The following is a 109,757-nucleotide window of genomic DNA, read 5'->3' as shown; positions in this document are numbered from 1 at the left end:
TACGGGATGAAGGAGATCCGGCTCAGGGCCTGGTCCTGACCGGCGGACTCCATCACGAAGGTGCCGTAGCCGAGGAAGCGGCCCACCAGGGTCCGCTCGAACCTCATGTCCGTGACCTTGCCCAGCGGCATCATGTTGACCTGTCGGGTGATCAGCCCCGTGGTCAGCAGGAGGCGCGCCGACGTGATGACGAAGTAGTCCACGGACCACTCCGCGACCCGCCAGACGAACCACACCAGCACCAGCAGCCACAGCCACCAGATGATCGCCAGAGCTGCGGCGCTGTCCGCGATCTGGGTGTTGCTGATGATGCCGGCGACGATCAACGCACCGAGGACGGCCCCGACCGGTCCGATGAGGACCGCGGGGTGCCGACGGATGGTCACGACGTCCTGCTCGTGCGGCAGAAGGTAACGGTTGACCGACGCCGGAGCGCTGTTACTCGACGCTACGAGCCGCATGGCACCCGTCCATCCCCACTACGGCAGCAGTGCGTTGACGAAGCGGGACATGGACTCCGCGCCACCCATCAGACCGCCCAACGCGCTCTGGATCACACCAGCGGCGCTTTCAGGTTGCGTGAGCAGATAAAACGCCACGAAACCGATGAGAGCGTAGCCGCCCCATTTCTTCAACTTCGCCACGACTGACTCCCCTTGGAATCCACCTGACCCACCAACCCAGCAGTGATTGTTCCATTGACAATGATGCCCGTAAAGCCTGGGGCGCACCCTCGGCGTGGCGGTATGTCCGGCCTACCGCGCTTGCGGGCTCTGTCCGGTTCCGGTGGTGTTGGTGAACCAGTGTTCGGTCGACCGGAATACGGTCGAAGCCCCTCGCAGGTCAGGGCATTAGGGATGGTTTGTCCGGAGAAGGGAGGGACTTCCCCGGGACCGATTGGTTCCCCGGCCGGAGGCGAGTGACGGTCGGGCCGAAACTCGTGGTTCGTGCGGAGCAGATCCCTAGTGCTGCTCGGCGAAGGCCAGGGCGAGCACCTGGAGGTGCTGCCGGGCGATCCGCTCGACGAGATCGGGGGTGGCCCGGCCCATGACGTCCTCGGCGCCGTGTCTGGCGGCGTCGACGCAACGGGTGACGGTGGAATCGTGGTGGACGCCGGAGAACTCCGTGGACAGTCGGTCGACGACGGAGCCGTAGCGGGGGTCGCGGTCGGTCGAGGGGGAGGGGGTCTCGGGCATCTCACTCCTTGAGGGCCGTGGGGGCTGATGGCGCAGCGTGCGCGGTCGGGGTCTTTGGGTAGTCGGCGGAGGGTTGCCTGAACGCCGCGCAGGAAGCGGACACGGGCCTCCGCTCCGGCGGACCCCGGCCGTGCGGCGTGGTTTCGGTCCGGCTGTCCTTCGCGGTTATGGGTGGTCAGGAACCATGATCACTCTAATCTGTTACGTTCCAATCTCGAAATGAATTCGGCTAATGCAAGCCGTGTCGACGCTTGCGTCCGGAGGGGTGCGCCACCTGGTCTGACGCGGCTGCCTCCGGGTTCAATGCCCGATTTTCGGTCGATCATTCGTCCGGCGTTCAAAAGAGCCGAAAAAGCGCCCAACCGGTGATCCGGTTGGGCGCTGAGGCTCCTGGGGTCGAGGGGAGGGCTCAGGCGCAGCCGTACAGGCGGTCGCCCGCGTCGCCCAGCCCCGGGAGGATGAACCCGTTCTCGTCCAGGCGTTCGTCCACCGCGGCGGTCACCACGCGCAGGGTGGCACCGTGGTCCGGCGCCAGGGTCTCGGCCAGCTTCTGCTCCACCGCGACCAGTCCCTCGGGGGCGGCGAGCAGGCAGATCGCGGTGACGTGGTCCGCGCCCCTCTCCACCAGGAGCTTGAGCGCGGCTGCCAGGGTGCCGCCGGTGGCCAGCATCGGGTCCAGCACGTAGCACTGGCGGCCGGACAGGTCCTGCGGCAGCCGGTCGGCGTAGGTCGCCGGCTGGAGCGTGTCCTCGTCGCGGGCCATGCCCAGGAAGCCGACCTCCGCGGTCGGGAGCAGGCGGGTCATCCCGTCGAGCATGCCCAGACCCGCGCGCAGGATCGGGACCACGAGGGGCGTGGGACGCGTCAGCTGTGTTCCGGTGGTCTCCACGAGAGGAGTCCTGATGGTGACGTCCGTCACTCGGACGTCGCGGGTCGCCTCATAGGCGAGCAGGGTCACCAGCTCGTCGGTCAGGCGCCGGAAGGTCGGTGAGTCGGTCCGCACGTCGCGCAGGGTGGTCAGTTTGTGCGCGACCAGGGGATGGTCGACGACCAGGGTTTCCAAGGCGTTCTCCGGGTGAGCTGGGATAACGGGACGGTGGCTGGGGATGGGGGTCCGCCCGAGTCTAACCGCGCGTACCACCCGGAACAGGGCGTCCCGGAGCCGCGCCTGTCACGCGGTGGACCTGCGGGGGCGCCCGTCCGCTCCCGGGGCGGCCCGACGGAACCGCCGGGGCGGCAGCGCGGGCCCCGTTCTCATGAGAGCGTGGTCCGGACTGACACGGACCGAGGGAGGCGGCGGAGCGGGAGTGATCGTTACCATTGCACTCGCGCGGGCGCGGCTCTTCCTCGTCCGCACCGATACACCGGCCGGGTTGGGGTGACGATGACAGTACTCGATCATGGTGACGACGACTCGGGTGATTTCGCGGCGGTCGCGTACAGGGAAGAGGAGTACTGGGACGTCGACCTCCTCCCCGTGACGCTGACGCACGACCTGAAGGGCCTGATCCACGCACTGCGCCAGCAACCGAGCATCAGCGGCTCCCTCGGACTGGTCTCGGTCGGCGACGACTTCTTCATCATCGTGCGGGTCTACGGGGAGGACGTCTCCCTCTTCCTCTCCGACGTCACCGCGTCGGTGGACTGGCAGGTCGCCAGGGACGTCCTCGACTACCTGGACATCGACCTCCCCGACGACGACGACCTCGACCAGGTGCTCCCCGCCGGTGACCTGTCCATCGTCGCCGACCTCGGCCTGGACGAGATGGAGCTCGGCGCCCTCGCGGGCGATCTCGACCTGTACCCCGACGAGGTCCTGGCAAGCGTGTCCGAACGCCTCGGATTCGCACAGTCCTTCCAGCGTGTCCTGGACGGGATGGGGTAAGGGACCCCTGGTAAAACACCCTGGAGAACAGGAGAGCACGCGGTGTCGACCTTCGCAGCTGTCTTCGCCCCCAACGGGAAGACATGGCGGGGAACCGAGGTCGAACTCGGGGACGTGGACGTCATCGACGACGTCACCGACCTGATGCTCGACTTCGCCGCAGAGCGGGGCAGCGACAGCGCGCTCCTTCTGGTGGAAGCCGACGACGAGTGGTTCGCCGTCGTGCGCGCCTCGGACGACGGCGGTGAGCCGCGCGTGTACCTCTCGGACGGCCGTGTGGTCCACGACCACCCCGTGGCCTCGGTCCTCTCCGAAGCGGGCGCCCTCGGCGCCCCGCAGCCCTCGGAGAGCGCGGGCGCGCGCCCCAACCCGGTACCGGTGGGCGACGGCGACCTGATCACCGACCTGGGCGTGGACGGCGACGAGCTGCGCTCGCTGTCCGTCGGCAGCGGCGTCCTTCCCGCCGACGTCCTCGCCGTCGTGGCCGAGCGGGCCGGGTTCGGCGACATCCTCGACGCCATGAGGCTGTGACGTGGACGACCGCGGGGTCCTCGACGCCGCGCTGTGGACGGCGGTCGCCGAGGCCGAGCTAGCCCTGGCCACGGGCGACGTCCCGGTGGGGGCGATCGTCCTGGACGCCGCGGGCGCGGTCCTGGGGACGGGGCACAACGAACGCGAGGCGGCGGGCGACCCCACGGCGCACGCCGAGGTGCTGGCCCTGCGGGCCGCGGCCCGCGCACGCGGTGAGTGGCGCCTGAGCGGCTGCACGCTGGTCGTCACCCTCGAGCCCTGCGTGATGTGCGCGGGCGCGACGGTGCTCTCCCGGGTGGACCGCCTGGCCTTCGGCGCGCGGGACGCCAAGGCCGGCGCTGTGGGGTCGGTGTGGGACGTGGTCCGCGACCCGCGGCTCAACCACCGGCCGGAGGTGGTGCCGCCCGACCTGGTCGGCGCGGACGTCGCGGCGAGGTGCGCCGAACTCCTGACCGCGTTCTTCGAGCACCGCCGCGGGGGTCGGGACCGCGGCTGACCAGCCCGCCCCGGAGGACGTCCGGGACGCCGCCGGAACCGCTCGCGCCATCCGGTTTTCCGCACGGCGGAGCATCCGGTAGAGTTGCTCGCGGTGGAGTCGCCTAGTGGCCGATGGCGCCCGCCTCGAAAGCGGGTAAGGGGCAACCCTTCGAGGGTTCAAATCCCTCCTCCACCGCACGAGGCCGAAGTTCACGCAGGTGAGCGTAGGGCCGGTAGAGGTAGCGAGGGCCGGTTGATCCGGGCCGGTGCACATACGGTGCACACGGTCGGAGAGACCGGCCTTTCGCGTGTCCGGGGTTCGATCCCCGGGGAGGCTCCGTCAGGATCCTCACGCGGCGGTGGCGAGAGCCTTCACACGGGCCGGCGTCCATCGCGTCGGCCACCTCGTCCAGGCGGTCGGGGAACAGGCGTCGGCCCTCTTCGTACCAGGTCCGCCGTAGCGACCTCTTATGCCGGGCGCAGGTCGGGCAGCGCGATTCCAGGGTGGAGCCGCAGGGGGCGTCGATCACCTCGGTGGCACCGGTGGCGATGTTCGTGCGTCGGAGAGAGACGGGGCGGATGCGCACGCCGTGGTCGGCGGCGACCTGTTCGGCCACCTCACGGGCCAGGGGTTGCGCGAGGCGTTCGGCCCTCGTTGACTTACCGGTAGGCGTCGGCATCGGCCCACCCGCAAGTGGGGTGGCGACGAAGCCTTGATAGGCGGGTCGGTTATGACGTGGTGGGGCGGCATCATGTGCTCCATCACGCTGGTGTTCCTCGTGGTGGAGTACCGACAACTGCGTTTGGCGAAACGGGCCCAGGAACCCGCCCCTCCCTCCGAGGCAGAGCCAGCCGCGTAGCCTGCTGCCGGCACAACTGGACACACGTACAGAGTGGGAGCCCTCGTGACCGTACGCAGTCCCCTTGAACTTCTGGTGCTGAGGGCAGCTGCCGGAATGATGTTCGTCGGTGCTCTGATCATGCTGGTGTGGGCCAGCCCCCTCATGGGGGAGCCGATGTGGCCGCACATGCTGTTCGCCGGAGTCATGTCGGTGTGGGCACCGATGCACTACTGGCTGCTTCGTCGTCACGACCGAGTTCAACGTTCCGTCTCCCCAGCGACGGAGGAGCCCGCCCCGTAGCGATCAGCCATCGCGGTGATGTCCTCGTCCGGACCGAGCATCCCCTCTTGAGCGACCCAGGAGCCCTGACCATGTTCGATCGGTTCACCCAACAGGCGAAGGACGTCACCGTCCTGGCGCGCGAAGAGGCCGTGGAACTCAGGCGCAACCACATCGGCACCGAGCACCTGTTGCTCGGACTGCTGAAGCAGGGAACGGGGATCGCGGCCGGCGTCCTGGGGAGCTTGAGCCTGGACCACGGAACCGTCCGGGCCGAGGTGGTCAGGACCGGTGGTCGTGGACGATGGCGTTTCCGGTCCTACCTGCCCTTCTCCCCCGACGCCAGGAAGTCCCTGGAACAGACGCTGTACGAGTCGTTGCAGGTGCGGCACGACTTCATCGACACGGAGCACCTGTTGCTCGGTCTGCTCCACGAGGACCACGGCGCGGCGCTTCCCGTGTTGCGCGGCCTCGGTGTTTCCCCGGAGCTGGTCCGTGAGCAGGTGCACGGAGTATGGGCTCATCTGTCGCAGCAGATCCAGGAGCAGGCGCACGGGCGAGCGGGCTGACCGCCAGGACGATGGGAGTCGTCTTGGGCGGGAGCCTGTTCGGCATCCGCCTGGAGAGCTACGAGAAGGTAGGGGACCAAGCATCCCCTCGTGAGTGATCCAGGAGCCTCGGCCATGTTCGAGCTGTTCAGCCCCCGCGCCCGGCGCGTTGTCGTCTTCGCCCAGGAAGAGGCCAAGAGGTTCAATCACCAGGTGATCGGGCCAGAGCATGTGGTGCTGGGAATCCTGTCGGACGGAGAGGGAGCCGCCGCCGAAACCCTGGTGGGCTTGGGCGTTCGCGACGATGCTGCTGTGATCGAAGTTCTCAAGATCACCAAGCCCAGGAGGGGCGGCGCGGGTGAGGGTTATCTGCCGTTCTCGTCTGAAGTAACGACGGCCTTTCAGCACGCCGCGACCGAGGTTCGAAGCTCCGGAGCAGACGAACTCGAACCGGAGCATGTTCTTCTGGCGCTGCTGCGTAAGAAGCGAGGAACGGGAGCCAAGTTGCTCCGTGGCCTCGGCATCTCACCTGATGCGGTTCGCGATCAGGTGCGGACGATGATGGCTCAGCCGGCTGAAGAAGCCGGAAAGAGACCCGTGGGCAAGCGGATCGACTACTACGACGACCCCAAGGCCCCGACGGCGAACAATCTCGTCCCGTCGGTGAACGTGTTCGTGGTCAACGAGCGCGACGAGGTGCTGATGATCCGCCGTACCGACAACGACAACTGGGCCGTCCCTGGCGGTGCGCTGGGTCTGGGCGCTTCCGTGCCCGACGCCGCCGTTCGGAAGACGCTGGAGGTGACCGGCATAACCTGCGTGATCACCGGCACCATCGGCATCTACAGCGACCCGAAGCACATCATCTACTACACGAGCGACGGCGAAGCGCGGCAGGAGTTCTCGCTCGTGTTCGCGGCATATCCGCTCGCGGGTGAGCCCACGCCGAGCGACGAGTCCAGGGAAGTCGTCTGGGTGCCCAAGCACGAGCTGACCGGCTACCGGATGGACCGGTCCATGCGTTTGCGCGTGGAGCACTTCCTTGCCGGAGGGCCGACCTACATCGGGTGAGGGGCCGCGATCCTCGGCCAGGCGCCGTTCCACGAACCGCAGCGACGCCGTCAGCAGCGGCGAGGGGCGGGTACGGGGAGCGCACCTGTTCGGCTGCCCCAGAGGAGGGCGCCCAGCGACGGGGAAGCGGTCCTTCGAGCAGTTCTCGCGCGAGCTCCCGCGTCCAGCGAACATGTTCCGCATGTACCGGGCCAGCCGGTGGGAGTTTCCGGCCCTTGGACGAACCGGCCCCTGCCGTGGACGGCGATGACAAGTCCGGTTGCCTCCAGCGCGGAGAGGGCTTGACGGGCCGTCCCCCGGGAGACGTCGTACTGGCGGACGAGGGCGGCTTCGCTGGGCAGGGTGCCCCCGGGTGCGAGGTCACCGCTCAACCGCCCCCGGTTCGCCGGGGGCGGTCTTCTCGTCCGCGGGTTCGGGGCGGCGGGCCTTCCGGCCGTACCCGGCCCGGGGCGCGGGCGGCCCGCCCCGCCGCCCGCGCCCTCCCGCTACGGGGCGGGGGCCGGGCCCGTGCTCCCGCGGGCCGCGAAGGCCGCCGCGGGAGACCACCGCTCCGCGACGGGGAGGCCGTCGGCGCACTCCAGCGCAGACGCGCCGACCTCCGTCCCGTACCGGTAGACGTCCACGCTCACGCTGGTCAGCGCCGGAGAGGACAGGCGGCACAGGGTCGAGTCGTCCCACGCGACCATGCTGACCTGCCCGGGGACGGAGACGCCCATGTCGCGGGCGGCCTCCAGGCCGGAGACGGCCATGACGTCGTTGTCGTACAGGATCGCCGTCGGGGGCCGCTCGCGGCCGAGCAGTTCCCGGGTGAGCCGTGCGCCCTCCTCGTGCGAGTAGTCGCCCTCCAGGACGACGGGGGCGGCGATCCCGGCCCGGCGGCAGCCCTCGGCGAGGGCCGCGGTGCGGGCACGGGTGTGCAGCAGCCGGGCGGGCCCGGACACCCGGGCGATCCGCCGGTGCCCCAGGTCCAGGAGGCGTGCCAGGGCCTCCCGGACCGGGGTCACGTGGTCGGTGCGGACCGCCGGGGCGCCCGGGGGGTCGGGCTCCTGGACGCCCGCCAGCACCGTCGGCAGGCCGAGCCCGCGCAGGAGGGCGGGCCTCGCGTCCTCCGCAGCGAGGTTGACCACGACCACCGCGTCGACCAGGCGCCGCTCCGCCCACCGGCGGTAGGTGGCCTCCTCGGCGTCCGCGTCGGTCACCAGGTGCAGCAGGAACGCCATGTCGCGGGCGGCCACGCGCTCCTCGATCCCGGCGACGAACTCCATGAAGAACGGTTCCGCGCTGAGCAGGCGGCGCGGCCGGGCCAGGACCAGCCCGACCGCGCCGACGGGTTCGGGACGGCCCATCAGACCTGTTTCGCCGACGCGTGCGGCGTGTTCGCCGAGCGGAGGACGTGCGCCGTGGTCAGCGAGAGGGGGTCGATCTCCGCCCCGGTCCGCACCGTGAAGCTGTGCGTCTCCCCGGCCAGCAGGTCCACGAGCATGTCGTCCACCTCGGCGTCGCGGGCCGCCCGGTCGGCGAGCACCGAGACGTCGCGGGCGAACGAGGACGCGCGCACGTCCACCCGGTAGCCGCCCGGGACGGGGACCGCCACGGCGGTCAGGGCCTCGGGGTCGTAGGCCAGGTGGCGGTCCTCCCGGAACGTGTGGACGACGCGCACCTCCCCGGACGCGGCCACGAAGACCTCCCGGTCGGGGTCGGCGGGGGCAAGGAGCAGCCGTTCCGGCTCGACCTCGGCGGTCGAGCGGGGCGGCACGGAGATCTGTGCGTTCCCGGTGTGGAGCACCTCGCCCCCGAAGCCCTGGCGCCGCAGGTCGAGGGGGCCCGTCCAGGGTTCGTCGGTGTCGTTGACGGCGATGACGACGAGGCGCCCGTCCCTGGGCTGGACGGTGAGCATGCGGGGCGCGTAGGCGCGGCGGAGCGCGTACCAGAGGGGCTTGGGCCTCTCGTCGCCGTCCACGGCCGCCCAGGAGGTCACCGGCCAGCAGTCGTTGAGCTGCCAGACGAGGGCCCCGGAGGTGCGGGGCCACCAGGACCGGAAGTGCTCGATGCCGAAGGCGACCGCGCGGGCCTGGTTGAGCTGGGTGGCCCAGTGCCAGTCCTCGAAGGTGCGCGGGGTGTGCAGGTGGGCCGAGTACCCCCGGTCGAGCTTGCCGTTGCCGTCCTCGGCCTTCTGGTGCAGGAGGAAGGCGGGCGAGGTGGGTGTGAGCGGCTCGTCGTGCACCCAGTCGGTGAGGGTGGTCCAGGTCGGGGGGCCCTGGAAGCCGAACTCGGAGCAGAACCTGGGGACGTGGTCCTGGTAGGCCCGGTAGTCGGTCTGGTTCCAGACGGTCCACTCGTGGCGGGTGCCGTGCGCCTCGGCGTTGGGGTGGACGTCGTCCGGGGCGAACCCGGGGCTGTACGGGCTGCCCGCGGAGTAGAAGCGGGTCGGGTCGAGTTCGGCGACGATCCGGGGGAAGAGGTCGGTGTAGTAGCCGTGGCCCCAGGTGCGGTCGCCGAGCTGCTCCTGCCAGCCCCAGTCCATGAAGCCCCAGAGGTTCTCGTTGCCGCCGTTCCAGAGGGCGAGCGAGGCGTGCGAGGTGAGGCGGGCGACGTTCTCGCGTGCCTCGGCCTCGAACTCGCTCCGCAGCGGCTCCTCCTCCGGGTAGGCCGCGCAGGCGAGGAGGAAGTCCTGCCAGACGAGGACGCCGCGCTCGTCGCAGACGTCGTAGAAGTCCTCGCTCTCGTAGATCCCGCCGCCCCACACGCGCAGCATGTTCATGTGCGCGTCGACGGCCTGGTCCACGCGCCGGGCGAGGCGGTCGCGGGTGATCCGGGTGAGGAAGTGGTCGTCGGGGATCCAGTTGGCGCCCTTGACGAAGATCGGCCTGCCGTTGACGGTGACGGTGAAGGGGGTGCCGTGCTCGTCGGGCTCGGTGTCCACGGTGACGGTGCGGAAGCCGATCCGGCGTTCGGCCGTGTCCAGGGCCGCCGGGGCGTCGGAGCCGGCGGACGCGTCGCCGCCCGGGGCGAGGGTGACGGCCAGGTCGTACAGGGGGTGGTCGCCGTAGCCGACCGGCCACCACAGGCGGGCGTCGGGGACCTCCACGACGACGACGCCGGTGTCGGCGTCCGGGGCCAGGGTCGCGGTGGCCGTGTGCCCGGCGACCTCGGCCGTCAGGGTGAGGGCGGCCGGGGCCTCGGTGAGGGAGCGCTCGACGTCGGCGTGGACCTCGACCCGGCCGACGCCGTCCTCGCCGACGGTGACCAGCGGGCGGACGGAGGCCAGGCGGGCGGTGCTCCAGCGCTCCAGGCGCACGGGCTTCCAGATCCCCGCGGTCTGGAAGTCGGGGCCCCAGTCCCATCCGAAGGAGCAGGCCATCTTGCGGACCATGTTGTACGGGTGGGTGTTGGTGTGGGGGCGCGCGCCGAGTGCGTCGCGGACCTCCTCGGCGTACTCCAGCGCGGGCCGGAACGAGACGGTGAGGTCGTTGGAGCCCTCGCGGAGGACGCGGCCCACGGGGAAGCGGTAGCCGCGGTGCATGTTGGCGGTGGTCCCCAGCTCCACCCCGTTGAGCTCGACGGTGGCCACGGTGTCGAGGCCGTCGAAGGCCAGGTCCACGTGTTCGGAGGGGGCGGCCTGCTCGGCGTCGAAGGTGAGGGTGTAGCGCCAGCCCACGCGGTGGGCCCAGGCCAGCTCGGTCTCGTTGGAGTCGAGGTAGGGGTCCGGGATGAGCCCGGCGGCCAGCAGGTCGAGGTGCGCGCTTCCCGGTACCAGGGCCGGGACGGAGCGCCCCGCGATGTGCTCGGGGACGGTTCCGGTGGCGCTCGTCAGCAGCCAGCCGTCATGCAGGGTGCGGCGGATCATCCTCTGCCTCTCCGGGGGTGTGGGGACGGCCGCCCGGGGGAGGCGGGCCGTCGGCGGCCGGGCGCGCCGATGTGCGCCGGACCACTCCGGAGATTCTTACTTCGATGAACTAACTAAGTCAATGGGGTGCGGTGACCCCGTCGGAGGTGAGCGGTCCGCGCCCCCGCTCACGGACGGGGCCTGCGCCCCGCCGATCGGCCCGCGGGCTGGTCCGCGCCGGCCTCCCCGGATGCCCGGTCGCGGGCCGCCTGCCGGGGGCCGGGCGACCGCCCCCGGGGGGAGGGGCGCGTGCGGCGGTACGCTGGTACGCGCCCCGCCGGGGCGCGGCGGCAGGGCCTCTGGGCGTACACCGAGGCCGCTCCCCGCGCGGACGCCACGGCACGGAAGCGGCGGAGGTTCCCTTGGGCGGTCCATCACGCGCCACCCCCCACACCACGAGCAGGGCGGCGGTCCTCGACGTCATCCGGGCGGCGGGCACCATCAGCCGGGCCGGGCTGGTGGCCGCGACCGGGTTCACCGGGGCGACCATCTCCACGGTCGTCCGCGCGCTCATCGACGACGGCCTGGTCCGCGAGACCGGCCGCGCCGAGTCGACCGGGGGCAAGCCGCGCGTGCTGCTCCAGCTCGACCACGGGGCCCGGTACGCCGTCGGCGTGCACCTCGACCCGATGGGCGTCACGTACGCGCTCACCGACCTCACCGGCGCCGTCGTGTCCAGGGTGACCAGGGCCGACGCGGGCGGCGACGACCCCGCCGCGATGGTCGCCCGGACGGCCCGCCAGGTCGACTCGCTGGTCGAGGGGGCCGGGGTGGAGCGCGACCGGGTCCTGGGCGTGGGGCTCGTCTCCGCGACCGGGGGCGCGAGGCCGCTGCCGTCGATGCGGCACTGGGCGCACTTCCCCGTGGCGGAGGAGCTGGAGAGGGCCTGCGGCCTGCCCGTGGTGCCCGGCAACGACGCGACCGCCGCCGCGCTCGGCGAGTACTGGTCCGGAGGCGTCGGCGAGACGTCGGTCTTCGCCGCCGTGTACATGGGGACCGGCATCGGCGCCGGGATCCTGGTCGACGGCATCCCCTACCACGGGGCCAGCGGGAACGCCGGGGAGATCGGGCACGTGTGCCTGGACGTGGACGGCCCGCCGTGCTGGTGCGGCGCGCGCGGATGCGTCGAGGCGCTCGCCGGGCCCGCCGCGGTGGTGCGTGCCGCGCGTGCGGACGCCGGACTGGCGCGCGCCGCCGGGCTGGGGGCGGCGGGGGCCGGCGGCACGGACGGCGGCCCGACGGACGGCCCCGGGGGCGGCGGGCGCGCGGAGCGGTCCGAGGCGGCGGAGTTCGCCGCCGTGGTCCGGGCCGCGCGTCGCGGCGAGCCGACCGCGCGCGCCCTCCTGGAGCGCTCCGCCCGGTACCTGGCGGCGGCGGTGCGGACGCTGGCCAACGTCATGGACCTGGACCTGCTCGTGCTGACGGGGCCGGGCCTGGCGGTGGCGGGGTCCGTCTACCTGCCCGCGATCAGGTCCGAGCTGGAGGGCGCCTTCTTCGCCCGCGCCAGCCACCCCGTCGAGGTGCGCCTGTCCGCGTCGGCGGCGACGGCACCCGCGATCGGGGCGGCGACCATGGTCCTGCAGTCGCGGCTGGTGCCGCTGCGGCCGCGCGTGCGCCTGCCCGAGGACCTGTCGGAGTCGGCGGCGCCCGCTCCCCGGTGAGCGGAGGCGGAGCGGGGCGCGTACCGCTCCGCCGGGCGCGTCCGGCCCCGACCCGGGCCGTGCCCCGGCCCCTGCGCCGCCGGGGCGCGTGGACGGCCGCAACGCCGCGACCGCCCGGGGCCTCCGCCGCGGACGCGGCTCAGCCGGCGCCCTCCAGGTCGGCGAGGGCCCGGTCGAGCCAGGTGAGCCAGAAGAGCTCCAGCTCGATCCCGCCCTGGAGCACCAGGCGGTGCACGCGGTCCCGCTCGGTCCCGTGGCCGCGCGCCGCGTCGCGCCTCTCGAACTCCCGGTACTCGGCCAGCCGCTCCCGGTGCAGCGCGCGGTGGCGGCGCAGCTCGTCCACCATGTCCCCGCCGACCCCCACGACGCCCGTCGCGCGCAGGCGCAGCAGCAGGGGGTCGCGGGGCGCGCGCGGGTCCTCGCGCACGCCGACCCACCGCTCCAGCTCCTCCCGGCCCGAGGGCAGGACCTCGTACTCCTTCTTCTGCCCCCGGGTCGGCCCCTCGCCGTCCAGGGCCCTGATCAGCCCCGCCTTCTCGAGCTTGCCCAGCTCCCGGTAGATCTGCTGGTGGGTCGCCGACCAGAAGTACCCGATCGAGCGGTCGAAGCGGCGGGTCAGCTCCAGCCCGGAGGACGGCTTCTCGAGCAGGGCGGTCAGGATCGCGTGGGGCAGGGACATGAGCGCATTCTAGGAAGGTCCGGGGACGTCAGGCGTCGGGCGGAAGGTGGCGGACCCGCACGGTCCCGCCGGTGACGGACGTCTCCAGGGTCTCCAGCCCGGCGGTCGCCGGACCGTGGACGACCGACCCGTCGTCCATGTCGAACTCGCTCCCGTGCCAGGGGCAGCGCAGGCACCCGTCCACGACGGAGCCGTCCGCGAGCGGGGCCCCCATGTGCGTGCACGTCCCCAGCACCGCCCGCACGGCGTCCCCCGTCCGGACCACCACGACCGGCACGTCGCCCAGCGAGGCGCGCACGGGCTCCCCCTCGTCGAACCCGTCGAGCGGGCCGAGGTCGTGCCAGCCGCCGGGCACCAGGTCGGTCAGGTGGTCCGCGCTGTTGGCGCCGCCCGCCCGGTAGTAGGCGATGTGTCCCCCGAGGGAGCCGCCGAGGGCGACCGCCCCCATGCCCGCCAGGGCCAGGGCCCGCCCCCAGCCCTGGCGGTCACGCGCCCGGGCGAGGGAGGAGGACGCGAACAGCAGGCTCCCCGCGGCGTTCGACGCGGCGTGGACCACGCCCACGCGCTGCTGCCTCTCGTGCTGCTGCGACCAGTCGGCGAGTCCGCTCACCACCGCGGGCAGGGTGGCCAGCAGTCCGGTGTTCACCAGCGCGTGGGCGCTCCGGCGGTTGTCCCCCGGCAGGAGGTCGAGCAGGACCGCCGACATCCACGCGCCGATGGGCAGCTGGACCAGGATCGGGTGGGCCGGGTGCCCGAGCTGCACACCGTTCAGCAGGTCGCGCGCCCGGCCGCGGGGGATGCGCCCCGCCACCCGCTTGAACAGGGAGACCGCGGGGTCGAGTCCGTCGTTCCGTTCGATCTTGCGTACGCCTTCACCAAGCCTCATGGTGGGACGGCTACCCCGGTCCCCCGGGTTCACTCCCCGTTCCGGGGGGCCGGGGAGGGCTTGAACCGGATTTTCCCTGTCCGGCCCCGGGGCGCGGGCACCCCGGGAGCGGCCCCTCCGCCGGGCCCCGGCTACAGCGCGGCGGCCAGTCTGGTGCCCTGGTCGACGGCCCTCTTGGCGTCCAGTTCGGCGGCGACGTCCGCACCGCCGATGACGTGCACGCCGATCCCCGCCGCCGCCAGCTCGTCGGCGAGGTCGCGGCGCGGCTCCTGGCCGGCGCAGAGCACCACGGTGTCCACGTCGAGCACGGTCTTGTCGTCCCCGACGGTCAGGTGCAGGCCCTCGTCGTCGATCCGGTCGTAGGAGACGCCGGCGATCATCTCCACACCCCGGTGGCGCAGTTCCAGGCGGTGGATCCACCCGGTGGTCTTCCCGAGGCCCGCGCCGACCTTGTCCGCCTTGCGCTGGAGCAGGTGCACGGTGCGCGGCGGGGCCTGGCGCTCGGGGGTCCGGAGCCCGCCCGCCGTCGTGTGGCCGGTGTCCACGCCCCACTGGCGGAAGAACACGTCGGGGTCCCGGCTCGCGCCCTCGCCGCCGTCGGTCAGGAACTCGGCGACGTCGAAGCCGATGCCGCCCGCGCCGATGATCGCGACCCGTGCGCCCACGTCCGCGTTCCCCCGCAGGACGTCCGCGTAGCCGACCACCTTGGGGTGGTCGACGCCGGGGATCTCCGGCGTGCGCGGGACGACCCCGGTGGCCACCACGACGTCGTCGAAGCCGGTCAGGTCGGCGGCGGTCACGGTGGTCCCCAGCCGCACGTCCACGCCGTGCTTGTCCAGCTGCACCCGGAAGTAGCGCAGGGTCTCGTCGAACTCCTCCTTGCCGGGCACGCGGCGGGCCATGCGGAGCTGGCCGCCGATCTCCTCGGCCGCGTCGAACAGGGTGACCTCGTGGCCGATCCCGGCGGCGGACACGGAGAAGGCGAGGCCGGCGGGGCCGGCGCCGACGACGGCCACGCGCTTGCGGTTCCTGGTGGGGGAGAGCACCAGTTCGGTCTCGTGGCAGGCACGCGGGTTCACGAGGCAGGAGGTGATCTTGAGGCTGAAGGTGTGGTCGAGGCAGGCCTGGTTGCAGCCGATGCAGGTGTTGATCTCCTCGGGGGTCCCGGCGGCAGCCTTCGCGACGAAGTCCGGGTCGGCGAGGAACGGCCGGGCCATGGAGACCATGTCGGCGTCGCCCCCGGCGATGACGGCCTCGGCGACCTCCGGGGTGTTGATGCGGTTGACCGCGACCAGCGGGACGGACACCTCGCCCATCAGCTTGCGGGTCACCCAGCTGTAGGCGCCCCGCGGCACGGACGTGGCGATGGTGGGGACGCGGGCCTCGTGCCAGCCGATGCCGGTGTTGATGATGGTCGCGCCGGCCTCCTCGACGGCCTTGGCGAGCCGGACGACCTCGTCGAACGTGGAGCCGCCGGGCACCAGGTCGAGCATGGAGAGCCGGTAGACGAGGATGAAGTCGTCGCCGACGCGCTCGCGGACGCGCCGCACGATCTCGACGGGGAAGCGCATCCGGTTCTCGTAGGAGCCGCCCCAGCGGTCCTCCCGGTGGTTCGTCGCGGAGGCGATGAACTGGTTGACGAGGTAGCCCTCGGAGCCCATCACCTCGACGCCGTCGTATCCGGCGAGCCTGGCGAGCTCGGCCGCGCGCGCGAAGTCCTCGATGGTCTGCTCGACCTCGGAGTCGGACAGGGCACGGGGGGTGAACGCGCTGATGGGGGCCCGGATCGCGCTGGGCGCGACGGACTGCTCGCTGAAGGCGTACCGGCCCGTGTGCAGGATCTGCATGGCGATCCGGCCGCCCTCGCGGTGCACGGCGTCGGTGATCACGCGGTGTTCGGCGGCCTCGGCCTCGGTGGTCAGCTTGGCCGCGCCGGTGTAGGTGGCGCCCTCGGGGTTGGGCGCGATGCCGCCGGTGACGATGAGGCCGACGCCGCCGCGGGCACGCTCGGCGTAGAAGGCGGCCATCCGCTCGAACCCCTGGGGGGCCTCCTCCAGGCCGATGTGCATGGAGCCCATGATCACGCGGTTGGGGAGGGTGGTGAAGCCCAGGTCCAGGGGTTCCAGAAGGTGGGGGTAGTCGCTCATGCTCGTCTCCTCGCGCGGTTGCCCGGTCGGTGTCCGGCCGACCTCGACTTCATTATGCAACAAGTTGCAAAATGACTCGCGCGGTGCCCCGGCGACGGTTCGCGGACGACGTCCGAGCGCGCCCGGGAGCACGGTCGGGGCGGAGCCGCGGCGCGACCCGGAGGCCACGGCGTCCACGCGCGCCCGGGGGTGCGGGACCGCCGGGCGTCCGGCTCAGGCCGGCTCCACCGGCAGGAGCGCGGGGCGCTTGGCCGCGCGGCCGTCGCCCGAGGAGCGGCCGCGCAGGCGTCGGAGGATCCACGGGCCGAGGAAGGTCCCCAGCCAGCGGACCTCCTCCGCCACCGCGAGCAGCGCGCTCCGCTCGGGCATCCGGGGCAGGGCGTCCGCCCACGACCCGTCGGCGCCGGGGAGCGTCAGCGCGGAGGCCAGCGCTCCGGCGATCCGGTCGTGCCCCAGCGGCGTGCAGTGCAGGCGGTCGGTGGCCCACAGGCGCCGGTCCGTGGACACCTCGTGCGCGGCGACGTCGGCCACGACGACACCGTGCCGCCCGGCCGCGGCGCGCAGGCGCTCGTTGAAGTCCAGCACCCTGGGCAGCAGGGGCTTGGTCAGCGGGGCGATCCTGGCGATGTCGGGGAAGGTCAGGGTCGCCACCCGGGCCCCCGACGCGGTCAGCTCGGCGAACATCGCCTCCATGTGGCCGACCACCGCCCCGGCGTCGTACCCGGACCGGATCACGTCGTTGACCCCGGCGAACACGGTGGCCACGTCCGGGCGCATCTCCAGGGCGGGGGCCAGCTGCTCCTCGCGCACCTGGCGGGCCAGCCGCCCCCGGACCGCGAGGTTGGCGTACTCCACCCGCGCACCGGTGGCGGCCAGGCGGTCGGCGAGGCGGTCCGCCCAGCCCCGGAGCCCGGTCTCGTCGTCACCGTCCCCGACCCCCTCGGTGTGGCTGTCGCCCAGCGCCACGTAGCGCAGGTCCCCCTCGAGCTCCATGCCCTCTCCTCCTCCTCGTGGACAGCACCGGAAGAGTACTCCACTCGATGACTAATCATTTAGGGGAGTAGGGGTAGGCGGACGGAGGCGCGTGGCGGTCCGGCACGGCGCCGGTCCCTGCTCCTAGCGTGGACCGGGGCGCCCCCGTGGCACCCCGGACCTGCGATGACGCGCCCAGGAGGAACCAACGTGGCCAGGAACACCGTCGCCGAACAGCTCGTCCGGACGTTGGTCGCCGCCGGGGTGACCCGGATCTACGGGGTCGTCGGCGACAGCCTCAACCCGGTCGTCGACGCCGTCCGCGAGACCGACGGCATCGAATGGATCCACGTGCGCAACGAGGAGGCGGCGGCGTTCGCCGCCTCGGCCCAGGCACAGATCGACGGGGGGCTCGCCGTCTGCGCCGGGTCGTGCGGCCCCGGCAACACCCACCTCGTGCAGGGCCTGTACGACGCCCAGCGCAGCGGAGCCCCCGTCCTGGCCATCGCCTCCCACATCCCCTCGCGCCAGATCGGCACCGGCTACTTCCAGGAGACCCACCCCGAGAGGCTGTTCGCGGACGTCACCGAGTTCCGCGAACTCGTCTCCGAGGCCGAGCAGATGCCGCGCCTGGCCCGGATCGCCGTCCAGCACGCCCTCGGCACCCCCGGCGCGGCGGTCCTCGTCCTGCCCGGGGACATCGCCGGGCGCAAGGCCGTGGGCCCGGCCGACACCAGCCCGGTGGCCGCGGGACGCGCCACCGCCTGGCCCGCCGAGGACGACGTGCGCGCGCTGGCCGAACTGATCAACGCCGCCGACAAGGTCGCCCTGTTCTGCGGCGCCGGGGCCAGGGAGGCGCACGACGAGGTGATGGCCCTGGCCGGACGGGTGCACGCCCCGGTCGGTCACACCCTGCGCGGCAAGGAGTGGATCCAGTACGACAACCCGTACGACGTCGGCATGATCGGCCTGCTCGGCTACGGCGCGTGCTTCGAGGCCCTGCACGGCGCCGACCTGGTGCTGATGCTCGGGTGCGACTTCCCCTACGACGACTTCCTGCCCAGGAAGAACGTCGTCCAGGTCGACCACGACCCGCGCCGCCTCGGCCGCCGGGTGCCGCTCCGGCTGGCGGTGCACGGGGACGTCGCGGCGACCCTGCGCGCCGTGAGGCCGCTCGTCGGGGAGCGCACGGCCGCCTCCGCCACCCGGTTCCTCCACGACATGCTGGCCCGCCACGAACGCGCGCTGACCAAGGTGGTGGACGCGTACACGAGGGACATCGAGCACCACACGCCCGTCCACCCCGAGTACGTGGCGAGGATCCTCGACGAGGAGGCCGACGGGGACACCGTGTTCACCGTCGACACGGGCATGAACAACGTGTGGGCCGCCCGCTACCTGACCCCGAACGGCCGCCGCCGGGTGATCGGCTCGTTCACGCACGGCACCATGGCGAACGCGCTGCCGCACGCGATCGGCGCGGCCTACGCGGCGCCCGACCGGAAGATCGTCTCGCTGTCCGGCGACGGAGGGCTGAGCATGCTCCTGGGCGAGCTGATCACCGTCCACCAGCACGACCTGCCGATCACCACGGTCGTGTTCGACAACTCCTCGCTCGGCATGGTGAAGCTGGAGATGATGGTGGACGGGATGCCCTCCTTCCAGACCGACCACCCGCGCGTGGACTACGCGGCCGTCGCCGGAGCGATCGGCATGCGCGCCCTGAGGGTGGAGAGCCCCGACCGGGTCCGCGACGCGCTCAGGGAGGCCCTGGCGGCCCCCGGGCCGGTGCTGGTGGACGTCGTGACCGACCCCAACGCGCTCTCCATCCCCTCCCGCATCACCGCCGACCAGGTGGCGGGCTTCGCCCTGTCCGCGGGACGGACCGTGCTCCGGGGAGGGGTGGGGGCGATGGTGGACATGGCCCGCTCCAACCTGCGCAACATCCCCCGGCCTTAGGCCGCGGGGGCCGGTCGCCCGGGCGGGGGAGAGCGGCCCGGAAACGGCCGACCGGGACCAGGATCGGGGCCGCGAACGGCGAAGGCCCCGACCGGTGTCCGGTCGGGGCCTTCGTCTCGGCAGCTAGCCGCTGCGGAGGATAGGGGATTCGAACCCCTGAGGGCTTGCACCCAACACGCTTTCCAAGCGTGCGCCCTAGGCCACTAGGCGAATCCTCCGCGCACAACTCTACACGCCGGAGGGGGGTGGTCCGAACGGGTTCGCCGGGGCGCTCCCCGAGGGCCGCCGGGAGGGTCCCGGGAAGGCTCCGGGGAGCGCCCCGGCGGGCGGTCGGGGCCGTCGCGCGGACCCGCTCCGGCCCTGGTCCCGCCCCCTGCGGGGCCGCCCGTCGGCTCAGCCGGCCCGGCTGGACCGCACCCCCTCGATGGCGTTGTTGCGGAACGCGTCCACGAACAGCGAGTGGTCCGCCCGGGCCTGGGCCGCGTAGCGGTGGGCGAAGCGCACGCACCACTCGGTGAACTCCGCCTCCCGGCCGTCGAGCACCGTCATGAGCGCCTCCTCGGTCTCCCACGCCACCAGGGTCGCGTCCGCGTGCGAGTCGGACACGCAGTGCGCCTTGGCGGTGGCGCGGCCCAGGTAGTCCAGTACGGGCACGACCTCCTCGGGCTCGGTGAGCCCTTCCCAGTCCAGGTCGTTCGTGTACGGGGACACCTCGCTCACCACGAAGCCCACGCCGTCGATCTCGGTGTGCCCCAGCAGCGGGTCGGCGTGCGCCTGGAGCGCGCGCTGGGACACGGCGGTGCGGTGCCCGTGGTGCTCGAAGGCCTCCATGATGCGCCGGTCCGTCACCACCCGGGACGGCGCGGCCACGTTCCCCTGCTTGACGGACAGGACGATGTCGTTGTCCCACGCCTCGGACCGGCCCTCGATGAGCACGCTGTAGGCGGGGAGCCCCGCGGAGCCGATCCCGAAGCCGCCGCTGCCCACCACGTCCTTGACCCCGTAGTCCAGCGAGGCGAAGCGCCGGTCGTCCGGGATGGTCCCCAGGTAGACGTGGTAGGCGGCGAGCACCTTCTCGCGCTCGCCGTCCTCCAGCCGGCGCACCCGGGGCCCCTCCCGGAACCGGCGGTTGTAGCCGTCCCTGTCGGTCATGGACGCCAGCATGGCGGCGCGGCTGCGGAGGCGGGCGCGCTGGAGCACGTCGTGGACCGTGCCGTCGGTGTTGTCCAGCTTGAGGGAGAAACCGGAGTCGCCGCCCCGCGTCGCGAACTGGCGGACCTGGGACACGTAGGCGTCGACGTAGCACGGCACGATCGCGCCGATGTCCTCGTCGGACAGGGCCTTCTGCCATCCCATCAGGGCGATGCTGGAGACGAACCGGAGCACGTCCCACGTGAAGTGGCCGAGGTAGGCCTCGTCGAAGTCGTTGACGTCGAAGACCAGGCGCCCGGTCGAGTCCATGTAGGTGCCGAAGTTCTCGGCGTGCAGGTCGCCCTGGATCCACACCCGTGAGGTGCGGTCGTCCGCCCAGGGGTCCTCCATCGACGCCACGTCGGAGTAGAAGAGCGAGGCGCTGCCCCGGTAGAACGCGAAGGGACTGGCGGCCATCTTGCGGAACTTGGCCCGGAACGCGGCCGGGGCCGTGGACATCAGGTCGGAGAAGGCGTTCTCCAGCGTGTCCACGATGAGGTCTTGCCGCTCGGAGGAGCGGTCGGTGGTTTCCAGGGGGTCGAACATGCCGTCCATGATGGCCCCGCGGGGCCGTCATGGCCATGCGTGCCGGGATCCGGGCGCCGTGGGACGCCCCGCGGGGGCGGGCGCGCGGGGTTGCCAGAGCGGTCGGGAGGTCGGATACACTCGGGGCAGACCCCTCGTGCGGCGTCACCCTATGAACCTCCCCAGGGCCGGAAGGCAGCAAGGATAAATGGGCTCTGGCGGGTGCGCGGGGGGTCCTTTCTGTTTCTCGGGCCCGGTCGGACCCTCCCGGTTCCCCGATCCGGTGCGAGCTGTCACTGCCGGCGGGTTGAATGGACGGGTGGCAGGGACCAGGGGAGTGAGCACACCGTGAGCATCGCGCTGTACCGCAAGTACCGCCCCGCGACGTTCGGTGAGGTGCGGGGCCAGGAACACGTGACCGACCCGCTCCGCCAGGCGTTGCGCAGCGGTCGCATCAACCACGCCTACCTGTTCAGCGGCCCGCGCGGCTGCGGCAAGACGACCAGCGCGCGCATCCTCGCCCGTTCGCTGAACTGCGCCGAGGGGCCCACCCCGGACCCGTGCGGGACCTGCGACTCGTGTGTGGCGCTGGCCCCCGACGGCGGCGGCAGCATCGACGTCATCGAGATCGACGCCGCCTCCCACGGCGGTGTGGACGACGCCCGCGACCTGCGCGAGCGCGCCTTCTTCTCACCGGTCAACTCGCGCTTCAAGATCTACATCATCGACGAGGCGCACATGGTGACCCGTGAGGGTTTCAACGCGCTCCTCAAGCTGGTGGAGGAACCGCCCCCGCACCTCAAGTTCGTGTTCGCGACCACCGAGCCCGAGAAGGTCATCGGCACGATCCGCTCGCGGACGCACCACTACCCGTTCCGGCTCATCCCGCCGAGCACGCTCCGGGAGCTCTTCGAGGACCTCCTCAAGGAGGAGGGGATCTCCTACGACCCCGCCGCGCTGCCGCTGGTGGTCAGGGCGGGCGCCGGTTCCGCCCGTGACGGGCTGTCGGTGCTCGACCAGCTCATCGCCGGGTCCGGCGAGGGCGGCATCACCCGTGAGGGCGCCGTCTCCCTGCTGGGCTACACCGACTCCAGCCTGCTGGGGGAGATGGTCGACGCGCTCGGCGCCCGCGACGGCGCCGCCGTGTTCGGGCTGATCGACCGCGTGGTCGAGGGCGGGCACGACCCGCGGCGGTTCACCACGGACCTGCTGGAGCGCTTCCGCGACCTGGTCGTCCTGGCAGCGGTGCCGGACGCCCTGGACAAGGGCCTGGTCAACGTGGCCGACGAGGCGGCGGAGCAGATGAGGGGGCAGGCCGCCCGGATGGGGCCCGCCGAGCTGACCCGCGCCGCCGACATCCTCAACCAGGGCCTGACCGAGATGCGCGGAGCCACCGCGCCCCGCCTGCTGCTCGAACTCATGTGCTCGCGGGTGCTCCTGCCCGGCACCGACGGCAGCCAGGGCGCGGCCCTGCTGGCACGCCTGGAGCAGATGGAGCGCCGGATCGCCTCGGGCGCCGTCGCCCCCGCCGCACCGGCCGCGCCGGTCCGGTCCGCCGCCCCGGCCCCCGAGCCGGTGGGGGCCCCCGAGTCTCCCGCGCCCCGACCCTCCCGTGCCCCGGCCGCCCCGCAGACGGCCCCCGCGTCCCCGGCCCCCGCGCAGGCCCCCGCCCCCGAGCCGGCGGGCTGGGACGCCCCGGCCCGTCCGAGCACGCCCGAACCCGCCCGCCACGCACCGTCGGCTCCCGCCGCCCCGTCCGGCGGGGGCGGCGCCCTCGACCTGGGACGCGTCCAGGGGTCGTGGAGCCAGATCCTGGAGGCGGTCAAGGGTCTGCGCCGGTTCACCTGGATGGTGCTCTCCGGCGGCGAGGTCCGGCCGGTGGGGGTCGAGGGCAACGCCGTCCTGCTCGGCTTCTCCCGCCCCAGCGAGGCCAAGGGCTTCAGCAACAGCGGCAGCGACCAGGTGGTCGCCAACGCGATCCGGCAGGTCCTCGGCATCGAGGTGCGGGTCGCCGCGGCCGGCAGCGCCGCGTCGGCCGCGGCGCCCGCCCGGCGCCCCGAGCCCGCGCGCCCGGCCGAGCCCTCCGGGTGGGACGCCCCCGCCCCGGCACGGCCGGCCGAACCCGCCCCTCCGCCCGCCGCCCCGGAGCCGGAGGCCGCGGGCCGGGCCGCAGGCCCGCCGCCGGACCGGATCGTCACCGGTCTGGAGGAGCCGCCGCCGGACCCCTACGAGGACGCGGCCGCGTCCCCGCCGCCGGAGTACGACGACCCGTCCGCCGGCCGGTCGCAGCCCCGGACGGCCCCCGCCCCCGGGCGCCAGGAGGCCGCACCCTCCCCGACTCCCGCTCCGGCCCCGGGCGGTGCGCAGCGGCCGGCTCCGGCGCCCTCGGGCGGACCGTCGTCCGCGGCCGTGGACACCGCGCCGGCAGGGGGACGGGGTTCCGCCGCGGGCCGGGCCCCCGCCGGCGGGTCCGCGTCCCCCGGCGCGGGCGGGACGTCGCTCATCGAGACGGAGCTGGGCGGCCGCATGATCGAGGAGATCGAGCACGGGGCCGACACGGACGCGCCCTTCTAGGTGCGGCGGGCACCCACCCCGCCGGGCGGCGGGCGGCGCCCGCCGAGCGCGCTCCCCGGGAGCGTCCGGAAGCGTTGCCGGTGTGAGGTGGGGGCGGGACGGGAGCACCGTTTCGGTCACCGCGCCGGCGTGCCCGGCGGAGGCCCCGGCCGGCCCTGGAGCCCGCGCCCGGCACCGGGGCGCCGCCCCCGGCCGACGCGGTCAGTCCCGGGGGCCCACTGCGGCCAGGACCGTCTCCACGAGCTCGTCCGCGTACGCGTGGGTCAGCGGCCCGGTGCGCATCAGCCAGCGGTGGTGGAGCGGTCCGGTCAGCAGCTCGGTGACGATGTCGAGGTCGGCCCCGGGGGCGAGCTGGCCCGCTTCGCGCCCGGCGCGCAACCGGTCCTTGAACGCCTCCGTGTTGGGCCGGAGCAGGCGCTCGTTGACGGCCTCTGCGAACACGGGGTCGTTCTGGAGCTCGGTCGTGAACGCGCGGGTGGTCCGGTCCATCTCGGGGTCGTTGAACTCGTCGACGATGGCGCGGAGCACGGTCCTCAGGTCGGCGGCCAGGTCGCCGGTGTCGGGCAGGGGTTCGCCGGCCGTGCCGCCGGTCAGCGCGGTGAAGACGTCGAACACCACGGCGGCCTTGGAGGGCCACCAGCGGTAGATGGTCTGCTTGCCCACACCGGCCCGCGCGGCGATCGCCTCGACGGTCACCTTGGTGTAACCGACCTCGCCCAGCAGTTCCGACGCGGCGCGCAGGACGGCGCGTCGCGCCCGTTCGCTGCGGCGGCGGGGGTCCGGGCCGCGCCGGGGTGCCCGGGAGTCTTCCAATGGGGTGCTCTCAGCCATACCTGCCACGTTAACCGCTCAAAAATGACGAGACGTATCGTCTTGACACCGATACCCTACAGAGGCAGGATCACATCTGGCGAGACGTCACGTCTCGCTTCAAGCGAAAGGAGGTCCGCATGTCCAAGAACAGTGACGGCCTTCTCGGCATGGGCGGACAGCGCACCACGGTCTCCCGCTCCGCGATGCGCGGGGGCTCCGGCGGGGGCAAGGGCGGCCCCAGCGCCGAGGCCCAGGAGCGCAAGCAGGAACTGCTGCGCAAGCTCCGAGAGAAGAACGCGCCCGAGAGTTCCGAGGAGTCCGAGGACACCGAAGGAACGGCGTGAACGCACGGCGGCGGCCCCCACCGGAGACGGTCGGGGGCCGTCGGCGTTCGCGCTCTCAGTGCCCGTCCGCGCGGTCCAGGCCCCCCGTCCGGCCGGACGCCGCTGTGAGGACCGGACGCCCTCACGCGTCCCAGGCGCGGCCGTCCGCCGAGTCCAGCCACACCCGGTGCGCCCCGTCGCCCGACACCGACAGACCGAACCGGTCCGGTTCGGGGCTGCCCAGCTCGGCCCACAGGGCCAGGGCCTCCTCGAACTCGTCCCAGATGCTCCTCGGGCCGCCCTGCTCGATCATCCACGACGTTCCGTAGGGGTAGACCCTCACCCACGAGCCGCCCTCCCGGTCGCACACCCACACGCCCGATCCCGTCCCGATCCACCGCCGCCGCACCCGCCAGTCGGGCACCATCACCGACAGGGCGAACGCCGTCGTGAAGGCCATGAGCGGAGCCAGGGGGTCGGTCTGCGTGAGCCGGTACTCGTCCGGCTGCTGCCCGGAGTCGCGCGCGGGCGGGGCCGCCGGGTCGGGCGTGCGCAGCGGGACGAACCCCACGCCGCCGTGGAAGCTCGCCCGGGCGGTCCCGTCGCCCGGGCACTCCACCCGGGCGAGCACCCCGGCCCCCTCCAGCAGCCCCCACGGGCACACCACCAGCCCGCCGGGCCGCACCTGGTCGAGCCACGCGGGCGGGAGCCGCCGCACGCCGCAGGTGGAGACGATCCTGTCGTAGGGGGCGCCCTCCACGCGGCCCCCGTACCCGTCGGCCACGTGGACGGCGGGGGAGAGGCCCTCCGCGCGCAGGGCCCCGCGCGCGGTCCCGGCCAGGCGGGGGTCGATCTCCACGGAGGTGACGGCTCCGTCGCCCAGCCGGTGGGCCAGCAGCGCGGTGTTCCAACCGGTCCCCGTGCCGATCTCCAGCACCGTGTTCCCGGCGGCGAGGCCGGCGAGCTCCAGCATGCGGGCGAGGACCGTGGGGGCCGCGCTGGAGGAGGCCGAGGCCGCTTCCGGCGCGGGGGCCGCCGGCTCGGGCTCGCGCGGCGCGGGCGCCTCGCGGTCCCGGGGGATCCCGGACTCGTCCACCTGGGTGACGATGGCGTTGTCGGCGTAGACGGCGGCCAGCCAGCGCTCCGGGTCGTTGGTGGCGTCGAGCACGCCGCCGCGCGCGGTCAGCGCGCCGGTCTCGGGGATGAACCGGTGTCGCGGAACCGACCGGAAGGCGTGGATCAGCGCGGCGTCGGTCAGGGTGCCGTCCGCGATCATCGCCTCGATCAGTGCCGAGTGGCGTTCACTGGCGGTCAACACGTCCTCAGTCCCCCGTGGCTGTCGTGATGCCGGCGGCGCCCGCGGGCTCCACCGGGACGGCCGTGCCCCGCGGGACATCTCTTCGACCGAAAGTGATATTACCGCTACTCTTCGCGCTGGCCACGGGTCGGGGCGCCTTCCGGAGAGTCGACTCCGCGTCGCCCCGCCCGGCCGCCGGGCCGCCCCGGGTCGGTCCAGCATGTTCCCTGACGACCGGTTAGTCTCACAGCGACAGCCACACAACTGCGAGACCCAGCACCATGAGTGCGGCGAGGAGACGGCCGTGAACCCTGGCGGAATGGACATGCAGGCCCTGCTCCAGCAGGCCCAGCAGATGCAGCAGCAGCTCGTGGAGGCCCAGCAGGCCCTGGACGAGGCCGAGGTCGAGGGCACCTCCGGCGGCGGCCTGGTCAAGGTCAGGCTGAGCGGCCGCGGCCAGGTGGAGGACATCACGGTCTCCGCCGACGCGATCGACCCGAGCGACGCGGACGAGAGCGCGCAGACCGTCGCGGACCTGGTCCTGGCGGCCATCCGCGACGCCGAGGCACAGGTGGAAAGGCTCCAGCAGGAGAAGATGGGCCCGCTCACCCAGGGGCTCGGCGGCGGCGGGATGCCCGGGGGCATGCCCGGCCTCCCCGGTTTCTGACCCGGAGCGGCCGCCGGGCGGGGCGGCCTCCGCGGCGCGTACGCGAGAGGTCGTCGCGCCGGATACGGTGGTGTCAGGGGATACGGACCGCCCCGCCGATCCGGTCCGACCTGGTGGGTAGGCGATGTACGAAGGCGCGGTGCAGAATCTGATCGACGAGCTGGGGCGACTGCCCGGCGTCGGTCCGAAAAGCGCGCAGCGAATCGCCTTCCACCTGCTGTCCGCCGAGCACGCGGACGTCAAGCGCCTGGTCAACGCGCTGGTCGAGGTCAAGGAGAAGGTGCGTTTCTGCTCCGTCTGCGGCAATGTCGCGGAGGAGGAGCAGTGCCGTATCTGCCGTGACGCCCGGCGCGACACCGCCGTCATCTGCGTGGTCGAGGAGTCCAAGGACGTCGTCGCCATCGAGCGCACCCGCGAGTTCCGCGGCCGCTACCACGTCCTGGGCGGCGCGATCAGCCCGATCGAGGGCGTCGGCCCCGACGACCTGCGCATCAAGGACCTGATGGTCCGCCTGGCGGACGGCCAGATCACCGAGCTGATCCTCGCCACGGACCCCAACCTGGAAGGGGAGGCCACCGCGACCTATCTGGCGCGGCTGGTCAAACCCATGGGTCTGAAGGTGACGCGCCTGGCCAGCGGGCTGCCCGTCGGCGGCGACCTGGAGTACGCCGACGAGGTCACCCTCGGCCGCGCCTTCGAGGGCCGCCGCAGTCTCGAGTTCTAGCTCACACTTCGCCGTAATCCAGGCGAAATATGAGTAACCTCCGTTTCACCGGGTAGGCCCGAGCGCTGGTGCGTCATGCACTCCGAGCGTTCCCGTCCCAGGTCGGACGGTGTAGACGACGGCGTCGCTGGCTACACTCCATTTCATTGTCTTGATCCCAACTCCTCAGGAGCAATCGATCGTGGCCCTAATCGTGCAGAAGTACGGTGGGTCTTCCGTATCCGACGCGGAAGCCATCAAGCGAGTAGCCCAACGGATCGTGGCTCAGAAAAAAGCGGGATATGACGTCGTCGTCGTGGTCTCGGCCATGGGCGACACCACCGACGAGCTGATCGACCTCGCCGAGCAGGTGTCCCCGCTGCCGCCCGCGCGCGAACTCGACATGCTGCTCACCGCCGGCGAGCGCATGTCGATGGCCCTGGTCGCCATGGCCATCGAGAACCTGGGCTTCGAGGCCCGGTCCTTCACCGGTTCCCAGGCCGGTGTCATCACCACGTCGCTGCACGGCAACGCCAAGATCATCGACGTGACCCCGGGCCGCATCAAGGAGGCCGTGGACGAGGGCGCGATCTGCATCGTCGCCGGGTTCCAGGGCGTGTCCCAGGACACCAAGGACATCACCACCCTTGGCCGGGGCGGCTCGGACACCACCGCGGTGGCGCTCGCCGCCGCGCTGGAGGCCGACGCCTGCGAGATCTACAGCGACGTCGACGGTGTGTTCACCGCCGACCCGCGCATCGTCCCGTCCGCGCGGCGCATCCCCCAGATCTCCTACGAGGAGATGCTGGAGATGGCTGCGTGCGGGACGAAGATCCTGCACCTGCGCTGCGTCGAGTACGCGCGCCAGTACAACATGCCCCTGCACGTCCGTTCATCTTTCAGCCAGAAGCAGGGGACCTGGGTCGTCCCGGAAGTCGAGGAAAGCGAAGGCATGGAACAGCCGATCATCTCCGGGGTCTCCCACGACCGGAGCGAAGCCAAGATCACCGTCGTCGGAGTGCCCGACAAGATCGGTGAGGCCGCGACGATCTTCCGGGCCCTGGCGGACGCCGAGATCAACATCGACATGATCGTGCAGAACGTGTCGGCGGTCTCGACCTCGCGCACCGACATCTCCTTCACGGTCCCCAAGGACTTCGGGAAGGAGGCGGTCGCCGCGCTGAAGAAGGTCCAGGAGAAGGTCGGCTTCGAGTCGCTGCGCTACGACGACAAGATCGGCAAGGTCTCGCTGATCGGCGCGGGCATGCGCTCCTACCCCGGCGTGACCGCGCGCTTCTTCGACGCGATCGCCGCCTCCGGCACCAACGTCGAGATGATCTCCACCTCGGAGATCCGCATCTCGGTCATCGTCGAGGAGGACCAGGTCGACGAGGCCGTCCGTGCGGCCCACAGTGAGTTCCGGCTCGACGCAGACCAGGTCGAGGCCGTCGTCTACGGAGGTACCGGCCGATGAGCAACCGTCTTCCCACCCTCGCCGTCGTCGGCGCCACCGGAGCGGTCGGCACCGTGATGCTCGGCATCCTGTCCGAGCGCGAGAACGTCTGGGGCGAGATCCGCCTCGTCGCCTCCCCGCGCAGCGCGGGCAAGGTCCTGCGGGTCCGCGGCGAGGACGTCGTGGTCCAGGCCCTGGCCCCCGAGGTCTTCGACGGCGTCGACGTCGCCATGTTCGACGTCCCCGACGAGGTCTCCAAGGAGTGGGCCCCGATCGCCGCCGCCCGCGGCGCGGTCGCCGTCGACAACTCCGGCGCTTTCCGGATGGACCCCGACGTTCCGCTCGTGGTGCCCGAGGTCAACGCGGACCAGGTCGCCAACCGTCCGCGCGGCATCATCAGCAACCCCAACTGCACCACGCTGTCGATGATCGTGGCCATCGGCGCGCTGCACCGCGCCTACCAGGTCTCCAGCCTGGTCGTGTCCTCCTACCAGGCCGCCTCCGGTGCGGGCCAGGAGGGCATCGACACCCTGCGCGACCAGATGGCGAAGGCAGGCGCCGACCGCGGCCTCGGCGACAGGGCGGGCGACGTCCGCGCCGCCGTCGGCGAGCTCGGCCCGTTCCCGGCGCCCCTGGCCTACAACGTCGTGCCGTGGGCCGGTTCGCTCAAGGACGGCGGCTGGTCCTCGGAGGAGCTGAAGGTCCGCAACGAGTCCCGCAAGATCCTGGGTCTCCAGGACCTCCGGGTCTCCGCGACCTGCGTGCGCGTCCCCGTGATCACCACCCACTCGCTGGTCGTGCACGCCACCTTCGAGCGGGAGGTGACCGCCGACGCCGCCCGTGAGCTGCTCGGTTCCGCCGAGGGCGTCGCGGTCCTGGACGACCCGGCCCGGGGCGAGTTCCCGACCCCGGCCGACGTGGTGGGCACCGACCCGACCTGGGTGGGACGGATCCGCCAGTCGCTGGACGACCCGAAGGCGCTGGAGCTGTTCCTGTGCGGGGACAACCTGCGCAAGGGCGCCGCGCTGAACACCGCGCAGATCGCCGAGGTCGTCGCCCGGGAGTTCACCTCCTAGGGGCATCGATCCGGGGGCGGTGGCCGCTCCCCTCCGCGGAGGGGAGCGGCCACCGCCCTTCGTCGTGTCCGGGCCGGCGCCGGGGCGCCGGGGCGCCGGGGGCGGTGCGCCCCTCAGCGGCGCCGCGGGTCCCCGGGCCGGCGGGGCCGGGCCAGTGTCAGTTTGTAGAGGAGTCGACACTGCTCGGCCGTCCCGATGAGGTCCGAGGTCTCGACGGGCCGGTTGGCGCTGAAGTGGGTGCGCTCCACCACCAGCACGGGTATGCCGGGGGCCGATCCGAGCAGTGAGGCCTCGGAGTCGCGCAGGGAGCGCACGCCCACCTCCTCGACAACGCGGTCGACCGGGTGGCCCGCGGCGCTGAGCCGGTCGAGCAGGCCGATGTCGGGCGCCGCGTCGAAGGGTGTGCGCAGGGTCCCGGCGGTGAGCGACGCCGGTTCCCACGACTGGTGCAGTGTGATGGGCAGTTCCGACGCCAGCCCGCGCGAGGTGGTGCGGTAGACGGGCTCCCCGTCGCGCAGCCGGAGCCGCGAGCTCAGCGGGGCCGAGCACGGCTCCTGCTCGGTGCCGATGTCCTCACGTCGGAGTTTGCCCAGGCCGGAGCCGGAGGAGGAGTCCGTCCGGCACAGCCGGAAGAGCTCGGGGACCGTGCGTACGAAGTACCCGGAGCCGGGCCTGGCCTCGACGAGGCCCTCGGTCACCAGGAGTCGGAGCGCGGTACGGGAGATCTGCTCGCTGACCCGGTAGGAGCGCGCCAGCCGGGTCCTGGAGGGGAGACGTGTGCCGGGCGGCATCTCCCCGCGCAGGATCGGCTCGCGAAGCTGCTCGGCCAGCCACAGGTAGCGCGGTTGCCTCACCACGGTCATGAGGCCCGGGACGCGGGGCCTCCCGTGGACGGGGTGTCTCTGTGCTTGCGCGAAATGGGGGCGGTACGCCCGAGTTGGTGGTCGCGGGGGACGGTGCCGCCACCGTTTCCGGTGCAGACGCCGGTTCGGAGGAGGGGAGTGAACCTGCAAGATCGCCGAAGCTCGCCCATGGTTCCCAGTAAAGCAGTGAAAAGACCTGGTAGGGGGCGCTAATCGAAAGTCTTCGGTCCGGTCGCGCGCGGTCCGAAGAATCGGAACCGGGACCCCAAGGCCGGGAAACGCCCGAAAACCACGAAATGCACGGGAGTGGGCACCCCAAAAGACTACTCTGCGTGACAATATGATCACGTCATGCTTGGGGGAGTCATGTTCACGAGCCTTGCTGACAGCACGGACACCGCCGTCGCCTGGATGAGCGGGATCACCGGGCTGGTCTTCCTGCTCATCGGCCTGTTCCTGCTGGTGCTGGTGATCGCCGCCGTGATCTCCGCACTGGCCCACGGCGACACCACGGGGGGCGGCAAGCTCCTGTGGATCATCTTCATCCTCTGGTTCCCGCTGTTCGGCGCCGTCGCCTGGTTCGTCGTCGGCAAGAAGGGGCACCTCAACCGCTTCCTCGGCATCGACAAGGGGAGGGCGCGCCACACGCTTCCGTCCAGCGTCGGCCAGCACAGCAACGTGGCCAACGGCAGGAACGGGGGGCCGGGCGGTGCCCAGGCCCACCCGGGCGACGACCGGCCCGGGACGGACGAGGACCGGCTCGGGGAGGACGACGAGCGCCCCGGGGCGGGCGGCGACCGCCTCAGCATGCGTGAGAGCCTCGCCGTGGCGAATGAGGGCCGGCCGGGGGCGCGTGAGGCGCGGCCCGGGGCGGACGAGGACCGGATCGGCATGCGCGAGGTCCGGCCCGTGGCGGGCGACGAGCGGTTCGGCATGCGTGTGAGCCGTCCCCGGATGGGCTACGGCGGGCCCGCGATAGGCCACAGCCAGCCGGAGATGGGACACGCCTGACCAGGCGGCCCCGGGCCACGGAGCGACCCCGGACGGGAGGCCCCCGTCCGGGGTCGCCGCATGTCTGCGGGGCCTCCCCGGCTGCTCCGGCCGCGCGGTCCGGCGGTCCCGTGCGCGGTCGCGGACCGGTGGCGCCCCACGGCGGCCGGTCAGTCCCCGGTGGTCCCGAAGCCGGCGAAGTCGAAGCCCGGCGACACGAAGCAGCCGACGAGGACCTCCTCTTCCGACAGCGGACGGGCGGTCTGCCAGGTGTCGCGGGGGACCACGAACTGGAGGTGCTCGCCCCGCTCGATCGCGGGGCCCAGCACCGCGCCGCCCTCGGACACGGGGGAGTCCCCGCGCCCGCCCAGCTCCAGCCACAGCGGACCGCCGCGGTGGAAGGCCCACACCTCCTCGGAGCGCAGCCGGCGCCAGCGCGACTCCTCACGGGGCCCCAGCAGGAACGTGATCCCCGTGGCGGTCGACCGCGGCCCCGGGCGGCCCTCCGGCCGGACCTGCGTCCCGGCACGCCAGGTCGGCCGGTACCAGCCGCCCTCCGGGTGCGGCAGCAGGTCCAGGAGCTCGGCGGTGGCCGACCGCTCCTCCGCGGCGGTGTAGCTGCCGGAGGGGTCCTGTCGCAGGTGGAGCACCCCGCGCACCGCGCCTCGCGGCAGGGGTCCGTAGACGTGCGGGAAGAGCACGTCCGGGCCCACCCCCGGCGGAGGGGCGGGGTCGGCGGCCTCCCATCTGACCTCGGCCGCGACGGCGTCCGTGTCCACGACGAGGGCGACCAGGGGGCCGGCCGCGTCGGAGTACAGCGCGTTCGCCACGGCGAGCAGCGTCGGCTCGTCCGGGGAGGCGTGCACGAACCCCTGGTCGCGCAGGGACTCCGGCTCGACGTCCCCGCCGGAGGTCCAGCGCTCCAGCTCTGTCAGGTGCAGGATGAGGGCCATGCGGCCGACCGTACCCCGCCCGCGCCGCCCCGCGGGGGCCGTTGAACGGATGCCCCTTCCGTCCGTTCCCGCCCGGAATCAGCGGGAGGACCCGCGCCGGTTCCCCGGACGGGCCGGCGGCACTCGGACCTGTGCCGGGTGTTGCCACGTGCCCAGGCAGGAGCGGAGGGTGTGGGCGCCGCTCGCCGCTCGCCGCTCGCCGCTCGCCGCTCGCCGCCCGCCGCTCGTCCGGCGCGTCATGTGCCCCGCGGACGGGGGAGCCCGCGCGGCGACCCGTCCTCGTACGGAGCGGTGCCGGCGCCGCCCCGTCGCCGTGTCGACTCGTCGGCGCTTCACCCCGGCTTGCTCCCGTGTCCGTGGCGGGGGCGGGCGTCCGAGGCGAGCCATGGGCCGGGACCACCGCGAAGGAGATCTCCCGACACGAGCCGACACCGTCTCCGGGCGGTCCGCTACGTGCGCCTGCGGTGCACGGCGTACGCCGCCGCCAGGATCACCGCGGCCGCCGCGACCAGGACGGCGATCGTCGGGTTGGTCCAGGCCGGCACGATCTCCACGCCGCCGGGGTCGAGGCCGTAGGGACACACGGTACTGATCGGGAACGCGTCGTGGGAGCTCGGGGCGCCTGGATATTCGCGTGGAAGATGCAGGTGTCCTCCGGGAAGAAGCTGGGACCGTAGTACATCAGCGCGCGGAGTTGGACGACGAGCGCGGCGAGGAGCGCGATCGCCGCGACATGGATCAGGGGTCCGGGCTCCACCGCCTCCGCCCAGGACTCCCCCTCTTCCACGCGGCGGCCGGTGCGCTTGAGGGAGGAGATACCGGATACCAGGAACATCACGGACATCAGGATCAGGCACTGGACGGCGGGTATGAGGAGGGGGAAGGCGAGCAGGGGGAGCATGGGGAGAATGCTCGCACGTCCGCCCGGAGGCCGGGGCGCCGGGCGGTTGAGCCTCAGGTCCGATGCCGCGCGGGAGCAGTTCCGCGCCTGGTCTGCTTCCTGAACGACGACGCCCCCGGCCGACGACCGGGGGCGGAGGTGGTTCGGAGGCTAGGGCTGGTCGCTCTGGGCGGTGCTGAGGAAGGCCTGCCACTCAGGGCTGGGGAAGCTGAGTGCACCGAGATCTCTGTGCTTGGTGTCACGCATCGCGGCGCCCGCGCGGGCGGGCGTCGCGACCTCTACGCACGCGCTCTGCCCTGCGCTGTAGGAACTTTTGCGCCACTCGTACGGGAACACTGGATCTCGTCCTAACTTTCATCGCTTCAGGGACTCCATGATGCCAGCGATAGTTTCGCGGGATCTCTCAGGGGGATAGGCCAGCTCCGCCAGGACGTCGTATGCGGCGCTGTACTCGGCGACGCTCACCTCGTCTTCGACGTAGACGTCGCTGGTCATCAGCTCGACGTGGACAAAGTCCAACTTTGACAGGGACAGGATCGCGAAGGCTCCGGTGACACCAGGATGTGGTTTTGATGCGGGAGGTGTGCGAGGCTTCCGGACTCCGCCGGGTGGAGGAGGGCGACACGGCCGTCCCGCGCCATCTCGCCGAGTACCTGGACCGCAAACTCGACGCGCAGGGCAGCCTGGTCAACGCCTGGGCCCGTGCCACGCTCAACACCCATCTGGCGTCGGGGCCCGGCCGCACGAACTCGACTCCTCGGTGAGCGCCCTGCGCGAGTTCCACCCCGGGGCACTTCGGACCACGGTCCAGACCCACGCCTACGCGACCGCGCTCGGCCGAGCGCGGGGAAGGGCCCCGGGGCAGTCGACCGGCTGGAACGGCACGGCTTCGCTGCGGGTGGTGGTCAACGAAGCCGCGGTGCGGGCCCGGGTGGGCGGGGCCGAGGTGATGCGCGAACAGCTGGGCCGCCTCATCGGTTCCATGCGGGCCAGCGGGTTGTGCCTCCAGGTCGTCCCGGCCGACGTGGCCGAACACCCCTGCCCGATGGGACCGTTCCGTCTCCTGTCCCTGGGGCCGGTGTACACCGTCGCCCACCTCGTCTCCCCCTGCGGGGACGGTCAGCTCGTCTCCGCGCCCCAGGAGGTCCGGGCCTTCTGCGACCTGTTCGAGGACCTGCGCGGCGCGGCACTCCCGGTCAGTGACTCCCTGGACCTCCTGGTCCACATCGCCGAATCCCTCAGGCTCCTGGCGGAACGCAAGGCGATCACCAGCGGAGAAGAGGCCGGCGGGGTTCTGGCAACGCTCTCCGCACACCGGGTCGCCCACCCCTGAGGGCGACCACGAAAAAGCTCTGGCGGGTGCTGAGAACACCCCCAGAGCAGGCCGACAGGCATTCCGAGTTCACATAGAAAGCGAGTTGTCGACATGTCCATTCTGCCGCACGCGATCCCTCCTGAGCGCCCGTGGCCTGCACGGGTCTACCCCGGAGACCTCTCCCGGACGAGTACGATCCGCGCGGACCTGCGTTCCGACCCGGCCGGGTTCACCGAGGACCTGGTGGAGACCGCTGTCCTGTGCGCGAGCGAGATGGCCGCCAACGCCGTCGAGCACACCCGCTCGGGAGCCGACCCGGACGGCCGGGTGCTGCGAGCGCTCTTCGCACCGGAACCGGGCGTGCTGCGCCTGGTCGTCGTGGACGACGGGGCACGGGAGTCCTCCCCGGTGGTCCCCTTCCCCTTCTGCGCCGACTTGGGCACAGCCGTGTGGGCCGAGGTCACCACCGGGGAGACCGGCTGATGACCGCCGCCGTTGCCCCGCACATGCGTGCGGTGACCGACACACCCTGTGAACACCGGTTCCCCCGCACCGCTCTCACCTCCCACACTCCCGGGCCCACCCGGGAACAGCAGCTCCTCGACCAGATGCGCGGCAACCCGAGGGTCGCCTACCGGATCGAACACGGAGCCCTGCCCGACTGGATGAGGGTGGCGGAGGAGCGTCGCGCTCAGCGGGAACGGGCCCCGGCCCGATCGGACGTCCCGGAGGCGGGTCCCGTGTCCGCAGGTGGGCGTCATCGGCGGCCCCGTGCCCGACGGACCCGGCGGCTCACCTGGCGGGCGCTGTCCTACGGCGCCGCGGTGGCGGGAGGCGCCCTCCTCGGCCGGGCCGTCGCCATGTCGCCCTGGTGACGTGCCCCTCGGCCGCCCACACGCCTCCCCGCTTCCCCGCCGGTCCGCTTTGTCCACAGGCTGTGGACAAAGCCTGCGAACCCGCCGGTGCGCGGCGGTTCCGGGAACGACGGACGCCCCGGCCGATCCTCGGCCGGGGCGTCCGCGTTCAGGTGCTGCGGGTACTTCGGGTGCTACAGGATGATCCGCATCGGCTCTTCCAGGATCTCCGCGAGGTCCTTCAGGAAGGCCGCGCCGACCGCGCCGTCCACCGCGCGGTGGTCCACCGACAGCTCCAGGGAGATCCGGTTGCGCACGACGACCTCGCCGTCCACGACCACCGGCTCCTGGCGCATCGCGCCGACCGCGAGGATCGCCGCCTCCGGCGGGTTGATGACCGCCGAGAAGCTGTCCACGCCGAACATGCCCAGGTTGGACACGCTGAACGTGCCGCCGCTCATCTCCTGCGGCTTCAGCTTGCCGTCACGGGCCTTGCCCGCCAGCTCGCGCGTGCGCGTGGAGATCTCCGACAGCGTCGCCTTGTCGGTGTCGTGCAGCACCGGCACGACCAGCCCGGCGTCCACGGCGACGGCCACGCCGACGTTGATGCGGTGGTGCTGGAGCAGCTTGTCTTCGACCCACGAGGTGTTGACGGCCGGGTGCAGCTTGAGCGCCGTCGCGCACGCCTTGACGATCAGGTCGTTGAAGCTGATCTTCGCGCCCGTGGATGCCAGCTGCTCGTTGATCTGGCCGCGGAAGCCCTTGAGGGCCTCGGCGTCGATCGTGCGCCGCAGGTAGAAGTGCGGCACCGTCTGCTTGCTCTCGGTCAGGCGGCGCGCGATCACCTTGCGCACGTTGCTGACCTTGAGCTCCTCGGAGTCGCGGCCGTCGTCGAACGCCGGTGCGGCCTGGGCCGCGGCCGGTGCGGGCCGCGACTCCTGCGCGGCCGGCGCGGCGGGGGCCGACTCGCGTGCCGCCCCGTCCTTGGCGGCGGCCTCGATGTCGGCGCGCACGATCCGGCCCTTGGGGCCCGACCCCTGGATGCTGTTGATGTCCAGGCCGTACTCCCGGGCCAGCCTGCGGGCCAGGGGGGACGTGCGCGGACGCGGACCGTCCTCGCCGCCGCCGGACGACGGGGCGGGGGCCTCGGCGGGAGCGGACTCCTCGGCGGGAGCGGAGGCGCCCTCCTCCGCCCCGGCGGAGTCGGAGGCCTCCTCGGCGGGCTCGGACCCGCCGGAGCCGGAGTCCTCCGGCACCGCGTCGGGGGAGCCGCCGATCACGCCGATGACGGCGCCGATCGGCACCGTGTCGCCCTCGGACACGGACTGCTTGACCAGGTAGCCGTCCTCGTAGGCCTCGTACTCCATGACGGCCTTGTCGGTCTCGATCTCGACCAGGACGTCACCGGAGGCGACCTTGTCGCCCACCTGCTTGACCCACGTACTGATGACGCCTTCCTCCATGGTGTCGGAGAGGCGCGGCATCTGGATCTCGCTCATACTTGGAATCTCCCTCTACCCGACCCGTTTGCCGACGGCGCTCAGGGTCTCCTTGATGGCGGTGCTGATCGACTCGACCGACGGCAGGGCGGCCGTCTCCAGCGGCTTGGCGTACGGCATGGGGACCTCCGCCATCGCGACCCGGCGCACCGGGGCGTCCAGGTAGTCGAAGGCGCCCTCCTGGATCGACGCGGCGATCTCCGCGCCGATGCCGTAGGTCAGCCAGTCGTCCTCGCAGATCACCGCGGCGCCGGTCTTCTTGACCGAGTCGACGAAGGTCTGGCGGTCGAGGGGCCGGAGGCTGCACAGGTCGACGACCTCGACGCTGATGTCCTCCTCGGCCAGCTTCTCGGCGACCTGGGTGGCGACCATCGCCATCCGGGAGTAGCCGATGAGGGTGATGTCGGAGCCCTCGCGGGTCACCTTGGCCCGGCCGATCGTGGCGACGTTGTCGTTCGACGGCTGGGCGTAGTCGTCGGGGACCTCGCCCTTGGAGTTGTACAGGCCCAGGTTCTCCAGGAACAGGACCGGGTCGTCGTCGCGGATGGCCGCCCGCAGCATCGCGGAGGCCTCGGCCGGGGTGCTGGGAGCGAGCACCTTGAGGCCGGGGATGAACGAGTAGAACAGCTCGATGTTCTGCGAGTGCGTGGCGCCGAGCTGCTGGCCGCCGCCCCCGGGGGTGCGGATGACCATGGGCACGCTGGTCTGGCCGCCGAACATCCCGTAGATCTTGGCGGCGTGGTTGATGATCTGGTCGATGGCGATCAGCGAGAAGTTGATCGTCATCAGCTCGACGACCGGACGCAGGCCGAGCATGGCCGCGCCGATCGCGGCGCCGACGAAGCCCTCCTCGGCGATCGGGGTGTCCTTGACCCTGCGGGGGCCGAACTCCTTGAGCAGGCCCTCCGTGATCTTGTAGGAGCCCTCGAAGACGCCGATCTCCTCGCCCATGACGAGGACGTTCTCGTCGCGGACCATCTCCGCGCGGAGCGTGTCGCGCAGAGCCTGGCGGTAAGTGATCACAGACATGTGCTCGGTCCCTCTCTACTCTGCGAACACCGGGTCGGCGGGCATGCGGCGCGACTCGTTGGGGACGGGCGTGGCGTACGTGTAGTCGAACAGCGTGGACACGTCCGGGTGCGGGCTGTTCTCGGCGAAGTCGGCGGCCTCGGCCACCTCCTCCTTGACGGACGCGGCGAGCTCGTCGCGCAGCTCGTCCGTGAGGATGCCGGCCTCGGAGAGCCTGGCGCCGAAGAGGGCGATCGGGTCGTTCTCCTCGGACCGGGCCTCGTCCTTCTGCTCGTCGGTGCGGTACTTGGCCGGGTCGACCACGGAGTGGCCCTTCATCCGGTGGCTCCACGCCTCCAGCAGGAACGGCGTCTGCTCCTCGCGGGCGCGCTCGACCAGGCGGGCGGCGGTGTCGCGGACCGCGAGCACGTCGCGGCCGTCCACGCGCTCGCCCTCGATGCGGAAGGCGGAGCCGCGCTTGTACAGCTCGGGCTCGGCGGAGGACATGTCGACGGTGGTGCCCATGCCGGTGAAGTTGTTGATCACCACGAACACGATGGGCAGGTTCCACAGCTTGGCGATGTTGAGGGACTCGTGCCAGGCGCCGATGTTGGTGGTGCCGTCGCCCATCTGGCACATGACGACCTCGTCGCCGCCCCGGTAGGAGATGGCCAGGGCGGCGCCCGTGGCCAGCGGGAGCTGGCCGCCGACGATGCCGTAGCCGCCGAGCATGCGGGTCTCGGTGTCGTACATGTGCATGGAGCCGCCCCAGCCCCTGGACACGCCGTCGGAGCGTCCGTAGAGCTCGGCCATGACCCGCTTGGGGTCCATGCCCTTGCCGATCGCGTACCCGTGGTCACGGTAGTTCGTGAACAGGTAGTCGCGCTGCTGGAGGGCGGTCATCAGGCCGACGACGGTGGCTTCCTCACCGAGGTTGAGGTGGCAGTAGCCGCCGATCCGGGCCTGCGTGTAGGCCTGCGCGGTGCGCTCCTCGAACCGCCGGATGAACAGCATCTGGCGGTAGTAGTCGAGGAGGACGTCGGGGGTCTCGCCGGCGAGGCCGGCGGCGGTGTCCCTGCGACCGCGCCGCCGGGTCCCTGAGGACCGGGCGGTGCCGGTCTTCGGCTTGGCCGTGTCAGCCATGGTGTGCCTTTCTACGTACGGGAAGGCCTGCCGCCCCGGCCTGTGGGCCGGGGTGCCAGGCCCGCCGGGGTCCCGCTGTCGGGCGCGACCTCGGCGTGCGCCGCCGCCGGGCTCATTCGGCTGCGGTGCTCTGTGGCTGTTGCGGGGCGCGTCGCGGGAAGCGTGGCTCGTCCTTCCCGGACGCGAAGCGCTCGTGGGGTCTCGTGTGCAGTTGTCGCCCGGACCCCCGACCGCATTGCTTCCCGGTCTCCACTGCCCTATGCATCCGTGGCTCGGCGTGGCAGTGTCGGTCGCGAGGGTTCGTCCACCGGCCGGATGAACGACTCCGCGCATCCGAGGGGGCGCGCGCGTACGTGTGACGTGCGTCGCGCACACTCTACGGTCTGATCGATGATCGATCAATACGACTTTACGGCAGATAGCCCAAGTTTGGTGCAACGGGGCAGGTCAAGGCCGAAAGGCGGGATCCGGGGCGAAGAGGCGACACGCGGGGAGGGCCCCGGACGCCTCCCCCGGGGCGGGAAACGGCCTCAGCGCACGCTCTCGTGGGACTTCAGCGCGGCCTCGACGTAGTTGAGGACGTGCTCGCTGACCATGTCCCCCACCGACGGGTCGCCGTCACGGAACGCCCGGGTGATCTGGTCGTGGTCGGCGGCCTTGGCGTGCAGCTCCATGTTCAGCCAGCGCACGGACAGCGCGGTCCACACCTCGACGCCCAGCGACTCCCACGTGTGCAGCAGCACGCTGTTGTCGGCGGCCCGCACGATCTCCCGGTGGAACTCCACGCTGTGCCTGATCTGCTCGGAGACGTTCCCCTCCGAGGTCGCCCGCTTGAGCGCCTCCACCTCGCGCTCCAGCGCGGAGGGGTCGGCGGCGAGCCGGGGCGCGGCCAGCCGGGCGGCGACGAGCTCCAGGCCGGCGCGGACGGGGTAGATCTCCGCCATGTCCTGGACGCCGAAGTCCCGCACGCGGGCGCCCTTGTTGGGCACGGTCTCGATCAGGCGCAGGGTCTCCAGCTCCCGGAGCGCCTCGCGGACCGGGGCCTGGCTCACCTTCAGCTCGGTCGCGACGCGGCGTTCCACGATCCGCTCGCCGGGCTGCCAGCGTCCGGACAGCAGGCCCTCGACCAGTACCTGCCGGATCTGCTCCCTCAGCGGCTCGCGCGCGAGCTTCGAGGGATCATCCGGCAACTGGGGCAGGTCGACCATCCAGGGCCCTTCCGTTCCACGGCCCGCGCACACCACCGTGTGCCCGGGCCGGTTCGCTCAGCTTCGTACAAGCTCTTTGAAGGGTGCCACACGCCGACGGGTCAACCGGCCAGTAGGCCTCGAAAGGCTAACGGATGGCTCACGAACGTGTCGCGCCGCGGTGAACCGCCGAGGACCGCCGACGGGGCCCACGGCAAAGCCCGAGGCAGAGGCGTCGCACTTGAGCGGCCGTGCCGCCGATGCGGCGAAGTGTCCGGGTAGGCTCATCTGTTGGCAACACTCACCCGCCGTTGTACGTGGTAGGGGCCACGCAACGGCAATGAGTCCGACAAGAGCGCCTTGACCTGCGTTGACCATCGCCGGGCAGGACCCGGCGCGACACATCCAGCACTGTTGGGCCGCGTGTTCCCCGACACGGACCTGACCGGTGGCCGGTCACGACATAGTGAACCAGTCGCCGGGTAGGACCGTCGAACGGGATGAGCGGGGTAGTTCTACCCCGGCGCCTGTCCCAACCCCGAGTCGACCCTGAGGACGTCAGGATCAGTTCCAGCAACCACGGCTAGCCCGTCCCCCACGCTTCCCAGGTGCCACAGGCAAGCCCACGACGTGTGAGACAGCACTGAGCACATGACGCACTCTTCGAGGACCCGACATCCACGGTCCAGGCAGTTGAACCAACCACACGACAGGGAAGAGCGTACGACCCCGGCGGCGGGGCCGTACAGCGGACCCATCCCCGTGGTGCGTACCACCGAGTACGCCCCCGGCCCCCCTGTCGTGCGCGCGGTCCGATGGCCGAGCGTGAGCGAGATCGCGTGGGGCGTCGCCTCCGACCGTGTGGCCATCATGCTCGCCGTGGCGCTGATCGTCATGACGATGCTCGCGGCGGGCCCGCTGCACCCGGTGGACAACTTCCTGAACGAGCTGCCCCGGCCCTACTGGGACGTGCTCCGCGAGCCGATGATCCTCTGGCCGGACACGGTCGCCTCCCGTGCCGTGGCGCTGCCCGTCCTGGGCGTCACGGTGCTGCAGCTCGCCTACTGGCACCGGAGCTGGCGGCCGATCGTGCTGGGCACGGTCGGGGTCGTGGGGATGATGTCCCTGGTGTCCGTGATGAAGCTGGGGACCAACCGCGGGCACGCCAAGCACTTCGACCCGGACTTCTTCATGGGCCCCGGGAATGTGGCCTTCCCCTCCGGCCACGGGGCGAACGCGATCCTGATCTACGGGCTGGTGCTCTTCCTGATCATCAGGTTCGGCGCCGCGCGGCCGCACATCATCCGGCGCCTGGCGTACTGCATCGTGGGCATCGCCCTGCTGCAGTCGACCGTCTCCATCTACCTGCACTTCCACTGGTTCACGGACCTGGTGGCGGGGATGCTGGCCGGCGGGTTCGCGCTGAGGGTGACCATCCGCCTCGACCGGATGATCCCGCACGGGCGCACGGTGGAGTGGTGGCCCTGGTACGGCCGCAAGGAGGGCCCGCTCGCGGCGAAGGAGTGAGCGCGCCGCCGGGGCGCGGCGCGACCGCGGCCCCGGGCGGGGCGGCCCGCGACGACGGCGCCCGCCGGACACCGTTCCGGCGGGCGCCGTCGTGCGTCGTCCGGGGTCGGTCGTCGGCGGCGTGCGGGGAGGCCCGGGGCCCGTCCGGTCCCGCGGTGGGACCGCCGGTCGCGGCGGGCCGGATGGCGGCGCGGACGGCCGCGCATTCTACGGCAAGCGCTTACCGATCAAAGTCCTGAAAATACGCCGGGAAGGCATATCCGGGCACGGTGCCATCTGGGACGGCGTCCATTCCGGAGAATGCCGACGCGATTTCCCTGGGTGAGCACAAGCCCATTCAACTGGGATCACGCGCGGAATCACTGCTGTCGCTCCGTAATCGAACGGTGATTCCCCGGACATGGGCTGTTGACACGGTGCCGGTCGTCGATTTACCGTCCTGGCACGGAAAGCGCTTTCAGATTCATGGCCGGGCCGCTCGGGAAACCGGGCGGCGACGGCACACGGGCCCCGGACCGTCCGGGGCCGCGTCACCCTCAGACCCTTCCCGGAAGAGACCCGCCATGTGCACACCCCTCGGCACGCCGTACGCACGAACCGCGTCAGCGCAGGTCGCGGCCCCCGAAGGCCTTGCAGACCCCGCTGACCCGGTCGGTTCCGCCGAGGTGCCGGGCCGTCTCTGACCACAGGCCCGGCGGGCGCGGTCCCCACTCCCGCGTCCGCCGGTACGGAGTCGGCGCGGTCCGGTGCGCGGCCGACCTCCGGAGAACCTCCGGCGCACCACCCCTCCCCTCACACCAGAACGAGGAGAACCCCCCATGAGAACAGAACACCCGAAGACCCCCTCGGCCAGGGCGCTCGGCGCCGGCGGCGCGGCGCTCGGCGCGGCCGCCCTCGCCCTCGGACTGCTCGGCGTCCCCGGCAGCGCTTCGGCGGCGGTGGGCAGCCCGCAGGGCTGGGCGTCCCAGAACGGCGGCACCACCGGGGGCGAGGGCGGCGACACCGTCACCGTCTCCTCCGAATCGGAGTTCCTCGACGCCCTGGAGGGCGACGGCCCCCAGGTCATCGAGGTCAGCGGCTCCATCGACATCTCCGGCATGAACGACGTGCCCTCGGACACGACGATCATCGGCCTGGACGGCGCGGAGATCACCGGTGGCGGCCTGGACATCAGCGGCGTCAGCAACGTCATCGTCCAGAACATCGCCTTCTCCGGCTGGGACGACGACGCCATCAACATCCAGGAGGGCTCGACCAACATCTGGATCGACCACAACAGCTTCACCGACGGCTACGACGGCGCGGTGGACACCAAGCGCGAGTCCGACTTCGTGACCGTCTCCTGGAACCACTTCTTCGACCACGAGAAGACGTCCCTCGTCGGGCACTCGGACGGGCACACCGAGGACGAGGGGCACCTCCGGGTGACCTTCCACCACAACTTCTACGACGGGACGGGGAGCCGGCACCCGCGGGTGCGCTTCGGCAACCCCGTCCACGTGTTCAACAACTACTACCTCGACAACGCGGAGTACGGTGTCGCCTCCACCATGGGCGGCGGCGTCCTGGTCGAGGGCAACTACTTCGAGGGGGTCGACAACCCGACCCACACCGGCTACGCCGATTCGGACATCGGCGCCATCGAGGAGCGGGACAACGTCTACGACGGCTCGGGCGAGCCCGAGACCGGAGGCGGCGACGTCGCCGCGATCCCGTACGCGTACGACCTCGACCCGGCCGAAGACGTCCCCGCGATCGTGAGTGGCGGCGCCGGACCCGGGAACATCTAGATGTCCGCGGAGTCCTTCCGGTAGCGGGAGGGACACCGCACGAGGCCACCGTCCCGATCGGATACGGGACGGTGGCCGTCTCACGTCCGCCGTCCGTCCCCGCCCCGGCGTGCCCGGTCCGGCAGGAGGCGCCGCCACTCCGGGTCGAACGCCGGGTGGTCCTCGTAGGCGAGAGCGACGCACGCGAGCACCCGCACGGCCACCGCCGAGGCGGTCCGCTCGGGGTCGTCCCCGAAGACGCCGGTGTCCGCGGCGGGGTCCTCCTCCGCGGGGCCGCCCACGGAGAACCATCCGCCGAAGACGTCCGCGACGGTCTCCACCCAGTGCCAGTCCTCCTCCGCGGACGCCTCCTCGCGGAGCGCGTCCACGGTGGCGAGGAGCGCCAGGTGGGAGCGCGTGCACGGGTCCGGGCGGCCTCCGTCGGCCTCCCCGACCCGGTCCCTGACGAACCGCTCCAGCCTCCGGCCGGCCTTCGTCGTGCTGTTCATGCCGTCCTCCTCGCGGTGGATTGCGTCCCGCCCGGTCATGCGGGCGGGCGCAGCGAGTCCAGATGGGCTCGCAGGACGCCCGTGGTCCGCTCGGCGACGGCCTCCGGGGCGCCCTCGGACGTGAGGGCGTGCAGGGCCAGGCCGTCGAGCAGGGCGTGCAGGCGGAGCGTCTCGGCGTCGAGGTCGGCGTCCGGGTGGACGCGGCCCCGGTCGAGCAGGTGGCGCAGCACCCCGTGGCAGGCGGCGCGGACGCCGCGGTGCGCCTCCTCCTGGATGGCGCGGAGCCCGGGGTGCGCGGGCGTCTCGGCGATGATCGCCACCTCCAGCTCCATCTCCGCCCGGCGGGTGCTGTCGAGGGGGAGGAGCTCGTGGAGGATCGCCTCGGCGAGCTCGCGGGGGTCGTGCAGGCCGGTGTGCCGCACGACGCGCTCGCGCGCCCGGGCGTGCACCAGTGCCATGGAGAACTCCAGGAGCTCCTTCTTGCTGGGGAAGACGTGCCGCACGGAGCCCACGGCCAGGTTCGCCTCGGCGGCGACGGTGCGCACGGAGACGGCGCCCACCCCCTCGCGGAGGATGACCCGCCAGACGGCCTCCGCGATCTCCTCCCGGCGGTGTTCGTGGTCGATCAGTTTCGGCATGGATCCATGTTAGCACGACTGTGCTACTGTGATAGCACGGTCGTACCAACAAAGATCGGGGCGAACGGCGCCGCGAACGATCGTCGGGGGTGTGTCCAGTGGTGGAGTTCATCGTCCAGAACCCCGTGGCCGCGGTGATCGTCCTGTGCGAGTTCGGCCTGTGGGTGCTGCTGGGCCTCGGCCTGGCCCTGCGCTACCTGTTCCGGCTGCGGCGTACGAGCACGCTCGTCCTGTGGTCGATCCCCCTGCTCGACGTCGTCCTGGTCGTCGCCACCGCCCTCGACCTGCGCGGCGGGGCGGACGCGGGCACGGTCCACGGCCTCGCCGCCGTCTACCTGGGTCTCAGCGTCGCCTTCGGGCCCGCGATCGTGCGGTGGGCGGACGCCCGCTTCGCGCACCGGTTCGCGGGCGGGCCGCCGCCCCCGAGGGCTCCCCGGAGGGGTCCCGGACGCCGGGCCCACCTGTTGCGGGAGTGGTACCGCGCCGTCAACGCCGCCGCGATCGCGTCGGCCGTGCTGCTCGGCCTCATCGTGTTCTTCGCCGCCCCGGAGGGGCGCGAGGTGCTCGCCTGGTGGATCGGCCGCGTGTGGATCGCGGTCGGCCTCTGGTACGTGTTCGGTCCGCTGTGGGAGGGCGGAGGCGGGTCCGGGCGCGGCGGGGCCGACGCGGCCGCCGACGGCGACGCGGGCCTGGGGGCCCGCGCCTGAGGGGGAGGGAAGGTGTCAGCAGGCCGCGTCCGGGGCGCCGCCGAGGGGTGCGCAAGCCCGTTCCCCGCAGGCTTCGCGGGGGTGTCGTCGCCGGCCCGGGGCAGTGCGGCCCCGGACCGGCGGGGTTTCACGTGAAACATCCCGGCGCCCCGGCGGAGACCGGGGCCGGGCGTCACATGGACGTCCGGGCGTACTCGTGGAGGGAGTCGCGGACGAACGCGGCGCCCTCCACGGTCCCGTACGTGGTGGAGAAGCTCGGGTCCTCGACGTACATGTCGCCCAGGCAGCGCACCAACTCGACGGAGCGCTCGCGGTCGCCCTCGGCCACCGGGGTCCCCGGGATCGCCCGGAGCCACTCCACGTGCCGGGCGGCCATCGCCTGCGCGCGGTCCGACCCGGGGGACACGCCGTCCTTCCATGCCTCGGCCCACGAGTTGACCAGGTCGTCGGTGTCCCGCTTCCACGCGATCTGCTGCCGCACGGTCTTGCCGTGCCACCAGTCGTTGCTCTCCTGGAAGACCCGCTCGCCCCAGCGGGCGACGACCTCGTCCCGGTAGGGGTCGTTGAATCCCTCCAGCATCATCTGCATGGAGGGATCCGACCCCGAGGCCCGGGCGTCCAGGGTGTGGCGGACGGCCCTGATCCGCTGGTCCAGGCGGCTGCGCTCGGCCTCGAGGAGGCCGATGTGGTCGCCGAGGGCCCCCTCCTCGTCACCCTGCCGGTCCAGGACGTCCGCGATCACGGGCAGGCCGAGGCCGAGGTCCCGCAGGAGGAGGATGCGCTGGAGGCGGGCCACCGCGTCCATGTCGTAGTAGCGGTAGCCGTTGTCGCCCACCCGGGAGGGGTGCAGGAGCCCGATGTCGTCGTAGTGGCGCAGGGTCCGACTCGTCACACCGGCGCGGGCCGCGACCTGCTGGATGGTCCACTCCACGCCTCCCCCTCCCCGGGCCCCGCGGGCCCTACTCCTCGACGACGAAGTCGCCGCTCTGCATATTGTCCTTGACCCACTCCTTGGCGTCGTCGGCCTCCGCCTCACGGTAGGCCGTGAGGATCACCCGGTTGCCGTCCGGGTCCTCGACGGTCAGGTCGGAGGTGAACCAGGGGGTGTCCGAGGGGCCCTCGACGGCGGCGCCCGGCGGCAGGTCGGCCCGGAGTGCCTCCGCCAGTGCGGTGAGGTCCTGTCCGCCCGCGGAGAAGCTGGCGGTGGTGCTGCCGCGCTCCGGCTCGCCGGGAACGAGGAGGATGTCCTGGTACTTCATCCGCCGCAGGTGGACCACGGCGGGGGGCCCGTCCGGGGCCCCGAGGACGGCCAGGGAGATGAAGCCGACGGAGTGGTAGAAGGATTCGGCGGCGGCGATGTCCGCGACCTGGAAGGTCACGAACATCGGCATGGGGTAGATGGTCCGGTCGATGACGGACGCGGTGTTCTCGCTCATGTCTTCGACCCTAGAAGTTGACGTAGCGAGAAGGTCAAGCCGTGATCGCGCGGACGGGGCCGGACGTGCCCCGGCCCCGGACGCACCGCGGGCCCGCCCGGAGGGGGCGGGCCCGCGCGGTTGCTCAGACGGAGAGGACGACCCCCGCCCGCGCCTGGGGCACCGTCGTCGGCGTCTGGTGGTCCAGGCAGGAGGCCATCGCCCGGTGCCAGCGGTTGCCCCTCAACCGCGGCTCCAGCACGGACACCGTGGCCCCGTACTTGCTGAACCCGACCTCGCGGAAACCGTGCTGGTGCAGGCGGCGCTCGGTGGAGGTGAGCCCGCCGCGCGTCTTGACCTCCAGCAGGACCATGTCCGGCCTCATCCCCACGGACCATCCGTTCCGGTACCCCACCAGGTCCGTGTCCACGGTCACCCGCTCCTCTCCGGAGAACGACACGACGGTGGCGCGCCGGTAGTCGGTGACCGCGCTCGCCGTGAGCACGTCCGGCGGCTCCATGCCGTACCCGAGCAGGGTGTCGTCCAGGAACCTGCGGGTGAGGGGCGTCAGCCTGTCGGTCGGCCCCTCGTACTCGATCCGGGTCTTGTCGGTGACGCCGCGGGCCCCCTTCAGCTTCACCTCGAACATGCGCGTCCCCGTGTCCACGTAGGTGCGCACCCGGGCCTTGAACCGCACCCGCCGCCCTCTTCGATGGTCGTGGAAGGTTCTCAGGTCGGGGGTGTCGAGGTAGGTGGACGAGTACCGGAACACCTGCTGCCCCCCGATCGTCAGCACCCCGAACCGCTCCTCGGCCCCCGCGAACAGGGAGTCCGCGAAGGTGACGGGCACCAGGTACTTGCGGCAGGTGCGGGTGACCAGGGCAGCGCGCGAGTTGATCTCGGCCAGCGTCATCGGGCGGAGGGCGGCCAGCGCCTCGGAGAGGGCCGGGGCAGAGGTGTCGGTGCTCATCGGTTGCCCACCAGCCAGGCAGGGAGGGCGACGGTGCGCTCGGGGGAGGACAGGGCCGCGTCGGACCTCGACGCGAGGTAGCGGACGTCCACGACCATGAGGTCCCGCACGTAGTCGACCTCGGTGACGTCCACCCGCTTCACACGGCCCCGCAGCCGAGCCTCCAGGTCCTGCCGCAGCGCGACGGGGTCCTCGTGCACCACGTCCAGCGTCATCACCCGTCGCAGGTGCCGTGAGAGCAGGCGCGGGTGGTCCGCCGCGTACAGGCCGGTGAGCAGGAGGACGTTGAGGCCCAGCATGATCCAGGGCGTCTGTGCCGCGACCGCGTTGACCAGGCCGAGGGTGATCGCGGTGAAGTAGTAGCCGATCTCCCCCTGGCTGATGAGGTCGGACCGCAGGCGCAGGATCGACAGCACGCCGAACAGGCCGAAGCCGACGGCGAGCCCCACCTCCTGGTTGGTCAGCATCGACACCACGGCGAAGATGCCCGTGTTGAGGGCCACGTAGGCCAGCAGCAGGTCCCGCCGGCCGTGGCGGCGGAAGTAGAGGGCGTACGACAGGACGGAGATCGCGGTCAGGTCGACCGCCAGCGCGAACCAGAACATGGTGATCATCCTCTGGACGGGGGGTGAGGCGTCCATGAGGAGCACATGAGGGAATCCTCATCCGGTCATCCCGGTGACACGGGGCCGGGGGCCGTCCCGTACGCGAACGGGGCGGAGGCGTCACCGACGCCTCCGCCCCGCGCTTCCCCCGTGTCACCGGACCGTCGGCCCGGCCCCGCGGCCGGCCCGGTCAGCCGGTCAGCCGGTACCCCATGCCCCGCACGGTCACGATCCGCTCCGCGCCGACCTTGCGGCGCAGGGCCCGCACGAACACGTCCACGACGTTCGACCCCGGGTCGTAGTCGTAGCCCCACACGTGGGACAGCATCTGCTGCCGGGTCAGGACCTGCCCGGGGTGCCGCATCAGCAGCTCCATCAGCCCGAACTCCCGGGCGGTGAGGTCCACCGCGTCGCCGTTCACCGCCACCCGTCTGGTGCGCAGGTCCAGGGCGAGTCCCCCCGCCCGCAGGACCGTCAGGTCGGCGGGCCGCTCGTTGCGCATCCGCAGCCGCACCCTGGCCAGCAGCTCCTCGAACCGGAACGGCTTGGTGACGTAGTCGTCCGCGCCGATCTCCAGGCCGGTCACCGTGTCCCGCACGCCGTCGCGGGCGGTCAGGATCACCACGGGGATGTCCACGCCCAGCGAACGCACGCGCCGCAGCACGTCGAACCCGTCGGTGTCCGGGAGCCCGAGGTCCAGCAGCATCATGTCGAAACCGCCGGTCACCGCGTAGTCCACGGCCTCCGCCCCGGTCCCGACCACGGTGGTGGTGAATCCGCTGGACTCCAGGCCCTTGCGGACGAACGAGGCGATGCGCTCCTCGTCCTCGACGATGAGGATGCGGCTCACGCGTACTCCCTTCCTGCGATGGTGGGGATGACCAGGGTGAACGTGGATCCGGCCCCCGGCGCGGACCTCAGGTCCACGCGGCCGTGGTGGGCCTCGGCGATGGCCCTGACGATGGCCAGGCCCAGTCCGGCGCCCCGGTCGCCCCGGGCGGCCCCGCCGCCGCGGGAGAAGCGCTCGAAGATCCTGCCGTGCTCCTCGGCCGGGATGCCGGGCCCCTCGTCGGTGACCCAGAACAGCACGTCGGGGCCGCTGACCGTGGAGCCGATCCGCAGGGTGGAGCCGGGCGCTGTGTGGCGGACGGCGTTGGCCGCCAGCTGCACCACGGCCTGGGTGACGCGCTGGGGGTCGAGCCGGGAGACCCCCTCGGCCACGGACTCCAGGCGCCAGTCGCGGTCGCCGAGCTTGCGCACCTTGGCGTCGATGTCGCTGGTCAGCTCGGCCAGGGACGTGTCCTCGGGACGGAGGAAGTCGGGCTGCTGGGACTTGGCTAGCAGCAGCAGGTCCTCGACGATCCGCGCCATGCGGTCCAGTTCGTCGGTGACCAGGCGCACGACCTCGCGGCGTTCCTCGGGGTCGTCCCCCATCAGTTCCAGGTGGCCGCGCACGATGGTGATGGGGGTGCGCAGCTCGTGCCCGGCGTCGTCGACGAACCGGCGCTGCGAGGTGAAGGCGCCCTCCAGGCGGTCCAGCATGCTGTTGAACTGCTCGGCGAGGGCGGCGATGTCGTCGCGGCCGGACACGTCGATGCGGCGGGTGAGGTCCTCCTCGGTGATGTACGCGGCGGTCTGCCGGATCAGCCGCACCGGTGCGAGGATGCGTCCGGCCACCCACCAGGCCGCGGTGCTCGCGGCGAGCAGGCCGACGAGGCTGACCAGCGCGATCGTCTGCATGGTGGTGATGACGGTGTCCTCGTCCGACTCGGTGAAGTAGCCGATGACGAACCATCCGGAGGCGCCCTCCCCGTCGGGGGGCAGAACGCGGATCTTCTCCCATTCGACGGGGCCCGCGGGGGAGTCCGCGGTGCCCCGGGCGTTCGGGTCCTCCAGGATCGCGGTGACCGCGTCGGCGTCGGCCGACAGGTCGTGGGGGGGCTCCTGGCCCTGGCGGATGCGCCCCGCCGGGGCATCGGCGCCGCCGGGCGCGCCGCCCGCGCCCCCGCCCGCGGTCTCGGACCCCTCCACCCAGGCGAACAGGATCTCGGCCTCGTCGGGGTACTGGCGCTCCAGATGGGCCCGGACCAGGGTGGACACGTCCGTGAAGGCCTCCCCGGTGCCGGGGTCGACGCCGACCTGCGCGAACTCCTGGAACTCGCCGATCTCCTGGGAGAGGGCGCCGTCGACGCGCTCGTCGTTGCGCGTGGTGAGCGCGCTCCAGGTGACCACGTTGACCAGGACGAGCACGGCCGCCATGAGCAGGACGACCCAGGCCATGATGAGGAGACGGGCCGGGATCCGCCGCCGCTGGGGGGCCTCGGGCTGCGGGCCCTCGAAGACCATGGTCGGGTACACGGAGGTGTCCTCCGGCCGGGACCACGCGCCCCTGCCGGGTACGCCGCTGAGGTCCTCCGTGGGAGAGTCCGCGCCGAAGTGACCCTCAGTCGTCATCGTCGTCGCCCCAGTCGTCATCGTCGCAGTCGTCGTCATCATCATCCCCGCTCCCGCACGTGTGTGCAGGTGACGGCTCCGGTTCGCCGCTCGGAGTCGTGGAGGGGGTCTCCGAGGGCGGGGCCGTTCCGGGGTGGTCGGGGTCCTCCTCGTCGGGGGTTCCGTCACCGTCGTGGTCGGTGACCGGGGGCGGTGGGGGGACGACGTCCTCGTCGGCCTGGTCCACGGGTTCGGCGCCGGGGGACTCCCCGACGACCACCTCGTGCGGGGGTGCGGCGTCCGACCCGCTCCCGGGCAGGGCCCACACCAGGACCGCACCCGCGACCAGGACGGCCGCGACGGCTGCGGCCAGCAGGGGCACCAAGGGTGATCTCATAGTCCGAGATCATCTCGGCTCCGGGCGAATACGAGATGAAACGGACATGAGGATCCTTTCATCCTGGCAGGTGGGGCGAGGGACTCCTCGCCGGGTCCGATCGGGCACACGTGTCCTGCACACGGACGCCCCTCGACCTCGACTCAGGTCGGGCTTCCGGGGCGGCCCCGATCGGGCGGCGGCCCCGGCGGCGGGAACGGCGCGCGGGGCCCGGGGGTGAGGACGGCGTCCACGGTTTCCACGGCCGGAGGCGACGGGACCCGGACGGCGCACGGGGCGACGGCGACGGCACGGCCGCGTCCTGGCGGGGCGCTCGTGGCCACGGTCGGCTTCCCCGGCGGGTAGGCGTGTCCGGTCCGGCGGAGCCCCGGTCGGCCCGGGGCGGAACGCGCCCGCCCGAGGGGCACGCCCGGATCCGCCGGGGCGCTCCCCGCCGGGGCGCGGCTCAGGAGGCCGGTTCGGGCTCCCGCTCGGGCGCGCTGCTCTGGGGGACGGTGAGCAGCCTGATCCCGTACGCCCCCAGCACGGCTCCCGCCGCGGCGACCACGCCGCCGACCCAGCCGCCCCCGTACGTCTCGCCCATGAAGCCCACTCCCACCACGGTCGCGGCGAGCGGGTTGGTGAAGGTGGTGATCCCCAGGGGGGCTCCCAGGTCCATGCCCTGGTAGGCGGCCTGCGCCAGGAACAGCCCCAGCACGGCGATCACCGGTGTGGCCAGCGCGGAGGAGTGCAGCAGACCCGCGGCGCCGACCTCCCCGATGACGGCGACGGCGGTCTTGACCGTGGCCGAGGAGACCCCGAAGGCCACGCCCGCGGCGCCCGCCAGGAGGTAGCTGCGCCAGGCGGTGGACCGGACGCGCCCGGCCAGCCACGCGGTGGCCAGCAGCAGGACCGTGGTGCCCAGGCCGACCACCGCGGAACCGGTGTCGTCGAGGACCCCGCCCTGCCCGCCCGTCACCGTCACCGAGAGCAGGGCGGCCAGCGCCACCACGGTGAACGCCGCCCCGCGCCACTCCTCGCGGGTGACCCGCCGCCCGCCCAGCCGGGCCGACCACGGGATGCCGAACACCAGGACCAGCACGCCGAGCGGTTGCACCACGCTCAGCGGGGCGTGGCTCACCGCCGCCACCTGGAATCCCGCGCGGCCCCCGTTGAACAGCAGCGACACCCACCACAGCGGGTGCCGCAGCAGCGCCTTCAGCTGCCGGCCGCCGGTGAGCGGCTCCGTCACCCGTACGGCGAGCCTCCGCTGGGCCACCGCGGCGGCCGTGTAGGCCGAGCACGACAGCACCGCGAACATGATTCCCAAGCCCGTCCCGAACACCATGACTGCCATGATCGCGCCCTCCGGGGGCGGTCGCGCCGCGGGGGAGCGGACGGACGGCGGGAACCTCCCCGGGGGACCGGCCGGAACCGGGGCCAGTCCGGGCGGGCGCCGCCGCCCGAAGCCGCTTCCGGGGAGGTCCCGGGGCCGCCGGGCCCGGAGGACGGCACCGGAACCGGGTCCCGGAGCACCGTGGCCGAGGCCACAAGCGGCCACGTGCGCGCCCTACCCGCGCTCGGCGACGGCGCCCCGGTACAGGGCGGAGACCACGCCCTCGATGTCCGGTTCGCGCAGCGTCAGGTCGACGACCTCGTGGCGCCCGGCGACCCGGGAGATCACCGCGGCCGGGTTGCCGGACAGCTCCAGCCACTGCCGGGGCCCGTCCACGCGCACGCACGAGCCGCCCTCCACCTCGATGGGCGGGGCGGGAGCGGCGAGGTCGACGACCAGGACGCGCGGCGTGGGCACGCTCGCGCGCAGGCCCTCCAGATCGCCGTCGTACGCGAGGCGCCCCTTGTCGATGACGACGACCCGCCTGCACAGCCGCTCGACGTCGCCGAGGTCGTGGGTGGTCAGCAGGATCGTCGTGCCCTCCTCCGCGTTGAGCCGGAGGAGGAACTCGCGGATGGTCGACTTGCTGACCACGTCCAGCCCGATGGTCGGTTCGTCCAGGACCAGCAGGCCGGGACCGTGCAGCAGCGCGGCGGTGAGGTCGCCGCGCATCCGCTGGCCCAGGCTCAGCTGCCGCACCGGAGTGGCCAGGAACGGGCCCAGCTCCAGGAGTTCGGTGAGCTCGGCCAGGCGGCGGGCGTGGTCGGCGGCCGGGACCCGGTACATGTGCCGGACCAGCTCCAGGCTGTCCTTCAGCGGCAGGTCCCACCACAGGGTGGTGCGCTGGCCGAACACCACGCCGATCCGCGAGGCCAGGCGGGTGCGCTCGCGGGAGGGCTCCAGCCCGTTCACGCGCAGGTACCCGGCGCTGGGTGTGAGGATGCCGGTCAGCATCTTCATCGTGCTGCTCTTCCCCGCCCCGTTCGGCCCGAGGTAGCCGACGATCTCGCCCGGCCGGACGGTGAAGGTCACGTCGGCGACCGCGCTGACGGTGCGGCGCCTCCGCCGCAGGAACGGGCCCTCGGAGAGGACGAAGTCGCGGCCCAGGCCGACGGCCTCGATGACGGGGCCTTCACCGCCGGTGTTCGGTTCGGACGTGGTCATCATCAGCTCCCGGTGGATCGGTAGTGGCGGAGGCCGAACCTCCAGCAGGCGCCGGCGACCGCGCACAGGGCGACGGCGACGAAGGGGGTGGCGAAGCGCAGGGATTCCGGCAGCCCGGTCGGGTCCGGCCGGTCGAGGAGGTAGAGGGCGGGCTGCCAGGTGACGAAGGCCAGCGGCAGGACGAAGGTCGCGGCGCGCACGACGTTCTTCGGGTAGATCGCCATCGGGTACTCGGTGAGGGCCTGCCCGCCGTAGGTGACCGAGTTGGCGGCCTCCCGCGCGTCGGCGACGAAGAACTGGAGGCAGGCCCCGATGATCCAGACCGCGCAGCCGATCGCGGTCGCCGACACCAGCAGCACCGGCAGCATCAGCACCTTGCCGGCGCTCCAGTCGATGTCGCACGCCGCCAGGGCCACGACGGTGACCGCCGAGCCGGGGACGATCCGGCCCAGGCGTCGGGGCGCGAAGCGGTCCGTCGCCATCTGGACCAGCGGCGGGACCGGCCGCACCAGCATGACGTCGAGGGAACCGGTCCTGATGTGCCGTCCCAGGACCTCCACCATGCCCATCACCATGTCGGCGCAGGCGAACGCGGTCGTGGCCATCCCGGCGATGAGCAGGCCCTCGGCCATCCCGAACCCGGAGACCTCCCCGGCATGGCCGAACACGACGAAGACGGCCCCCATCTCGGCGAAGGCGCCCAGGGCGGTCGACAGGGTCATCATGACCAGGGACGCCGGGTACTGCGCCAGGGCGCGGCACCAGGTCCATGCGAGCAGCACGTAGGCCCGGACCGGCCAGAGCACGGACTCGCGGGTGCGGGCGAGGAGGTCAGCCACCCTGGACCACCACCTTCCGCGTGGCGTGGGAGGTGACCCGGGCGCCGAGGGCGAGGAGGGCGGCCGCCCACGCGGCCTGGAGGGCCAGGCCGCCGAGGGGGCTTCCGCCGGGCAGGGACTCCTTGCCCAGGAAGACCTCGGCGGGGATCTGGGCGATGGAGGCCCACGGGAGCACGCGCAGCACGTCGGCGACCGCCGGGGGGAAGAGGGGGAGCGGGATCAGCATTCCGGCCGCCACCGGGCCGAGCAGCCCGGCCACCGCCCAGATCCCGGTGGAGTCCATCAGCCAGAACCCGGCCAGCTCGTACAGGTAGCGCAGCGCGAACGACACGAGCGCGGCCAGGACGAAGGAGACCAGGGCGATCGCCCAGCGGCCCGGTTCGGAGGGGACGACCAGGTCGAACAGGACGAGGCCGACCGCGAACGTGGGCACTCCGCGGAAGACGAGGTTGAACGTGGCCCGCCCCATGTCGTCGGCCAGCCACCAGCCCATCATCGAGACGGGGCGGAGCATGTCGGTGGCGACCGCTCCGCTGCGGACGCGTTCGCCGAGTTCCAGAGGCGGCCCCATGATGGCGACCATGCCGATGAGGGCCTGGCCGACGAACACCTGGGTGACGGCGTCGCCCGCGTCGTAGCCGTTGATCTCGGGCCGCACCGAGAAGAGGGCGAGCATGACGGCCGCGTTGATCGCGCCGAAGACGGCGTTGGTGAAGATCCCGGCGATCGTGGCGACGCGGTAGGTGGAGTAGCGGTGCAGGCCGAGGGCGTACACCGCGAGGTAGACGCGCATGGGCGCGGGCTCCCGGAGGTCGAGACGTGCAGGTGGTGACCGGTCCCGACACCGGGGCGGAGCCCCGGCGGAGACGCGGTGTCCGGCACGTCCCTGACGCCGTGGGGCTCAGGTCCGGGTCGCCGCGAGGGACCGACGCTAGCACAGCCCGGGCCGGCGCAGAGGGGGATCCGCGGACCGGAACCGGCCGAGCGGGCGCCGGGGGAGGACGGCCCTCCGGCCGGGGCGACGGGGATCGGTGGGTCGTCCCCGGTGGAGGCCGGTCCGGGCCGGCGACGTTGCGGCGGCCGGCGAAACGTCGGGCGCCTAGATTCTCCCGATGTGAACACCGAACAGCACACGGGACCGGCGCGGGCCGCCGCGCCGCCGCCCCTCGAACACCGGACCATCCGGCCGCGCATCCTCTACTTCGGCACGCCGGTGGTCCTGATCTCCACCGCCAACGACGACGGCACGCCCAACCTCGCGCCGATCTCCTCGGTCTGGGCCCTGGGACACCTGCTGGTGCTGGGGCTCGGCGCCACGGGGCAGACCGCGCGCAACCTGGCGGAGCGCCCCGGGTTCGCGGCCTGCTTCCCGGCGGCCGAGGACTGGTCGCGCGTCGAGCGCCTGGCCCCGCTGACCGGGCGCGACCCCGTGCCCCCGGGCAAGCCGCCCGGCTGCCGCTTCGAGGCGGACAAGTTCGCCGCCGCCGGCCTGACCCCGCAGGAGTCCGAGCTGGTCGCCCCGCCCCGCGTGGCGGAGTGCCCGCTCCAGCTGGAGGCCCGGGTGGTACGGGCCGACGCCGACGCCTCGGGGGACCTCGTGGTGGTCCAGGCCGACGTGCTGCGCGTGCACGCGGACACCCGCGTGGTGGTGCCGGGCACCGACCACGTCGACCCGTCCCGCTGGAACCCGCTGATCTACAACTTCCGCCACTACTTCGGGCTCGGGCGGCAGCACGGCCACTCGCACCGCTCCGAGACCCCGGCCCCCTGACACGGGGTGTCACGGACGGGGGCGGGGCGCCGGTGCCTCCCCGGTCACCGGCGGCCGCGCCGCCCCCGCCGCTCAGCCCGACCCGCCCCCTCTCCCCCGGGAGGGGGCTCCGGGTCAGGCGAGTCCGCGCCCTCCGGAGCGGCCCGACACCGACATGCGGACCACCGTCGGCAGGCGTTCGAGTTCGAGGGACTCCCTCAGGGAGGCGACGGGCCCGTCCCGGCAGGTGCGCCACACGTCGGCGGGGTCCGCGTCCTCGGTCAGCACCAGGTCCAGCCACAGGCGGGGCTCGCGGGAGGACTCGGTGAAGTGCGCCCGGCCGCGCCGCACCCGGGGGTCCGCGCAGGCCTCGGCGACCACGGCGTCCCCGGCGGCGGACGCGGGGACGCCGGTCCGCCCCGACGCCGTGTCCTCACCCACCCGCAGCCGTCCGGCACGGTTCGAGCGCCCCTGTACGAGCAGCCACCGCACCGCCGACACCGTCACGACCAGGGCGACGGCGGCGACGACGTACGGTGTCCACGGCCAGGCCAGGGCCGTTTCCAGCGGTCCGCCCCCGACCGGCGCGGCGGCGGTGGCGCCGCCGAGGAGGCCCCCTCCGGCGGCGAGGCCCGCTGCCCCGCACAGCACCAGGGGCAGCCCCGTGAGCACCAGACCGAGCCTGTTGCCGCGCGCGGTCCTCCGGGCCCCCTTGTGCGGGAACCCCCGGATCGTGGACGCGGTCGGCCCGGGGGAGGGCCCCTCCGGCTCCGCGACCCCTCCCGGCGGGACCTCCCGCAGGGCGCCGTTCTCCTCCATGGTCACGCCTCCTCCCTGAGCCGGACGACGACCCGCGGGGCACGGAGCGGCCGGAGGTCCTCCACCCTCCGGCGCACCACCGCCTCCACCCGCTCGCCGAGCCAGCCCGCCTCGCGTATGTGCGTCCGGACCTCGATCCGCACGGTGCGGCTCCCGCCCCGGACCCGGACCCGGACCGAGCCGACGCCGTCGACCCCGCGGGCCTCGACGGCGAGGATGTCGCGCAGGCCCCTGCGGGTCAGGCCCGCCACCGTGTCCCGGTCGTCGGTCCGCAGGGCCAGGTGGCCGCCGGTCCCCGGCAGGAGCGCGGTCAGCACCAGCGTCAGGCCGACGGCGGCGGCCACGGCCGAGAGCACCATGGCCTCGGGCGCCTCCCAGGGCGTGGACGACACGCGGGAGAGGCTTCCGTCGATCCCCGTGAGCGGCGACGGCGCCCCGTCCCCACCCGCGGTGGTCACCGCGACCGCCAGCCCGCCGACGACGGCCACCGAGACCGCCGCGACGGCGGCGGGCAGCGACCGCTGCGGCCGGAAGACCCGCACGGCGGTACGCCGCGCGGTCCGGACCCCGGCGGGGGAGGGGCCCGCGGGTGTCCTCTGCTTCTGTGACGCCTCCTGGAGGGAAGTCATGTCCGCGTCCTTCGTGTCAGGGGTCAGCGCACCCGCGGGGCGGGCACGAGTTCGACGATCTCGATGTCGGCGCTGTGGACGGTGAGGCCGGTGAGCGCCTCCACCGTCGCGGTGACGTGCGCCCGGACCTCCTCCGCCGTCCGCGCGAGGGGTGACGGGTAGGCGACGGCGATCTCCAGGCGCAGCGCGACGCGGGAACCCCCGCGCCGTACCCCGGCCCGTGCCGGTCCGCGCCCCGCCAGCCCCCCGAGCCGTTCGGCGAGGGGGCGGACACGGGGGTGCTCGGCCGCGGCCGTGAGCGCCACGCGCTCCACCACCCGGTCGGCGACGGTCGTGGCACCCCGCTCCTCCGGCGGGGCCGTGGAGGGCCCCGCGGGTGCTCCCCCGCGGAGGGGGGAGCGCGCCGCGTGCGCCCGCCGGCCCGGCGCCCCGGCGGGGATCACCGGCGGTCACCTCGTTCGCGCCGGGTGAACAGTTCGGCGAGGTCCACCTCGCCCGCGTACGCCCGTCCGGCCAGGAACCCGGCCGTCCCGAGTACGAGGACGAGGAGGAAGGCCCCGAAGCCGCCGATGGCGGCGGCGAGACCGAGGACCGCTCCGAAGGCGAGTCCGACGATCGGCCACATGGGTCCCGCTCCTCCTCTCGTCCCTGCGGCCGGCCCCCGGTCCGGGGACCGGCCGGTTCTCATCGGACCCTCGGCTCTGCGGCGGGCTGCTCCTCGCCCTCGTCGGGGAGGTGGATGTCGTCGACGGCCACGTTGACCTCGGTGACCTCCAGTCCCGTCATGCGCTCCACGGCGGTGATGACGTTGCGCCGTACCGCGCCCGCGAGGTCGGGGATGGAGACCCCGTACTCGACGACCAGGTTGATGTCGACGGCCGCCTGGCGCTCGCCCACCTCGACGGCCACGCCGCGCGCGGCGGTGTTCGTGGAGGTCGAACCGGGGATGCGCTCACGGACGGCGTCGAAGGCGCGGGCGGCCCCGCCGCCCATCTGGTGCACGCCCCGGACCTCGCGGGCGGCCATGCCGGAGATCTTGGCGACCACGTGGTCGGCGATCGACGTGCGTCCGTTGCCGGAGCCCGCCTCCCGGTCGCGGTCGGTGCGGGCGGGGGCCGAGGCGTCCCGCAGCGGGGCGAGACCGCCGCCGGCCACCGCCTCGTCACCGCGGTTCCCGTCGTTCTGAGCGCTCTTCGCGGTCATGGGCCGTTCTCCTTCGTCGGTGGGATGCGTCTTGCGTTGTCGCTTCGTCACAGGGGAGGACACGGGGAACGGGCCCGGGCTCACGCCCTCTCTTGTGTGACCTGCATCACTATCAGGATAGGAGCATCGGGGCGGTGCTGTGCGTGTTCGATCGAAAACCTAGGGTAGTTTCGCTGTGCGCGTGTACTGGGAGGGGTGGCCTTACCACCGATGCACAGGGAAACCGCACTGCCGGAGAGCGTGCTCGTGGAGCGCGCCCAGGACGGGGACGACCGGGCCTTCGAGATCCTCGTCCGCAGGCACCAGGACACCGTCTACCGGATCGCCCTCCGCGTGGTGGGCGACCCCGGCGACGCCCGCGACGCCGCCCAGGAGGCCCTGGTCACGGCCTGGCGCAAGCTCCCCGAGCTCACCGACCCCCAGAGCTTTCCCGCCTGGCTCCACCGGATCGTGGGCCGGCGCGCGCTGAACGTCCTGAGGGCCAGGAGGCCGGAGGCGCCCGTCGAGGACGACGAGGGGTTCGCCGCCCCCGGCCCCGGGCCGGTGGGGGAGGCGATCGCGGGCGACCTCCGGGAGGCGCTGTTCAACGCGCTCTCGGGGCTCCCGCCCCCGCAGAGGACCTGCTGGGTCCTGCGCGAGATGGAAGGATTGGGTTATGAAGAGATAGCGGCGATCGTCGACACGACCCCGACCGCCGTGCGTGGACGCATTCACCGCGCGCGTACCCATCTCGTGGAGGCGCTTGAGCCATGGCGGTAGACCCGTCCGACGACCACGACCGGCTCCCCTGCGGGAATTCGGTGGACGCCCTCCTGCGACACCTGACGTCCGGGGAGCCCACACCGCACGAGTCCGCCTGCGAGTACTGCCGGGAGCAGGCGGAGGAGCTGCGCCCCCTCGTCTCGGCGGTCCGGCGGACCGGTGACCAGGAGGTCAGCGCGCCCCCCGGCCTGCTGGCGGACGTGATGCGCGCCGTGCGCGCGGAGAGGCGCACCGGCGGCACCGTCGTCCTGTCGGGCCCCGGGCCCGGGGGCACCGAGGTCCGGGAGACCGCCGTGGCCGCCATGCTGCGCGCCTCCGTCGAGTCCGTCCCCGGCGTGGTCGTGGGCCGCTGCCGGGTCGAGCAGACGCCGGAGGGGCTCGTCGTCCTGGCCACGGCGCGGGTGGGCCTCGGCCTGCCGATCGTCGAGGCCGCCGAGGAGGCGCGGCGCGCCATGCGCTCCCTGGTGGAGGACCGGCTGGGGCTGCGCGCGGCCCGCGTGGACATCGACGTCGTCGACCTCGACGACCCCGCGGGATAGCCGCGCCGGGCAGACCGCCGGTGCGCCTCCGCACCGACCCGCCGCGGTCCCCGGGCCGCCCCTCCCCCGGTCTTCCGGCGGGCTCCGCACCCGCCCCTCCCCGGCCTTCCGGCGGGCTCCGCACCGCGCCTCCTGGCCGTCCGGCGGCCCGGTCCGGCCGATCGGGGGATGCCCGGCCGCGTCCCCGCGCGCCACCCTTGGCCGGAGGGTACGCCGAGGAGAGGACGCACGAGATGGACGCCACAGCGGTGCCGTCGGCGCGAGGGGAGCGCCGACTCGCCCCCGACCTGGCGCGGGGGTTCATGCTGCTGCTCATCGCCATGGCCTACGCCGGGGTGTACGCGGGGGCGGGCTTCGGCACGGACGGCTCCGGAGCGGCTCCGCTCGACAGGGGCGCGGCCTTCGCGACCACGCTGCTGCTGGACAACCGGGCGTTCCCGATGTTCGCGATCCTGTTCGGCTACGGACTGGCGTGGACGGTCGCCCGCCAGTCCGCGCGAGGCGCGCCCGAGGCCGAGGTCCGCCGCCTGCTCCGCAGGCGCGGGCTCTTCCTCCTGCTGTTCGGCTTCGTGCACGCGCTGCTGGTGTTCCCCGGCGAGATCCTCGCCTCCTACGGCGTCGCCGCACTGGTCACCGGGTGGCTGCTGCTGCGTTCCACCCGGGCCGTGACGCGCGCGGCCGTGGCGTTCGCCGCGCTCTACGCGGTGACCGTCCCCCTGGCGATGGTCGGGATGAGCCTGGGCACCGCCGGCGCCGAGGGCGGCGAGGTGTACGCCGTCGCGGGGTACCTCACCGCCGGGGACTGGGCGGCCCGCCTGATCGGGCTCCCGTTCGGACCGGTGTTCGTCGCGATCGCCTACCCGCTGTTCCTGCTGGTGGTGCTCGGCTACCGGGCGGGCCGCGCGGGGCTGCTGGACGACCCGGAGGCGCACAGGGGGCTGCTGGCGCGTGTCGCGGCGGCCGGTGTGGCCGTGTCCGTCGCTGGAGCCCTGCCCTCCGCACTCACGGCGGTGGGCGCACTGGAGCCGGGAGCGGTCGCGCAGGGCCTGATGATGGCGCTCCAGGTGCTGACCGGTGTCTTCGGAGGGGCCGGGTACGCGGCCCTGTTCACGCTGTGGGCGATCCGCCTGGACCGCGGCCGGGGGCCGCTGACCCGCACCGTCGCGGCGGTGGGAGAGCGCTCCCTGACCTTCTACATCCTCAACTCGGTGCTGGTCGCGGCCGTGCTCCACCCCGACCTCGCGGGGATGGGGCCGAGGGTGGGAGGTTTCGGCGCGCTGGTCGTCGCGGCCCTGGTCTGGCTGGTCGGCCTCGGCCTGGCCGCGTGGCTCGCCGGGTCGGCGCGTCCCGGACCCCTGGACGCGCTCATGCGCCGTCTCGTGCACGGAGGCCGGCGCCGCGCAGGGCCGCACGCGGGCTGAGCCCGCAGGCCACGCCCACCTCGTACGGCGTCCTCGCACGGCGGGGCCCGGGCCGCCCCGCGGGCGCGGCGGCCCCCGGGCCTTCCCGGGACCCGGGCGCGCCGTCGGCCGGGGCCGCGTCCGACCCGGCCCCGTCGTCCGGGCGGGGCACGAGCGCGAGCATGATCAGGGAGAGCCCGACGGCGCTGATCAGCGCCAGCGCGAGCATCATCCCGGGGGACCGCCAGACCGCGTCGACCCCTCCGGGGCCGGTCCCCGGGACTCCGAGGCCGACTCCGGCCCCGATCGACGTCAGGCCCTGGACGGGGAAGCCCGCCAGGCCGCCGGCGATCTCGGCGGCGGCCAGGACCGTCACGGCACCGGCGGCGGCCCTGACGGCGAACAGGGGGCCGCGGCGGAGGAGGCGCGGTCGGGATTGCGCCCCCCGGCGCGCCCCGGGGGACGCGTTGCGGGCTCCGGCAGCGGTTCCGGTCGGCTCGATGTCGGTCACGTCGCGCACCTCGTGGATCGTCGCGTGCGAGTGGTCGCACCTCGCTTGCACTCCACCCCGTGGAACGGTGACGAACGTCCGGATCATCGCAGGTGGAGTGCGGTTTCGCTCACACCCTCCAGGTGTTCCCGGAGCGATGCCGCGCGGGTGCGCCGGCCCGGCGCACCCGCGCGGACCGGACCCGCGGCGGCCCCTCCGGTGCGGGGGCCGCCGCGGGCGGGGACGGCGGCGGCCGGTCGGACCGCGGGCGGCGACTCCGCTCCGTGACGGACGTCACTCCGAGTCGTTACCTCGTCGTCACGGAGTGACGAACGGGCGCAACGTCCGCCGGGCACCTTCGGGTCCATGGACGTCTCCGATGGTGACCACGGGAACAACGACCACCGCCACGGCTTCCTCGGCCGCGAGGCACTCGACCTGGGCGCACTGCTCCTCGCGGCGGGGGCGTCGCACGTCGTGGTGCTCTCCCTCGGACACAGCGACGGAGGTGTCCGCACGCTGATCGGCGTGGGGGTGCTCCTCCTCGCGGTCTCCGCGCTGCACCGCTGGCACCGGCACCGAGCCGCGCACGCGCCCCGGCGCCGCGGACCGCGCGCGGACGCGGCCGGGAGCGGGGCGGGGGACGCGGCGGGGACCGCGCCGTACGCCGCGCACGACCCGGCCGACGACCGGTTGTGGGGGGTGAGGGTGACCGTCGCCGACGTGCCCGGCGGCCTGGCGGCGCTCACCGCCCGGTTCGCGGCCCTGGGGGTCGACATCCGGCTGATGCAGGTGCACCCCGCCGGGACCGACGCCGTGGACGAGTTCTTCGTCAGCGCCCCCGCGCACGTGGGGGAGGAGGCGCTGCACACCGCCGTGCGCGAGGCGGGCGGCCGGGACGCGCTCGTACGGCCCGCCGACGTCCACGAACTCAGCGACACCACCAGCCGCACCCTCGCCCTGGTCAGCGCGCTGATCGCCGGGGCGGCCACCCTGGAGCGCTCCCTGCTCGCGCTCACGGCGGCCCACGAGGTGGAGCACGCCGACAGCCCTCCCGCCGGGCTCGGGAGGGAGGACCTCTCGGGCGCCTCCATGACCCTGCCCGCACCGGACGGGGGCGTGCTCACCGTCCGCCGGAACGGGGTGCCGTTCACCGCCGTGGAGTTCGCCCGGTGCCGCGCTCTGGTCCAGGTGGCCTCCTCCCTGCACGCCCGGACGCGCCGGGGCTGAGCCCGCACGGGTCGTGGCGGGGGTGCGGGGGACCGTGCCGCGGCCCGGGAGGCGGGGCCGTGGCCGGCGTCCCCGGGGCCGGGACGGGGGCCGGAAAAAGGGAGCACGCGCGTGACGTGCCACGACGCGCGGGAGCCGTCCACAGGTACGTGGAATCGGGGAGAGCCGGCGTTTTCGTGGGTACAGGTGACGTATGGCAACTCCCCCCTCACTCCTCACGCTTCCCCCGCCCGCCCGGACACGGTCCGTCCGCTCGATGGTCGCGGTCCTGGCCGCGGCGTGCGCCCTCCTCCTGGGCGCCGCCGTGCTCGCGCCCCCGGCGTCCGCCTCCGCCGCCCCCGGCCCCGCCGCCTCCGGACCGGAGCTGCGCCAGGGCAGCACGGGACCGGAGGTGACCGCCCTCCAGGAGCGGCTCACCGAGCTGGGCTACTGGATCGACGGCGTGGACGGCCAGTTCGGCTTCCACACGGACCAGGCGGTCGTGGCCCTCCAGAAGGCCGCCGGCCTCGATCGCGACGGCGTGGTCGGCCCCGCCACCCGCGCAGCGCTCGACGAGGGCGTGCTCCCCTCCGCCACGACCACCTCCGGCGACCTGCTGGAGATCGACCTGGAGAGGCAGCTGCTCCTGGTGGTCTCCGACGGCGAGGTCGAGCGCGTCGTCAACACCTCCACCGGCTCCGGCCAGCCCTACGAGGGCTCGGACGGCAGCGAGCGGATCGCCACCACCCCCACCGGCACCTACACCGTCTTCCGTGACGTGGACGCCTGGGACCCCGGCCCCTACGGCGCCCTCTACCGACCCAAGTACTTCAACGGCGGCATCGCCGTCCACGGATACCCGAGCGTTCCCGCGCAGCCCGCCTCCAAGGGGTGCGCGCGGGTGAGCCTGGCCGCGATGGACTGGCTCTGGGAGAGCGGGAACATCGACGTGCACACCTCCGTCCTCGTCCGCTGACCCCTTCCGGAGCCGGGGTGCTCCGCCCCGGCGCCGGGCGCCGGGGCGGGCGCCGGGGCCCCCGCGGCGTCCGGCAGGGGTGCTCCGGCCGACGCGCCCTGTGCGCGTTCCGGGCGGCGGTCCGGCGTGAACGCCGCCCGGGCGGGAAGATGACGGGCAGCCGTGCGCAGGCGCCGCCCGGCGGAGAGGAACTGCCCCGGTGCCCTTCCTGATCACCACGGAGCCGGGAGACCCCGGCCGGCCGAACGAGGACTTCGCCGCCGCCACCGCGACCAGTGCCGTGCTGTTGGACGGGGCCACCGCCCCGGACGGCCTGGACGACGGCTGCTCCCACGGCGTCGCCTGGTACACGCGGCGGCTCGGCGCGCTCCTGCTGGCCGGAGCGGACGCGGGGGCGCCCCTCCGCGACTCCCTGGCCGAGGCCATCGCCACGGCCTCGGCGCTGCACGCGGACACCTGCGACCTCGACAACCGGCAGACGCCGTCGGCGACGGTGGTGGCGGTGCGGGTGGGCGGCGGGCGGCTGGAGTACCTGGTGCTGTCCGACTCCGTCCTGCTGGTGGAGGACGGAGCGGGCGGAGCGGTCGTGGTCGCCGACACCCGGCTCGACGACCTGAGGGCCGAGCCGGACCGCCGGGGCGCGATCCGGGACCTGCGCAACGTGCCCGGCGGCTTCTGGACGGCGGGGGCGGACACGCGTGCCGCCGAGGAGGCGATCACCGGAACCCTGCCCGCACGCTCCTTCGCGGCGATGACCGACGGGGCGGGCCGGGTGGCCGAGACGTTCGGCGACCTGAATTGGGGACAGATTCTCGCCCTGGTATCGGACAAGGGACCCCGTTCCCTGGTGGACCGGGTCCGCGTACTGGAAAGAGCCGATCCGGAGCGGTCGGAGTTCCCGCGGGGCAAGGCGAGCGACGACGCCACCGTCCTGGCGTGGGCTCCGGAGGGCTAGTTTCGGTCCCGCTAAAACTGGTGATTCGGTTAACCTGCTTTTCGGGGAAGCAAGATCATTTCCATGCTTTCCCAGGTCGCGCCGCTCCCACCATTTCCCATCATTGCGGACGTTTCCCTCGGGGCGTCAGATGACATTTGCTGTGTTGCGCACAAAAATTCCACAGTGGGGCGCGACGGGGCGTCCACGTCACAGGCCAGGGAGACCCACGCCTCTCCGGAACCCGGGCACCAGGCGCTTTCGCGTGTCGTGTTCATCCGGTAGATTTCCTGGTAACCGAACCGTCGGAGTTCCCTCCACAACATCCCGAGACCGGCCTTCGGTGTTCTCTCAGCCCCCTTGTTCGCGTTTGCGCCACTCGGGCGTACCACGCACGGAAGAACTACATGACGTCGATTTCGACCGGTGAAAAGGAGACGATGTGAGTCCCACAAACATCCTTGAGCCCACCGGTCCCAACATCGCCCTCGGCCGCACCACATGGCTGGACAGCGTCCTGTCCACCCCCAGCGCAACCGTCGAGCGCCGCCTCCCCGTGCAGGCGCTGGTCGGCTACGAACAGCGCCCCAACCCCCTGGACGCCGAGAACCCCGCCGAGTTCCTGCTGACCATGCGCCGCTACCTCGTCTGGGCGGGCGACTGGTCCTACCTCGAACTCGAGTACCTGTGCGGGGGAGCGGTCAAGAGCTCCACCTTCCAGCAGGCCCTCGAAGGCACCGAGCTGCCCAGATACGTGTTCCTCATGGCCTTCGTCACCGCCTGCGCGGGTACCGACGACGGTGAGCGCCGGCGCTGGGTCACCGCCTGGCAGCGGCTCCGCTCCGCCGGGTACTGATCCCCCGGGGGCCCGTCCCCCTCCGGAGACGGCCGCCCCGTCTGCTGTGCGCGCGTGTCCGAAACACCCACGCCGCTCGCGGCGGCCCGCCGGTCCGGCGAGTTCCACCCCTGCCGGCGCACCGCCCCGGACGCCGCCGGCGCCCACCGTGCGGAGGGGCTCCGGCACGCCTGGACCGCTCTCCCGCCGGGTTCCGGCAAGTCCCTCGCCGAGCTCGAAGCGGCCCGACGTCTCGGCCGCCGCACCGTCGTCCCCGTGTCCGACGCCGCCGCTCGGGACCGGCGGCGGAACCGCGGCCCGGCCCCGGCGAGGACCTCGGAGGAGTTCTCCGAACAGGGCCACAGCGGCACCCCGCACAGGGATACTGGTCCCCCGAGCGCGCGGTCCCTTCACCCTCGCGCCACCACCCGTTCGGCTGTCCCTCGTTCCGAGCTGGTTGGCTGCGGCGCGGGCGTGTCCGCGCCCCCTTCCCCCTCACCCCCAGGAACGACCCATGAGCAAGACCATGGCGGCCACAGCGGCTCTCACCGTCGCCCTCACCGGGACGGCCGCCCCCGTACACGCCGACGAACGGCACTCCGCCGGAACGGGTCCCGGGGGCGTCGCACTGTCCGCGGTCGGTACCTACCGCACGGGCTCCTTCGACGCGGCGGCCGCGGAGATCGTCGCCCACGACCCGCGCTCCCAGCGGTTGTTCGTGGTCAACGCCGCGGCCGCCACGGTCGAGGTCCTCGACATCTCGGACCCGTCCGCACCCGCCAAGCTCCTCGACCTGAGAGTCGCCGGGGTGGCGGCCGCGGACGGGTCGGTGGTCGGGGAGGGTGCGGTCGCCAACTCCGTGGCGGTCCACGACGGCGTCGTGGCCGTGGCCGTCGAGGCCGCGGACCGCACCGACGACGGCTGGGTGGTCTTCTTCGACACCGGGGGCGGGGCGCTGAACGCGGTCCGGGTCGGCGCCCTGCCGGACATGGCGACCTTCACCCCCGACGGCCGACACCTCCTGGTCGCCAACGAGGGCGAGCCCGACGACGCCCACACCGTCGACCCGGAGGGCTCCGTCAGCGTGATCAGGGTGAACCGCAGGCCGGCCGCCCTCACCCAGGACGACGTGCGCACGGCCGACTTCCGCGCCTGGGACGGGGACAGGGAGCTCCACCCCGACGTGCGGGTGTTCGGGCCGGACCTGTCCACCGGCGAGCCGGGAACCCCCGGCCGGGTGGCGCGCAACCTCGAACCCGAGTACATCGTCGCGGACACCGCCTACAGCGCGCACGTGGTCCTCCAGGAGGCCAACGCGTTCGCCGTCCTGGACCTGCGCACCGCGGAGTTCACCGACATCGTGCCCTTCGGGGTCAAGGACCACCTGGAGCCCGGCAACGGACTGGACGCGTCCGACCGCGACGGGGCGGTCCGGATCGAGAACTGGCCGGTGTACGGCATGTACCAGCCCGACGGCTTCGACAGCTACCGGTGGCAGGGCCGGACCCTGCTGGTCACCGCCAACGAGGGGGACTCCCGGGACCGGGACGGCTACTCGGAGGAGGCCAGGCTGGCCGACCTGGTCGAGGAGACCCCGCTGTGCGAGGACTCCCCGCGCCTGCGCGACTTCGTCGACGGCAACGACCTGGGCGTCACTTCGCCGGAGGGGCTGGCCGACGACGCCGCCCTCGGGCGGCTGACGGTCACCGCGGCCGACGGCCTGCGCGAGGACGGCTCCTGCTACGAGGACGTGTACGCGTTCGGCGGCCGGTCCTTCTCGATCTGGACGGCGGACGGGGAGCAGCTCTTCGACTCCGGTGCCGACTTCGAGCGGATCACCGCGGAGGCCGAGCCGGACTTCTTCAACTCCAACCACACGGAGAACAGCTTCGAGAGCCGCAGCGACGACAAGGGCCCCGAGCCGGAGGGCGTCGTGCTGGGCGAGGTGTCCGGCCGCACGTACGCGTTCATCGGCCTGGAACGCGTGGGCGGGGTCATGGTGTACGACGTCACCGACCCGAACGCCGCCTTCCACGTGCAGTACCTCAACAACCGGGACTTCTCCGCCGAGCCCGGGACCCGGGAAGCCGGAGACCTCGGCGCCGAGGGCCTGGCGTTCATCGCGGGCGACGACTCGCCCGTCCCGGGGGTGCCCCTCCTGGCCGTGGCCAACGAGGTGTCCGGGTCGACCACGCTCTACCGGGTGGACCCGGCCTGACGCCGGGCCCGGACCCGGCGTCGGGCCGGGTCCGGGCCCGGCGTCAGGCCGGGGGGCGGCTACTCGGTGAACTCCAGGCAGAACGGGTGCCCGGCCGGGTCCGCGTAGACGCGGAACGGGACGCCGGGGGCGTCGTGCGTACGCGCCAGCGGTGTGGCTCCGAGGGCGACCACCCGGTCCTCCGCCGCGTCGATGTCGTCCACCCGGATGTCGAAGTGCATCTGCTGGGGCCGCTCCGGGTCCGGCCACGCCGGCGGCCGGTGGTCCGGGGCGAGCTGGAAGGCGAGGTGCGGTCCTTCACCGTCGCCGATCTCCACCCAGGAGCCGTCCGCGCCCTCGTAGGTGACGGGCAGCCCCAGGAGCTCGGAGTAGAACCCGGCGAGCGCGGCCGGGTCCGGGCAGTCGATGGCGATGGTGCGCAGTCGTCCGATCATGGCCGCAGGATGCCACAGGCCCGCCGGTGCGGCCGGGGTTTCGTGCGCGGTCGGGCCGCGGGCCGCAGCGGCCCGGCCTCCCCGGTCCCCGGCGGGGTCCGCCCTGAGGAGGCCGGGTGTCCCCCGGTCCCCGCTGCCGGTCGGCGGGCCGTCCGGGACGGGCCCCTTTCCCGTACAGTGGTCAATGCGGAGAGTGAGACATAGGTCACTCAATGACATGGCGTTCTCCGCGTCAGACCTCCGTCCCGGCTCCGTCAGGTGGATGAGGCGCCGCCGCGGAGTACCGGCCGTGTCCGGTGCCGGACCACGACACGGAGAAGGAACAGGAAGGCCACCATGGCTCGCAAGGACCGCGACCCCATTCCCGACGACCTGACGCCCGAGGAGCGCAAGGCCGTCGAACGCCAGGGCGACCAGCTCGCCTGGGAGCGGAGCCAGGGCAGCATCCCCGGTTTCGGTGAGCACGGCTGCGGCTCGTCCGGCGACGACTAGCTCTTTCCGGGGCGCTGCGGGAACGGGCCCGGGACGCGCGGGACGGACACCGGGAGGGGTTCTCCGTCCCGCGGCGCGGCTCGACCGCGAAAGGTCGGCCCGAAGGGTGGCGGGACGCCGCGGCGCTCCCCGTACGACGCCGCGGGGGAGCCGGCGGGGCGGGCCGGTGCGGGTCCGCCGCACACGGCGGCCTCCGGGGCGGGGTCGGCCGCGCCCCGAGTGTGACTAGGTGCACCCAGTGCTTCGTTGCACTTAGTGCACTCTGGTGTCTAGCGTGAAACCGTGAACGACCAGCACCGACAGCCCTCACGTGACCGGCGTGCGGCTCTCAAGTCGCGCCACCGTCGCGCCATCGTCGAGGCCGCCGCCGCGCTGATGACCGAGAGCGGGGGGACCGGCTTCACCGTCGACCAGCTCGCGGAACGGGCCGACGTCTCCCGCCGGACCGTGTTCAACCACTTCAGGTCCCTGGACGACATCGTCCTCGAGGTGTTCGGCCAGATGCTGGAGGCGATCGTCGACAGCATCGAGGCCAACCTCACCGCGGCGGACGCCGACCGCCCGGGGAGCATGTTCGACGAGTTCGCCGCGGCGATACGCAGCACCGACCTGCTCACCCCGATCACCCGGCTCAAGCAGTTCCTCAAACAGGAGGGGCACGAACCGGCCCCGAGCCGTGCGGCGCTGTTCGAGCGGGCGATGAACGACGTGAGCGCCCGCCTGGCGGCGATCATGACGCGCCGTCACCCGCGTGTCGACCCGCTCGTGGTCGACCTCATGTGCGGCGCGCTCATCAGCGGCGGCGCGGTCACGGTCCAGCGCTGGGAGCAGACCACCGGGGGAGTCGTCACCGCGTCCTCCCGCCGGGTCTGGTCCGAACTGCTGGACCGCATGATCGCCGTCAACCGGGACGGGTACGGCTCGGTCGGTCCCGCCTCCTCCTGAGCGCACGACGCGCTCCCACCACCCATCTCCGTTTGGCAGACAACAACCATGGCTGAATTTCTCTACAGACTCGGGCGCGCGTGCGCACACCGCGCCAAGACCGCCATAGCGATCTGGCTGGCGCTGCTCGTGGCGGCCGGTACCGCCTTCTTCCTCTTCTCCGGGGAGCTGGAGGACAGCTTCTCCATCCCGGGGACGCCCACCGACGAGGTGGAGCAGCTCCTGTCGCAGGAGTTCTCCGGTATGGGCGGCGGCGCGGGCACCGTCGTCTACCAGACCGAGGACGGCTCGGCCTTCACGGAGGAACAGCAGGACGCGATCGCCGACCGCGCGGAGGAGGCCGCCGAGGCCTCCGGCGTCGAGACGACGGTGGACCCGTTCGCCACAGAGGACCAGCGGGCCGACCAGCAGCAGGAGCTGGAGGACGGCCGCGAGGAGCTCGAGTCCGGGCTCCAGGACCTCGAAGCCGGCCAGGCGGAGCTCGACGCGGGCCGCGCCCAGGCGGAGGCCGCCGGGATGCTCGACCAGGCCGAGGCCGGGCTCGACGCCGAACAGGCCGTGATCGACCAGAACCTCGAGGAGATCGAGACGGGCCTGGAGGAGCTCGAACGGGGCGAGGCCATGCTGGAGATGGCCTCCGGGATCCGCACGGTCTCCGAGGACGGCAGCACCGCCCTGGTCAACATCGCCTTCACCGACAGCCAGACGGAGATCTCCCAGGAGACCCGCGACGCCGTCATGGCGGTCTTCGAGAGCGACCCGGTGCCCGGCACCACCGTCGACTTCGGCAACGACATGGCCATGGCGATGCCCAGCCTGGTCAGCACCGCCGAGGTGATCGGCGTGATCGTGGCCGCCGTGGTGCTGGTGGTCATGCTGGGAACCCTGGTGGGCGCCGGCCTGCCGATCCTGACGGCGCTGATCGGCGTCGGTGTGGCCACCCTGATCGCGATGTCGCTGTCCGGGGTGCTGGAGATGGCGTCGGTGACGCCGATCCTCGGCCTGATGCTCGGTCTGGCCGTCGGCATCGACTACGCGCTGTTCATCGTCAACCGCCACCGCCGCCAGCTCAAGCAGGGCGCCGAGGTCGGCGAGTCCATCGGCCTGGCCAACGGGACCGCGGGCAACGCGGTGGTCTTCGCGGGAACTACCGTGCTCGTCGCGCTGCTGGGCCTGAACCTGACCGGGATCGGTTTCCTCGGCCTCATGGGCAGTGTGGGTGCGATCTCCATCGCCGTCGCCGTGTTCATCGCGATCACGCTCGTCCCGGCGCTGCTGTCGCTGATCGGCATGCGCATCCTGTCGCGCCGCGAGCGCGGACGCCTCGCGGAGAACGCCGCCGCGTCCGCAGGGGGCGGCAACACGGGCGGGTCCGAGAGCATCCGGCCGATGTCGACCGGCCGGGCCGTGCTCCAGGCCGCCGTCGCCGTGATCGCCCTGGTCATCATCGCCCTGCCCGCTCTGGGCCTGCGACTGGGCATGCCGGACGGCTCCGCGGAGCCCACCGACTCCACCCAGTACCGGGCCTACACCGCCGTGGAGGAGAACTTCGGAGCGGGGCAGAACGGCACGCTCCTGGTCGTCGCCGAACTCACCGGCGGACCGACCGACGAGGCCGCCGAGCAGAACGCCCTGGACGAGCAGGCACAGGTCGCGGAGGAGCTCTACTCCCACGACGACGTCTCGGCGGTGGCGCCCATCGGGATCTCCGACGACCACTCCCTGGCCATCTTCCAGGTCGTGCCCGAGGACGGCCCGTCCAGCGAGACCACCGAGGAACTCGTGCACACCCTCCGCGACATGGAGCCGATCGACGGCGCCGGGCCGCTGGGCGTCGCGGGCATGGCCAGCGGAAACATCGACATCTCGGAGACCCTGAGCGAGTCGCTGCCGACCTACCTCACCGTGGTCGTGGGCCTGTCCCTGGTGATCCTGCTGCTGGTGTTCCGGTCGGTCTTCGTGCCGGTCGTGGCCACGCTCGGGTTCGTGCTGTCCTTCTTCGCCTCGCTGGGCGGGGTGGTGGCCGTCTACCAGTGGGGATGGCTGGGAGGCCTCTTCGGGATCGAGAACACCGGGCCGGTGCTGAACTTCCTGCCCACGCTCCTGGCCGGCATCCTGTTCGGCCTGGCGATGGACTACATGCTCTTCATCGGTACGGGCATGCGCGAGGCCTACGTGCACGGCGACCCCGCCCGGGTGGCCGTGGTGCGCGGGTTCCACGCCGGCCGCGCCGTGGTCACCGCCGCGGCGATCATCATGATCTCGGTGTTCGGCGGGTTCGTCTTCTCCCACAGCGTCATGATCAGCTCGATCGGGTTCGCGCTCGCCTTCGGCGTGCTCATCGACGCCTTCGTCGTGCGCATGGCGCTGATCCCCGCGCTCATGCACCTGGCGGGGAACGGCGCGTGGTGGCTGCCCAGGTGGCTCGACCGGATCCTGCCCGACATCGACGTGGAGGGCGCCGCCCTGGAGAAGCGCCACCCGCACGAGCGGGGGGCCGAGGACGGCGACGCCGCCGCAGACGCGGGCCCCACCCCGGAGAAGGACGCCGGTGAGGTGTCCTCCCGACGGGGCTGAGGCGCCTGTTCCACCAGGGCCCGGGGGCGGTCACCGCCCCCGGGCCCTCGTCGCGTCCGGGCCGGGGAACCGCCCGGCGGCCGGGCGCGATGTCGCCGGGCGCGTTGCCGGAGACGTACACCGTCCGCGCCCTAAGCTGGCATGACTGTGCGTTCGACGAGGACACCGGGGGTAGCGATGGGGTTCACGGACACCAGGATCGACCACTTCGTGGACAAGGCGGTCGCGGCCGAGGAGAGGGGAGACCTGGAAAGTGCCCGGTTCTTCGCCTCCCTGGCGAACGCCAAGGCCCTGTCCGACATCTCCAGGGCCCTGCGCGGCCTGAACCTGGAACCGGTCGGACGGTTCACCGACGGCCAGGTCGACGACTAGGGCGTGCCCGCCGGACGCGCCCCGCCGGCGCGGCCCCGCACGGCGAGGGCCCCGAGGTCGGGCGGAAGACAGTCCCGGCCATGTGCACTGCATGTGCAACGCGTCCCCGACGGGGCTCTTCGACGTGGGCGCACAAAAGAGAGCGCCCGGCCTGTGGTTAGCAGGTCGGGCGCTCTTCTCCACTGTCTCAAGGTGGTGCACTCGGGAGGACTCGAACCCCCAACCTTCTGATCCGTAGTCAGATGCTCTATCCATTGAGCTACGAGTGCAGGTTGTTCAGTTGTGTGTCGCCCGGTTGGCCTGGCCTCCCTGGCGACGTCTCCGACTCTATCACGGTGCCGGAGGGCCTCGAACCGTTGTGTGCGTGTGTGACCCGTCATGCCGGTCCGTGTCCCCGGTCGCCCCGCGAGGGGCCGGCGGCCCCGGCGCGAGGCGCGTCGGGGCCGCCGGAACGGAAGGGTCGGGCGCCGGTGGTCAGCACCCTCCGCCGAGGACGACCCCGTCGACGCGGGAGACGCCGGCGTTGCGCTGTTCGCCCACGCGCCGGTTGACCTCCTCGGGGGCCACGGACTCGCCCTGCTGGTGGTACACCCAGTCGACGTCCTGCACGTAGGTGCTCGGGCCGCCGACGTGGCCGGTCATGTCGATGAACCACTGGTTGAAGTTGATCGACATCGGCGACGACGGGTAGTACTTGCCGCTGTGCTCGGCCACCAGGTGCGTGTCCACGTAGTAGCGGACCACGCCGTCCTCCACCTGGATCACCAGGTCGCGCCAGCCCTCGAAGGACCGGTTCACCACGTCGCTGACGTTGTCCGCCACCCAGGGATCGCGCTGGTAGGTGTGGTACGAGGTCAGGTACATGGCCTCCGCGGGGGCGCCCCATCCCGAGTTGGGCAGGTACTCGAAGTCGAGCTCGCTGTAGTCCGGGTCGTTGTCGTAGGCCAGCGGGGTGATCGTGTAGAAGGTCTGGAGCACGGTGTCGCCGTCCTGGCCGGAGACCGGGGCGTCGGCGAACTTGACCATGGCGGCGTAGGTGCCCTCGTGGAACTTCTCCTCGCCGAAGGTCAGCTCGGCCTGGCTCGTGCCCGCGGGGGTGCCGTCCGTGGTCGAGGTCAGGCGCAGGACGGAGTTGCCGCCCTCCTGGGCGAAGGAGACGTTGTCGGCGTCCCAGGAGGCGCCGGGCACGCCGGGGCCGCCGTCCCAGCTGCGCACGTTCCAGCCCTGTGCGCGCAGGGCCGGGTCGGTGTGGTCGCCGTAGTCGAAGTCGTCGAAGAACAGGCCGCACGGGGCGGACGTCGTGGACGTCCGGTCGGAGACGGTCTCCACCTGGACGGGGGAGCCCGTCGCGCAGGCCGCGAGGGGGAGTGTGACGGCGCAGGCCAGGGCGATGCCGCCGAAGCGGAGGGGGACGGGCACGGGGGGACTCCTCGGATTCGTGTGGAGGGACCGGACCGGGGGCGGCCCGGGACGGGCGGTCAGAACGGGGTCGGCGTCACGTCGAGGGACACCGGCGCGTGGTCCTGGATGTAGGAGGCGAAGCCGTGGGCCCCGCCGAGGAGCAGTCGTCGATCGGTCATGGGGGAGGCCTCACCGGAGGGGCTGTGGAGACGGGCCCAATCTGTCGATCGTGAATCCGCCGCGTCAACCCGGTACGGCGACCCTTTCGGAGGGTTTCCGTGTTGTCACTGGTGATGACGTCGCCATGTGGCCCATGTCATAGGGCGGTCGCACGGCTTTCGGTTTCCCGGATGAACGTTTTCCGACGGATGCGTGACCGGGGAGTATTACCTGGTGGGGGCGGGTGGCGAAGGGGCTTCGAGTTTCGCCCGCCGTGGAGAGCGCCATTTCTGTGGCTTTTGCTTTTCGGCGAGAGGAGGCGCGGAGGAGGGGCGCCCGGGACGCCGCCGAGGCCCGGGGGCGTCCGTCGGTCACGCCTCGGGGGCTCCGGGGAGCGGTCGGCCTCCGACGCCGGGTGGGTCGGTCCGCCCCGGACCTCCTCGGCGCCCGCACGTTCAGGGCCTCGGCCCGGAACCGGGAGCGTGCCACGCCCCGATAGTACGCATATGTACATGGAAGCCTTCGCCGGGTCGAAAATCCACGTGCCGGTCGCCCGGCCCGTGCCCGTGTGGGCGCTTCTCGTCCTCTCCCTGACGGGCGGGCTGATCCTCGGTGTGGCCACCATGTCCGCCCGGCTCCTGCTGCCCGGTGCGCCGGGGTGGATCGCGAACCCCGGGACGGTGTGCGCCGTGTGGGCGGCGGCCGCCTTCGCGGTGGGCGCGGTCGGCTGCGGGCACCGCTGGTGGACGTGCGCCCTCGCGGGAGGCCTCACCCAGGCGGGCGCGGTGGCCGGCTGCCACGTCGGCGCCGCGATCCTGCTGTGCGGCGGCCAGGTCCTCCACGCGCCCCTGGTGTGGGGAGCGGTCGGGCTGGTCCACGGACCGCTCCTCGGCGTCGCCGGGGCCTGGTGGTGCGGCAGCTCGGGCTGGTGGCGGGCGGGCGCGGGGGCCCTGCTCGGCGCCGCACCGGGGGCCGCGGGCGCCTTCGAGCTCCTCCACCGGGCGGACCTCCCGTCCGCGCCCGGCACGGTCTGGGCGCAGGTGCTGCTCGGGTTGGCGGCTCCCCTCCTCCTGCCGGGCGGCCGGGCGGACCGGCTGCGGTCGCTGGCGGTGCTCGCCGCGCTCGTCCCGCTGGGCGCGGGCCTCCACCTGCTGGCGGGTGCGGTGGCCGCCCCGGTGTGAGGGGCCCGGGCCGCGTCGACGCCCCCGGGCCGGGCGGCGTACCGCCCGGCCCCGGGGCGGCCGGTCAGGAGGAGACGGCCTCCTCGACGGAGGCCGCCCACAGGGAGACGGCCGTGTCGACCTGGTCGCCGTCGACGATCAGCGGCGGGATCATCCGCACGACGTTGCCCGCCGGGCCGCAGGTGAGCAGCAGGAGCCCGTTGCGCGAGGCCGCCTGCTGGGCGCGCAGCGCCGTCGCGGCGTCGGGCGAGCCGTCCGGGGCGGTGAACTCGTTGGCGAGCATCAGGCCCCGGCCGCGCACGTCGCCGATCACCTCGTTGGCCCCGGCCACCTTCTCCAGGCCCTGGCGCAGCCTCTCGCCCATGCGGGCGGAGTTCTCCACCAGGCCCTCCTCCTGGATCACGTCCAGGGTGGCGAGGGCGGCCGCGCAGGACACCGCGTTGCCCCCGTAGGTGCCGCCCTGGGAGCCGGGCCACGCCTTCTCCATGATCTGGGCGGGCGCCGCGATGGCCGACAGCGGGAACCCGCTGGCCAGCCCCTTTGCGGTGATGACGATGTCGGGGCGGATGCCCGAGGGCTCGTGGCCCCAGAACGTCCCGGTCCGGCCGAACCCGGTCTGCACCTCGTCGGCGACCAGCAGGAACCCGTGCTTGTCGGCGCGCTCACGCAGCCCCTGCAGGAACGCGTCCGGTACGGGCACGTAGCCGCCCTCGCCGAGCACGGGCTCGATGAACACCGCCGCCGTGTCCTGCGGGGAGGTCACCGTCGTGAACAGGTAGTCCAGCTCGCGCAGGGCGTGGGCGACCGCGTCGGACTCGGACAGGCCCAGCCGGTAGGCGTACGGGAAGGGGGACACGACCACGCCGGGCACCAGCGGGCCGATGCCGGCGCGGATCTTGACCCCGGACGTGGTCAGGGAGGCGGCCCCCATGGTGCGGCCGTGGAACGAGCCCTGGAAGACGACGGCGTTCTGCCGGCCGGTCGCCTGGCGGGCCAGCCGGAGCGCGGCCTCCACGGCCTCGCTGCCGGAGTTCACGTAGAACAGGCGGTCGACGCCCTCGGGCAGGACCTCGCCGAGGCGCTCGGTGAGTCGCAGCAGGGGGCGGTGCATCACGGTGGTGTACTGGCCGTGGATGAGGGTCGCCACCTGCTCCTGCGCGGCGGCGACGACCCGGGGGTGGCAGTGCCCGGTGCTGGTCACACCGATGCCCGCGGTGAAGTCGAGATAGCGGCGGTCGTCCTCGTCGTAGATGTAGACACCCTCTCCTCGCGCCGCGACTACGGGTGTCGCCTGCTTGAGGACCGGGGAGAGCTCCGCCATGCGTGGCCTCGATTCCGTGGTTCGGGTTCCGTAGGATTGTTGACAATCGACACTGCTATGGAAACATCCGTGCAGTGGCGGTGTCCAGTGGGCGCACGTCGGGCAGTTCTGACCACAGGCCGACCGAAACGGGTGGGCCCGTCGACCGGGGAGTAGTGAACATGTCGGACCAGGAAGCACGGGTCGTCGCGCAGGTGGACAAGAGGCTCTTCGTCGGAGGGGAGTGGCGCGACGCGGACTCCGGGGCCACCTTCGAGGTGGAGGACCCCTCGACCCGCGAGGTGCTCTGCGCGGTCGCGGACGCCGGGAAGGAGGACGCCCTCGCCGCGCTCGACGCGGCGCACCGGGCCCAGCCCTCCTGGGCGCGGACGGCTCCCAGGGAGCGCAGCGAGATCCTGTACCGGGCGTACGGGCTCCTCATGGAGCGCCAGGAGGACCTCGCCGTCCTGATGACCCTGGAGATGGGCAAGCCGCTGGCCGAGGCCAAGGGGGAGATCGCCTACGCGGCGGAGTTCTTCCGCTGGTTCGCGGAGGAGGCCGTCCGCATCGAGGGCGGGTTCTCCACGTCGCCGGACGGCAAGGCGCGCTTCCTCATCATGCGGCAGCCCGTCGGGCCCTGCATGCTCATCACCCCGTGGAACTTCCCCATGGCGATGGGCACGCGCAAGATCGGGCCCGCTATCGCGGCCGGGTGCACGATGGTCCTCAAGCCCGCCCACCAGACCCCCCTGTCGGCCCTCGCCCTCGCGGGCGTCCTGACCGAGGCCGGGCTGCCGGAGGGGGTTCTCAGCGTCCTGCCCACCACGGACCCCGGAGCGGTCACCGAGCCCCTGCTGGGCGACGGACGCATTCGCAAGCTCTCCTTCACGGGTTCGACCGCTGTGGGCAGGAAGCTCCTGGAGCAGAGCGCCGGACAGGTCCTGCGCACGTCCATGGAGCTGGGCGGCAACGCGCCCTTCCTCGTCTTCGACGACGCCGACCTGGACGCGGCCGTCGACGGGGCGATGCTCGCCAAGATGCGCAACATCGGTGAGGCGTGCACGGCCGCCAACCGCATCTACGCGCAGTCGGGGATCGCCGAGGAGTTCTCGGAGCGCCTCAGCGCCCGCATGGGTGCGCTGCGCATGGGGCGGGGGCTGGACGAGGGCGTCGAGGTGGGCCCGCTCATCGACGACAAGGCCCGCGACAAGGTGCAGCGCCTGGTGGACGACGCGGTCGGACGCGGTGCGAGCGTGCTGGTCGGCGGCGGCCCCGGCGACGGCCCCGGGCACTTCTACCGGCCGACCGTGCTCGCGAACGTCCCCTTCGCCAGCGAGCTGTCCACGACGGAGATCTTCGGACCGGTGGCCCCGGTGCTCACCTTCGAGACCGAGGAGGAGGCGGTACGGGCGGCCAACGACACCGAGTTCGGCCTGGTCAGCTACCTCTACACCCGGGACCTCAACCGGGCGCTGCGGGTCAGCGAGGCGTTGGAGACCGGCATGGTCGGCCTCAACCAGGGAGTGGTCTCCAACCCGGCGGCGCCCTTCGGCGGGGTGAAGCACTCCGGCCTGGGCCGCGAGGGCGGCCGCGTGGGCATCGACGAGTTCCTGGACACCAAGTACGTGGGCATCGGCGGGATCTGACCGGGCGGGGTCCCGCGTCCCACGCGGGGGCGCGGGGGTCCGCGCCCCGGGACCGGGGCCCGCAGGCCCCGGCCTAGACCCCGGCCCCCGGCGCGGCCTCCGGCGGCGACGGGAAACCGTCGTGGATGCGCTGGACCGTGTCCACCATGTGCGACTCGATCAGCGCGAGCAGCCGGTCCTCGGCGCCGTCGGCGATGGCGTCGAGGATGCGGTGGTGCTCCTCCAGGAGTTCGCCCGGCTCGGGGTAGACGTGCTGCATCACCGTCAGGCACATGCGGGTCTCCACCAGCAGGGTCTGCGACATGCGCTCCAGGCGGCTGTTGCCCGCACAGCTCACGAGGGTCTGGTGGAACGCCTGGTCCGCGTCGCTCATCGCGTTCCGGTCGCCCCCCGCGGCGGCCAGGGCGAGCCGTTCCACGGCCGGGGTGAGGCGGGCGACCGCCTCACCCCGGTTGCCCCGCATGATCAGCTCGCACGCGGTCCTCTCGACCGCCAGCCTGGCCACGTAGACGTCGCGGACGTCGGCCTGGGTGAGCTCCCGCACGAACAGGCCCCTGTGCCGTTCGCTGCGCAGCAGCCCCTCCTGGACGAGGCGCTGCATCGCCTCGCGCAGGGGGCCGCGGCTCACGCCCAGCTGCCCGGCCAGCTCCGCCTCGCCGAGCTGGTCCCCCGGGGCGAGGGAGCCGTACATGATCGCGGACCGGAGCTGGTCGGCGATCAGTTCGGCGGTGGAGCGACGTGGGACGGGGCTGAGTCGGCCAGGGGCGGGCATGGTCCGCCCTCCTCTCGAGAAACGGGACACAGGGGATGTTGTCGGGCGACGAGGTCGAGGCTAACGGGCCGGCAGGGCGCTCCTGACCGCACCGGCGCCCACCCGGAACAGGGTTCCGGGCCCGCTCGGCCGCACGGTGTCCGCCCCGGCGAGCCGGAGCCCCTCCCACACGCTCACCTGGTTGGCGGTGAGCACGGTCTTGCCGAGCAGCGCCTCCATGGGCTCGATGAGGTGGGCGCTGTGCAGGGCGGTGTCCGGCACCAGGACGGCGTCGGCCCGCGTGTGGTCGTTGGAGATGACGAAGTCCACGGCGTCGTCCGGGCCCAGCCGGCCGACCTCCGCGGCGGTCGCGATGCCGTGGCTGGCCAGGGAGAGCACCGTCACCCCGGCCTCCGTGAGGAACTCCACGAACCGCTGGGCGACGTCGTCGGGGTAGGTGGCGGCGATCGCCACCCTGGAGATCCGCAGCTGGCTCAGGGCGTGCACGAACGCGAAGGACGTGCTCGAGGACGGCACCCCGGCGGCCCGGCGCACCCCCTCGACCTGCTTCCCGGCGCCCTCCCAGCCGAAGACGAAGCTCCCGCTCGTGCACGCCCACACCGCGGAGTCCACCTCCATCGCGGCCAGTTCGCGGGCGCCCTCGGCGAGCACGTCCTCGCCGCCGACGTCGAGCAGGGCGTCCACGCGGTGCGCGTCCTCACGCATGAGGGTGTGCACCAGCGGCAGCTCGACGTCCCCTCCGAGCAGCTCCTCGAAGGCCTTGTAGTCGTCCTCGGCGCTGAATCCGGGATAGAGGAATCCGACGCGTGTCATGGGCTCTCCTTCCTGTGCGGTCGGCCCGGGCGTGTCATGCCGCGCTCGGCGCGGCCACGTCGATCAGGCTCTGTCCCCGGGCCACGGCCTGCCGGTTCGCGGCCTTCATCACCGCCCACATGGTCACCTGGTTGGCGGCGATCACCGGTTTGCCGAGCTCGCGTTCGAGCGGCGCGATGATGTCGTAGGTGAGCACGTTGGTGCAGCTGATGAAGACCGCCTGGGCGTCGGGGCGGTCCACCGCGTGCACCGCCTGGGACACCTCCTCGTAGGTGACCCTCCAGATGTGGCTGAGCAGGCCGAGGCCGATGCTGGAGGTCACCCCGACCGAGTGCTCGGCGAGGTAGGCCAGGAGCCGGTCGGTCACGCTGTCCACGTAGGGCGTGACGACGGCGATCCGGTCGGCCCCGAGCGCGTCGAGGGCCTGGATGAGGGCCCCGGAGGTGGTGACGGCGGCGGGCGCCCCGGCGTCCACCATGGTCCGGTGGAGGCGCCGCTGCCCCTCGGCCCCGTGCACGAAGCTCCCGGAGGCGCAGGCGTAGCCGATGGCCAGCGGTTCGGGGGCGAGCAGGGCCCTGACGGCCGGGTCGACGTTTTCCTCGCGGGACAGGGCCGCGGCCTGGTCGACCGTCACGGGCACGTGGACGTACGGCAGCCGTGTGACGTGCAGTGAGACGTCGTCCGGCGTCCAGCGCCACAGTTCGCGGTCGAGCGCGAAGTCGTAGGGCGCGATGACGCCGACCCCCGACTGCCATGGCGTCCGCGTGGTCGCGGCCAGTTCGACGACGCCGTGCTCCGCGCCGGTGCCGCTCGTGTGGTTCCCCTCGGTACGCATCGGTCACTCACCTCCCGGGATGTGTTGTCGTGTCTTCTCGGATGCGCGGGTCGCGCCGGGACGGGGGGCCGTGCGGCCCCGCGGGGCGCTCAGCGCTCCAGTCGTTCGTACAGGAGCCGTTCGCCGACGCTTCCGGAGCGCCAGACGTCGTTGCAGGCCTCGGCCATGGCGGGCAGGTTCTCGACGACGGTGGCGAACACGTTGCCGGGCACCCAGCCGACGTCGCCGTTGAGCAGGAGGTTGTTGCGGCCGTAGAACAGGGCGAGGTCGATGACGCCGGGCAGGTCGCCGATCCCCTTGTCCTCCTTGAACGCGCGGTCGAGCATGCCGCCGTCGAAGGAGAAGTAGACGATGTCGCCGGGGATCGGGGTGACGGTGGGGTTCTCCTGGCCGGGCTCGACCTCGGCGAACCTCGGCACCATCGTGTAGACCTCGTTGCGCGCGTACTTGGCGTGCTGGACGGCGTCTCCCTGGGGGAGGGCGTTCCACACGGCCTCGCAGGTGCGCGGCGCGTCCTCGTCGAGGAGCTCGGCCACGCAGGAGACCCCGCGGGCGGGCAGGGTGACGGTCATGTACCTGGGCAATGGGTGAGTCCCTTCGGCGTCTGCCCGGACCTTCGGCCGGGGACCGGCTGGAACACTCCGGACAACAGGACTGTTGATTGTCGACAATCTTACGATCAACAAGACCGGCGCGGCAATAGACCCGACTGGTGCGGATGGGGCATGCCTGGTCGGATGTGATGTGAGAGAGGCCGGTATCCGGTGGGAACGACCGCTTTGTGGATTGTTGACAATCCTATGTCAGCTCCCTAGCGTTTCCCGTGCAGGGCGATCCTCCCCACCGCAGAAGACCTCTCTGAACCATCGCCGCCGACCGGAGAGCGCACGCCCGTGAACAGTTCCGTCCCTTCCGCGCCCCACCGACCGAGGCTCCTCGTCCTGCACGGGGGCGTCCTGCCGCCCGGACACGCACGGGTGGACGGCGACCCGCGCCTGGAGGGGGTCGACTACGCCACCGCCGAGGAGCTCCCGGCCAAGCTGCCCGGAACGCGGGCGCTGCTCGTGTGGGACCTGTTCACGGAGGCACTCGCCTCCGCCTGGGCCGGGGCCGACTCCCTGGAGTGGGTCCACGCCGCGACCACCGGCGTGGACAACCTGATGTTCCCCGGCCTGGTCGACAGCGGCGTCGTGGTCACGAACTCGCGCGGGATCTTCGACGAGCACATCGCCGAGTACGTGCTCGGCCAGGTGATCGCCTTCGCCAAGGACTTCCACCGGACCTGGGACCTCCAGCGCGAGCACCGCTGGGAGCACCGCGAGACCGAGCGCGTGTCGGGCAGCCGCGCCCTCGTGGTCGGCACCGGCCCGATCGGCCGCCGCATCGCCCGCAAGCTCTCGGCGGTCGGCATGGAGGTGCGCGCCTCCGGCAGCCGCGCCCGCGAGGGCGATCCCGACTTCGGCGCCGTCGTCGAGTCCAGCCTGGCCGAGAGCGGCGCGGACGGCGGCCCCACCCTCCTGGGCGAGCTGCCCCGCGCCGACTACGTGGTGATCGCGGCGCCGCTCACCGACGCCACCCGGGACCTGGTCGACCGGCGCTTCCTGGAGCTGATGAAGCCCTCGGCCCGACTGCTCAACGTGGCGCGCGGCCCCATCGTGGTGGAGTCCGACCTCGCCGCGGCCCTCGACGCCGGGGTCATCGCCGGAGCCGCGCTGGACGTGTTCCGGCGCGAACCGCTCAAGGCGGTCTCCCCGCTCTGGGGACTGCCCGGCTCGGTCGTCTCGCCGCACATGTCCGGTGACGTCGTCGGCTGGCGCGACGACCTCATGGACCTGTTCCTCGACAACCTCGACCGCTACCTCGACGGACGAGAGCTGCTCAACGTCGTCGACAAGAGCCGTGGCTACGTGCCCGGCTGACCCGCATGTGGTGTGACTTGGGAGGCTGAAGTGACGATCCGTTCCGACCGGGCCGAGACCGACGACGCTGGAGCGGAATCCGGGGCTCCGGGGGGAGGGGCCTCGCACGCCCCCGGGCCGGCCGCCGCGCGCGGCGGCTCCCCGTCCCCGGCCGACCTGTCCGCCGAACAGCTCCTCGCGGCCTACGCCGCCGGAGAGCTCTCCCCGGTGGAGGCCGTCGACGCCGTCCTGGAGCGCATCGAGCGGGACAACCCGGCCCTCAACGCGTTCTGCCTCGTCAGGCCGGAGGAGGCGCGCGAGGCCGCCGCCGCGTCCGCGGAGCGGTGGCGCCGCGGACGGCCGGACGGGGCGCTGGACGGCGTGCCCACGTCGGTCAAGGACATCCACCTCACCCGGGGCTGGCCCACGCTCAAGGGGTCGGTCACCAGTCCCCAGGACGGGCCGTGGGAGGAGGACTCCCCGGTGGTCGCGCGCCTGCGTGAGAACGGGGCCGTGTTCGTCGGCAAGACGACCACCCCCGAACTCGCCTGGAAGGGCGTCACCGACAGCCCCCTCGCCGGGGTCACCCGCAACCCGTGGGACCTGTCCACCACCCCGGGCGGCTCCAGCGGCGGTTCCGCCGCCGCCGTCGCGGCGGGGATGGGGCCGCTGGCCACCGGCACGGACGGGGGCGGTTCGATCCGCATCCCGGCGAGCTTCAGCGGGATCTGCGGCATCAAGCCCACCTGGGGGCTGGTCCCCCACTACCCGGCCAGCCCGTTCGGGTCGCTCGCCCACACGGGCCCGATGGCCCGCACGGTGGGCGACACGGCGCTGATGCTGGAGGTCGTGTCCGGCTTCGACGCGCGCGACTGGATGGCGATGCCGACCCCGGAGCCCGGCCTGGGCGACGTGCGCCGCAGCACCGACCCCGGGGAGCTGGTGCGGGGCATGAGGATCGCGTACAGCCCCACCCTGGGCGGACTGGACGTGGACCCCGAGGTGGCGCGGGCGGTCGCCGGCGCCGCCGCGGTGTTCGAGTCGCTGGGCGCCCGGGTGGAGGAGGCCGACCCCGGCCTCCCCGGGTCCCTGGACGAGTTCCACGTGCTCTGGTACTCGGGGGCCGCGAAGGCCACGGAGAAGCTCACCGAACGGCAGCGCGACCTCCTCGACCCGGGGCTGCGCGGCATCATCGAGGAGGGCCTGACCTACTCGGCGCAGGACTACCTCACCGCGATGGCGCTGCGCATGGAGATGGGCGCGCGGATGGGGCGCTTCCACACCTCCTACGACCTCCTGATCACGCCGGCCACGCCGATCGCGGCGTTCGAGGCCGGCCTGGAGTCGCCGCCGCACCTGGCGGGGGAGCGGTGGACGTCCTGGGCGGGGTTCAGCTACCCGTTCAACATGACGCAGCAGCCCGCCGCGAGCGTGCCGTGCGGGTTCACGGGGGCAGGGCTGCCGGTGGGGCTCCAGGTGGTCGGACCCCGCCACGCCGACGCCCGCGTGCTGGCCGCCTGCCGCGCGTTCGAGCTCGCCCGGCCCTGGGCCGGCCGGAGGCCGTGAGCGCGCGCCCGGAACGGTCCCGGGAGCGGGCCGCGGGGACGCGGCGGCCAACATGTCGCCGAATCTCCGCGGCCGCAGGCGCACCGGCCTTGAACAGGTGCTTTGCTCCACGAGCAGGATGAAATATCCCTTTCCGGGACCTTTGCCCGGGGAGTTCAGTGCCTAAGGGCCCGCGCGAGGGTCCCCTCAGGTATTACCGTCTTCCTCGGAGCGGTGTCCGACGAACGGTGGCGCAGGGATGGGGATGGGTCGATGACGGGCGGTGGAACCGAGGGTGCTCGGAAGCGGATCAGGGTGTTCCTGGTGGACGACCACGAGGTGGTCCGCCGCGGCGTCGCCGCCCTCCTGGAGACCGAGGAGGACATGTCCGTCGTCGGCGAGGCCGGAACCGCCGAGCAGGCGCTGGCCCGCATCCCGGTCGTCGTCCCCGACGTCGCGGTCCTCGATGTGCGGCTCCCCGGCGGATCGGGCGTGCAGGTCTGCCGCGAGATCCGGTCGGACCACCCGGAGATCGCCTGTCTGATGCTGACCTCGTTCGCGGACGAGGACGCCCTGTACGACGCGGTCATGGCCGGGGCGGCGGGATACGTCCTCAAGCAGATCCACGGCGCGGACCTGGTCGGGGCCGTGCGCACCGTCGCCTCGGGCGGCTCGCTGCTGGACTCCGGCAGCACCGGCGCGATGCTCGAACGGCTGCGCGGGGCCCAGGCGGAGCCGGACCCCCTGGCCGAGCTCACCCCGCAGGAGCGGCAGATCCTCGACCTCATCGGCGAGGGCATGACCAACCGGCAGATCGGCGAGCGCCTGTACCTCGCCGAGAAGACCGTCAAGAACTACGTGTCCGCCCTGCTCTCCAAGCTGGACCTGAAGCGCCGCACCCAGGCCGCCGTCCTCGTCGCCGAGCTGAGGGGCCGGCGCTACTAGGGCGTGTTCCGTGGATGCTGTCCGTCGCGAGCGGCGCATCCGGTGCGTTCATCGCAAGGCCGAAGAAGGAGTCAGGGTGGGGTCCTGTCGACAGATGAGAACGCCGCGAGGGGCGTGCCGGGGCGACGCGCAGCAGGGCGAGTGTCCGCGGAACACGCCCTAGGGCGGCCCCGCGGCGGCCCGTGCCGCCCCGGACCGGGGCGGCGCCCCCGGGCCCCGGGACGGGTCAGAACTCTTCCGGGGGCAGTGCGCCGCCGGGGACCGGCACCCTCCACACCAGCACGGTCCCACCGGTCTCACCGCGCTCGGCCGTGAACCCGCCGCCCAGCGCCCGGGCCCTCTGGTCCAGGTTGCGCAGCCCGCTCCGCCGCCCCTCCGGGGGCAGGCCGACGCCGTTGTCGGTCACCGTCAGGGTGAGCGCGGCGGACCCGCCGGCGGCCGGGTCCTCCTCGACCGCCACCGAGACGTGGACCTCCGTGGCTCCCGCGTGCCTCGCCACGTTGGTCAGCCCCTCGCCGAGCACCGCCAGCAGGTGCTCCCCCACGTCGTCCGGCACGGACGCGTCGATCGGCCCGTCCAGGCTCACCCCCGGGTGGCATCCCAGGCTGTGGGCGGTGTTCTCCGCCAGTCTCAGGATGCGCCCGCGCAACGAGGTGTCGCGGCGGCTCGGCGGGTTCTGCAGCGCGAAGATCGTCGAACGGATCTCCCGGATGGTGCCGTCGAGCTCGTCGACGGTGCGCCGCACCCGCTCCTCCACCTCGGGGGAGGCGATCAGCCGCATCGTGCTCATCAGCGTCATCGCCGACGCGAACAGGCGCTGGATCACCACGTCGTGCAGGTCCTTGGCGATCCGGTCGCGCTCCTCCAGCACCACCAGGCGCTCGGTGTCCCGCCGCGCCTCGGCGAGTTCGAGGGCGACCCCGGCCTGGACCGAGAACGAGTGCAGCATGCGGCGTATGGTCGCGGTGAACGGGGCCCGGTCGGACAGCTTGCCCAGCAGCAGCACCCCGCGCGTGTGGCCGGGGGTCCCCAGCGGTACCAGCAGGCCCGGGCCGTAGCCGCGGTGGGTGAGCATCGGGCAGTTCGCCTGGCGCAGGTCCGGGACGGCCCTCGCCTCCCCCGTCTCGTAGACCGCCCCGCACGCGGAGTCGTGGATCTCGACGGGCGTCCCCAGGATCTCCTGCGCGATGGGGCCGTCCGCGATCTCCGCGAACAGGTGGCCGCGGGCGCGCGGGTCGGGCAGCATCACCACGGCCGTGTCCGCCCCGCCGATCTCCCGGGCCTGGGCTGCCAGGTGGGCGAGGACCTCCTCGGTGTCGGCCCCCGAGAGCAGGCGCGTGGTGATCTCCGTGGAGGCCTCCAGCCACCGCTCGCGCAGCCGCGCCTCCTCGTAGAGGCGCGCGTTCTCGATGGCGACCCCGGCAGCCGTGGCCAGGGCGGAGACCATCGCCTCGTCCTCCTCGTCGAACTCCCCGCCGTTGGCCTTCTCGGTGAGGTACAGGTTGCCGAACACCTCGTCCCGCACCTGGATGGGCACGCCGAGGAAGCTCGCCATCTGCGGGTGCCCCTCGGGGAATCCGCCGAACTCGGGATGGTCCCGCAGGTCCGCGAGGCGCAGCGCGGCGCGCCGGTGCAGAGGGGCGGCCAGGACCCCGCGGCCGTGCGGGAACCGGTTGATCCGCTCGGCCTGCTCCTTGCTGATGCCGACCGGGATGAACTCGCTGAACCCGCCCTCCTCGTCGACCACGCCGAGGCCGGCGTACCGGGCCCCGGCGAGCTGCGCCGCGGCCTCGGTGAGCCTGCGCAGGACGGTGGCCAGGTCCAGGTCGCCGCCGATGGAGAGGACCGCCTGGAGCAGCGAGCGCACCCGCCCCTGGGCGGACAGGCGGGAGTCCAGGGAGTGCACCTCGGTCAGCAGGTCGTCCAGGCTCCGGGCGGACAGGGGGTGGCTCTGGGGGCTCTCGGTCATGTGTTCGTCAACCTCCGCAGGGCCGGTCGGACGGTCTCTGTTGGCAATGCGCGCTTTTCCTCGGGCGTTATGTGTGAATTGTCGTTGGTTTTTCCCCGGTTTGCCACATCTGGCTGCTCAGAAGCCTGTTCGGGAGGGTGGGAATTCCTGTGGATTCGGGGCTCCGGTCGTGTAATTCATGCTAACGTCGCGGTCAGTCGACGCACGAAGGTCTTGCCGACCTCGCGTACGACGGCCCGGACCGTGCCGCCCCCGGCACCGCTCCCGGCACCGGCCCGCCCTCGCGCGTCGGCCCCCGAGTCCCACGGTGGAAGGAACCCCGGTGACTGGAATCCACGGCTCCACGAGCGCCTCCGGCGCCCGTACCGCCGTGCTTCCCGCGCCGGTCCGGCGCGCGCTGCTGCTCGCCGCCCTCCTCTGCGGCCTCATGGTCGCCACCTGGACGGCGGCGTCCGACGCGGCGCGGGCGGACGAGCACTCCCTGGCCACCACCCTGGTCTACCAGGCCGGAACCACCGCCGAGGCGCATACCGGGGAGTACGCCCCGATCGCGCCGACCGCGCTCCGCGCGCCGCTGGCCGGAACCGTCGCCGCGCTCGGGGAGGGCACCGCGCAGGTGGTGTCCGACGCCTCCGCGGCGGTCGCCCCCGGGGCGCAGGACGGGGGAGCCGACGTCGCCCGGCAGGTCCGCGACACCGTCGACGGGGTCACGGTCCCCGTGGAGCGGCGCCTCCAGGAGGAGGCCGTGCCGACGCCCCCGGCGGACGGGCAGCGGCCCGGAGCCGGGTCCGACGGCGGAGCCCCCGGCAGGACGGCCGAAGCCGTCGAGGACGACGTCGTGCCCCCGGTGTACGAGGCCCACCCGCCGTCCCCGTCCGCCCACCCGGTCCCCGGGACGGGACAGGACGCCGACCGTGCCGACGGGACGCCCGCCGCACCCGTCGGGCACGACGCCCCGTCGGCCTCCGCCACGGCCGCCGCGCCCTCCGTCCCCGGTGGGGCGGGCACAGCCGGCGGCGCACTCGTCGCGGGCTACCTGACCGCGCACGGGGCCCCGGCCCCGTCCCCCGGCCTGTTCCAGGCCGCCCGGCACGTCCTGCGCTCGGCGCCCGCCGAGTCCGCCGACGAGCCGACCTTCTCGCCCGACTAGCGGCGCGGCCCCACGTCCGGCACGTCCGGCGACCTTCCTCTCGGCACGCCCTTCCCAGCCCCGGGCCGCTCCCACGCCATCACGGTGAGCGACGAACCCGGAACTCTCTGGGGGTTGACGTGAGCCACGCTTCCCGACAGCGGGGTTCACGTCAGCCGTCGGCCAGCCAGACCCACGACTGACGACCGGCAGAGCGCCGCGCGCCCTCCAGGCGCGCCGGGCTCCCCGGCCGGAGAGCTCGAACCGCACGGCGCCCCTCCCCCGCGGGGGAGCGGAGCCACGGACGGCGGGACACGACACCCGCCCCGCCGTCCCCCCTGACAACCGCGCACCACCTCGGAAGGACTCACACATGTTCACCACCGCCCGCACCACCGCCAAGACCCTGCTGGTGGCCGCCGGCACCGCCGGCTTCGTCGCCCTCGGGGCCGGAGTCGCCGGGGCGGACACCCTCGGCGGCGTCACGGACGGGCTCCAGCTCGGCGACCTCGGCAGCCGGGTGCCCGCACAGCTGACCGAGGGCGTCTCGACCCCCCTGGGCGACCTGGTCAAGGTCCAGCCCGGGAAGATCTCCGCCCAGCCCGACGTCCAGCAGCAGTCCGCCCCCCGGCAGACCGCCCCCCGGGACGTGGTCGGACACGTCGTCGGTGACAACGTCTCGGCGCCCCTGGAGGGGGACGAGAAGAACTCCGCGAACGTCGGCCCGCTCGACCTGGGCGCCGCGACCGGGTCCCTGCCGCTGAGCCAGGGCTCGGACCCGGTGGCCGACCTGGTCGGAGGCCTCGGCGTCCTGGAGGGGCTGGGCCTGGGCGGCGGCACCCTGCCGCAGGGCCACGGGGCCTCGACGCTGCCCGTCCGGGGGCCGGCGGAGACGGTCGGCGCGGCCGTCTCCGAGGTCGGTGCGACCGCGGAGCAGGGCGTCCACGAGGTCGGGAGCGGTCTGCACGGCCTCGACGCCCCCCTCCCGGGCCGGGGGGCGACCCTCCCCATGGCCGCCGCGGACTCCCCGACCGGCCCCTTCAGCGGTGAGAACACCGACCTGACCGGCGGCAAGGCCGACCTGATCGCCGACCTGGTCCTGTCCGACGACGTGGCGCTGCCCATGGCCGGGACGGAGGCGACCGGCGGCGCGGCCGAGGCCCTGCCCGTCGACCTGGCGGGCACCGCCGACCTGGCGGCCTCCACCCTGCCGCAGACCGCGCTGTCCGCGGGGGACCTGGGCCTGCCCGAACTGCCCGCCCCCGGCGAGGTGCTGCCCCTCGCCGCCCCCGAGACGACCGACGCCGTGACCGGCCTGGTCCGCGAGGACGCGCTGGGCAACGACCTGGTCGGGGTGCGGGGCCTGCCCGAGCTGGGGCAGCCGACCTTCGACGCCGGCCAGGTGACCGGCCTGCTGCCCTCCGGCGCCGTCTGACCTCTTCCGGAACGTGCGCCCGCCGGTCGTGGCGGGCGCACGGGGCCTCGGGCGGCGCGCGGGACCGTCCCGCCGACCGAGGCGCCGAGGGGACTGTGGGGGTTCCGCGGCGCGTACCGGCGGGACAGGGCGTGTCCCCGCCGCACGAGGTGCCGACCGTGGCCCCGGACGCTCGTCGTCCGGGGCCACGCCCCGTCCGGGGACGGGACCCCGCGGGAGCGCCCCGGGCCGTCCGGGACGGAGGGGACCGTGCCCGGGGCGCGGAACCGCCCCGCGGCGGGCCGGTCCCCGACCCGAAAGCGGAGCGGCCCCCGGGCCGGTGCGGACCGTGCGTCCCACCGGCCCGGGGGCCGCTTCCTGGCGTCCGTCCGGTCCGTCCCCACGCGGAGGCGGTCCCGGACGGGTTCCTACTCCTCTTCCTCGCCGGTGCCGAAGCCCAGGCCGTCGGCGCACGGGTTGGACGTGGCGTCACGCCCCCCGCCGGGCCGGGCCGACTCGGCGGCGTCCGGGGCGTCGCTCGCCGAGGCCGCGTCCACGGGGGTGGGGGAGGCGCCCGGCGGTTCCTGCGGCGCGGGCGCGTCGTCGGCCGCGAGCAGGGCGGGCAGGGGCCGGTCCTCCCGCACCGCGGCGAACAGCTCCGCGGACTCCTGCTCGTGCCACATGACCCGGTTGGCGTCGAAGGGCGCCTGGTACCAGGGCACGGTGTGGAACTCGATGTCGGACAGGTCCGCGTCGGCCATGGTGACGGCGATCGAGAGCATCCGGTCGAGTGTGAGCTCCTGGTCCGTGGCGCTGTGCTGTGCCACCGCCTGGAGGATGCCGTTGAGCTTGGTCGGGCTGGTCATGACGTCGCTGCTGGTCACCTGGTCGGCCAGGGCGGCGAGGAACATCTGCTGCCGGTCGATGCGGCCGATGTCGCCGCCGTCGCCGATCTCGTAGCGGGCGCGGACGAAGGACAGGGCCTGGTCGCCGTTGAGCGTCTGCTGCCCCGCGTCGAGGTCGAGCCGGGACCGGCGGTCGCTCATCGGCTCGGGGATGCAGATGTCGACGCCGCCGATGGCGTCGACGACGTCCCGGAAGCTCATGAAGCTCAGGTGCACGAAGTGGTCGATGCGGATGTCGGTCAGCGACTCGATGGTGCGGACCACGCACGGCGGGCCGCCGTGGTACATGGCCGCGTTGACCATCCCGAAGTAGCCGTACGTGCCCTCGGTGTTGCCGTAGGCGTCGCACTGGGGGAGTTCGACCAGTGAGTCCCGGGGGAAGCTGATCACGGAGACCCGGTTCTCGGGGGAGATGTGGGCCAGCATGATCGAGTCCGAGCGCTCGCCCTCGAACTCCTGGCTGTACGCGGTGGAGCCCTCCTCGTAGCCGTCGGAACCCATGAAGAGGATGTTGACGGCGTCGCTGATCTTGTCGGGCCGCTCCTCCTCCTTGAGCGCCGTGTCCAGGTCGTGCCGGACCATGCCCGAGCGCAGGAAGTGGTAGTAGCCGTAGGCCGAGGCGACCCCGGCCACCAGGAGGACGGCGAGGACGGCCGCGGTCCACACGGCGATCCGGCGGCCCCGGCGGCGCCCGCGCGGGCCGGGGGGAGGGGAGGGCGCGGTCTCCGCGCCGTCCCCTCCGGCGCCTCCGCCGTCGGGGGCACTGTCACCGTCGGGGGCGCCGTCGCCGTCCGGGGCGGCGGGGGCCCCGGCTCCGCCGGGCCCCTCCGACGCCTCCGGGGCCTCCGCGCCCGCCTCGGCGGCGGCAGCCCCGGGGACGCCCTCGTCGCCGGAGCGCTCGTCGCCCCCCGGGCCGCCCGGGGCCGGGTCGGCGGACGCCGGCGCGTTCACCCCGTCGTCGCCGGCCTCCTCGGTCCCGTCCGCTCCGGGCCGCCCGGCCGCGGAGGGCTCCGCTCCGGGGCCGGGGTCCGAGCCGGGTGTCTTCTCGGGTGTCTCGTCTGGGGTCTTGTCCGCGCCGGGACCGGCGGAGGAGTTCTCGTCAGCGGGCATCGTTGCAATCTCGGTGAGTTCGGACAGCGGGACGTGCCAACGGTCGGACAGGGGACCGAAAGGCCACGAGTCCGTGTCTGGGGGAGGGCGGAGGTCGCGCGGGACACTGGGGCGGGTGGTCGAGCAGCCCGGGGCAGCCCGGGCGTCCGGGTGCGGCCCACGGGGCATCGGCCGGACCGTGGGAGGGACGCGGCCGACGACACGGAAACCCGCGTGTGGCAGAGATCCTAGGTGAAGTTCTCTTCGTTTGCGCGCTCGGGTTGTCCGCGAGCGGGGCTACTGACCACAATTGCGCAGCACAATTCCTTCGTCGGGTGATGGCCTGCTGGCGCCTTGCGCCCGACTTTCTCATCTGTGCCCGCAAGAATCACTTCTGACCCGCCGTGTGCACGGAGGATCAGAGCCTCACGGTGGGATCACACGCAACGATCCGGCTTCTTTCGGTCAGTCGTCCCAGAAGGTGCTTTCCTTCTCAGGACCCTCCGCGGCGTCGGCGGATCGGCCGCCCTTGGCGGCGGGCTTCGCGGCGGACTTGGCCGCGGGCTTGGCGGGGGTCGCCTTGGCGGTCTTCCGTGCCGCCGGCTTGGCGTCCGTGTGCCGGGGCCGCGCGGTCACGGCGCTCTTGGCGATGGGCTCGACGGGGCGCGGCGTCTCGCCGGAGTGGATGCTCAGCGCCTCCTCCTCGACGGTCAGCATCCTGCGCACGGGGTCGGGGACCTCCGGGAGCCGCTCGGAGCGCAGGTGCGCGCCCAGCACCTCCAGGGCGTGGTCGCACAGCAGCTGTCTGGCGCGTTCGGCCTTGACCCCGCTGAGCTCCTCGATCTCGGGGAGGTTGCGCTCGCGGAGCAGGCGGATGACGTCGCGCAGCCGTTCGCGGGTCTTGCGGTCGGTCATCGACATGACCGTCAGCTCGGCCTCGGCGACGAAGCCCTCCTGGCGGCCGTCGGAGTCGCGCTCGGCGATGAACGCGCTGGTCAGGCTCCGGGCGGAGGAGCGGGAGGAGGTGCGGATGTCGTTGCGCCTGATGTGGCGGGCCTGGAGGCCGGTCACGACGACACTGGTGGCCAGGCTGATTCCGGCTCCCAGCAGGATCAACGCGAGCGGGTTCTCGAGAAGCACGGGAAGGACCTTTCCGGGCGGGGGTCCGCACGGGGTGCGGTCACGGGGCGGTGACTGGGGATGTGCGGGGGCGGGGACCGGTGCTGGGCGACTATTCGCCACATCGGGGGTGATTGTCAAGTGCGAACGCGGGGCTGACGCCCGTCGCCGAGAGCGTCGTCGCAGGTCATGCCGGGGATCGCAGGGATGGGTGGGGCCGGGCGGGATGGGGGGGCGGTGCGGGACCCCGGGGACCCTCCTTCGGGATGCCCCGTCGCGTGGGGGGCGACACCCTCTGTCCACAGCCTGTGGACGAGGCGCCGGGGGTCGGCGTCACCCGGCCAGGAGCTTGTTCACCGACTCCGGAGACAGGATCTCCTCGGTGACCATCGCCGCGCAGCCGCGCACGCCGGCATCGTCCCACAGGGAGCTGGCCACGACCCGCAACTGCCGGGTGGCCAGGGCCGTGCACTGCTGGAACACCACTTCGCGCACACCCGCGACCAGGTGGTCGTAGGCCTCCGACAGGTCCCCGCCCAGCACGATCACCTCGGGGTTGAGCAGGTTCACGGCGCCGGCGAGCGCCTCGCCGAGCCGCCGTCCGGCCTCCCTGACGAGGGTCACGGCCACGGGGTCGCCGCCGACGGCCAGGGCCACCAGGTCCTTGAGGGTGTCGGCCCGCCGCCCCCGCTCCGCCGCGAGCTCCAGGAGCCGCCGACCGCCGGCGACCGCCTCCAGGCAGTCGGTGTTGCCGCAGCGGCAGGGCAGGCCCCCGCCGTCGCGCACGGGGATGTGGCCGATCTCCCCGGCGGCGCCCAGGGAGCCGCGCAGCAGGCGCCCTCCCGACAGCAGCCCGGCGCCGATCCCGGTGGAGGCCTTCACGAAGACCATGTCGTCGGGGTGGCCGTGCCCGCCGGCGATGTGCTCGCCCAGGGCCATCACGTTGACGTCGTTGTCGACCGTCACCGGGACCGGGAAGCGCTCGGCGACCAGCGGGGCCAGCGCCACCCCCGCCCACTTGCCCAGGAAGGGCCGGTCGTCGGCGCGCCCCGCGTGGAACTCGACCGTGCCGGGCAGGCCGATGCCCACGCCCCGCACGTCGGCGGGCCCGCGGCCGAGGGAGGCGAGCTGCTCGGACCACACGTCGAGCAGCCAGGGGAGGGTCGCGTCGGGCCCCTTCTCCATGTCGGGGGAGCCGGGCGTCCGCACGAGGACGTCCCCGTTGAGGTCGCACACGGCCGCCTGGCTGCGGGCCATGCCGAGGGCACTGGTGAGGATGAGCCCGCTGCCGGCGTTGAACTCCAGGAGGGTGGGGGGCCGGCCGCCGCTGGAGACGGCTCCGGTCCCCTCCGTGACGAGGCCGCTCCCGATCAGCTCGGTGACGCGCAGGGCCACGGAGGGGCGGGACAGGCCCGTGACCCGGGCGATCTCGGACCGGCTGGTCGCGGCGCCGGAGCGGATCAGCTCCAGGATGTGGCCGCTGGTGGCAGCAGAGGAAAGGCGTCCGGGGGTTCTGGCCATATCTCATTCAACCATGGGGTTAAGCCTCGAAGACTGGGAGGTTATGTAAAGAAGTGTTCTCAAGTGTGCTTGGTTTTTTACCATAGTCGGGCGTAAGGTCGAAAGTGGCGAACGTCCCCGGACCCCAAGGGCCGTTCCTCCTCCCGCACCGCCCCCCGTCGCAGCACCCCTCTCCGTTCTCCCTCCCCGCAGGAGCAGCCCGAAGATGTCGCAGCAGTCCGCGCCCCGCCCCACCGACCTGGTGGTCTTCGGGGGCACCGGCGACCTGTCCATGCGTAAACTCCTCCCCTCCCTCTACCTGTTGGACCGCGACGGCCACCTGGACGGGGGAACGCGCGTCATCGCCGTCTCGCGCGACGGCCTCACCGACGCCGACCTGCGGGACAAGACCTCGTCGGCGGTCCGCGGCCACCCCGCCGTCCAGGTGGTCGAGCCGGACGTGCTCCGCCGCTTCCTCGACCGCCTCTCCCACGTCACCGTGGACGTCGGCGGAGACCCCTCCGGATGGGCCGCCCTCGCCGCGGCCCTCGACCCGGGCCGCGACCGGGTCTTCTACCTCGCCGTCCCGCCCATGATCTCCGGCGACATCTGCCGCGGCCTGGACGGCGCCGGTCTGGCCACCCCCGGGTCCCGCGTGGTCATGGAGAAGCCCCTGGGACGCGACCTCGCCTCCTCCCGCGCCGTCAACGACGCCGTGGGCGCCGTCTTCGACGAGCAGCGGATCTACCGGATCGACCACTACCTGGGCAAGGAGACCGTGCAGAACCTGCTCGTGCTGCGGTTCGCCAACGTCTTCCTCGAACCCCTGTGGAACTCCCGCTGGATCGACCACGTGCAGATCACCGCCACCGAGACCGTCGGGGTCGGCGGGAGGCGCGGCTACTACGACACCTCCGGCGCCATGCGAGACATGGTGCAGAACCACCTCCTGCAACTGCTCTGCCTCACCGCCATGGAGCCCCCGGCCAGCTACGACCGCGAGGCCGTTCGCGACGAGAAGCTCAAGGTCCTCCAGTCGCTGCGGCCCGTCACCGGCGACCGGGTCGCCGAGGACACCGCCCGGGGGCAGTACGGGCGCGGAACCGTCCAGGGGGTCGAGGTCCACGGCTACCTCGACGAGGCGGGCGGGCCGGCGGTCAGCGACACCGAGACCTTCGTGGCGCTGCGCGCCGAGATCGCGAACTGGCGCTGGGCCGGCGTGCCCTTCTACCTGCGCACCGGCAAGCGCGTGGGCCACGCCCGCTCGGAGATCGTGATCCGCTTCCGGGAGGTGCCGCACACGATCTTCCCCGGCACCGACACGGTCCCCGGCGCGGGCAGCCTCGTCATCCGCCTCCAACCGGACGAGGGCATACACCTCACCATGCTGGCCAAGACGCCCGGCGCGGGCGCGCTGAGGCTCCGGCCCGTGCCGCTGGAGCTCAGCTTCGCCGACACCTTCTCCACCCGCTCGCCCGAGGCCTACGAGCGGCTGCTGATGGACGTGCTGACGGGGGACTCCACCCTCTTCATGCGCCGCGACGAGGTCGAGGCCGCGTGGCGCTGGGTGGATCCCATCATCGAGGCCTGGAACAGCACGGACACCACCCCCGAGACCTATCCGGCCGGAAGCGCGGGCCCCGAGGGCGCGCACCGGCTCATCGGCCGCACCGGCCGCACGTGGCACGAAGAGGAGCAACCCCGATGACCGCGCACACCCATGGGACGACCGGGTACGGACCCGGAGTCCACCCCGTCGTCGCCGACGTCACCCGCCGCCTGGCCGAGCGCAGCGCCGGGACCCGGTCCGCGTACCTGGCCAGGATCGACGAGGCGACGGGCCGGGGGCCCGCCCGCACCGCACTGGGCTGCGCCAACCTCGCCCACGGGTTCGCCGCCTGCGGCGTCTCCGACAAGCTCGCCCTGGCCGGCGACGTCAAGCCCAACCTGGCCATCGTCTCCTCCTACAACGACATGCTCTCCGCGCACCAGCCGCTGGAGTCCTACCCGGCCCTCATCAAGGCGGCCGTGGCCGAGGCGGGCGGCGTCGCCCAGTTCGCGGGCGGGGTGCCCGCCATGTGCGACGGCATCACCCAGGGCCGTGCCGGCATGGAGCTGTCCCTGTTCAGCAGGGACGTCATCGCGATGGCCACCGCCGTCGCGCTGTCCCACGACATGTTCGACGGCGCCCTCATGCTCGGGGTGTGCGACAAGATCGTGCCGGGCCTGCTGATCGGGGCGCTCTCCTTCGGCCACCTCCCGGTGGCGTTCGTGCCCGCGGGCCCCATGCCCTCCGGCCTGCCCAACAAGGACAAGGCGCGGGTGCGGCAGAAGTTCGCCGAGGGCAAGGCGGACCGCCGCGAACTCCTCCAGGCCGAGTCCGCCGCCTACCACTCGCCCGGCACCTGCACCTTCTACGGCACCGCGAACTCCAACCAGATGCTCATGGAGGTCATGGGCCTGCACCTGGCCGGGGCGAGCTTCGAGCAGCCGGGCACCCCCATGCGCGAGGCCCTCACCGCCGAGGTCGGGCGCCGCGTGCTCGGGCAGACCGCCCTCGGGGACTCCCACAACCCGGTCGGCGTGCAGGTCGACGAGCGGGCCCTGGTGAACGCGGTGGTCGCCCTGCTGGCCACCGGCGGATCCAGCAACCACACCCTGCACCTGGTGGCCATCGCCCGTGCCGCCGGGATCGAGCTGACCTGGGACGACTTCGCGGACCTGTCCGAGGTGGTGCCGCTGCTCACCCGCATGTACCCCAACGGCGCCGCCGACGTCAACCAGTTCCACGAGGCGGGCGGCATGGCCTACCTGATCGGCACCCTCCTGGACGCCGGCCTGCTCCACGAGGACGTGCAGACCGTCATGGGCGGGGGACTGGGCCGCTACCGGCAGACCCCCCGTCTCGAAGGGGCCACCCTGACCTGGGGTGACGGGCCCAAGGAGAGCGGCGACACCACCGTGCTGCGCGGGGTGGAGGACCCCTTCGCACCGGACGGCGGCCTGCGCATGCTCTCGGGCAACCTGGGCCGCGCCGTCATCAAGACCTCCGCGGTCGCACCGGAGCGCCGCGTCGTCGAGGCCCCCGCCCGGGTCTTCGCCGACCAGGCCGAACTCCAGGACGCCTTCGCCGCGGGCGAGCTCACCGGCGACTTCGTCGCCGTGGTGCGCTTCCAGGGGCCGCGGGCCAACGGCATGCCCGAGCTGCACAAGCTCACCCCGCCGCTGGCGGTGCTCCAGGACCGGGGCCAGAAGGTCGCCCTGGTGACCGACGGGCGCATGTCCGGGGCCTCCGGCAAGGTGCCCGCGGCCATCCACGTCTCCCCCGAGGCGGTCGCGGGCGGCGCCCTCGCGTACGTGCGCGACGGCGACCCGATCAGGCTGGACGCCACCGCGGGCACACTGGAGGTGCTGGCCGACCTCTCCGGACGCGAGCCCGCACAGCCCAGCGCCGACTCCTCGACCGGCACCGGCCGGGAGCTGTTCGCCGCACTGCGCGGCGTGGTCGGACCGGCGGAGGCCGGCGCCGGGGTCTTCTGACCCCCGACCCACGCTGCGGACGGCGGGCGCGCGGAAGGACCGGCCCACCGGTCCGCGGCGCGCCCGCCCCGCCCCGGGCCGCCCGCACCGGAGCGGGCGGCCGCCGGTGCGCCCGCACCGGACCACGCACCACCACACAGACGGAGACGCACATGACGACGAGCCCCCGTTCGGGCGCGGACATCCTCGACCTCGCCCCGGTGATGCCGGTGGTGGTGGTCTCGGACGCGGAGACCGCCGTGCCGCTGGCCCGCGCCCTGGTCGCCGGCGGCCTGCCCGGTATCGAGGTGACGCTGCGGACCCCGGCCGCGCTGGAGGCCATCGGGCGCATCGCGGCCGAGGTGCCCGAAGCCGTCGTGGGCGCGGGCACCGTGGTCTCTCCCGGACAGGCGCGGGCGGCGGCCGAGGCGGGCGCGCGGTTCCTGGTCAGCCCCGGGTGCACGGCCGACCTCGCCTCGGCCATGGCCGACACCGGCCTGCCCTTCCTCCCGGGGGTGGGCACCGTGTCCGAGGCGATGGCGCTCCTGGAGCGCGGTCTCTCGGCGCTGAAGTTCTTCCCCGCCGAGGCCGCGGGCGGCGCGGCGTTCCTGAAGTCGCTGACGGGCCCCCTGCCCCAGGTGCGCTTCTGCCCGACCGGGGGGATCACCGCCGCGTCGGCCCCCTCCTACCTGGCCCTGTCCAACGTGGGCTGTGTGGGAGGCAGTTGGCTGACCCCCGCCGACCTGGTGTCGGCGGGCGACTGGGGCCGCGTCACCCGCCTGGCCGAGGAGGCCGCGGCCCTCTAGGCGTCCTGACCGCGGGGGGCGGTGACGACGACCCCGCCCGTCCCAGGCGACGGGGGCCCTCGACGCCCCCCATCACCCGCGCCGACGCCCGTCCCACACCCGCCGGACGCCTGGCGCCGGCCCGCCGCGTGGTCGAGGGCCCCTGGCCGCTCCGCCGGGCGCCCCGCCCGCGGCGCCGCCTACTCCGACCGGTTGAAGCGGACCACGGTCAGCCACACCAGGAGCACGCCGGCCCCGGCGACGAGTCCGACCTCGGCCGCCCAGGGGATCTGCCAGCCGAACCACGTGATCCCGGGGTTGAACAGCGCCTCGGTCGCGGGGGAGGTGTCGAGGTGGGCGAAGACCGCCTGGCGCATGGGGTCGACGACGTAGGTGATCGGGTTGACCAGGGTGATCGCGGCCAGCCAGGAGGGGAGGTTCCCGATGGGGAACATGGCGCCCGACAACAGGACCAGGGGCGAGATGACGAGCTGGGCCATGCCCATGAACGCCTCGCTGCCCTTGACCGAGACGGCGATGAAGACGCCCATCGCGGAGGCCGTCAGCCCGACCATGAAGGTGAGCCCGAACAGGGTGAGCATCAGCCCCGGCGCGTAGGGGACCCCCGCCAGCCCCGCGACCGAGAGGATCAGGCAGGCCTGGAGGGTGGCGAGGACCGCGCCGGACAGGACCTTGCCCAGGATGAGCGCGGAGCGCTTGGCCGGCGCGACGAGCATGCCGCGCAGGAAGCCGACCTCGCGGTCGGTGACGATGGTCGCGGCCGAGGACACCGCCGTGCCGATGACCGTCATGACGATCACGCCCGGGAACATGACGGCGGTCAGCGGCAGGTCGTCCTCGCCGCGGGGGATGAGCGAGCCGAAGCCCACACCGATCACGAACAGCCACATCACCGATTGCAGGAGCATCGCCACGCCCCGGCTGACGTCGTGGACGAAGCGGAAGAGGTCGCGCTTGAGCACCACCCTGATCGTGCGCAGGTCGTGACCGAGCCCGAAGGGGGAGGTGGGGGCGGGCTGGCGCCGCGTGGCCGTCATCCGGTGTCCTTCTCGTCAGGGGGTTGCTCGGGAGTCGGGGGACACCCTCCCCCCGTCCGTCCGCGGGAGCGGGCGGCGCCCGGGGAGCCTTCCGGCCGGATGCCCCGCGGTCCCCACCCTGGCGAACCCGGGGCGTTCCCGTCGGCGCCGGGTTCGGCCGCCGGCCTCACGTCCGTCATTCCGTCCACACCGGCGCGGACCCCCTCTCCACGGAGCCGGCGCCCTCCCGCCGTGGACGGCCGCCCGCCATCCTCGTGAGGAGTTTGGCCCCCGTGCCCGCCCAGGACTCCCGGGAGACGGAATAGTAGTGGAGGTCCCACAGCCGGCCCCGAAAATACACGTGCCCGGGGAGGGTGGCCTCCCTGGGTGTCGTGAAAAGGGCTGACCCGAAATGCATCAGGCTCGCGTCCGTCGTCAGGGCGTATACTTTTCTGAGATCCTCCCAGCGGGTGAAGGCATAGTTGACCAGGAGCATCATGGATTCCGCTCCGACGCCCACCGGAATTCCGTGGGGATCCATGAAGATGCCGACCTTCGCGTGCCCCGCCGGACTGTGTTCCCGGATCGAGGCGAATCCCCGGACCGCGCCGTCCTGTTTCGTCTCGATCTGAAGTACGGCGACCTCCGAATCGTCCACGGCCCTGAACGACGACTCGAAGTTGTCCCGGGACGGCAGGGTCTCTATGCCGAGCTTCAGGAGGAGCTGGTACAGATCGAGGACGTTCTCCTCGTCGATGGGACGAAAGCGGACACGAGGGGTTTCGAGGTGGGGGGATGTCATCGCCGACCGTTGCGTCCTTTCCGCCTGCCGCGGGGCTCGGAGCCCGTGGGGGCGACATCCTGGCACGGAAGGACCCGACGCGCACGGGGGTCGGTGCGGGCCGCGCCCCCGGGGCGCCTCCCGTCCGCGCCAAAGGGGTGCGGACGGGGTTCGAAACGGTACCGGGTTCCGCCGTGTATTCCTGTCCCGCCGGCGGGACGTGCGCGGGGGAATGCCCTCCTTGTCGCCGACGACATTGTCGGCCTAGGTTCTGGGTCGGCACTATCGGACCATCGAAGAAAGGTGGACGCCATGGCATTGTCCGACGTCTTCTCGCTTCAGGGCATGGACATCGGTCTGGAGGCCGAAGCCCTCCTCAACAGCGGACTCAGCTACATCGGCTGCAGCGGTGACGTCATTGTCCAGCCGAGTTGACCGGCTGACCGGTATTTGACGGGGATTCAACCGGTCGTCCCATCTCGTGATCCCGGTGCGGAGACGGCTCCTGCACGGCCGGACTTCGCACCGGGCGCCGGGCGGATTCGTCTCTTGTGGTCGGCTGTGGTTTCTCCTATCTTCCCTCGCGTAGGTATCCCCCGTGTTTTTCTTTCTCAGGAGGAAAAATGGCACTTTCCGACGTCCTCGATCTCCAGGCCTTCGAGGTGGCCGTCGACGAGAGCGCGATGCTGAACAGCGGCCTCAGCCTCGTCGGCTGCAGCGGCGACGTGATCACCCAGCCCCAGTAGCCGTTCCTCCGGGAACGCTGTGAGGGCCCTCTTCGCAGCGTTCCCCCGCACGCCCGGCCGGTCCGCGACGAACCGGGCCGGGAGAGAGGCCGCACGCGATGATCTTCCCCCACCTCGACACGGTCGGCGTGAGGCTTGCCGCCACCGGCACCAGACGGGGCGGGGCGGTGCGCGACGAACTCGTCGGCCACGGGTTGGACGGCCTTCCCGGCCGCGACGTCTTCGCCGCCCTCTGGCCCGGCAGGTACGACCAGGTGGGAGCCCAGTTCCTCCTGCACGCCCCGGGGACCGGGCGGGTCGCGGGCTACGCTTCCGTGCACGGCTTCAACTCCCAGGCCCGCCACGGCTGCGGCTCCCTCGTCGCGGACGAGCGGGAACTGGGGCCGGACGGGGCCACCGACGCCTACGCGCTCACCGTCAACTACGCGTTCTCGATGTGGAACCTGCGCAAGCTCTACCTGTGGACCCCGGACGAGGACCTCGCGGCCCTGCGGCGGACCGGGGCCGAGGTCCGGCTGGAGGGTTCCCTGCCCGAGTACGTCCTCGACGGCGCGGAACTGCGCACGGCCCACGTCTTCGCCGTCTACCGGGAGGCGTGGGAGCGGACCGGGGCGGAGTTCGTGCGGGTCCGCGCGGGCGAGGGGCTCCCCGCCTGACCGCGCGGCCCGGCCCGGGCCCGGAGGCGTCGGAGGGAGAACGCGCCCGGGTCCGTCCCGGACCGGGCGCTCCACCAGCGGAGGAGCGGTGAACGACTATGGCGACGGACGGTTCCGGCCCGGAGGCGATGGTACGCGCGCGCGGCCTGGCCAAGAGCTTCGGTGAGGTCGAGGCGGTCAAGGGGGTCGACCTGGAGGTGGCCCCGGGGGAGCTGTTCGGCCTCCTCGGCCCCAACGGGGCGGGCAAGTCCACGCTGATCGGCATGCTCTCCACCCTGATCACCCCGACGTCGGGGACGGGCTCCATCGCCGGGTTCGACATCGTGCGCGAGCGTCCCGACGTGCGCCGCAGCATCGGCCTGGTGTTCCAGGAGCAGACCCTCGACCGGTACCTGACGGGTTGGTACAACCTCAAGTTCCACGCCGAGATCTACGGCGTCCCGTCCGAGGAGGTCGACGGGCGGGTGACCCGGGCGCTCCGGGACGTTGGCCTGTGGGAGGACCGGGAGAGGCTGGCCGGTACCTACTCCGGCGGCATGCGCCGGCGGCTGGAGATCGCACGGGGCCTGCTCCACCGCCCCCGCCTGCTGTTCCTCGACGAGCCGACGGCCGGGCTGGACCCGAGGTCCCGCGAGGCGATCTGGGACCGCGTCCGCGAACTCAACGAGTGCGAGGGCATCACCGTGCTGATGACCACGCACTACCTGGAGGAGGCCGAGAACTGCGGGCGGATCGCCGTCATCGACGGCGGGGAGATCGTGACGGTCGGCAGCCCCGCCGAGCTCAAGGCGCAGATCGGCCGGGACCGCGTGGAGATCGTCGCCCGCGACCCGGAGGCCCTCCGGGAGGAGCTGAGCACACGGCTCGGCCTCGCCCCGGTGGTCGAGGGCGACACGGTCTGGTTCACGGTGGCCGGGGGGCGGCGGTTCGTCCCCCGCGTGTTCTCCGAGGTCGACGCGGAGATCACATCGGTCCAGGTCAGATCGCCCTCGCTGGACGACGTCTTCCTGGCGCACACCGGGCGGGGGATCGACAGCCCCGCCCAGGAGGGCCGCTGAGGGGCCGAACCGCTGGTCGGCGGCCCCGGGCGCTGAGCCCGGACCGTGCGCCCGCCGCCGCTGCCTCGGCCCGGGTCCCGTGCCCGCCCCTACTATGTCCGTATGGCTGAGGTAAGCGCGCGTCACGGGTCGTGGTCCTTCGACGGGGCGGCCCTGTGGATCACTCCCGGGCGCAGAGCCCACCCCCTGCGCCGCGGCCTCGGAGTGGTGTCGCTGCCGCTGCCCGCGCTGGCGGGCGTCGTCTTCGAGCCCCGGCGCAGGGGCGGGACCCTCCGGGCCCACCCGCGTCCGGGCGCCGACCCCTTCACCGAGGCGACGGGCGGGCACCTGAGCCGCAGCGGCGACCCCTACCAGCTGCGCGTGGGCAAGGAGAAGGCCCTTGTCGCCGAGTACCTCGCCGAGACCGTCACCGAGGAGATCGCCGCCCTGGCGCCGGGCGACGCGACCGACCCCGACCGCTACCTGGTCGAGGCCCCCGCGGCCCCGGTCCGCGCCGACGCGGGCGACGCCTCGGTCGTCTTCGACGGCGCCCACGTCTACCTGCGGCCCAACTGGAAGGCGGAGTCCGCCAAGCGGGCGGCCGGTCCCCAGCGGCTCGCCCTGGAGGAGATCGCCGAGGTCCGGTGGACCTCCGTCGCGAGCGGCGAGGACGGCAGTCTGCGGTTCGTCCCCTTCGGCAGGACCGAGTCGGTCCTGCCCAGGTACGACCCCTTCGCGGTGCACTGGAGCCTGTGGGGAACGGACTACGAGGGCGGGACCACGGCCGTCGTGGCGACGGCCGTCACGGCGCTGCTCCCGCACCCCACCGCACGCGGAAAGGCCGTCGAGGGCGGCCGCGCGTTCCCCGCCCTGCCGTGGCGCCGGACACGGCAGGAGCCGGAGGAGGCCTGACGCCGGTCAGCCGTCGGCGCGCACGGCCACCCACAGGCCGTGGGCGAACGGCTCGATCCGCAGGTGCTCGGCCGTGCAGCCCGCCTTCTCGAAGGCCGCGGCGTACTGCTCCGGCGTGAACAGCGACATCTCCCACCCGTCCGTGGCGTGGCTCAAGCCCTCCTCGGGGTCGGCCACCGCGTAGTGCACGACCATGCGCATCCGGTCGTGCCTGCCCGTGACGCGGGTGGAGTGGGACAGGCGCACGACCGTCCGTCCGCCGTCCTCGACCAGGTCGCGGGAGACGTGCCCCGGTGTGAACCCCTCCGGCCCGACCCAGGGCTCGACCACCAGGACACCGCCCGGGTTCAGGTGGTGCACGAGCCCCTGGACGACGGAGACGAGCTCGTCCTCGGATTCCAGGTGCGGAACGGCGAACATGCACGTGATGACGTCGAACCGGGTGTCCAGCGCCACCTCGCGCAGGTCCGAGCGCCACGTCCGCAGGCCGGGCACCCGGGCGCGGGCCAGCTCCAGCATCTCGTCGGACCCGTCCAGCCCCGCGACCCGGTCGAAGTGCCCGGAGAAGGCGCGCAGGTGCAGCCCCGTGCCGCACGCGGTGTCCAGCAGGGAGTCCGCGGCGGGACTGCGCTCGCGGACCAGGCCGGCGATCAGCGCGGCCTCCGCGTCGTAGTCCTTGCCGCGGTGGATCATGACGGTGTCGTACACGGACGCGTAGCTGCTGTCGTACATCGGATGGGCCTTTCCGTCCGTGGCCGCCGGGGCCGGGGGCGTCCACCGCCCCGAGTCCCCGACGGCCCGCCTTGTGTGCACGTGCCGGGGCGCGGTGCGCCCGCGTCGGCGCCGGGACCGCGCGGTCCCGGCGCGGGTCCTCAGCCGGTCCCGTTCCCCGCGGTCGCGGGCGGCTCGGAGAAGAACGGCAGGAAGGGGCTCCCCCCGCCGGACGCCGCGGCCAGGGCCAGCAGGACGCCGGCGCCGCCGGTGGCGAGGTCCATGGACAGGCGCGGCACCCGTCCGCCGTGGAACGCGGTGTGGCCGCGGAAGGGCAGGGCGTACCACTCCAGCTCGCGGACCCGGGAGCGCAGGTCCTCCTCCGCCCCGCCGAGCCGGGCGAGCGCCGCGACCTGCCCGGCCTTGCCGTGGAGCAGGTCCGCCTGCGCGTACAGCAGGGTGTGGCACGACCGGCTCAGCGCGGGAAGGCTCTCCGCGCAGCGCTCGTCGGCCCTGTGCGCCAGGAGTTCCTGGACGACGAGGGCGACGCCGAGCCCCCCGGCGTCGATGTTGGGGAGGGCGCGCGCGCCGCGGTCGCGGACCAGCAGGGCGCCGTCGGGGGAGGTGACGCACTGGTCCAGGTCCAGGTGCAGCGCCCGCACCGCGGCGTCGGTCCAGGCGGTGTCGCCCGTGGTGCGGTACAGCGCGAGCAGGGCCAGGGCCACGCCGCTCCAGCCGCGCATGAGCCCCGCCCGCCCGGTGGCCGGGCCGTCCCCGGAGGCCGACGCGACCGCCTCGGCGAGCCGGCCGCCCAGCTCGGCGGCGCGGACCGCGTACTCGCTTCCTGCGTCCCCCGCGGCGAAGTGCACGAGGTTCGCGCAGACCCCGGCCGTCCCGGAGAAGAGGGAGACGCCCCCGACCGGCTCCCCGGCGTTGCGGTCCAGCAGGTCGGCGGCCTCCTCGCGGTGGCCCAGGTGGTCCAGCGCGTACGCCAGGCCCGCGACCCCGTCGTAGAAGCCCTGCCGGGGGGAGCGCAGGCGGCGCGACGCCGCCAACAGCCACGCCTCGTGTTCCTGCGAGCGCCCCTGCCCGGCCCGGTCCAGCGCCCACAGGACCCCGGCCGCGCCGTGGGCCATGCCGTAGCCGCCGGACACGAACTGCTGGAGGTCTCCGGGGAACAGCCGGTCGGTGCGCTCCGGCGTGGCGGACGCCCGGATGCCCGCGGCGACGGCCCGCGGGGTCACCGGGGTCGGCGCCGGGGCACGGGAGTCCGGGACCAGCTCGCGCTCGATCTCGTCCGCCCACGCCGCGGGCACGGGGAAGAGCTCGCGGAGCACGCCGAGCAGGGCGACCGCCTTCTCCGGGGCGAGCGCGGTGATCCGGGAGAAGGGGAGGAAGACGGACAGGCGCGTCGCGGCGAGGGCGTAGGCGTCGACGGCCGGGCCGGTCCTGGCCGACGCGGAGAAGCCGGGGGCGCCGAGCGGAGCCCGTCGACCGTCGTCGTCCGCGTCGAAGGCGAGTTCGTAGTCGATGAGGGAGACGTTGTCCTCGGAGTCGACGATGACGTTGTTGGCGTGCAGGTCGCCGAAGACGAGGCCGCGTTCGTGGACGGCGGCGAGGACCGCCTCCAGCCGTCCCAGGATGCGAAGGGCCCGCTCCGTGAAGGCCGCGAGGCTGTCGGCGCCGGGCCGGGCGTCGGTCACACCGGGGTGGTGGACGGCGCCCCACGAGCCCAGGGTGCGGCCCTCCTTGTACTCCTGCACCAGGAACCGGTGGCCGCCCAGCGTGAAGCTCCCGAGGAGCCGGGGGACGCCCGGGACGCCGTCCAGGCGGCGCAGGTTCTCCTCCTCGCGCTCCTGGCGCGCCACCGCGTCCCGCAGGTCCCGGTCCAGGCCCGCGTGCGGACGCGCCTCCTTCAGGACGACCCGGAGGCCGTCCTCCTCCCGGCGGCCCAGGTAGATGCCGCCCCCGTTGGAGAAGTGCAGGGCCTTCTCCACGACGTAGGGCTGGCGCTCCTCGGAGGACCGGGCGGCCAGGTGGGGCCTGAGGACGTCGGGGAGCGCCGCCCAGGACGGGGGCGAGAACGAGGGGACGCGGCGGTCCGGGACGAGGGAGCCGTCCGGCGCGCGCAGCGCGGGGATACGGGAGCCGTGCGCGTCGAGGCACCACCTCTCCCGGAACGCGCCGTACCTGACGTAGAGGGGGCCCCGGTCCCACCGCAGGTCGCTGAGGACGTACGGTCCGGGACGCCCGCCGACCAGGGCCGAGAGCCCGTGCAGGGTCCGCTCCAGCTCCTCCTCGTCGCGCGGGTAGACGGTCAGGAGCTTGCCGCTGGACGCGCGGGCCGCGTACTTGGCGTTGGCCGCGACGAGGATGTTCTTGTCGAGGAGGTACTTGAAGGCGATCCCGTGCCCGGTGCAGTAGTCCCACACGTCACGGCAGGTCGCGTCCGCGCCGTCCACCGTCGCCGAGACGTGGATCTTCCACCCCTGCTCGGGCAGCGAGGGGTCCTCGGGGGCGACGACCTGCCAGAGACCGCTCCGTGTGCGCTTCCAGCCCGTCGGGGGCTCCAGCGCGCTCACGGAGAACTCCGCCGGGACCACGAGGGCGTGGCGGGAGCCGTCCGCCAGGCGGCTCGGCTCCTCGAAGAACAGCGGGTCCGCGAGCGTGTACATCTCGAACAGGTCGAGCATGGGCTTCCCTCCGGGAGGCGTGGCGGTACGGGCTCGGCCGCGCGGGGCGCGGCTCACTCGGGCCGGGAGCCCCCGGCGGCGGCCCTGGACCTGGGCCCGCGCGCGATCCTGTTGAGGATGGGAGCGCCGTTGGCGGTCCAGGCGCTCCGGGACACCGAGTAGAAGTGCAGGTCCCACAGTCGGCCCTGGAAGTAGACGTGTCGGGGGAGTGACGCCTCCCGGGGGGTGGCCAGGAGTGCCGACCCGAATTGCCCCAGGCTCGCGTCCGTGGTCAGAACGTACACTTTCCTGAGGTAATCCCAATTCGCGAAGGCGTGGTTGACGAGCAGCATCATGGATTCGGCGCCCACGCCCACGGGAAGGCGGTCGGCGCGCATGAAGATTCCCAGTTTCACATGACCGGCCGGGTCGTGCTCGCGGATCGACCCGAAACCGAGGACCTCGCCCGTGCGCCGGAGCTGGATCTCGAATACGTCGACGAATCGCTTGGCCACCGAGTGGTAGGACTCGGAGAAGGCGTCGCGTGAGGGAAGGCTTTCCAGGCCCAGTTCCGTCAGGAGGTCGTAGAGTTTCGTGACGTTCTCCGGCGCGATGGGGCTGAATCTGACGCGCGGGGTCTCGAGGTGCGGTGTGAGCATGGCGCGACACTCTAGGGGCCGTGCCCGACGGCCGGGCCGGGACCGGGGTTCCCCGCCCGCCCGTGTCCGGCCGGGATCCGGGGCCGAGCCAGGTCGGGGCCCGGAGGGCGGCTCGGGGCGCCGGCCCCGGCGTCCCGCCGGCGGGACAGCACGTGTGCCGTCGGCGGAACGGGGTGCGGGAGGCTCCCCGCGTCGGCGGCCGGCCGGGGGAGGGGACGGCCGCCGGGAGCCGGGTCGCGGGCTTCTTGTCGCACCGGAGGAATTGCCCTAGGTTCTGAACCGCCAGTATCCGACTGCGCACAGGAAAGGAGCCCAGACATGGTTCACACCGACGTCCTGTCTCTTCAGGAGATGGACACCGTCCTCGACGAGGCCGTTCTGCTGAACAGCGGCATCAGCTACTTCGGTTGTAGCTGATTGTTTTGACGCGCTGTGGAGATGCCAATCTTCACAGCGCTTTTCTCTGCTCTGCCCAGAAGTGTCGGGAGAAGTTGTGCACGAGATCGTTTTCCCCCATCTGGAGACGCGGTCGGCCAGGCTCGCGTCCACCGGCGAGAGGTTCGGGGAGGCGGTCCACGACGAGCTCTCCGGGCTCGGTCTGGCCGGGATGCCGAGCCGCGACGTCTTCACCTCGCTCTGGCCCCGGCAGTTCGATGGCGTGGCCGCCCAGTTCTTCGTGGAGGCCCCGGCGTCCGGCCGGGTCTGCGGGTACGCCTCCCTGCACTCCCTCAACCCGAACGGGCGCTACGTGAAGTGCGCCCTCGCCCTGGACACGGCACTGCTCGGGGAGGAGGGCGTGACGGACGCCCACGCCCTGGCCGTCAACTACGCCTTCTCGATGTGGAACATCCGCAAGGTCTACTTCTGGGTGGTCGACAGCGGGCTCCCGGGCCTGCGCGCGACGGGGACGCCGACGCCCCGGGAGGGCACCCTGACCGAGTACCTGCGCGACGGGGAGAGGCTGCGCTCCGTGCGGATCTTCGCCGTCTACCGGGAGGAGTGGGACGCGGCCGGCGCCGTCTACGTACGCGCGGCGGCGGGGACCGGGCCGGCGTGAGCGCCGTCCGGCACGGGGGCGCGGGGCGGCGGCCGCGATGAGGGTGCTGATCGCGACGCAGGCGGAGAGGACCCACTTCCTGGGGACGGTGCCCCTGGCGTGGGCACTGAGGGCGGCCGGGCACGAGGTGAGGGTGGCGAGCCAGCCGCACCTGCGGTCCGTGGCCGCAGAGGCGGGACTGCCCTTCGTCCCCGTCGGCAGGGACCACCACTTCGCCAGGGTCAGCCGGAACGGGCTGGCCGACCGGCATCTGGACTTCGACATGGCGGAGGACCGGGA

General features: G+C 73.0%; 110 protein-coding genes, 3 tRNA genes, 1 other RNA gene and 3 pseudogenes (2 of these 117 only partly in view). 56 read left to right on the top strand and 61 right to left on the bottom strand.

Annotation, left to right across the window (positions count from 1 at the left end; translation table 11 throughout):
• The 4 genes from OUQ99_RS31195 to upp form a co-directional block, all read right to left on the bottom strand.
• Positions 1-461, bottom strand: partial view of a PH domain-containing protein gene (locus OUQ99_RS31195; protein WP_267947324.1) — the 5' portion only. It extends 49 nt beyond the left edge of the window; the window shows 461 of its 510 coding nt (coding positions 1-461); it begins with the start codon at positions 459-461; its stop codon lies beyond the left edge, outside the window.
• 18 nt (positions 462-479) lie between these two features.
• The gene (locus tag OUQ99_RS31190) at positions 480-644 is read right to left on the bottom strand and encodes a hypothetical protein (RefSeq protein WP_170293704.1); all 165 of its coding nucleotides are present in this window, start codon (positions 642-644) and stop codon (positions 480-482) included.
• A gap of 318 nt (positions 645-962) precedes the next feature.
• Positions 963-1,196, bottom strand: a complete 234-nt coding sequence (locus OUQ99_RS31185) for a hypothetical protein (protein WP_267947323.1) — start codon at positions 1,194-1,196, stop codon at positions 963-965.
• 409 nt (positions 1,197-1,605) lie between these two features.
• Complete coding sequence (gene upp, locus OUQ99_RS31180) at positions 1,606-2,259, bottom strand: uracil phosphoribosyltransferase (RefSeq protein ID WP_267947322.1); 654 nt, start codon at positions 2,257-2,259, stop codon at positions 1,606-1,608.
• A gap of 321 nt (positions 2,260-2,580) precedes the next feature.
• On the opposite strand from upp, the gene OUQ99_RS31175 reads away from it, so the two are divergent.
• From OUQ99_RS31175 to OUQ99_RS31160, 4 genes are all read left to right on the top strand, one after another.
• Positions 2,581-3,081, top strand: coding sequence for a tRNA adenosine deaminase-associated protein (locus tag OUQ99_RS31175; RefSeq protein WP_267947321.1), 501 nt, complete (start codon positions 2,581-2,583; stop codon positions 3,079-3,081).
• 42 nt (positions 3,082-3,123) lie between these two features.
• On the top strand, positions 3,124-3,612 hold the full coding sequence (locus OUQ99_RS31170) for a tRNA adenosine deaminase-associated protein (RefSeq protein ID WP_267947320.1): 489 nt from the start codon (positions 3,124-3,126) through the stop codon (positions 3,610-3,612).
• 1 nt (position 3,613) lies between these two features.
• Positions 3,614-4,108 (top strand): nucleoside deaminase, encoded by a 495-nt coding sequence (locus OUQ99_RS31165; RefSeq protein ID WP_267947319.1) that lies wholly within the window; start codon positions 3,614-3,616, stop codon positions 4,106-4,108.
• 92 nt (positions 4,109-4,200) lie between these two features.
• Positions 4,201-4,285 (top strand) — tRNA-Ser (locus tag OUQ99_RS31160).
• Positions 4,286-4,574: 289 nt separating this feature from the next.
• Here the strand turns inward: OUQ99_RS31160 and OUQ99_RS31155 are convergent.
• Positions 4,575-4,769, bottom strand: a pseudogene (locus OUQ99_RS31155) (replication initiator); the annotation flags it as partial.
• Positions 4,770-5,024: 255 nt separating this feature from the next.
• Here OUQ99_RS31155 and OUQ99_RS31150 point away from each other — a divergent pair.
• The 4 genes and pseudogenes from OUQ99_RS31150 (at position 5,025) to OUQ99_RS31135 (ending at position 6,829) form a co-directional block, all read left to right on the top strand.
• On the top strand, positions 5,025-5,231 hold the full coding sequence (locus OUQ99_RS31150) for a hypothetical protein (RefSeq protein ID WP_267947318.1): 207 nt from the start codon (positions 5,025-5,027) through the stop codon (positions 5,229-5,231).
• A 47-nt stretch (positions 5,232-5,278) separates the two neighbouring features.
• Entirely contained in the window at positions 5,279-5,779 is a 501-nt protein-coding gene (locus OUQ99_RS31145; protein WP_267947317.1) for a Clp protease N-terminal domain-containing protein, read from the top strand.
• Between the two features lie 114 nt (positions 5,780-5,893).
• Positions 5,894-6,307 (top strand): annotated as a pseudogene (locus OUQ99_RS31140) (Clp protease N-terminal domain-containing protein); the annotation flags it as partial.
• A 48-nt stretch (positions 6,308-6,355) separates the two neighbouring features.
• A complete protein-coding gene (locus OUQ99_RS31135; protein WP_267950578.1) occupies positions 6,356-6,829 on the top strand; it encodes an NUDIX hydrolase in 474 nt (157 codons plus the stop codon).
• 50 nt (positions 6,830-6,879) lie between these two features.
• On the opposite strand, the gene OUQ99_RS31620 is transcribed toward OUQ99_RS31135, so the two are convergent.
• The 3 genes from OUQ99_RS31620 to OUQ99_RS31120 all read right to left on the bottom strand — a co-directional run bounded on the left by OUQ99_RS31620 (position 6,880) and on the right by OUQ99_RS31120 (position 10,676).
• Positions 6,880-7,200 (bottom strand): GntR family transcriptional regulator, encoded by a 321-nt coding sequence (locus tag OUQ99_RS31620; RefSeq protein WP_346660226.1) that lies wholly within the window; start codon positions 7,198-7,200, stop codon positions 6,880-6,882.
• Positions 7,201-7,314: 114 nt separating this feature from the next.
• Positions 7,315-8,175: a LacI family DNA-binding transcriptional regulator gene (locus OUQ99_RS31125; protein ID WP_267947316.1), complete on the bottom strand. Its 861-nt coding sequence runs from the start codon at positions 8,173-8,175 to the stop codon at positions 7,315-7,317.
• A complete protein-coding gene (locus tag OUQ99_RS31120; RefSeq protein WP_267947315.1) occupies positions 8,175-10,676 on the bottom strand; it encodes a glycoside hydrolase family 2 protein in 2,502 nt (833 codons plus the stop codon). Before OUQ99_RS31120 ends, OUQ99_RS31125 begins: the two co-directional genes overlap by 1 nt.
• Before the next feature lie 401 nt (positions 10,677-11,077).
• Between OUQ99_RS31120 and OUQ99_RS31115 the strand changes: the two genes are divergently transcribed.
• Entirely contained in the window at positions 11,078-12,376 is a 1,299-nt protein-coding gene (locus OUQ99_RS31115) for an ROK family transcriptional regulator (protein WP_267947314.1), read from the top strand.
• A 139-nt stretch (positions 12,377-12,515) separates the two neighbouring features.
• Here the strand turns inward: OUQ99_RS31115 and OUQ99_RS31110 are convergent, their stop codons facing one another.
• The 4 genes from OUQ99_RS31110 to OUQ99_RS31095 form a co-directional block, all read right to left on the bottom strand.
• Entirely contained in the window at positions 12,516-13,055 is a 540-nt protein-coding gene (locus OUQ99_RS31110; protein ID WP_267947313.1) for a PadR family transcriptional regulator, read from the bottom strand.
• Between the two features lie 28 nt (positions 13,056-13,083).
• The gene (locus tag OUQ99_RS31105; protein WP_267947312.1) at positions 13,084-13,941 is read right to left on the bottom strand and encodes a Rieske 2Fe-2S domain-containing protein; all 858 of its coding nucleotides are present in this window, start codon (positions 13,939-13,941) and stop codon (positions 13,084-13,086) included.
• 131 nt (positions 13,942-14,072) lie between these two features.
• Positions 14,073-16,088 (bottom strand): NADPH-dependent 2,4-dienoyl-CoA reductase, encoded by a 2,016-nt coding sequence (locus OUQ99_RS31100; protein WP_267947311.1) that lies wholly within the window; start codon positions 16,086-16,088, stop codon positions 14,073-14,075.
• A 213-nt stretch (positions 16,089-16,301) separates the two neighbouring features.
• Positions 16,302-17,081: an SGNH/GDSL hydrolase family protein gene (locus OUQ99_RS31095; protein WP_267947310.1), complete on the bottom strand. Its 780-nt coding sequence runs from the start codon at positions 17,079-17,081 to the stop codon at positions 16,302-16,304.
• Positions 17,082-17,270: 189 nt separating this feature from the next.
• On the opposite strand from OUQ99_RS31095, the gene OUQ99_RS31090 reads away from it, so the two are divergent.
• Positions 17,271-19,019 (top strand): pyruvate dehydrogenase, encoded by a 1,749-nt coding sequence (locus OUQ99_RS31090; RefSeq protein ID WP_267947309.1) that lies wholly within the window; start codon positions 17,271-17,273, stop codon positions 19,017-19,019.
• Positions 19,020-19,152: 133 nt separating this feature from the next.
• On the opposite strand, the gene OUQ99_RS31085 is transcribed toward OUQ99_RS31090, so the two are convergent.
• Positions 19,153-19,237: transfer RNA gene (locus OUQ99_RS31085), tRNA-Ser, on the bottom strand.
• 175 nt (positions 19,238-19,412) lie between these two features.
• The gene (locus OUQ99_RS31080; RefSeq protein ID WP_267947308.1) at positions 19,413-20,765 is read right to left on the bottom strand and encodes a DUF2252 domain-containing protein; all 1,353 of its coding nucleotides are present in this window, start codon (positions 20,763-20,765) and stop codon (positions 19,413-19,415) included.
• A 116-nt stretch (positions 20,766-20,881) separates the two neighbouring features.
• On the opposite strand from OUQ99_RS31080, the gene ffs reads away from it, so the two are divergent.
• Both ffs and OUQ99_RS31070 read left to right on the top strand, forming a co-directional pair.
• Positions 20,882-20,977, top strand: an RNA gene (ffs, locus tag OUQ99_RS31075) — signal recognition particle sRNA small type.
• A 106-nt stretch (positions 20,978-21,083) separates the two neighbouring features.
• Complete coding sequence (locus OUQ99_RS31070; protein WP_267947307.1) at positions 21,084-23,309, top strand: DNA polymerase III subunit gamma and tau; 2,226 nt, start codon at positions 21,084-21,086, stop codon at positions 23,307-23,309.
• A 201-nt stretch (positions 23,310-23,510) separates the two neighbouring features.
• Here OUQ99_RS31070 and OUQ99_RS31065 read toward each other — a convergent pair whose 3' ends face one another.
• The gene (locus OUQ99_RS31065) at positions 23,511-24,140 is read right to left on the bottom strand and encodes a TetR/AcrR family transcriptional regulator (RefSeq protein ID WP_267947306.1); all 630 of its coding nucleotides are present in this window, start codon (positions 24,138-24,140) and stop codon (positions 23,511-23,513) included.
• A 119-nt stretch (positions 24,141-24,259) separates the two neighbouring features.
• Between OUQ99_RS31065 and OUQ99_RS31060 the strand changes: the two genes are divergently transcribed.
• A complete protein-coding gene (locus tag OUQ99_RS31060) occupies positions 24,260-24,466 on the top strand; it encodes a DUF6243 family protein (protein ID WP_267947305.1) in 207 nt (68 codons plus the stop codon).
• A gap of 121 nt (positions 24,467-24,587) precedes the next feature.
• On the opposite strand, the gene OUQ99_RS31055 is transcribed toward OUQ99_RS31060, so the two are convergent.
• Positions 24,588-25,760 carry a methyltransferase domain-containing protein gene (locus OUQ99_RS31055; protein ID WP_267947304.1) on the bottom strand — a complete coding sequence of 391 codons (1,173 nt, stop codon included), beginning with the start codon at positions 25,758-25,760 and terminating at the stop codon, positions 24,588-24,590.
• A 301-nt stretch (positions 25,761-26,061) separates the two neighbouring features.
• On the opposite strand from OUQ99_RS31055, the gene OUQ99_RS31050 reads away from it, so the two are divergent.
• The 4 genes from OUQ99_RS31050 (at position 26,062) to OUQ99_RS31035 (ending at position 29,641) form a co-directional block, all read left to right on the top strand.
• The gene (locus tag OUQ99_RS31050) at positions 26,062-26,409 is read left to right on the top strand and encodes a YbaB/EbfC family nucleoid-associated protein (RefSeq protein ID WP_267950577.1); all 348 of its coding nucleotides are present in this window, start codon (positions 26,062-26,064) and stop codon (positions 26,407-26,409) included.
• Positions 26,410-26,533: 124 nt separating this feature from the next.
• Positions 26,534-27,133 carry a recombination mediator RecR gene (gene recR, locus OUQ99_RS31045; RefSeq protein ID WP_267947303.1) on the top strand — a complete coding sequence of 200 codons (600 nt, stop codon included), beginning with the start codon at positions 26,534-26,536 and terminating at the stop codon, positions 27,131-27,133.
• Positions 27,134-27,314: 181 nt separating this feature from the next.
• Positions 27,315-28,586: an aspartate kinase gene (locus tag OUQ99_RS31040; protein ID WP_267947302.1), complete on the top strand. Its 1,272-nt coding sequence runs from the start codon at positions 27,315-27,317 to the stop codon at positions 28,584-28,586.
• Positions 28,583-29,641, top strand: coding sequence for an aspartate-semialdehyde dehydrogenase (locus OUQ99_RS31035; RefSeq protein ID WP_267947301.1), 1,059 nt, complete (start codon positions 28,583-28,585; stop codon positions 29,639-29,641). The genes OUQ99_RS31040 and OUQ99_RS31035 overlap by 4 nt, the downstream gene beginning before the upstream one ends.
• A gap of 113 nt (positions 29,642-29,754) precedes the next feature.
• Here the strand turns inward: OUQ99_RS31035 and OUQ99_RS31030 are convergent, their stop codons facing one another.
• Positions 29,755-30,504: a GntR family transcriptional regulator gene (locus OUQ99_RS31030; protein WP_378554227.1), complete on the bottom strand. Its 750-nt coding sequence runs from the start codon at positions 30,502-30,504 to the stop codon at positions 29,755-29,757.
• A 366-nt stretch (positions 30,505-30,870) separates the two neighbouring features.
• Here OUQ99_RS31030 and OUQ99_RS31025 point away from each other — a divergent pair.
• A pseudogene (locus OUQ99_RS31025) lies at positions 30,871-31,203 on the top strand (PLD nuclease N-terminal domain-containing protein); the annotation flags it as partial.
• A 461-nt stretch (positions 31,204-31,664) separates the two neighbouring features.
• Here OUQ99_RS31025 and OUQ99_RS31020 read toward each other — a convergent pair.
• From OUQ99_RS31020 to OUQ99_RS31005, 4 genes are all read right to left on the bottom strand, one after another.
• On the bottom strand, positions 31,665-32,447 hold the full coding sequence (locus OUQ99_RS31020) for a cupin domain-containing protein (RefSeq protein ID WP_267947300.1): 783 nt from the start codon (positions 32,445-32,447) through the stop codon (positions 31,665-31,667).
• Between the two features lie 449 nt (positions 32,448-32,896).
• Positions 32,897-33,031, bottom strand: a complete 135-nt coding sequence (locus OUQ99_RS31015; RefSeq protein ID WP_267947299.1) for a hypothetical protein — start codon at positions 33,029-33,031, stop codon at positions 32,897-32,899.
• Between the two features lie 467 nt (positions 33,032-33,498).
• Positions 33,499-33,684, bottom strand: a complete 186-nt coding sequence (locus tag OUQ99_RS31010; protein WP_267947298.1) for a DUF397 domain-containing protein — start codon at positions 33,682-33,684, stop codon at positions 33,499-33,501.
• A gap of 18 nt (positions 33,685-33,702) precedes the next feature.
• Positions 33,703-33,876, bottom strand: coding sequence for a Scr1 family TA system antitoxin-like transcriptional regulator (locus OUQ99_RS31005; protein ID WP_346660256.1), 174 nt, complete (start codon positions 33,874-33,876; stop codon positions 33,703-33,705).
• A 44-nt stretch (positions 33,877-33,920) separates the two neighbouring features.
• Here OUQ99_RS31005 and OUQ99_RS31000 point away from each other — a divergent pair, with 44 nt between their 5' ends.
• The 4 genes from OUQ99_RS31000 (at position 33,921) to OUQ99_RS30985 (ending at position 35,538) form a co-directional block, all read left to right on the top strand.
• On the top strand, positions 33,921-34,112 hold the full coding sequence (locus tag OUQ99_RS31000) for a hypothetical protein (protein ID WP_267947296.1): 192 nt from the start codon (positions 33,921-33,923) through the stop codon (positions 34,110-34,112).
• Positions 34,109-34,681 carry a DUF5753 domain-containing protein gene (locus tag OUQ99_RS30995; protein ID WP_267947295.1) on the top strand — a complete coding sequence of 191 codons (573 nt, stop codon included), beginning with the start codon at positions 34,109-34,111 and terminating at the stop codon, positions 34,679-34,681. Before OUQ99_RS31000 ends, OUQ99_RS30995 begins: the two co-directional genes overlap by 4 nt.
• A 93-nt stretch (positions 34,682-34,774) precedes the next feature.
• Positions 34,775-35,146 carry an ATP-binding protein gene (locus tag OUQ99_RS30990; protein ID WP_267947294.1) on the top strand — a complete coding sequence of 124 codons (372 nt, stop codon included), beginning with the start codon at positions 34,775-34,777 and terminating at the stop codon, positions 35,144-35,146.
• Positions 35,146-35,538, top strand: a complete 393-nt coding sequence (locus OUQ99_RS30985) for a hypothetical protein (RefSeq protein ID WP_267947293.1) — start codon at positions 35,146-35,148, stop codon at positions 35,536-35,538. Before OUQ99_RS30990 ends, OUQ99_RS30985 begins: the two co-directional genes overlap by 1 nt.
• A gap of 173 nt (positions 35,539-35,711) precedes the next feature.
• Here the strand turns inward: OUQ99_RS30985 and OUQ99_RS30980 are convergent, their stop codons facing one another.
• The 4 genes from OUQ99_RS30980 to OUQ99_RS30965 form a co-directional block, all read right to left on the bottom strand.
• Entirely contained in the window at positions 35,712-37,016 is a 1,305-nt protein-coding gene (locus OUQ99_RS30980; RefSeq protein WP_267947292.1) for a dihydrolipoamide acetyltransferase family protein, read from the bottom strand.
• A 15-nt stretch (positions 37,017-37,031) separates the two neighbouring features.
• Positions 37,032-38,045: an alpha-ketoacid dehydrogenase subunit beta gene (locus OUQ99_RS30975; RefSeq protein WP_267947291.1), complete on the bottom strand. Its 1,014-nt coding sequence runs from the start codon at positions 38,043-38,045 to the stop codon at positions 37,032-37,034.
• Positions 38,046-38,060: 15 nt separating this feature from the next.
• Positions 38,061-39,167, bottom strand: coding sequence for a pyruvate dehydrogenase (acetyl-transferring) E1 component subunit alpha (gene pdhA, locus OUQ99_RS30970; protein WP_267947290.1), 1,107 nt, complete (start codon positions 39,165-39,167; stop codon positions 38,061-38,063).
• 530 nt (positions 39,168-39,697) lie between these two features.
• Positions 39,698-40,375: a GntR family transcriptional regulator gene (locus tag OUQ99_RS30965; protein WP_267947289.1), complete on the bottom strand. Its 678-nt coding sequence runs from the start codon at positions 40,373-40,375 to the stop codon at positions 39,698-39,700.
• Positions 40,376-41,116: 741 nt separating this feature from the next.
• Here OUQ99_RS30965 and OUQ99_RS30960 point away from each other — a divergent pair.
• Positions 41,117-41,881 (top strand): phosphatase PAP2 family protein, encoded by a 765-nt coding sequence (locus OUQ99_RS30960; protein WP_267947288.1) that lies wholly within the window; start codon positions 41,117-41,119, stop codon positions 41,879-41,881.
• Positions 41,882-42,699: 818 nt separating this feature from the next.
• Positions 42,700-43,671: a pectate lyase family protein gene (locus OUQ99_RS30955; protein ID WP_267947287.1), complete on the top strand. Its 972-nt coding sequence runs from the start codon at positions 42,700-42,702 to the stop codon at positions 43,669-43,671.
• Positions 43,672-43,751: 80 nt separating this feature from the next.
• On the opposite strand, the gene OUQ99_RS30950 is transcribed toward OUQ99_RS30955, so the two are convergent.
• Positions 43,752-44,159, bottom strand: a complete 408-nt coding sequence (locus OUQ99_RS30950) for a hypothetical protein (RefSeq protein WP_267947286.1) — start codon at positions 44,157-44,159, stop codon at positions 43,752-43,754.
• Positions 44,160-44,194: 35 nt separating this feature from the next.
• Entirely contained in the window at positions 44,195-44,797 is a 603-nt protein-coding gene (locus tag OUQ99_RS30945; protein WP_267947285.1) for a TetR/AcrR family transcriptional regulator, read from the bottom strand.
• Between the two features lie 98 nt (positions 44,798-44,895).
• Between OUQ99_RS30945 and OUQ99_RS30940 the strand changes: the two genes are divergently transcribed.
• Positions 44,896-45,504 (top strand): hypothetical protein, encoded by a 609-nt coding sequence (locus OUQ99_RS30940; RefSeq protein WP_267947284.1) that lies wholly within the window; start codon positions 44,896-44,898, stop codon positions 45,502-45,504.
• A 172-nt stretch (positions 45,505-45,676) separates the two neighbouring features.
• Here OUQ99_RS30940 and OUQ99_RS30935 read toward each other — a convergent pair whose 3' ends face one another.
• From OUQ99_RS30935 to OUQ99_RS30885, 11 genes are all read right to left on the bottom strand, one after another.
• Positions 45,677-46,435: a MerR family transcriptional regulator gene (locus OUQ99_RS30935; protein WP_267947283.1), complete on the bottom strand. Its 759-nt coding sequence runs from the start codon at positions 46,433-46,435 to the stop codon at positions 45,677-45,679.
• 28 nt (positions 46,436-46,463) lie between these two features.
• On the bottom strand, positions 46,464-46,940 hold the full coding sequence (locus tag OUQ99_RS30930) for a VOC family protein (RefSeq protein ID WP_267947282.1): 477 nt from the start codon (positions 46,938-46,940) through the stop codon (positions 46,464-46,466).
• 124 nt (positions 46,941-47,064) lie between these two features.
• Entirely contained in the window at positions 47,065-47,889 is an 825-nt protein-coding gene (locus tag OUQ99_RS30925) for a polyphosphate polymerase domain-containing protein (protein ID WP_267947281.1), read from the bottom strand.
• Positions 47,886-48,494 (bottom strand): DUF4956 domain-containing protein, encoded by a 609-nt coding sequence (locus tag OUQ99_RS30920; protein ID WP_267950575.1) that lies wholly within the window; start codon positions 48,492-48,494, stop codon positions 47,886-47,888. The genes OUQ99_RS30925 and OUQ99_RS30920 overlap by 4 nt, the downstream gene beginning before the upstream one ends.
• Positions 48,495-48,684: 190 nt before the next feature.
• A complete protein-coding gene (locus OUQ99_RS30915) occupies positions 48,685-49,344 on the bottom strand; it encodes a response regulator transcription factor (protein ID WP_267947280.1) in 660 nt (219 codons plus the stop codon).
• Entirely contained in the window at positions 49,341-50,948 is a 1,608-nt protein-coding gene (locus OUQ99_RS30910; RefSeq protein WP_267947279.1) for a sensor histidine kinase, read from the bottom strand. The genes OUQ99_RS30915 and OUQ99_RS30910 overlap by 4 nt, the downstream gene beginning before the upstream one ends.
• The gene (locus tag OUQ99_RS30905) at positions 50,938-51,324 is read right to left on the bottom strand and encodes a hypothetical protein (RefSeq protein WP_267947278.1); all 387 of its coding nucleotides are present in this window, start codon (positions 51,322-51,324) and stop codon (positions 50,938-50,940) included. The genes OUQ99_RS30910 and OUQ99_RS30905 overlap by 11 nt, the downstream gene beginning before the upstream one ends.
• A 445-nt stretch (positions 51,325-51,769) precedes the next feature.
• Entirely contained in the window at positions 51,770-52,660 is an 891-nt protein-coding gene (locus OUQ99_RS30900; protein ID WP_267947277.1) for a DMT family transporter, read from the bottom strand.
• 213 nt (positions 52,661-52,873) lie between these two features.
• A complete protein-coding gene (locus tag OUQ99_RS30895) occupies positions 52,874-53,863 on the bottom strand; it encodes an ABC transporter ATP-binding protein (RefSeq protein ID WP_267947276.1) in 990 nt (329 codons plus the stop codon).
• Positions 53,864-53,865: 2 nt separating this feature from the next.
• Entirely contained in the window at positions 53,866-54,702 is an 837-nt protein-coding gene (locus OUQ99_RS30890; RefSeq protein WP_267947275.1) for an ABC transporter permease, read from the bottom strand.
• Positions 54,695-55,495, bottom strand: a complete 801-nt coding sequence (locus tag OUQ99_RS30885; RefSeq protein ID WP_267947274.1) for an ABC transporter permease — start codon at positions 55,493-55,495, stop codon at positions 54,695-54,697. Before OUQ99_RS30885 ends, OUQ99_RS30890 begins: the two co-directional genes overlap by 8 nt.
• 321 nt (positions 55,496-55,816) lie before the next feature.
• Between OUQ99_RS30885 and OUQ99_RS30880 the strand changes: the two genes are divergently transcribed.
• Positions 55,817-56,473, top strand: a complete 657-nt coding sequence (locus OUQ99_RS30880; RefSeq protein WP_267947273.1) for a flavin reductase family protein — start codon at positions 55,817-55,819, stop codon at positions 56,471-56,473.
• A 114-nt stretch (positions 56,474-56,587) separates the two neighbouring features.
• Here OUQ99_RS30880 and OUQ99_RS30875 read toward each other — a convergent pair whose 3' ends face one another.
• The 5 genes from OUQ99_RS30875 to OUQ99_RS30855 are packed head-to-tail and all read right to left on the bottom strand — an operon-like array spanning position 56,588 to position 59,103.
• Positions 56,588-57,271 (bottom strand): hypothetical protein, encoded by a 684-nt coding sequence (locus tag OUQ99_RS30875; RefSeq protein WP_267950574.1) that lies wholly within the window; start codon positions 57,269-57,271, stop codon positions 56,588-56,590.
• 2 nt (positions 57,272-57,273) lie between these two features.
• On the bottom strand, positions 57,274-57,900 hold the full coding sequence (locus OUQ99_RS30870; protein WP_267947272.1) for a DUF6286 domain-containing protein: 627 nt from the start codon (positions 57,898-57,900) through the stop codon (positions 57,274-57,276).
• 23 nt (positions 57,901-57,923) lie between these two features.
• On the bottom strand, positions 57,924-58,343 hold the full coding sequence (locus OUQ99_RS30865) for an Asp23/Gls24 family envelope stress response protein (protein ID WP_267947271.1): 420 nt from the start codon (positions 58,341-58,343) through the stop codon (positions 57,924-57,926).
• Complete coding sequence (locus OUQ99_RS30860) at positions 58,340-58,525, bottom strand: hypothetical protein (RefSeq protein ID WP_267947270.1); 186 nt, start codon at positions 58,523-58,525, stop codon at positions 58,340-58,342. Before OUQ99_RS30860 ends, OUQ99_RS30865 begins: the two co-directional genes overlap by 4 nt.
• Before the next feature lie 59 nt (positions 58,526-58,584).
• Positions 58,585-59,103, bottom strand: coding sequence for an Asp23/Gls24 family envelope stress response protein (locus OUQ99_RS30855; protein ID WP_267947269.1), 519 nt, complete (start codon positions 59,101-59,103; stop codon positions 58,585-58,587).
• A 210-nt stretch (positions 59,104-59,313) separates the two neighbouring features.
• Between OUQ99_RS30855 and OUQ99_RS30850 the strand changes: the two genes are divergently transcribed.
• The 3 genes from OUQ99_RS30850 to OUQ99_RS30840 all read left to right on the top strand — a co-directional run bounded on the left by OUQ99_RS30850 (position 59,314) and on the right by OUQ99_RS30840 (position 61,825).
• Positions 59,314-59,862, top strand: a complete 549-nt coding sequence (locus tag OUQ99_RS30850; RefSeq protein WP_267947268.1) for an RNA polymerase sigma factor — start codon at positions 59,314-59,316, stop codon at positions 59,860-59,862.
• Positions 59,853-60,404, top strand: coding sequence for a hypothetical protein (locus tag OUQ99_RS30845; protein ID WP_267947267.1), 552 nt, complete (start codon positions 59,853-59,855; stop codon positions 60,402-60,404). Before OUQ99_RS30850 ends, OUQ99_RS30845 begins: the two co-directional genes overlap by 10 nt.
• 233 nt (positions 60,405-60,637) lie before the next feature.
• Positions 60,638-61,825, top strand: a complete 1,188-nt coding sequence (locus tag OUQ99_RS30840) for a DUF418 domain-containing protein (protein ID WP_267947266.1) — start codon at positions 60,638-60,640, stop codon at positions 61,823-61,825.
• Here OUQ99_RS30840 and OUQ99_RS30835 read toward each other — a convergent pair.
• Positions 61,770-62,315, bottom strand: a complete 546-nt coding sequence (locus tag OUQ99_RS30835) for a hypothetical protein (protein ID WP_267947265.1) — start codon at positions 62,313-62,315, stop codon at positions 61,770-61,772. The genes OUQ99_RS30840 and OUQ99_RS30835 overlap by 56 nt on opposite strands.
• Positions 62,316-62,660: 345 nt before the next feature.
• Here OUQ99_RS30835 and OUQ99_RS30830 point away from each other — a divergent pair, with 345 nt between their 5' ends.
• From OUQ99_RS30830 to OUQ99_RS30810, 5 genes are all read left to right on the top strand, one after another.
• Positions 62,661-63,524 (top strand): ACT domain-containing protein, encoded by an 864-nt coding sequence (locus tag OUQ99_RS30830; RefSeq protein WP_267947264.1) that lies wholly within the window; start codon positions 62,661-62,663, stop codon positions 63,522-63,524.
• 193 nt (positions 63,525-63,717) lie between these two features.
• Positions 63,718-64,479 (top strand): L,D-transpeptidase family protein, encoded by a 762-nt coding sequence (locus OUQ99_RS30825; protein WP_267947263.1) that lies wholly within the window; start codon positions 63,718-63,720, stop codon positions 64,477-64,479.
• A gap of 199 nt (positions 64,480-64,678) precedes the next feature.
• Positions 64,679-65,434: a protein phosphatase 2C domain-containing protein gene (locus tag OUQ99_RS30820; protein ID WP_267947262.1), complete on the top strand. Its 756-nt coding sequence runs from the start codon at positions 64,679-64,681 to the stop codon at positions 65,432-65,434.
• 421 nt (positions 65,435-65,855) lie between these two features.
• The gene (locus tag OUQ99_RS30815) at positions 65,856-66,269 is read left to right on the top strand and encodes a hypothetical protein (RefSeq protein WP_267947261.1); all 414 of its coding nucleotides are present in this window, start codon (positions 65,856-65,858) and stop codon (positions 66,267-66,269) included.
• Positions 66,270-66,762: 493 nt separating this feature from the next.
• Complete coding sequence (locus OUQ99_RS30810; protein WP_267947260.1) at positions 66,763-68,466, top strand: choice-of-anchor I family protein; 1,704 nt, start codon at positions 66,763-66,765, stop codon at positions 68,464-68,466.
• Positions 68,467-68,525: 59 nt separating this feature from the next.
• Here OUQ99_RS30810 and OUQ99_RS30805 read toward each other — a convergent pair whose 3' ends face one another.
• Positions 68,526-68,900 carry a VOC family protein gene (locus tag OUQ99_RS30805; RefSeq protein ID WP_267947259.1) on the bottom strand — a complete coding sequence of 125 codons (375 nt, stop codon included), beginning with the start codon at positions 68,898-68,900 and terminating at the stop codon, positions 68,526-68,528.
• Between the two features lie 336 nt (positions 68,901-69,236).
• Here OUQ99_RS30805 and OUQ99_RS30800 point away from each other — a divergent pair, with 336 nt between their 5' ends.
• From OUQ99_RS30800 to OUQ99_RS30785, 4 genes are all read left to right on the top strand, one after another.
• On the top strand, positions 69,237-69,392 hold the full coding sequence (locus OUQ99_RS30800; RefSeq protein ID WP_267947258.1) for a hypothetical protein: 156 nt from the start codon (positions 69,237-69,239) through the stop codon (positions 69,390-69,392).
• A 282-nt stretch (positions 69,393-69,674) separates the two neighbouring features.
• Positions 69,675-70,337, top strand: coding sequence for a TetR/AcrR family transcriptional regulator (locus OUQ99_RS30795; RefSeq protein ID WP_267947257.1), 663 nt, complete (start codon positions 69,675-69,677; stop codon positions 70,335-70,337).
• 48 nt (positions 70,338-70,385) lie between these two features.
• Positions 70,386-72,914: an MMPL family transporter gene (locus tag OUQ99_RS30790; protein ID WP_267947256.1), complete on the top strand. Its 2,529-nt coding sequence runs from the start codon at positions 70,386-70,388 to the stop codon at positions 72,912-72,914.
• A 177-nt stretch (positions 72,915-73,091) separates the two neighbouring features.
• Positions 73,092-73,286, top strand: coding sequence for a hypothetical protein (locus OUQ99_RS30785; protein WP_267947255.1), 195 nt, complete (start codon positions 73,092-73,094; stop codon positions 73,284-73,286).
• 193 nt (positions 73,287-73,479) lie between these two features.
• Here OUQ99_RS30785 and OUQ99_RS30780 read toward each other — a convergent pair.
• Positions 73,480-73,555, bottom strand: a tRNA-Arg gene (locus OUQ99_RS30780).
• Positions 73,556-73,760: 205 nt separating this feature from the next.
• Positions 73,761-74,705: a glycoside hydrolase family 16 protein gene (locus OUQ99_RS30775; RefSeq protein ID WP_267947254.1), complete on the bottom strand. Its 945-nt coding sequence runs from the start codon at positions 74,703-74,705 to the stop codon at positions 73,761-73,763.
• A gap of 653 nt (positions 74,706-75,358) precedes the next feature.
• On the opposite strand from OUQ99_RS30775, the gene OUQ99_RS30770 reads away from it, so the two are divergent.
• Entirely contained in the window at positions 75,359-76,027 is a 669-nt protein-coding gene (locus tag OUQ99_RS30770; RefSeq protein ID WP_267947253.1) for a DUF6518 family protein, read from the top strand.
• Between the two features lie 64 nt (positions 76,028-76,091).
• Here OUQ99_RS30770 and OUQ99_RS30765 read toward each other — a convergent pair whose 3' ends face one another.
• Positions 76,092-77,348: an aspartate aminotransferase family protein gene (locus OUQ99_RS30765; protein ID WP_267947252.1), complete on the bottom strand. Its 1,257-nt coding sequence runs from the start codon at positions 77,346-77,348 to the stop codon at positions 76,092-76,094.
• A 161-nt stretch (positions 77,349-77,509) separates the two neighbouring features.
• Here OUQ99_RS30765 and OUQ99_RS30760 point away from each other — a divergent pair, with 161 nt between their 5' ends.
• Entirely contained in the window at positions 77,510-78,973 is a 1,464-nt protein-coding gene (locus OUQ99_RS30760; RefSeq protein ID WP_267947251.1) for an NAD-dependent succinate-semialdehyde dehydrogenase, read from the top strand.
• Between the two features lie 73 nt (positions 78,974-79,046).
• Here OUQ99_RS30760 and OUQ99_RS30755 read toward each other — a convergent pair whose 3' ends face one another.
• The 4 genes from OUQ99_RS30755 to OUQ99_RS30740 form a co-directional block, all read right to left on the bottom strand.
• Positions 79,047-79,745 carry a GntR family transcriptional regulator gene (locus OUQ99_RS30755; RefSeq protein ID WP_267947250.1) on the bottom strand — a complete coding sequence of 233 codons (699 nt, stop codon included), beginning with the start codon at positions 79,743-79,745 and terminating at the stop codon, positions 79,047-79,049.
• Between the two features lie 60 nt (positions 79,746-79,805).
• The gene (locus OUQ99_RS30750) at positions 79,806-80,558 is read right to left on the bottom strand and encodes a maleate cis-trans isomerase family protein (RefSeq protein WP_267947249.1); all 753 of its coding nucleotides are present in this window, start codon (positions 80,556-80,558) and stop codon (positions 79,806-79,808) included.
• Positions 80,559-80,592: 34 nt separating this feature from the next.
• On the bottom strand, positions 80,593-81,393 hold the full coding sequence (locus OUQ99_RS30745) for a maleate cis-trans isomerase family protein (protein WP_267947248.1): 801 nt from the start codon (positions 81,391-81,393) through the stop codon (positions 80,593-80,595).
• Positions 81,394-81,482: 89 nt separating this feature from the next.
• On the bottom strand, positions 81,483-81,965 hold the full coding sequence (locus OUQ99_RS30740) for a DUF3830 family protein (RefSeq protein WP_267950573.1): 483 nt from the start codon (positions 81,963-81,965) through the stop codon (positions 81,483-81,485).
• Positions 81,966-82,286: 321 nt separating this feature from the next.
• Between OUQ99_RS30740 and OUQ99_RS30735 the strand changes: the two genes are divergently transcribed.
• The 3 genes from OUQ99_RS30735 to OUQ99_RS30725 all read left to right on the top strand — a co-directional run bounded on the left by OUQ99_RS30735 (position 82,287) and on the right by OUQ99_RS30725 (position 85,781).
• Positions 82,287-83,312, top strand: a complete 1,026-nt coding sequence (locus tag OUQ99_RS30735) for a D-2-hydroxyacid dehydrogenase (protein ID WP_267947247.1) — start codon at positions 82,287-82,289, stop codon at positions 83,310-83,312.
• Positions 83,313-83,342: 30 nt separating this feature from the next.
• Positions 83,343-84,857, top strand: coding sequence for an amidase (locus OUQ99_RS30730; protein WP_267947246.1), 1,515 nt, complete (start codon positions 83,343-83,345; stop codon positions 84,855-84,857).
• Between the two features lie 252 nt (positions 84,858-85,109).
• Complete coding sequence (locus OUQ99_RS30725; RefSeq protein ID WP_267947245.1) at positions 85,110-85,781, top strand: response regulator; 672 nt, start codon at positions 85,110-85,112, stop codon at positions 85,779-85,781.
• A gap of 226 nt (positions 85,782-86,007) precedes the next feature.
• Here OUQ99_RS30725 and OUQ99_RS30720 read toward each other — a convergent pair whose 3' ends face one another.
• A complete protein-coding gene (locus OUQ99_RS30720; protein ID WP_267947244.1) occupies positions 86,008-87,750 on the bottom strand; it encodes a sensor histidine kinase in 1,743 nt (580 codons plus the stop codon).
• A gap of 322 nt (positions 87,751-88,072) precedes the next feature.
• On the opposite strand from OUQ99_RS30720, the gene OUQ99_RS30715 reads away from it, so the two are divergent.
• Both OUQ99_RS30715 and OUQ99_RS30710 read left to right on the top strand, forming a co-directional pair.
• Positions 88,073-88,900: a hypothetical protein gene (locus tag OUQ99_RS30715; RefSeq protein WP_267947243.1), complete on the top strand. Its 828-nt coding sequence runs from the start codon at positions 88,073-88,075 to the stop codon at positions 88,898-88,900.
• Between the two features lie 352 nt (positions 88,901-89,252).
• On the top strand, positions 89,253-90,314 hold the full coding sequence (locus OUQ99_RS30710; RefSeq protein WP_267947242.1) for a hypothetical protein: 1,062 nt from the start codon (positions 89,253-89,255) through the stop codon (positions 90,312-90,314).
• A 407-nt stretch (positions 90,315-90,721) separates the two neighbouring features.
• Here OUQ99_RS30710 and OUQ99_RS30705 read toward each other — a convergent pair whose 3' ends face one another.
• The 3 genes from OUQ99_RS30705 to OUQ99_RS30695 all read right to left on the bottom strand — a co-directional run bounded on the left by OUQ99_RS30705 (position 90,722) and on the right by OUQ99_RS30695 (position 94,927).
• On the bottom strand, positions 90,722-92,308 hold the full coding sequence (locus OUQ99_RS30705; RefSeq protein WP_267947241.1) for an LCP family protein: 1,587 nt from the start codon (positions 92,306-92,308) through the stop codon (positions 90,722-90,724).
• Between the two features lie 444 nt (positions 92,309-92,752).
• On the bottom strand, positions 92,753-93,427 hold the full coding sequence (locus OUQ99_RS30700) for a hypothetical protein (RefSeq protein ID WP_267947240.1): 675 nt from the start codon (positions 93,425-93,427) through the stop codon (positions 92,753-92,755).
• A 312-nt stretch (positions 93,428-93,739) separates the two neighbouring features.
• Positions 93,740-94,927 carry an ROK family transcriptional regulator gene (locus tag OUQ99_RS30695; RefSeq protein WP_267947239.1) on the bottom strand — a complete coding sequence of 396 codons (1,188 nt, stop codon included), beginning with the start codon at positions 94,925-94,927 and terminating at the stop codon, positions 93,740-93,742.
• 205 nt (positions 94,928-95,132) lie between these two features.
• On the opposite strand from OUQ99_RS30695, the gene zwf reads away from it, so the two are divergent.
• From zwf to eda, 3 genes are all read left to right on the top strand, one after another.
• The gene (gene zwf / locus OUQ99_RS30690) at positions 95,133-96,614 is read left to right on the top strand and encodes a glucose-6-phosphate dehydrogenase (RefSeq protein WP_267947238.1); all 1,482 of its coding nucleotides are present in this window, start codon (positions 95,133-95,135) and stop codon (positions 96,612-96,614) included.
• The gene (gene edd, locus OUQ99_RS30685; RefSeq protein WP_267947237.1) at positions 96,611-98,446 is read left to right on the top strand and encodes a phosphogluconate dehydratase; all 1,836 of its coding nucleotides are present in this window, start codon (positions 96,611-96,613) and stop codon (positions 98,444-98,446) included. Before zwf ends, edd begins: the two co-directional genes overlap by 4 nt.
• Positions 98,447-98,598: 152 nt before the next feature.
• A complete protein-coding gene (eda, locus tag OUQ99_RS30680; RefSeq protein WP_267947236.1) occupies positions 98,599-99,231 on the top strand; it encodes a bifunctional 4-hydroxy-2-oxoglutarate aldolase/2-dehydro-3-deoxy-phosphogluconate aldolase in 633 nt (210 codons plus the stop codon).
• A 179-nt stretch (positions 99,232-99,410) separates the two neighbouring features.
• Here eda and OUQ99_RS30675 read toward each other — a convergent pair whose 3' ends face one another.
• The gene (locus OUQ99_RS30675; RefSeq protein WP_267947235.1) at positions 99,411-100,268 is read right to left on the bottom strand and encodes an ABC transporter permease; all 858 of its coding nucleotides are present in this window, start codon (positions 100,266-100,268) and stop codon (positions 99,411-99,413) included.
• 175 nt (positions 100,269-100,443) lie between these two features.
• Positions 100,444-101,049 (bottom strand): GNAT family N-acetyltransferase, encoded by a 606-nt coding sequence (locus OUQ99_RS30670; RefSeq protein ID WP_267947234.1) that lies wholly within the window; start codon positions 101,047-101,049, stop codon positions 100,444-100,446.
• Positions 101,050-101,340: 291 nt separating this feature from the next.
• Between OUQ99_RS30670 and OUQ99_RS30665 the strand changes: the two genes are divergently transcribed.
• The 5 genes from OUQ99_RS30665 to OUQ99_RS30645 all read left to right on the top strand — a co-directional run bounded on the left by OUQ99_RS30665 (position 101,341) and on the right by OUQ99_RS30645 (position 104,379).
• The gene (locus OUQ99_RS30665; protein WP_267947233.1) at positions 101,341-101,463 is read left to right on the top strand and encodes a SapB/AmfS family lantipeptide; all 123 of its coding nucleotides are present in this window, start codon (positions 101,341-101,343) and stop codon (positions 101,461-101,463) included.
• Positions 101,464-101,651: 188 nt separating this feature from the next.
• Positions 101,652-101,774, top strand: coding sequence for a SapB/AmfS family lantipeptide (locus tag OUQ99_RS30660; protein WP_267947232.1), 123 nt, complete (start codon positions 101,652-101,654; stop codon positions 101,772-101,774).
• 98 nt (positions 101,775-101,872) lie between these two features.
• Positions 101,873-102,430: a GNAT family protein gene (locus OUQ99_RS30655; RefSeq protein WP_267947231.1), complete on the top strand. Its 558-nt coding sequence runs from the start codon at positions 101,873-101,875 to the stop codon at positions 102,428-102,430.
• Positions 102,431-102,528: 98 nt separating this feature from the next.
• Positions 102,529-103,488 carry an ATP-binding cassette domain-containing protein gene (locus OUQ99_RS30650; RefSeq protein WP_267947230.1) on the top strand — a complete coding sequence of 320 codons (960 nt, stop codon included), beginning with the start codon at positions 102,529-102,531 and terminating at the stop codon, positions 103,486-103,488.
• Positions 103,489-103,590: 102 nt separating this feature from the next.
• A complete protein-coding gene (locus OUQ99_RS30645) occupies positions 103,591-104,379 on the top strand; it encodes a DUF4429 domain-containing protein (RefSeq protein ID WP_267947229.1) in 789 nt (262 codons plus the stop codon).
• Positions 104,380-104,385: 6 nt separating this feature from the next.
• Here OUQ99_RS30645 and OUQ99_RS30640 read toward each other — a convergent pair whose 3' ends face one another.
• The 3 genes from OUQ99_RS30640 to OUQ99_RS30630 form a co-directional block, all read right to left on the bottom strand.
• Positions 104,386-105,111 carry a class I SAM-dependent DNA methyltransferase gene (locus OUQ99_RS30640; RefSeq protein ID WP_267947228.1) on the bottom strand — a complete coding sequence of 242 codons (726 nt, stop codon included), beginning with the start codon at positions 105,109-105,111 and terminating at the stop codon, positions 104,386-104,388.
• 140 nt (positions 105,112-105,251) lie between these two features.
• Entirely contained in the window at positions 105,252-107,783 is a 2,532-nt protein-coding gene (lanKC, locus tag OUQ99_RS30635; protein WP_267947227.1) for a class III lanthionine synthetase LanKC, read from the bottom strand.
• A 53-nt stretch (positions 107,784-107,836) separates the two neighbouring features.
• Positions 107,837-108,421 (bottom strand): GNAT family N-acetyltransferase, encoded by a 585-nt coding sequence (locus OUQ99_RS30630; RefSeq protein WP_267947226.1) that lies wholly within the window; start codon positions 108,419-108,421, stop codon positions 107,837-107,839.
• Between the two features lie 318 nt (positions 108,422-108,739).
• Here OUQ99_RS30630 and OUQ99_RS30625 point away from each other — a divergent pair, with 318 nt between their 5' ends.
• The 3 genes from OUQ99_RS30625 to OUQ99_RS30615 all read left to right on the top strand — a co-directional run.
• Positions 108,740-108,838: a SapB/AmfS family lantipeptide gene (locus tag OUQ99_RS30625; protein ID WP_267947225.1), complete on the top strand. Its 99-nt coding sequence runs from the start codon at positions 108,740-108,742 to the stop codon at positions 108,836-108,838.
• 76 nt (positions 108,839-108,914) lie between these two features.
• Positions 108,915-109,478: an N-acetyltransferase gene (locus tag OUQ99_RS30620; RefSeq protein ID WP_267947224.1), complete on the top strand. Its 564-nt coding sequence runs from the start codon at positions 108,915-108,917 to the stop codon at positions 109,476-109,478.
• Positions 109,479-109,515: 37 nt separating this feature from the next.
• Positions 109,516-109,757: the 5' end (the start) of an activator-dependent family glycosyltransferase gene (locus OUQ99_RS30615; RefSeq protein WP_267947223.1), read on the top strand. 1,012 nt of this gene lie beyond the right edge of the window; the window shows 242 of its 1,254 coding nt (coding positions 1-242); the start codon lies at positions 109,516-109,518; the stop codon falls past the right edge of the window.

The organism is Streptomonospora nanhaiensis (assembly GCF_026642255.1).
GTDB lineage: Bacteria > Actinomycetota > Actinomycetes > Streptosporangiales > Streptosporangiaceae > Nocardiopsis > Nocardiopsis tropica.
The sequence above is the reverse complement of the archived record's forward strand: the minus strand, read 5'-3'. Positions and strand labels throughout refer to the sequence as shown.

What these genes read in the sequence shown, in the direction of transcription:
- OUQ99_RS31185 (WP_267947323.1), bottom strand. Translation starts at nt 1,196, where the DNA reads ATGCCCGAGACCCCCTCCCCCTCGACCGACCGCGACCCCCGCTACGGC.
- OUQ99_RS31175 (WP_267947321.1), top strand. Translation starts at nt 2,581, where the DNA reads ATGACAGTACTCGATCATGGTGACGACGACTCGGGTGATTTCGCGGCG.
- OUQ99_RS31125 (WP_267947316.1), bottom strand. Translation starts at nt 8,175, where the DNA reads ATGGGCCGTCCCGAACCCGTCGGCGCGGTCGGGCTGGTCCTGGCCCGG.
- OUQ99_RS31120 (WP_267947315.1), bottom strand. Translation starts at nt 10,676, where the DNA reads ATGATCCGCCGCACCCTGCATGACGGCTGGCTGCTGACGAGCGCCACC.
- OUQ99_RS31110 (WP_267947313.1), bottom strand. Translation starts at nt 13,055, where the DNA reads ATGTCCCTGCCCCACGCGATCCTGACCGCCCTGCTCGAGAAGCCGTCC.
- OUQ99_RS31105 (WP_267947312.1), bottom strand. Translation starts at nt 13,941, where the DNA reads ATGAGGCTTGGTGAAGGCGTACGCAAGATCGAACGGAACGACGGACTC.
- OUQ99_RS31100 (WP_267947311.1), bottom strand. Translation starts at nt 16,088, where the DNA reads ATGAGCGACTACCCCCACCTTCTGGAACCCCTGGACCTGGGCTTCACC.
- OUQ99_RS31095 (WP_267947310.1), bottom strand. Translation starts at nt 17,081, where the DNA reads ATGGAGCTCGAGGGGGACCTGCGCTACGTGGCGCTGGGCGACAGCCAC.
- OUQ99_RS31080 (WP_267947308.1), bottom strand. Translation starts at nt 20,765, where the DNA reads ATGGACGGCATGTTCGACCCCCTGGAAACCACCGACCGCTCCTCCGAG.
- OUQ99_RS31065 (WP_267947306.1), bottom strand. Translation starts at nt 24,140, where the DNA reads ATGGCTGAGAGCACCCCATTGGAAGACTCCCGGGCACCCCGGCGCGGC.
- OUQ99_RS31060 (WP_267947305.1), top strand. Translation starts at nt 24,260, where the DNA reads ATGTCCAAGAACAGTGACGGCCTTCTCGGCATGGGCGGACAGCGCACC.
- OUQ99_RS31050 (WP_267950577.1), top strand. Translation starts at nt 26,062, where the DNA reads ATGGACATGCAGGCCCTGCTCCAGCAGGCCCAGCAGATGCAGCAGCAG.
- recR (WP_267947303.1), top strand. Translation starts at nt 26,534, where the DNA reads ATGTACGAAGGCGCGGTGCAGAATCTGATCGACGAGCTGGGGCGACTG.
- OUQ99_RS31035 (WP_267947301.1), top strand. Translation starts at nt 28,583, where the DNA reads ATGAGCAACCGTCTTCCCACCCTCGCCGTCGTCGGCGCCACCGGAGCG.
- OUQ99_RS31030 (WP_378554227.1), bottom strand. Translation starts at nt 30,504, where the DNA reads ATGACCGTGGTGAGGCAACCGCGCTACCTGTGGCTGGCCGAGCAGCTT.
- OUQ99_RS31020 (WP_267947300.1), bottom strand. Translation starts at nt 32,447, where the DNA reads ATGGCCCTCATCCTGCACCTGACAGAGCTGGAGCGCTGGACCTCCGGC.
- OUQ99_RS31000 (WP_267947296.1), top strand. Translation starts at nt 33,921, where the DNA reads ATGCGGGAGGTGTGCGAGGCTTCCGGACTCCGCCGGGTGGAGGAGGGC.
- OUQ99_RS30990 (WP_267947294.1), top strand. Translation starts at nt 34,775, where the DNA reads ATGTCCATTCTGCCGCACGCGATCCCTCCTGAGCGCCCGTGGCCTGCA.
- OUQ99_RS30985 (WP_267947293.1), top strand. Translation starts at nt 35,146, where the DNA reads ATGACCGCCGCCGTTGCCCCGCACATGCGTGCGGTGACCGACACACCC.
- OUQ99_RS30980 (WP_267947292.1), bottom strand. Translation starts at nt 37,016, where the DNA reads ATGAGCGAGATCCAGATGCCGCGCCTCTCCGACACCATGGAGGAAGGC.
- OUQ99_RS30975 (WP_267947291.1), bottom strand. Translation starts at nt 38,045, where the DNA reads ATGTCTGTGATCACTTACCGCCAGGCTCTGCGCGACACGCTCCGCGCG.
- pdhA (WP_267947290.1), bottom strand. Translation starts at nt 39,167, where the DNA reads ATGGCTGACACGGCCAAGCCGAAGACCGGCACCGCCCGGTCCTCAGGG.
- OUQ99_RS30965 (WP_267947289.1), bottom strand. Translation starts at nt 40,375, where the DNA reads ATGGTCGACCTGCCCCAGTTGCCGGATGATCCCTCGAAGCTCGCGCGC.
- OUQ99_RS30955 (WP_267947287.1), top strand. Translation starts at nt 42,700, where the DNA reads ATGAGAACAGAACACCCGAAGACCCCCTCGGCCAGGGCGCTCGGCGCC.
- OUQ99_RS30950 (WP_267947286.1), bottom strand. Translation starts at nt 44,159, where the DNA reads ATGAACAGCACGACGAAGGCCGGCCGGAGGCTGGAGCGGTTCGTCAGG.
- OUQ99_RS30945 (WP_267947285.1), bottom strand. Translation starts at nt 44,797, where the DNA reads ATGCCGAAACTGATCGACCACGAACACCGCCGGGAGGAGATCGCGGAG.
- OUQ99_RS30930 (WP_267947282.1), bottom strand. Translation starts at nt 46,940, where the DNA reads ATGAGCGAGAACACCGCGTCCGTCATCGACCGGACCATCTACCCCATG.
- OUQ99_RS30925 (WP_267947281.1), bottom strand. Translation starts at nt 47,889, where the DNA reads ATGAGCACCGACACCTCTGCCCCGGCCCTCTCCGAGGCGCTGGCCGCC.
- OUQ99_RS30920 (WP_267950575.1), bottom strand. Translation starts at nt 48,494, where the DNA reads ATGTTCTGGTTCGCGCTGGCGGTCGACCTGACCGCGATCTCCGTCCTG.
- OUQ99_RS30910 (WP_267947279.1), bottom strand. Translation starts at nt 50,948, where the DNA reads ATGACGACTGAGGGTCACTTCGGCGCGGACTCTCCCACGGAGGACCTC.
- OUQ99_RS30905 (WP_267947278.1), bottom strand. Translation starts at nt 51,324, where the DNA reads ATGAGATCACCCTTGGTGCCCCTGCTGGCCGCAGCCGTCGCGGCCGTC.
- OUQ99_RS30900 (WP_267947277.1), bottom strand. Translation starts at nt 52,660, where the DNA reads ATGGCAGTCATGGTGTTCGGGACGGGCTTGGGAATCATGTTCGCGGTG.
- OUQ99_RS30895 (WP_267947276.1), bottom strand. Translation starts at nt 53,863, where the DNA reads ATGACCACGTCCGAACCGAACACCGGCGGTGAAGGCCCCGTCATCGAG.
- OUQ99_RS30885 (WP_267947274.1), bottom strand. Translation starts at nt 55,495, where the DNA reads ATGCGCGTCTACCTCGCGGTGTACGCCCTCGGCCTGCACCGCTACTCC.
- OUQ99_RS30875 (WP_267950574.1), bottom strand. Translation starts at nt 57,271, where the DNA reads ATGGAGGAGAACGGCGCCCTGCGGGAGGTCCCGCCGGGAGGGGTCGCG.
- OUQ99_RS30870 (WP_267947272.1), bottom strand. Translation starts at nt 57,900, where the DNA reads ATGACTTCCCTCCAGGAGGCGTCACAGAAGCAGAGGACACCCGCGGGC.
- OUQ99_RS30860 (WP_267947270.1), bottom strand. Translation starts at nt 58,525, where the DNA reads ATGTGGCCGATCGTCGGACTCGCCTTCGGAGCGGTCCTCGGTCTCGCC.
- OUQ99_RS30855 (WP_267947269.1), bottom strand. Translation starts at nt 59,103, where the DNA reads ATGACCGCGAAGAGCGCTCAGAACGACGGGAACCGCGGTGACGAGGCG.
- OUQ99_RS30850 (WP_267947268.1), top strand. Translation starts at nt 59,314, where the DNA reads ATGCACAGGGAAACCGCACTGCCGGAGAGCGTGCTCGTGGAGCGCGCC.
- OUQ99_RS30845 (WP_267947267.1), top strand. Translation starts at nt 59,853, where the DNA reads ATGGCGGTAGACCCGTCCGACGACCACGACCGGCTCCCCTGCGGGAAT.
- OUQ99_RS30840 (WP_267947266.1), top strand. Translation starts at nt 60,638, where the DNA reads ATGGACGCCACAGCGGTGCCGTCGGCGCGAGGGGAGCGCCGACTCGCC.
- OUQ99_RS30830 (WP_267947264.1), top strand. Translation starts at nt 62,661, where the DNA reads ATGGACGTCTCCGATGGTGACCACGGGAACAACGACCACCGCCACGGC.
- OUQ99_RS30825 (WP_267947263.1), top strand. Translation starts at nt 63,718, where the DNA reads ATGGCAACTCCCCCCTCACTCCTCACGCTTCCCCCGCCCGCCCGGACA.
- OUQ99_RS30810 (WP_267947260.1), top strand. Translation starts at nt 66,763, where the DNA reads ATGAGCAAGACCATGGCGGCCACAGCGGCTCTCACCGTCGCCCTCACC.
- OUQ99_RS30805 (WP_267947259.1), bottom strand. Translation starts at nt 68,900, where the DNA reads ATGATCGGACGACTGCGCACCATCGCCATCGACTGCCCGGACCCGGCC.
- OUQ99_RS30800 (WP_267947258.1), top strand. Translation starts at nt 69,237, where the DNA reads ATGGCTCGCAAGGACCGCGACCCCATTCCCGACGACCTGACGCCCGAG.
- OUQ99_RS30790 (WP_267947256.1), top strand. Translation starts at nt 70,386, where the DNA reads ATGGCTGAATTTCTCTACAGACTCGGGCGCGCGTGCGCACACCGCGCC.
- OUQ99_RS30785 (WP_267947255.1), top strand. Translation starts at nt 73,092, where the DNA reads ATGGGGTTCACGGACACCAGGATCGACCACTTCGTGGACAAGGCGGTC.
- OUQ99_RS30770 (WP_267947253.1), top strand. Translation starts at nt 75,359, where the DNA reads ATGGAAGCCTTCGCCGGGTCGAAAATCCACGTGCCGGTCGCCCGGCCC.
- OUQ99_RS30765 (WP_267947252.1), bottom strand. Translation starts at nt 77,348, where the DNA reads ATGGCGGAGCTCTCCCCGGTCCTCAAGCAGGCGACACCCGTAGTCGCG.
- OUQ99_RS30760 (WP_267947251.1), top strand. Translation starts at nt 77,510, where the DNA reads ATGTCGGACCAGGAAGCACGGGTCGTCGCGCAGGTGGACAAGAGGCTC.
- OUQ99_RS30755 (WP_267947250.1), bottom strand. Translation starts at nt 79,745, where the DNA reads ATGCCCGCCCCTGGCCGACTCAGCCCCGTCCCACGTCGCTCCACCGCC.
- OUQ99_RS30750 (WP_267947249.1), bottom strand. Translation starts at nt 80,558, where the DNA reads ATGACACGCGTCGGATTCCTCTATCCCGGATTCAGCGCCGAGGACGAC.
- OUQ99_RS30745 (WP_267947248.1), bottom strand. Translation starts at nt 81,393, where the DNA reads ATGCGTACCGAGGGGAACCACACGAGCGGCACCGGCGCGGAGCACGGC.
- OUQ99_RS30740 (WP_267950573.1), bottom strand. Translation starts at nt 81,965, where the DNA reads ATGACCGTCACCCTGCCCGCCCGCGGGGTCTCCTGCGTGGCCGAGCTC.
- OUQ99_RS30725 (WP_267947245.1), top strand. Translation starts at nt 85,110, where the DNA reads ATGACGGGCGGTGGAACCGAGGGTGCTCGGAAGCGGATCAGGGTGTTC.
- OUQ99_RS30720 (WP_267947244.1), bottom strand. Translation starts at nt 87,750, where the DNA reads ATGACCGAGAGCCCCCAGAGCCACCCCCTGTCCGCCCGGAGCCTGGAC.
- OUQ99_RS30710 (WP_267947242.1), top strand. Translation starts at nt 89,253, where the DNA reads ATGTTCACCACCGCCCGCACCACCGCCAAGACCCTGCTGGTGGCCGCC.
- OUQ99_RS30705 (WP_267947241.1), bottom strand. Translation starts at nt 92,308, where the DNA reads ATGCCCGCTGACGAGAACTCCTCCGCCGGTCCCGGCGCGGACAAGACC.
- OUQ99_RS30695 (WP_267947239.1), bottom strand. Translation starts at nt 94,927, where the DNA reads ATGGCCAGAACCCCCGGACGCCTTTCCTCTGCTGCCACCAGCGGCCAC.
- zwf (WP_267947238.1), top strand. Translation starts at nt 95,133, where the DNA reads ATGTCGCAGCAGTCCGCGCCCCGCCCCACCGACCTGGTGGTCTTCGGG.
- edd (WP_267947237.1), top strand. Translation starts at nt 96,611, where the DNA reads ATGACCGCGCACACCCATGGGACGACCGGGTACGGACCCGGAGTCCAC.
- eda (WP_267947236.1), top strand. Translation starts at nt 98,599, where the DNA reads ATGACGACGAGCCCCCGTTCGGGCGCGGACATCCTCGACCTCGCCCCG.
- OUQ99_RS30675 (WP_267947235.1), bottom strand. Translation starts at nt 100,268, where the DNA reads ATGACGGCCACGCGGCGCCAGCCCGCCCCCACCTCCCCCTTCGGGCTC.
- OUQ99_RS30670 (WP_267947234.1), bottom strand. Translation starts at nt 101,049, where the DNA reads ATGACATCCCCCCACCTCGAAACCCCTCGTGTCCGCTTTCGTCCCATC.
- OUQ99_RS30665 (WP_267947233.1), top strand. Translation starts at nt 101,341, where the DNA reads ATGGCATTGTCCGACGTCTTCTCGCTTCAGGGCATGGACATCGGTCTG.
- OUQ99_RS30660 (WP_267947232.1), top strand. Translation starts at nt 101,652, where the DNA reads ATGGCACTTTCCGACGTCCTCGATCTCCAGGCCTTCGAGGTGGCCGTC.
- OUQ99_RS30655 (WP_267947231.1), top strand. Translation starts at nt 101,873, where the DNA reads ATGATCTTCCCCCACCTCGACACGGTCGGCGTGAGGCTTGCCGCCACC.
- OUQ99_RS30650 (WP_267947230.1), top strand. Translation starts at nt 102,529, where the DNA reads ATGGCGACGGACGGTTCCGGCCCGGAGGCGATGGTACGCGCGCGCGGC.
- OUQ99_RS30645 (WP_267947229.1), top strand. Translation starts at nt 103,591, where the DNA reads ATGGCTGAGGTAAGCGCGCGTCACGGGTCGTGGTCCTTCGACGGGGCG.
- OUQ99_RS30640 (WP_267947228.1), bottom strand. Translation starts at nt 105,111, where the DNA reads ATGTACGACAGCAGCTACGCGTCCGTGTACGACACCGTCATGATCCAC.
- lanKC (WP_267947227.1), bottom strand. Translation starts at nt 107,783, where the DNA reads ATGCTCGACCTGTTCGAGATGTACACGCTCGCGGACCCGCTGTTCTTC.
- OUQ99_RS30630 (WP_267947226.1), bottom strand. Translation starts at nt 108,421, where the DNA reads ATGCTCACACCGCACCTCGAGACCCCGCGCGTCAGATTCAGCCCCATC.
- OUQ99_RS30625 (WP_267947225.1), top strand. Translation starts at nt 108,740, where the DNA reads ATGGTTCACACCGACGTCCTGTCTCTTCAGGAGATGGACACCGTCCTC.